A 113705-nucleotide genomic window follows, 5' to 3' on the forward strand; every position below is an offset into this window, starting at 1 on the left:
TGGCCACCCGGTACGATAAGCTGGATGCGCATTTTCTGGCTTTTATTCACCTGGCCGCAACCGTCCTCTGGCTGCGTGACTGTTAACACTTCCTAGTTTGTGCGAGAGACAGACGAAGTCTGCGATGTAGTGGTCGATGCTGTGCTGGCGGCGGAATTTTACGCCGAGTTGGTTGCCGCGTAGGAGTTGCCACAGTTGAGCTTCGGCCGGGGTGGGCCCGTGGCGCATGCCTCGGGCGCGTTCTTTTAGGTCTAGCTTGGCGTACTGCTTCTTGTTGGCCGTAAAGATGTGGTCTTGGGGCAGGTAAGAATCAGCGGGTTCCATATCGTTCAACGTTGCGCCTCACTCCCGGCCCCTCTCCGAAAAGAAGGGGGGAGCCACGGCGTTAGTATGTGAAAAGCTAAAACTAAAAACTAGAAGCTAGTCCCCCCTCTCCTTTTCGGAGAGGGGGCTAGGGGGTGAGGCGCAACGTCAGGCCGTCACACCCACCAAAGCAAACAGGGCCCCCAAAAACCGGTCAACCTCGGCCTTTGTGATGTTCAGCGGCGGCAGCAGCCGGAGCACCGTCGGGTCCGAAGCGTTGCCCACGAAGATATGGAATTCCGCCAGCAGCTTGTCGCGGATTTCCTTGATGGGGAAGTCGTATTTAATGCCCACCATCAGGCCCCGGCCGCGGATTTCCAGGGCCCCGGCGTGGGCCAGCAGCTCCGTGCGCAGGTGGTCGCCCATGGCGGTGGCGTGGGCCAGCAGGTCTTCGTTTTCGATGACTTCGAGCACGGCCAGGGCGGCGGCGCAGGCCAGGTGGTTGCCGCCGAAGGTGGTGCCCAGCAGGCCGTAGGAGGCCTTGTACTGGGGCGCAATGAGGATGCCGCCGATGGGGAAGCCGTTGCCCATGCCCTTGGCCACCGAAATAATATCGGGCCGGATGCCGGCGTGCTGGTGCGCGAAAAACTTGCCGCTGCGGCCGTAGCCGCTTTGCACCTCGTCGGCAATCAGGAGGACGTTGTGGGCCCCGCAGAGCAGCGACAGGCCTTGCAGGAAGTCATCGGAGGGCATGATGATGCCGCCCACGCCCTGGATGGGCTCGATGATAACGGCGCACACGTCGCCGCCGCGCAGCACGTCGGCCACCGCCTTCAGGTCGTAATCGACGAAGGAAATGGCGTGGCCCGCGTTGAAGGGGGCCACGATTTTGGGGTTGTCCGTGGCGGCCACGGTGCCCGAGGTGCGGCCGTGAAACGCGCCTCGAAACGCCACCACCCGCTTTTTGCCGGTGTGGAACGAGGCCAGCTTCAGCGCGTTCTCGTTGGCCTCGGCCCCCGAGTTGCACAGAAACAGCGTGTAATCGTCGTAGCCGGACACCTGGCCCAGCTTGTGCGCCAGCTGCATCTGAATCGGAATCTGCACCGAGTTGGAGTAAAAGCCGATGTTATGCAGCTGCTCCGTCAGGCGCTGCACGTAGTGCGGGTGGCTGTGGCCGATGGAAATCACGGCGTGTCCACCGTAGAAATCCAGGTACTCCTGGCCCTGGTCGTCCCAGAGTTTCGCGCCGAGGGCACGCACGGGCGTGATGTTGACGAGCGGGTAAACGTTGAAGAGGTCCATTTTATTTGGCTGTTAGCTAATAGCTTTTGGCTGTTAGCTTTATGGGCGTATTTATTGTTTGACTGAACACTGAGTTTGCCGAAGTGATTTATCGAATTTGTTGAAGTATTCAAACAGAACCTCTTAATATATCAACCCGATTACTCGGCGCATTTGGAGAAAAAAAATCAGGAATTGTTTTCTCGGTTCTTCTCGGGCGACTTAGAAATTCGGTTGGCCATTCAGTCAAACGCTCTTCTGTTATGTGAACAAATTCGCCAGGTTTCGGCTCCTCTATGTGTTCCTTTTGAAGAACAAGGGCTAATGGTTCTTCTGCTCCGGTAGTTTCTATTGAAAATTTCTGAGCTTCTTCATAAGTCTCAAAAACGTAATAATAATCATCTCCATTTTCTGTGTCTGGTGCACCGTCATGTGGGTGACACCAAACCCGATATTCTAAAACAGCATCCCAAACATACCCACCACCAGCTCCCACAGCTGCTGGATAGTTGCCTACTTTGTTTGGGTCTTCGGCAGTTGGGTAATTCGACATTTATGAAGCTTATAAACAGATAACTATGAACTAATAAGGAGAATTTCATAGATTCAGCATGACGTTCGATTAGCTTAAAAAAACGAAGCCTTGCTCATCAACCCCGTCGTTTCCGATAGGCCAAACAGCAAATTCATGTTCTGCACTGCCTGGCCCGACGCGCCTTTCACCAGGTTGTCAATTACTGAGGTGATTAATAATTGCTTTCCTTGTTTCTGCACGTGCAGCAGGCACTTGTTGGTGTTTACTACCTGCTTCAAGTGAATTTCCTTGTCTGAAACCGTGGTGAACGGCGCTTCGGAATAAAACTGCTTATACAGCTCCCGTGCCTCGTCCTGCGTCATATCCGAGGGCGTATAGACGCTGGCGAAAATGCCCCGCGCGAAATTACCGCGGTAGGGGATGAAGTGAATTTCCGCCGCGGATTGCGGCTGGAGCTGCGCCAGGCTCTCGCCGATTTCGCCGAGGTGCTGGTGCGTGAAGGGCTTGTAGATGGACACGTTGTTGCTGCGCCACGAGAAATGCACCGTTTCCGACAGGCCCTGGCCCGCGCCGGTCGAGCCGGTGATGGCCGACACGTGGATGTCGTCGGTTAGGGCCCCGGCGGCGGCCAGCGGCAGCAGCGCCAGCTGGATGGCCGTGGCAAAGCAGCCGGGGTTGGCGATGCGCCGGGCCTGCTGGATGCGGGTTTTGTTCAGCTCCGGCAGGCCGTAGATGAACTCGTGGCCGGCAAATTCGGCATCGGCGTGCAAGCGGAAATCGTTGCTCAGGTCGATGACGCGGGTGGCGGCGGGCAACGGGTTTTTTTCCAGAAAGGCCCGCGAGTTGCCGTGGCCCAGGCAGAGGAACACCACGTCTTCCGTGCCCGACAACGCGCTGACAAACACCAAATCGGTGTCGCCCAGCAGGTCGTCGTGCACCTGGGCCACGGGGGCCCCGGCGTGGGAGCTGCTCACCACGGCCGCGATTTCCACGTGGGGGTGGGGCAGCAAAATGCGCAATAATTCGCCGGCCGTGTAGCCGGCCCCGCCCACGATGCCGGCCCTAAACATTGCCGTCCTGCAAGCTGGCGTGAATTTTCAGCTGGTTGCCGAAGATTTTGATGAAGCCCTTGGCGTCGCGGGCGTCCCAGGCGTCGTTGGTTTCGCCGTAGGTGGCGGCCTTCGACTGCATCATGTCGTAGGGCGAAACCACGCCCAGCAGGTCGAAGCGGTAGGGCTGCAAGCGCACCGTTACTTTGCCTGACACGCGGCCCTGCGACGAGGCCAGGAAGGCCTCCATGTCGCGCATCACCGGGTCGAGGTACTGGGCCTCGTGCAGCAGCGTGCCGTACCAGTTGGCCAGGTTGTCTTTGTGCAGCAGCTGCCAGCGCGAGCAGGTGTGCTTTTCCAGCAGGTGGTGGGCCTTTATGAGCATGAGCGCCGCCGGGGCCTCAAACCCCACGCGGCCCTTGATGCCCAGAATCGTGTCGCCCACGTGCGTGTCGCGGCCGATGGCGTAGCTGGCCCCCAGCACGTTGAGGTGCTGAATCAGCGTTACCGAATCCATTTTCTCGCCGTCCAGGGCCACGGGCTCGCCCTTCTCGAAGGTGATTTCGATTTGCCGGGCCCCGGTGGCGGTGGGTTGCGACGGGTAAGCGCTGTCGGGTAGGGCCAAGTGCGAGGTCAGGGTTTCCACGCCGCCCACGCTCGTGCCCCAAATGCCCACGTTGATGGAATACTTCGCCTTCTCCCAGCTCATCTCGAAGCCCTGCTGCTGCAAGTAGGCGATTTCCTCCTGGCGCGAGAGTTTCTTGTCGCGGATGGGGGCAATAATCTCGGTATCGGGCGCAATCACGGCGAAGGCCACGTCGAAGCGCACCTGGTCGTTGCCGGCGCCGGTGCTGCCGTGCACAATGTAATCGGCCTTGTTCTGGCGGGCGTACTCGGCAATGGCCAGCGACTGGAACATACGCTCGGCGCTGACGCTCAGCGGGTAGGTATCGTTCTTCAGCACGTTGCCGAACAGCAAATAGCGCAGGCAATCGTGGTAGAAGCGCTGCGTCACGTCGATTACCTCGTGCTTCACCGAGCCCAGCTCGTAGGCGCGCTTTTCGATGGCCACCAGCTCGTCGGCCGTGAAGCCGCCGGAGTTAACGATGACCGTGTGAACTTCCAAGTCGAGTTCGCGCGACAAATACACGGCGCAGTACGACGTATCGAGGCCGCCGCTGTAGGCGAGAATGGCTTTTTTCTTCATCAGTTAGGAGGCAGAATCGGTTTCAGGGTCAGAAGCGTGGTCGTGAGCAACGGGCGCGGCGGGGGCCCCCAGGGCGGCAAAGTCGGGCACTTGCACCTGCACGAGCTTGTCGGCCGCCTCGAAGAGCATGCCGGTGCAGAGGCACATTTTGCGCTCGTTCTCCATCAGAATGCCGTAGTTCTTGCAGCTTTTGCAGCCCTTCCAGAAGTCTTCGCTCTGGGTAAGCTCGGAGAACGTAACCGGCTCGTAGCCTAGGTCAGTGTTGATTTTCATCACGGCCAGGCTGGTCGTGATGCCGAAGATTTTGGCCTGCGGGTACTTGGTGCGCGAGAGGTTGAACACCGCTTGCTTGATGGCCCGGCCCACGCCGTGCTTGCGGATGTCGACATTCACCACAAGGCCCGAGTTGACGACGAACGACTTGTCATCAAACGTTTCGATGTAGCAGAACCCGGCCAATTCGCCGTCGACGAAGGCAATGATGCCGTCGCCGCTGGCCATTTTTTGGGACACGTAGGCCGGCTCGCGTTTAGCAATGCCCGTCCCGCGCTGTTTGGCCGACGCAATGTACCACTGGCACAGCGCGTCGGCGTAAATGGCATCTTCTGCCGTTGCAACCCGAATTTCCATTCTGTGAATTGAGAAAAACTTAGGGAGAGATGCGCGGGTTCCGGGCAAACGCAGGCCACGTTTGATGATTGCCAGGAAACCCAAAATCTGTCGGTAAGCGGCGCGGGGCCCGGCCCGGTGCCAAGGAGAGGTGGCCCCAGCGGGCGCACCAAGCGGCTGCGGTAGCCGCTAGGGTCGTCGTACCCATGATGCCCGAACGCACACCGTCGAGCCCCCGGCCATCGCGGCGGCGGCAAACAACGTGGTAGTGGGTAAGGATGCGGTCATGGCAGGAGCGAGAAATCGGCAGCTAAACGAGCCATCGAGGCGCAGGGTTCAATTCTGCTGCAAAAGTAAAACCTCCTACTTTTGCCCGCAACCTTTTGGGGAAGTTTTTTGGCAAGCCGCTTAAGTTGCTGAGGAGAAAGATGGGGCACAAGGGCGATAATTACCCCGAATTTTACGCCAAGGGAAGCGCGGTTAATTAATTATTAAGGGTAAATGAAGCAATTGAAAATAATTAAGATTGGCGGCGGCATCATCGATGACGCGGCGAGCTTAGCACAATTTCTGCACTTATTTGCCCAGGTGGATGGCCCCAAGATTTTGGTGCACGGCGGCGGCAAAGGGGCCAGCGAAATGCTGCGGGCCCTGGGCATCGCGCCGCAGCTGGTGAACGGCCGCCGCATCACCGACGCCGCCACGCTCGATACCGTAACCATGTTTTACGCCGGCAAAACCAACAAAGCCATCGTGGCCGGCTTGCAGCAAAACCGCGTCAATGCCTTGGGCCTCAGCGGAGCGGATGGCAATGTGATTCGGGCAGTGAAGCGGCCGGTGCGCGAGATTGACTACGGCTTCGTGGGTGACCTCACGCCCGCCGGCGTGGATGCGGCGCTGCTGGGGGCCCTGCTCGGGCTGGGCCTTACCCCGGTGATTTGCGCCATCACGCACGACGGCCAGGGCCAATTATTAAATACCAATGCCGACACCATCGCCGCCACGGTGGCCGTGGCACTGAGCGAAAAATTCGTGGTTGAGCTGCATTATTGTTTCGAGAAGAACGGGGTACTGCTCGATGTGAATGATGACAATTCGGTTATTGAGAAAATAAACCTGACAAGCTACGCGGAATTAAAAGAAGCCGGAATTATTGCCGATGGAATGATTCCGAAATTAGATAATTCATTTGATGCGCTGAGCCAAGGCGTAAGCAAAGTAATTATTGGCCACGCGCTGAAAATTAACGATTCGCTCAAAACGGTGCTATGCCTGAATTAGCCGCGCTTACGGAGGCGGCCGTGGCGCTGCTGGAGCAATTAATTGCGACGCCCTCGTTTTCGCGGGAAGAAACAGCAACTGCGGCGTTGATTTTTGATTTCCTGACGGCGCACGGGGCCCGGCCGCAGCGCCAGGGCAACAACGTGTGGGCCGTGGCCCCGGGCTACGTGCCCGCCCGGCCCACGGTGCTCCTCAACTCGCACCACGACACCGTGAAACCGGGCGCGGCCTGGGCATATCCGCCGTTTGTGGTTACCTGGGAGGGCGATAAATTGACCGGTTTGGGCAGCAACGACGCGGGGGCTTCGGCAGTGAGTTTGCTGGCGACGTTTCTGTATTTGCAAGACCAGCCGCGAGCGTATAATTTAATTTGCGCCATCACGGCCGAGGAAGAAATTTCAGGGGCCAACGGCATTGCCAAATTGCTGCCCGAGCTGGGCCCCATTGCCCTCGGCATTGTGGGCGAGCCCACGCAGATGCAGCTGGCAATTGCCGAAAAAGGCCTGTTGGTGCTCGACTGCCTGGCCCGTGGCAAAACCGGCCACGCGGCCCGCGACGAGGGTGAAAACGCCTTGTATAGGGCCCTGGACGACATTGCCTGGCTGCGCAATAACCAGCTGCCGCGCGTGTCGCCGCTGCTGGGGGCCGTAAAAACCACGGCCACGCAAATCAGTGCCGGGCAGCAGCACAACGTGGTGCCCGACGAGTGCCGCTTCGTGGTGGACGTGCGCACCAATGAGCTGTATTCGAACGCCGAGGTGGTAGAGATTCTGCAACAAAACTTGCGGTCGGAAATTACGCCCCGCTCGCTGCGTCTGAACTCGTCGCGCATCGCGGCCGACCACCCCATTGTACAACGTGGCCAAGCCTTGGGCAAAGAAACCTACGGCTCGCCCACCCTGTCCGACCAGGCCCTGATGCCGTTTGCAACGGTGAAAATAGGCCCCGGTGACAGTGCCCGCTCGCATACGCCGGACGAATTTATTTTGCGCAGCGAAATAATTAGCGGCGTGCGCGATTACGTGGCGCTGCTGACGGATTTGGTGATTTAATTAATTACAAGAAGCAAGGATGAAAATCTGGGAAAAAGGCTTTTCGGTCAACGAGAAAATTGAAAAATTCACCGTGGGCCGCGACAGGGAATTAGACATGTACCTGGCGTATTACGACGTGCTGGCCTCCCGGGCCCACGCCGATATGCTGGCCGGGGCCGGGCTGATTACCGCCGCCGAGCAGCAGCAGCTGGCCCAGGGGCTAGATGAGCTGCGGCAGCAGATTGAGGCCGGCACGTTCGTGATTGAAGCCGAATTTGAGGACGTACACTCCAAAATTGAGTCGTACTTAACAGAGAAGTTTGGCGATGCGGGCAAGAAAATCCACACCGCCCGCTCGCGCAACGACCAGGTGCTGACGGCTATCCAGCTATTCATCAAAGATTATACGGAGCAGGCCGCCACCAAGCTGGTGGCCCTGGCCGAAGTGCTGCTGCAAAAAGCCGCCGTGCACCGCGAGGATTTGCTGCCCGGCTACACGCACTTCCAGGCGGCCATGCCGAGCAGCTTTGGGCTGTGGTTTGGGGCCTACGCCGAGCACTTGCTGCTCGACGTGGCCCTGTTTGAGGCGGCCCACACCGTGGCCGACCAGAACCCGCTGGGCTCGGGCGCGGGCTTCGGCAGCAGCTTCCCCATCAGCCGCGAGCAGACCACGGCGGCGCTGGGTTTCAGTGGCGTGGCCGTGAGCGCCGTGGGGGCCCAGATGCTGCGCGGCAAAACCGAGCGCACCGTGGCCTTTGCCATCGCCGGGGCCGCCGCCACGCTGGCCAAAATGGCCTATGATTTGGTGCTCTACAACGGTCAGGACATGGGGTTTGTGCAGCTGCCCAAGGAGTTCACGACGGGCTCCAGCATCATGCCGCACAAGAAAAACCCCGACGTGTTCGAGCTGGTGCGGGCCCACGCCAACCGCCTCCAGGCCCTGCCCACCGACCTGATTCTGGCCACCAGCAACCTGCCCAGCGGCTACCACCGCGACTTTCAGATTCTCAAGGAAATCCTGTTCGGGCCCCTGCGCCAGTTCCTCGATTTGCTGGACATGCTGCTCTTCGCCGTGCCCGAAATTCAGGTGGTGCCCGGCACCATCGACCAGCCGAAATACGACCCGATTTTCTCGGTGGAAAACATCAACCAGCTCATCCAAAGCGGCGTGCCGTTCCGCGAGGCCTACCGCCAGGTGGGCCAGTCGGTGGAGGACGGCAGCTACCAGGCCCACCGGGAGTTCCGCACCACGCACCTGGGGAGCGTGCACAACCCCGGGCTGGCCGAAATCGAAGCTAAAATCCAACAGCTGAAAGTGCACAGCCGGGTGCTGGGCGGGGCCCCGGCCTAAAGCGGTTTCGGGGTTGTTGTTCATTTTTGAAAATAGTTAAAAGTTGAGAGTTAAAACGCGGTTTTACAGAATTTTAACTTTTAACTCTCAACTTTTAACTCTCAACTTTTAACTAGGTACACGGACTCGAAAACTGCTCTAGGGCCCCTGCCTAAGGCCCGGGGCCCTAGCGGTCCAGCAGGGCCTGGTAGGCGGCGGGCGTGTCCACATCAAACGCGGCATCCGGCAGGGGCACCAGGGCCAGCGCGGGGCCGTAGCGGGCCAGCAGGGGCTTGGCGCCCTGCTCGGGGCGAATGTTGTGTAAATCGGCTAACGCGCTGGCGGTGAACAGGGCCGGGATGCCGAACGCATCGGCGTAGGCGGCGGCCACGGCTGGGGCCCCGGTGGCTTGCTGGTGCCGGGCCAGCTCCGCCAGCTGCCCGGCGGTGATCAGCGGCTGGTCGGAACTCATGACGAGCACGGCGGTGGCCGCGGGGCCCAGCGCGGCCAGGCCCGCCCGGATGGAGGCCCCCATGCCGGCGGCCCAGTCGGGGTTGTGCACGGCCTGGCAGGGCAGGCCGGCCACGGCGTGGCGCAGCTCGGCATCCAGGGCCCCCGTGACGACGACCACGGGGGCGTAGCCGGCGGCCAGGGCCGTGCGCACGGCCCGGTGCAGCAGGGTTTCGCCTTGGTAAACAAGTAGTTGCTTGGGCTGGCCCAGGCGGCTGGAATTGCCGGCGGCCAAAACCAGGGCGGCGGCTGATGGGATAAGCGGCGGCGTTAGCGGAGGCATAGCGTGAGGAATTGACACAAAAAAAGCCGGTGGCTGAGTGGTTGCGCATTGCCTGGCAATGCGCAACCACTCAGCCACCGGCCCAAAATCAGCCGCAGCCGGTTAGGCGTTCAGCTTGGGGTAATCGGTGTAGCCTTTCGCGCCGGGTACGTAGTACGTGTCCTTGTCGCTGGGGGCGAGGGGGGCGTTTTGGGCGAAGCGCTCCACCAAATCGGGGTTGGAGATGAAGAGCGTGCCGAAGGCCACGAGGTCGGCATCGCCGTCGGCAATGACCTGGTTACCTTTTTCCTGCGTCATGCCGGCGTTGATGATGAGCGTGCCCTGGTACATGGGGCGGTAGTGCTTGGCGATGTGCGGCTCGGCAAACGGAACCTTGCTCACGTCCGTGAACGGCTCGCAGAGGTGCAGGTAGGCCAGGTTGTAGTCGTTGAGGCGCTTCACGATGTAGTCGAACGTGGGAATGGTTTGTTCGTCCATCTTCGTGCCGAAGGGGCCCTCGAGCGAGGGGTTGAGGCGCACGCCCACTTTGCCCAGGTCCACGCCCGCCGCTTTGATGGCGTCGAGCACGTCGAACAAAATCCGGGCGTGGTTTTCAATCGAGCCGCCGTACGCGTCGGTGCGGTGGTTGCTGGTGCCGTTGAAAAACTGCTGGAACAGGTAGCCGTTGGCGGCGTGCACCTCCATGCCGTCGAAGCCGGCGGCCAGCGCGTTTTTGGCGGCGGTGGCGAAGTCGGCCACGGTGTACTTAATCTCTTCTAGGGTCATGGCCCGGGGCGTCACCGTGTCTTTAAAGCCGGTGGGCGTGTACACTTTCTCGTGGGGGTTGAGGGCCGAGGGGGCCAGGGGCAGGGCCCCATCGAGCAGGTCGGGGTGCGACATGCGGCCCACGTGCCACAGCTGCACGAACATTTTGCCGCCCAGCTGGTGCTGGGCGCTGGTAATTTTCTGCCAGCCCGCCACCTGCTCGGGGGTGTAGATGCCGGGCACGTTGATGTAGCCGGCCGCCTCGCGGTTCACATAAGTGCCCTCCGTGACGATGAGGCCCGCCGAGGCGCGCTGGTCGTAGTAGGTCACCATCAGGTCGTTGGGGACGGCCCCGGGGTTGTCGGCGCGGCTGCGCGTCATGGGGGCCATGACGACGCGGTTTCTCAAATTGAGTTTATCGGAGTGGAAAGGGGTCAGAAGCGGTTGCTCAGCCATTGTCGGTTCGATGCGGGGGGTGAATGATTGCGGGAAAAGCTTCCGGTCGGAAGCGCCCCATAAGTACCCGTAGGCCCGTTTTGTTTGGGCCCCGGGCCAATAATTGCGGCGCAATCTGGTTGCCTGCAAGCACATTAGCCTGCCTTTCTGAGCGGCTGTCGGTAAGCCTTTCGTCTGGTAATCAGCTGTATTGTAATTGGTTCGGTTACAAACCGCCTGAGGCCCCATTCCCGCGCCGTGCGCGGCTAAAAATTACCCGCCGCTGCTTTCGCATTGCTTCGGCACTGGCCGGTTTAGCCGGCGCGCCACTGCTTGGCTGGGCCGCCGCCACTTCCCGTGCCAACACAAGCACAGCTTTTGACACTCGCCGGGCGGGCATCTAAAGTAAGCGCCGTTGCTCCTGGCCGCCCGACGCGTTTTTTCGGAAGATTTATGAATCTAGCGCAGGTGCGCGATGGGTGCGCCTGTGCTCATTGTTGCCCGTAACAATGATTAAGCAATGGCTGCGCCTGCGTCAACGGCCGCCGGAACGTGCACCGTGCCGGCCCGCTCGCGCAGGGGCCGGCCCTGCCGCCCGCTGCGCTGCGCCTGAATCTCGGCCACGATGGCCAGGGCAATTTCCTCCGGCGTTTCGCTGCCCAGGTCGAGGCCGATGGGGCTGTGCAGGCGTTCGCGCAGCAACTGCGTCCGTTCGGCCTCGCTCAGGTCCAGCTCGTCCAGCAGCCGGGCGGCTTTCAGGCGGGGCCCCAGCAGGCCAATGTAGGGCGCGGGCGCGGGCAGCAGGGTTTGCAGCGCGGCCAGGTCGTAGGCGTAGTTGTGGCTGAGCAGCACGTGGTAGGCGCCCGGGTCGGGCACTTGCGTTTCCAGCGCGGCCACGGGCACAACGTGCACGGCGGCGGCCTCGGGGAAGCGGGCGGCGGTGGCCAGGTGGGGGCGGCCGTCCACCACCGTGATGTGCCAGCCCAGCGAGCCGGCCAGGCGCACCAGCGGCTGGGCGTCGTTGCCGGCGCCGTACACCACCAGGCGCAGCGGTGGCTCCAGCACCTCCAGCAGGGCCCGCACGGGGCCCCCGGCGGTTTCCACGTCCAGCACCTGCGACTTGCCCCGGGCCAGCGTGGCGCGGGCGGCCTCGGCCAGTGGGGCGGCCAGCAGCGGCGTGCCGCGCAGGGCCCCGGCGGCCGACAGCAGCACGCGCTGCCCCACGGCCGCTTTCAGGCCGGTGGCGTCGGTTGCGAACACGGTGGCCAGCACGGCCGGCGCGGGGTGCTGGGCAAAGCCGCGCAGCAGCTCCAGCGGGTTGTGGTCGTCGGTGAAATTCAGCGGCTCCAGCAGAATGCGCACCACGCCCTGGCAGCCGGGGCCCAGGCCGTGGCGCGGGTCGTCTTCGTCGCGGGTGTCGTAGGTGACGAGGGCCGGCTCGCCCTGGAAAATGGCCCGCCGGGCCCGTTGCCGGGCATCGCCCTCCAGGCAGCCGCCGCTGATGGCCCCGGTCAGCTCGCCGTCTTCCGTTACGAGCATCCGGGCCCCCGGGCGGCGGTAGGCCGAGCCCAGCACCTCCACTACCGTGGCCAGCGCGCAGGGGCGGCTAGCGGTGCGGTGCTGGTCGTAGGCCAGGAACAGTCGTTGTAATTCAGTCATTATCGAAAAGGGGTGCGCGTTGGCAGTACGCCCGGCGGCGGAGCGGAGTTGTGAGAACTACCTACCGGGAGGCATGGTTCTGGGCCGGGGCCCGGTACCCCCACGGCGCGTACTTTGCCCGTTATGAGCGCTGCCATCCCCGTTTATCAATTAGGTGCTTTCACTGAGCCCGCTGAAAAGCCCATGAAAATTATCCTCACCGGTTCCCTCGGGAACATCGGCCAGCCCCTGGCCACCGCGCTGGTGCAGCAGGGCCACGCCGTCACGGTCATCAGCAGCCAGCCGGCCCGGCAAGCCGCCATTGAAGCGCTGGGGGCCCTCGCCGCCATCGGCTCGGTCGAAGATGCGGACTTCCTGGCCGCCACCTTCGCCGGGGCCGAGGCGCTGTACCTCATGGTGCCGCCCAACTTTGCCGTGGCCGACTCGCGGGCGTACCACCGCCGCGTGGGTGGCAGCTACGTCCGGGCCATTGGGCAGGCGGGCGTGCGGCGGGTGGTGCAGCTCAGCAGCTGGGGGGCTCACCTGGCGGCGGGCACGGGCGGCATCCTCGGCTCGCACGATGTGGAGGAAATCTTGGCCGCGGTGCCGGGCCTGGCGCTCACGCACTTGCGCCCTACTTCGTTCTACACCAACATGTTCAGCTTTATCGGGATGATAAAAGCGGTGGGCACTGTAGGTGTTAATTACCCGGGCAGTACCCGCGTGGCCTTCGTGCACCCGCTCGACATTGCCGCCGCCGCCGCCGCAGAGCTGACCACGCCCGCCGCCCCCGGCCGCCACGTGCGCTACGTGGCCAGCGACGAGCGCACCGCCGACGAAGTAGCCCAGGTGCTGGGCGCCGCCATCGGCCAGCCCAACCTGCCCTGGGTGGCCCTCACCGATGCCCAAATGCAGCACAACCTAACCAGCCACGGCCTGCCCGCCGCCCGCGCCGCCGAAATCGTGGCCATCTACGCCAGCACCCGCACCGGGGCCCTGGGCGCGGACTACGAGCAGCACAAGCCCCCCCTGGGCCAGGTGAAGCTGGAAGATTTTGCCCGGGAGTTCGCCGCGGCTTTTTGAAATACCAAGTAGCGGGTTAGTAAGCCAAAAACGCCCCGTACCTACCAGGTACGGGGCGTTTTTGTGGGCGCTAGGTGCGCTGGCGTAACGCAACTACTTTAGCCGCTTAGGCTTGCTAATCGGTGCCAAGTTGGAAGGGCGTCCTGAGGTGGCCGGGTAAATGTGGACAGAAGAGGACCGTTGGCGTCGGGCCATCTTGTTCAAAACCAGGAAATAGCACCTAGATGGCGTCCAGCCCCGGCAAGCTGAGCAACTCCGCGGCGCGACGCGCCACGGTTTTGATACCGGCGATATCCGGGCCGGTGACGGTCAGGTGGCCCATCTTGCGGCCGGCGCGCGCGTCCAGCTTGCCGTATAGGTGCAGGTGCGTGCCCGGCAGGCTCAGCACGGCGTACCAGTCCGGCTCCTGCGGTTGGCCGTCGGCGTCAAACCACACGTCGCCCAGCAGGTTGAGCATGATGGCCGGGGAGTGCTGGCGCGGCTGCGGCAAGGGCAAGCCCGCCATGGCATGCACCTGGAGGTCAAACTGCGACGCGTCGCAGGCGTCTATGGTGTAGTGGCCGCTGTTGTGCGGGCGCGGGGCCATCTCGTTGACTACCAGGCCGCCGTGCGCGCTGCCGTCGTCCACCACAAAAAACTCGACGCACAGCACCCCGACGTAGCCGAGGTGCTGCGCGATGGCCACGGCCGCCTCGCGGGCCCTGGCGGCCAGGGCTGCGGGCATATTGCCTGCGTAGGCGTGGGTCACGGCCAAAATGCCCCCGACGTGCACGTTGCGCTGCGGGGCGAAGCTGACGACTTGCCCGTCCCAGCCGCGCGCCACCAGCACCGAGCACTCGGCGGTGAGCGGTAGCATCTTTTCCAGCACGCAGGCCACGCCGCCCAGCTCGGCCCAGGCGGCGGCGAGCTGAGCGGCGGTCTTGACGCGGACCTGGCCCTTGCCGTCGTAGCCCATGCGCGCGGTTTTCAGGATGCCGGGCAGCAAATCCGCCCGCTCAGCCAGTACGGCCTGGAGCTGGGCCGGCGTTTCGAGCACCGCATAGGGCGCGCAGGTCACCCCCGACACATCAGCGCAAGCCGCGAAGTGCGCTTTTTCCTCGATGCGGTTTTGGGCAATGCCCACCACGGCGGCGCTCGGTGCCACGGGCCGGGTCAGCGCCAGCGTTTGCAGGGCCTGGGCCGGCACGTTTTCAAACTCGGTGGTGATGGCCTGGCACAAGTGCGCTAGCTGCGCCAGCCCGGCCGGGTCGTCGTAGCCGGTCTGGATGTGGTGGTGGCTCACCAGCCCGGCCGGGCTTTGCGCGTCGGGCTCCAGCACGGCCGTGGAGTACCCCAGGCGCTGAGCGGCGTGCACAAACATCCGGCCCAGCTGGCCGCCTCCCACTACGCCCAGCGTGGCCCGCTGGCCAGCAGCGTCCACACTGCCGGGGAAAATCGGAGTCATAGCTGCAACGTGACTAGCGGCGCTCATACGGGCAGCGTCATGTTGCGGGCGGCTTCGGTTTGGGCCGCGCGAAACGCCAGCAGCTTGGTCGCCAGGTCCGGGTCGTGCAGGGCTAGCAGGCTGATGGCGAACAGCGCGGCATTGGCCGCCCCGGCGGTGCCAATCGCAAACGTGGCCACCGGTATCCCCTTGGGCATCTGCACGATGCTGTGCAACGAGTCTACCCCCTGCAAATGGCGGCTGGCCACCGGCACCCCCAGCACGGGCAGCGTGGTTTTGGCGGCCAGCATGCCCGGCAAGTGGGCGGCCCCCCCCGCGCCGGCAATGATGGCCTGCAAGCCGCGCGGGCCGGCTTGTTCGGCGTAGGCAAACAAGTCGTCGGGCATGCGGTGGGCCGATACCACGCGCGCTTCGTGGGCCACGCCAAAGTCTGCGAGAATCTGCACGGCATGCTGCATGGTGTCCCAGTCGCTGCTGGAGCCCATGACCACGCCAACCACTGGCTTGCCGGGGGTAGCGCTGGGGCTAGGGGCGTCGGGGGTAGGAAGGGTACTCATAGGCGAGCCTTATCGTAAAAGGGCGGGGCCGCCCTGGGTGGTCGAAAAAACAGGATGTTGGACGTAAGCGCGGGCCAGCCCCCGCAGCCGGACAGCCGGCTACTGGGCTGCGCGTTGTCCCGCCAGTGAAACGGGCATTTGCTCGGAAAACGTCATCACGGCCACAAATTTACTGTGGCAGCCTAAGCGGTAGCCCAAAATTCGGGGCGAACCCTGAAAAATACAGGTTCCAGCCCGGCTAACCCTCCGCGCACCAACAGGGTTTTCGTACCTAAAATCACGGGGGCTGCCCGTCTTTTGACCGTTTGGTCGACTTCGATGGTAGCCGTTGCCAGTGAAAAGCGAAATGCCCCGGAACTCTGCGGTTTCGGGGCGTTGTAGTTATGTGCGCAGCGCTCAGTATCTTGCTGCTACTAAATAATGGCTGTTGTCAAAGAGACAAGCCTGATTAGGAACGCGGCCCATGAACAACAGACTCACCAAGTACGGGAGCTTTGAGGCAATGAAGCGGGATATACCCCCAGCTACCCTGTCTGCTGCGGAAAAAGAAAGGCTTGATGCCGAAGCTAAGCAAATGGCTGAAATATTTCAGGCGCTTCGGGCGAATAAACAGCATGGCAATACTCGCAAATAACCAGCTGCTCGAAAGCATAGTAAAAGTTTGCCAAGTATTGAACAACCACGGCCTTGACTATATGGTCGTTGGTGGCAGTGCGGTTGCGTACTACGGTTATTTCAGACATTCCATTACGATGGCTGGTGTGCCTGCTGATAGGCCAGACGTAGATATTTGGTACAACCCTACTTACGTAAATTATTTCAAGCTGCTAGATGCGCTCGTTGCGTTGGGACAAGACACGGCGAAGCATAGAAATGAACAAGCCCCTGACCCTAAAAAATCGTTTTTTAGGTACGAATTCGACCTGTTTACCCTTGACTTGCTGCCGTCAATCAAATCAGCGCTAAGTTTTGGCACAGCCTTTTCCCGACGAGAAGTTATTGAAATAGGCGGCGCTGCTATTTCGTTTATTGATTTTGAGGATTTGCTTGCCGATAAGGAGGCGACTGCCCGACCTAAAGACTTTAATGACATTGAAAATCTCAGAGGGGGCCATAAAGAAGACAGTTGAAGAAGCTAGCTTCCCGAAGCTGCCTGAGAAAAAGCAACGGCTATAATTACCTGTTAAAAAATGGAGGCAATCGAAATATTGAAAGATAAATTAGTGGGTCAATTCATTTCAAGGTTTAGCGCAGGCGACACATGGGACCTAAGTATCGATGGATACTGGTTAATGGCTCAAGAAATATTCTCAAAAGACGAAACATTATTTAATATGTGGTTGCAGAATGATTACCACCTGTATGATAGTACTGTCGATAAAGAGGATATTAGCAAAAGTGCTATTGTTGCCTCTATTTTAAGAAGAGAAATAACTGATTTAAAGCTAGATGAATTATGCAATCTGACACTCGAATTTGAAGGAGGAGCCGAACTGGTTCTTTTAACTAGTGCAGCTATTGTTGATTGGCAATGGTGTTTGAATAAAACTGGTAGCATCCCATATAGCGACTATTTAGTGGCTTGTTTTTGGGAGGGAGAAATAGCTGTCAACGAAAACCAGGACTGAGTAATTATAAACAAAAAGCGCCCCGCAGCCAATTGGCTACGGGGCGCTTTTTTATTTAACCTATTCCAACCTTACAGCAGCTTGTCAATCGTCAGCGGCAAGTCGCGCACGCGCTTGCCGGTAGCGTGGTACACGGCGTTGGCAATGGCGGCGGCAACGCCGAGCATCCCGATTTCTCCTACGCCTTTTACGCCGAGGGGGTTGACGAGGTCGTCTTCCTCCTCCACGAAAATCACGTCGATTTTGTGGATGTCGGCGTTTACCGGGATGTGGTACTCGCTGTAGTTGTGGTTCATGTAGCGGCCGAGGTTGTTGTCGAGGTACGCCTCTTCCATCAGGGCCATGCTGATGCCCCATACCGTGCCGCCGAGCACCTGGCTACGGGCAGTTTTGGGGTTGAGGATGCGGCCGGCGGCCACGGCATTCACCACGCGGGTCACGTGGATGGTGCCCAGGTCTTCGTCCACTTTCACCTCCACAAACGCCGCGTTGTGCGAGTGCATGGAGTACTTCATCGTGTTAATCGGGTTGGGCTGGGCGCTCGACTCGGCCTCCACTTTGGCCTCGCCGCTGGCGGCCAGCACCTCCGCGATGGCCACCGTCCGGGTGATGTCCTCGTTGGCGCGGATGTGGCCGTCGGCAAACTGTACGTCTTCGAAGTCAATGCCTTCGAGGGGCGAGTTTTCCATTCTCTGGGCCAGCTTGAGCAGCTTCTTGCCAATTTCCTGGCACACGGCCTGCACGGCCGAACCCACCGAAGCAGCGGTCCAGGAGCCGCCCTGGATGGGCGCAACGGGGAAGTCGGTGTCGCCGAGGTTGAATTTGACCTGCTCAATGGGTAGGCCCAGGGTTTGGGCGGCTACCTGGGTCATAATCACGTAGGTGCCGGCGCCCTGGTCGTTGGTGGCGCTGCTCACGGTCAGCTGGCCATCGGCCGAGAGGCTGGCTTTGGCGGCGGCTTTCTGCATGGAGGCATCCCAGCAGCCGGAGCCCATGCCCCAGCCCACCAGCAGGTTGCCCTCGCGCGTCGAGCGGGGCTCGGGGTTGCGCTGGTCCCAGCCAAAGCGCTTGGCCCCCTCGTGGTAGCAGTCGATGAGGCGCTTGCTGCTGAAGGGTTTGTCTTCGGTGGGGTCGGTGTAGGTGTAGTTGAGCAGGCGGAATTCCAGCGGGTCCACCCCCGCTTTGTACGATAGCTCGTCGATGGCGCTTTCGATGGCAAACGAGCCGGTGGCCGCGCCGGGCGCGCGCATATCGGCCGGGGTGTCCACGTCGATTTTGGCCAGCTCATACGCAAACTTGGAATTGTCGCTTTTGTAAAGAATGCCCGACCAGTTCACCACCGTTTCGGTTTCGTTCTCGTACTGCGACGTTTCGGCAAAGGCATTATGCTCAATGGATTGCAGGCAGCCCTGGTCGTCGGAGGACAGCTTAACGTCCTGAATGGTGTGCGGCCGGTGCCCCAGGCTAAACATCTGCTGGCGCGTCAGCGACACGCGCACCGAATGCTCCAGCTCCAGGGATGCCATGACGGCCAGAAATACCTGGTGCTGCGGCCGGAGGCCCGAGCCAAAACCGCCGCCGGTGTACTTGGAAATAACCCGCGCCTCGTCTTTGCCCAGGCCAAAAATCTTGCTGATGTACTGCTGCACGTTGGGCGCGCCCTGCGTCTTGTCGTAGATTTTCAGCTTCTTGCCATCGCCCAGCCACTCCACGGTGGTCGCAAACATCTCCATCGGGTTGTGGTGCTGCGCGTGGTGCACATACTCACCTTCTATTTTGTGCGCCGCCGCTTGGAAGGCCTTTTCTGCATCGCCCTTGGGCTTGGGGGGGGGTAAGAAACCGGTTTTGCCCTTGGGCGCATCAAAGCCTTTGCCAGCGGCGCGGGCTTTGTCAAGGTCCGTGTTAAAGTCTTCATCCACTGCGTACTCAATTCTGAGGATGGACGCCGCGTAGCGGGCCAGCTCAAACGTTTCGGCCACCACCAGCGCCACCGGCTGCTGGCTGAACAGGATTTCGGGCTCGTGCAGCGGGCGGAAGGGCGAGCCACCGGGGGCCACATCGTCCTTGTAGCTACGGTCGAACCACGCGAAACTGGGCACGTTTTCGTGCGAGAAAACCTGCTGCACACCGGGTAGGGCGAGCACGGCGGAGGCGTCGATTTTCGTGATTTTGCCCTTCACAATGGGGCTGTCCACGATGTAGCCGTACCACAGGTTGGGCACGTTGTACTCGGCCGCGTACTTGGCCGCGCCCGATACTTTGGCCGGGCCCTCGGGGCGGCTGATGGGCTTGCCAATCACGTCGGAATCCAGGCGCACGGTGGGCGGGGTGGCGATAGTCTGGCTCATAGAAATTACGGATTAGAATTCAGAAATGCGTTAGAGTCAATCGCTTGGTCCATCTCGCTGGCCTGCTCAAGGGCGCGCACGATGGCGCGTTTGCCCAACTCGATTTTGAAGGAATTGACGCCGTAGCCTTTGGCTTCGGCAAACACCTTGGTCGCCACTTGGCGGAACAAGTCGGGCGAAGCCGTTTGGCCTTCGAGCATCTTTTCGGCCGCCGGGTCGCGCCAGGGCTTGTGGGCCACGCCGCCCAGGGCAAAGCGAGCCGTTTTGATGGTGTTGCCGTCCATTTCCAGGCCCACCGCCACGCTCACCAGCGCAAAGGCGTAGCTGGCCCGGTCGCGCAGCTTGAGGTAGGTGAAATTTTTCGCGTAGCCCTGGGCCGGCAGGTCGATGGCCGTTACCAGCTCGCCGGGCTGCAAGGTGTTGTCCAGCTCCGGCTGGTTGCCCGGCAGGCGGTGGAAATCCGCAAACTTGATGGTGCGCTCGCCGCGGGGGCCCTGCACGCGCACCACGGCTTCGAGGGCGGCCAGGGCCACGCACAGGTCGGAGGGGTGGGTGGCAATGCAGCTCGCGCTGGTGCCCAGCACGCCGCACACGCGGTTCTGGCCGCCGATGGCCGAGCAGCCGCTGCCCGGCTCGCGCTTGTTGCAGGGCGTGGCCAGGTCGTAGAAATAGTAGCAGCGGGTGCGCTGGAGCAGGTTGCCGCCGTTGGTGGCCATGTTGCGCAGCTGCGGCGTGGCCCCGGCCAGGATGGTCTGGCTCAGCAGCGGGTAGCGCGCCTCCACCTCGGGGTGCCAGGCCGTGTCGGCGTTGGTGGCCAGGGCCCCCAGGCGCAGGCCGCCGTCGGGCAGGCCCGTGATGTCGCTCAGCGGCAGGTGGCCCAGGCTGGTGAGGTGGGCGGGGCGGCTCACGTTTTCTTTCATCAGGTCGATGAGGTTGGTGCCGCCGCCCAGGTAGGCCGCGCCAGCGTGGCCGGCAAAGTCGCGCACGGCCTCGTCGACGGCCGCTGCTTGGGTTAGGGTGAAGCTGTTCATGATAAGCGGATTACGCTGCGGAGTTAGCAGAGATGGGCTGCATCGGGATGGTCACCAGTGTGCCGTTGTCGACCACTACCTGCCCGTCGTGCAGCACTTCCATCACCGCCGACAGGATGTTGGTGTAGGCCCCGCAGCGGCAGAGGTTGCCGCTCATCAGCTCGCGCACCTCGTCGGCGGTTTTGGCGCGGCCCTCGTTGAGGAGGCCCTGGGCCGAGCAAATCTGGCCCGGCGTGCAGTAGCCGCACTGGAAAGCGTCGTGGTCGATGAACGCCTGCTGCAAGGGCGAGAGGTTGTCCTCGCCGCCCAGGCCCTCGATGGTGGTAATCTGCCGGCCCTGGTACACAGTGGCCAGGGCCAGGCAGGCGTTGATGCGCTTGCCGTCGGCCAGCACCGTGCAGGAGCCGCACTGGCCGTGGTCGCAGCCTTTCTTGGTCCCCGTCAGGTCCAGGTATTCGCGCAGGGCGTCGAGCAGGGTGGTCCAGGGCGCAATTTGGAGGGTGTGGTCCTCGCCGTTGATGCGCAGCGTAACGGGTTGGGTGGGGGCCAGGGCCCCTGCGGGCGGGGCCAGCGGCCCTTGGGCGTAGGAGGTGCTCATAGGTATCGGCTCTCGTGGTGGGTGCGTGGCGGGCCTACGCGCCGACGGCGGCGGTGGTTAGGGCCCCATTTGCCCCGCCCGGCCAACGCCGCGCCCCAACCCCGGCACTGCATTTCATAACCCCTTTGCTTTAAAGAAAATAATTTCCCGGGGGCCGCCAAAATAATCATCCGCGGCGGCCATTATTTTGGGTTGTATTACCGGCAATACAGCGCCGCAAAACGCCCGCCCGCGGTGATTTGCGGCGGTTTTATTCTGAGCCAGCGCCACCGGTGCCGTGCACAAAAAAGCACCCCCGGCAGCTCGCTGGGGGTGCTTTTTTGTGCACGGCACCGGCCCGCCGGGGTGTTGCCGGGCTATTTTTTCACGAACCGTACCGAGCCGCTTTTGCCGCCGTTGGTGGCCGTGACGACGTACAGGCCGGGGGCCAGCTGGCTTAGGTCGAGGGTGTAGTCGGCCTGCGGGGCCCGGGCGGTGCGCACCACCTGGCCCAGGGCATTGACCACCGCAATGGAGGCCCCCGCCAGGGTTTTGGGCAGCTTCACGGTCAGGGTGTTCTCCACCGGGTTGGGGTAGGCCACCAGCGCGTTCTTGCCGTCCAGCAGCGCGGCCGGGGCCGTGGCCAGGGCCGTGGCGGCGGGCGTGCCGTAGGGGATGCCGCGGCCGGCGGTGCTCATGTACACGCGGCCGTACACGTTCATGTCGCCCATGATGAACTGGCCGTTGGCGGGGCCGCCGTACTCGTGGGCGTCGTCGTTCACCCGCACCCAGCTCGCGCCTTCGTCGGTCGAGCGGTGCATGCCCAGCACGCCGCCCACGGTGCCCCAGATGTAGAGGGTTTCGTAGGTGCTGCCCGGGGCCGCCTTGCCGATGCCCACCGCGCCGCAGTACGTCACGTTGGCGAGTTTGGTGAACACCGCGCCCGCGTTCACCGAGCGGGCGAGGCCCCCGCCGTAGAGCGCCACCCACAAGTGGCCCTCGCGGCCGGGCACCCGCCGCACCACCGCTGAGCCCCCCGTGCCGGGGCCGGCCCCGGCCGGGGCAAACGACACCCCGCCGTCGGTGCTCACGAAAAAGGTGCCGGCCCCGGGGTTGTAGGCGTAGAACTTGTTGGGGTTCACGGGGTCGCCGATGGGCCGCACGTTGGGGTAGGCCAGCCCGGTCACCGCCGTCCAGGTAGTGCCGTTGTCGGTCGAGCGGTAGGTGGTCGTGGTGGTGTTCGAGTTGGGGCAGTGCAGCAGCACGTTGCCGTCGGCCGAGAGGGCCACCTGGCCCGCGGCCCCGTTGATGACGGGCGTTTTGGTCCAGGTCAGGCCCTGGTCGGTGGAGTAGTAGAGGGCGCTGCCCACGCGCACCACCTTGCCGGGGGCCAGCGGGGCGTAGTCGAGGCCCTGCGTCGAGCCGATGCGCGGCGTGTGGATGGGCCCGTACTGCGTCACGTCGGCCTGCCGGAAGCCGTCGTAGTCGCTAATTACCGAGATGAACGGCCCGCCCGGGATGCTCACCGCGTTCTGGGCCACGGTTTCTTCCAGGCCCTTGCCCAGGAACTTCCACACGCTGGACGCGGTGATGTCCTCGTTCACGTAAATGCCGTTGCCCGACACCACCAGCACGTGGTTGAGGTTGGCGGGGTCGAACTCGATGCAGCCGGCCCAGTGAATCGACTGGTTGCCGACCCACGTCACGCCGTCGGGGTTGATGGAAAAGCCGCGGGTGCCGATGATGTCCGTCCAGGTGGTGCCGCCGTCGGTGCTGTAGTAAAACCGGTCGCCGTACACGGTGCCTTGCAGCACGTAGGTGTTGGTGGTGGAGGCCACCAGGCGGCTGGGGTTGGTGGGGTCCACGCCGATGGCCCCGAAGGCGTGGTTGCTGATGGCCATGCCCGTGGCGGCGTCCTTGGGCGTCACGTCGGCCCAGGTGCCGGTCGAGACGGTGTACTTCCAGATTTGCCCCGCGTTGTAGGGCTCGGCGGTGGTGCCGTAGGGCCCGGCTCCGTTGCCGTAGCTGATGTACAGGTTGTCGGGACCCGCGAAGGTGGCCCGCTGCGGCATCATGCCCGCCGCCAGGTTCGGGTTCACCACGGCCGCGAAGGTGGCCCCGGCGTCGTCGCTGCGGTAAAAGTTCTGGTCGTTGCCGGTGCGGGAGATGCCGGCGAAGATGCGCCGGGTGGCGCCGCCCGCCGCGCTGCCCTTGTCGAGCACCACGAAGCTCACGCCGTTGCTATTAGGCGTCGTCGTCACGTTCAGCCCGTCGAGGTGCGCCCAGGTGCTGCCCGAATCGGTGCTTTTGAACATCCCGCTGGCGCGGGTGCCGGTGTAAAGCACGGCGCTGTTCACGGGGTCTACCTGCAGTTTTTCGCCGTTGTTGCGGCCCATGCCGTTGCCGTTCACCCGGAACTGGGCCGTCACGTCCACGTAGGTAAACGTGGCCCCGTAGTCGGCGGAGCGCAGGATGTAGCTGCGGCCGTTGTTGAAGTAGGAGATGCCGCACTGCGCGTACAGCACACCGGGCTGCTGCGGGTCCAGGGCCAGCGACTCCACGCCCTGCAGGCCCTGCTCGTTTTCCGAGGCCCAGTCCAGCAGCGCCACCCAGCGGCCGGTGGCGGCGTCGAAGCGGTAGGCCCCGCCCACGTCGGTGCGGACGTAGAGCAGCCCCGGCTGGGCTTTGCTGGCCAGGATGCCCGACACGAACCCGCCGCCGCCGATGGCCACGTTGCTAAAGGTGTAGGGCTCGGCGGTCTGGGCCCGGGCGGGGGCGGCCAGCAGCAGCCAGCACGCGCTCCACGCCAGCCGGGCGCGTTGACCGGGAGCGAATTTTGAAAAAAAAGCTGTTACAGAAGTACGGATCATACGGAACGGGCTGGAAAGGTGGAACAATCGTTTGTGGAAGAAAAGACTACCCACTATACGCTGGCCCGGGAACTCTGTTACCTGAACGGTAGCCTACAAATCAACCCGCCCCGCCGGGGCCCAGTGAACGCTGCCCACCGGAGCGGCCGGCTTCCCCGCCGTCCGGGCGAAAAGCTGAATAATTCAACTCCGGGGTTAGTACTCAGCAGAGAAAACGCGTGACCATTCCGCGTTCACATAGTAATTGTGCGGGTTCAACCTATTTATAACACAATTCGACCAAAACAATTGGCCGGTGGCGGGCCGGGGCAGTAGCTTTACCGAACCATAGCGTGGCTTCCGCGCTGCAAACCAATCCTTTCCGTTTCAATTCTACCCCCATGATTGAAAATCTACAGCGCTACTTTCGCTACTACCTCGCCCTGCTGCTGATGGCCCTGTTGGCCGTGGGCGCGCGCTTGCAGGCGGCCCCGCTGGCCCCCGCCGCTACACCGGCCGCCGGCCCGGCGGCCGGTGTAGCGGCGGGGGCGTAGGGCAGTTACTTTGGCCCACCTTTTGTATAAGTACAAGTACGGCACCGGTACGGTACCAGCGCCACTCACTTGTAACCGACGCGCTTCGGCGCGCTGCCCTTATGAAAGCTAAGTCAATAATTGCCGCCCTGGGTTTGGGAATGCTGATGCTGAGCGGTTGCGTGGCCTCGGCCGGTTACGGCTACGGCCCCCGCTACTACCCGCCCCGCCCGTACTACGGCTACGGCCCGCGCACCGAAGTAATTGTGGCCCCCGCCTACCGCGGCGGCTACCACCACGGCGGGTACCGCGGTGGCTACGGCCGCCACTACCGGTAGGCAGCCCTCGAAATTGTAAAAAGCCAGCGGCCGCAGCGGGACAATCTCCCGCTGCGGCCGCTTTTTTTAGGGCCGGCCGGGGCCCCGGCCCGGGGCGCTTTTACAGCCGGATTGCCGGCAGCCGGGGCGCTTAAAAAGCTGGGCGAGGCACGGGCAAGCCGGGCCGGGCGCGGGCCCCGGGCAACTACAAGGCCCCGAACGGGGTACTAAGGCGCGGGCCCACCGGGGCCCTGCTTCCCTAAAACCCCGATTTTGATGAGCAAACATACCTATGAGATGGGCCTGATCGGCAACTGCGCCTTTCTGGGCCTCGTTGGCACCGACACCGCCGTGCGCTGGCTCTGCTGGCCGCGCTTCGACAGCAGCTTCGTGTTCGGCAGCCTGCTCGACGACGCCAAGGGCGGCGAGTACAGCGTGCGGCCCGCCGGCGGGGCCGCCTTCACCGCGCACCAGTACTACGAGGTGAACACCAACGTGTTGTGCACCGAGATTACCACGGCGGAGGGCAGCTACCGCGTCACGGACTTCGCGCCCCGCTTCGCGCAGTACGAGCGCTACTACAAGCCCCTGATGCTGGTGCGCAAGGTGGAGCCGCTGGCCGGCTCGCCCCGCGTGCGGGTGGCCTGCCGCCCCGTGGGCGACTACGGCCGGCTGGCCCTCACGCGCCGCCGCAGCTCCAACCACGTGGCTTACCTGGGCCTGGAGGAGGAAATTCGCCTCACCACCAACCTGCCGCTCACCTACGTGCTGGAGGAGCAGGACTTCCTGCTCAACGAAACCAAGTACCTGGTGCTCACCTACGGGGCCCCGCTGGAAGCGCCGCTGGAGAACACGGCCGAGCAGTTTTTGCGCGGCACGCTGGCCTACTGGCGCGGCTGGGTGAAGAGCACCAGCATCGGCAATTTCCGCCAGGAGCAGGTGATTCGCTCCGCCCTGGCCCTGAAAATCCACCAGTACGAAGACACGGGGGCCATCATCGCGGCCACCACCACCAGCCTGCCCGAGGCCCCCGGCAGCACCCGCAACTGGGACTACCGCTACTGCTGGATGCGCGACACCTACTACATCCTCACGGCCTTCAACAACATCGGCCACTACGAGGAAATGGACCGCTACTTCCAGTACATCGCCAACCTGCCGCGCCCCCGGCAGGCCCGCTACCAGCCGCTCTACGGCATCACCGGCGAGGCCAAGCTGGTGGAGCAGGAGCTGGACCTGGCCGGCTACCTGGGCAACCAGCCGGTGCGCATCGGCAACGACGCCTACACCCACGTCCAGAACGACGTGTACGGGCAGGTGCTGGTGGCCCTGCTGCCGCTCTACGTGGACGCCCGCTTCCAGGACCCCACCCGCCGCAACGCCGAGCAGCTGGTGACCGACGCGCTGGACATGATTGCCCGCACGATGGACGAGCCCGACGCCGGCCTCTGGGAGTTCCGCCACATCGCGCAGCGGCACTGCTACACCTACCTGTTCCACTGGGCCGGCAGCCACGCCGCCGCCCGGGTGGCCCGCCGCCTGGGCCGCCCCGACCTGGCGGCCCAGGCCGAGCGGCTGCGCGACGTGGCCGCCGCCCACATCGAGGAGTGCTTCAGCCCCGAGCAGCAGGCCTACACCAACGCCATCGGCTCCGACAACCTCGACGCCAGCACCATCCAGCTCATCATGATGGGCTACCTCGACCCGGCTTCCGACCGGGCCCACCGCCACCTGGAGGCCCTGGAAAAGGAGCTGAAAACGCCCGAGGGCCTTTTCTACCGCTACCGCCACGCCGACGACTTCGGCACGCCCGAGACGACGTTCCTCATCTGCTCGTTCTGGTACGTGGACGCGCTGGCCTGCGTGGGCCGCGTGGACGAGGCCATTGTGGAGTTCGACAAGCTGGCCGGGTACACCAACCACCTGGGCCTGCTCAGCGAGGACGTAGACGCCAAAACCGGCTCGCAGTGGGGCAACTTTCCCCAAGCTTACAGCCACGTGGGCCTGGTAAACGCCGCCTACCGCATCGCCAATAAGCTGGACCTGCCGAAGTTTATCGAGGAATAACAACCGCTTCTTCGGCGGTGAGCCCCGCCCCCAAGCCTATGCAAAAGGCCCGCTGGATTAACCAGCGGGCCTTTTCAGTTAGAAATGGCACCAGTTGCTAAATCAGCCGGCGCAGCAGGGCCCGCACGCCGGCCACGTCGGGCAGGTGGAAGCGGGCCAGCGAGCGGGCCCCCGTCCCCACCCGGACGGTGTAGGCCGGCGGCGGCAGGGCCCGGAAGGTGTCCTCGTCGGTGCGGTCGTCGCCGAGGGCCAGCACGAATTCGGCCGGGTACTGGGCCAGCCAGCGGCTGGCGGCGGCCCCTTTGTTGATGCCGGCGATTTTGATTTCGATGACTTTGTTGCCTTCCAGCACCTGCAAGCCGGTGTTCGACGTCATGAAGGTGAGGTGGGCGAGCAACTCGCGGGCGCGCACGGCCCCCAGCTCGGCGTCGGCGCGGCGGAAGTGCCACACCAGCGAGTAGTCCTTCTCCTCGATGAACGAGCCGGCGGTGCGGGCCACGTACAGCTCCAGCACCGGGCGCATCTCGCGCATCCAATCGTTGCGCAGGGTCTGGAACAGCGCCCACTCCGCGCCGGCCGGGCGCAGCCACACGCCGTGCTCGGCGATGAAATCGAGCGGCAGGTGGCCCAGCCAGCGCTCCAGCGTGGCCCGGTCGCGCCCGCTGATGACCACCACCCGGTTCTGGGGGTTGTCGGTGAGGGCCCGCAGCAGCAGGCGCAGCTCCTGGTCGGGCTCGGCGCGCTGGGGGTTGGGGTGGAAGGGGGCCAGCGTGCCGTCGTAGTCGAGCAGCAGCAGGCGCCGGGGCGCGGCGCGGTAGGCCCCCACCAGGCCGTCGGTGGTGCCGGCGTCGAGCATGTCGGGGGCCAGCGTGTGCTGCTTCATCTTGCTGTAGGCCAGCTGGTTCATGAACAGCTTGGCCCACGAAAACACGTTGTAGCGCTTCACCAGGGCCCGCATCGTGTCCAGGCGCTGGGCCTGCTCGTCGGCGGGCATCACCAGGGCCTGGTGCAGGGCCTCGGCGAGGCCGTTGATGTCGGTGGGGTTGATGACCAAGGCGTCGGACAGCTCGCGGGCCGCCCCGGCCCGCTCGCTGAGGATGAGCACCCCGCGCCCGTCGGCCTTGCTGGCCACGAACTCCTTGGCCACCAGGTTCATGCCGTCGCGCATGGGCGTCACGAGGGCCACTTCGGCCAGCCGGTACAGCGCCGCCAGCTCGTCGGGCGGAAACGAGCGGTAGAAGTAATGAATTGGGTTCCAGTCGATGGTGCGGTACTGCGCGTTCAGGCGGCCCACCAGCTCGTCGATTTCCTGCTTGAGGGCCGCGTACTGCGGCACCTGGTCGCGCGAGGGCACCACCACCATCAGCAGGCTCACCTGCCCCACCCACTCGGGGTAGCGCCCCAGCAGCTGCCCGAAGGCCAGCAGGCGCTGGGCAATGCCCTTGGTGTAGTCGAGCCGGTCGATGGAGAGCACCACGCGGCCCGTGCCCAGGGCCTGGCGGTAGGTGCGCTCGTGGGCCCGGGCCGCGTCCGAGGCCGCGGCTTCGGCGTAGCGCTCGTAGTCGATGCCCATCGGGAAGGCGTCGACGAGCACCGTGCGGGTGGGCGTTTCAATCAGCCCGTTCTGGGTGGGCAGGCCCAGCAGGTGGCTCACGGCGCTGAGGAAGTGGCGCATGTAGCCGAAGGTGTGGAAGCCGATGAGGTCGGCCCCGAGCAGCCCGTGCAGCAGCTCGGCGCGCCAGGGCAGCACCCGCAGCAGCTCGTAGGACGGGAAGGGGATGTGCAGGAAAAAGCCGATGGTGCAGCCGGGCCGCTCGCGGCGCAGCAGGGCCGGCAGCAGCAGCAGCTGGTAGTCGTGCACCCAAATCGTGTCCTCGGGGCCCGCCAGGGCCAGCACGGCGCGGCAAAATTTCTCGTTCACGGCCACGTAGGCGGCCCAGTGGGCGGGCTCGTAGGTGGCAAACTGGGGGAAGTAGTGGAAGGTGGGCCAGAGCGTGGAGTTGCTGAATCCCTCGTAATACTCCTGAATTTCGGCCTCCGTCAGGAACACCGGGGCCATGCTGTCGGTGCGCAAGGCTTCGGCGATGAAGTCTTCCTCGGCGGCGTCTTCTAAAAACAGGCCCGGCCAGCCCACCCAGGCGTTGCCGTCCTGGCGGTAGATGGAGCCCAGGCCCGTGGCCAGGCCGCCCTCGCTGGGCTGGAAGGTGAGGCCGTTTTCGGTGCGTTGTACTTTGGTGGGGAGGCGGTTAGAGACGATAATGGTTTTCGGCATGCAGCTTTTTCGGATGGTAGAACCCGTTGGTGTACGTGGGGAACACCAAAAACAGCCCTTTTTACTCATTCTTTGCTCATCTTTTGGGGCCGGTCTCTCACCGGTGGGCCCTCAAAAGCTGCCGCGCGGCCCGTGCGGCCCCGTGTTCGTGAGAGAAGAATACCGGGAACCGGCCTGCTCCCAACCCCCAATTTGCGCCGCCGCGCCGCTTAATTCGGGGCCTCGCGCCCGGCTCGCCTCGCGCCCGGCTCGAGGTCCGCCGTATCCACGGGCTTCAGGCAATCATTCTGGCCTGTATTTTGTCTTAATAGCAGGCGGTTAGCATCTTGCTTTTAATCGACGCGTTCCGGCGCTTTGCGTTATGAAAATTAAATCCATGTTGTTCGCTCTAGGGTTGTTCGTCGTGCTGCTCAGCGGCTGCACCGCCTCCATCGGGGCCGGTGGCTACTACGGCGGCGGGGGCTACGGCTACGGTGGTGGCTATTATGGCCCGCGGCCATACTACGGCTACGGTCCGCGCACCAACGTCATCGTTGAAACGCCCTACCGTCGCGGCGGCGGCTACTACGGTGGCCGGGGCGGACGCGGCTACGGCGGCGTGCACAGCTACGGCAGTGGCGGGCACGGCGGCCGGGGCCACCGGTAGCGCGGGCCCCTGCGCCTGACGCAACAAAACCAAGCGGCCGCGGCGGGAGCAATTCCCGCCGCGGCCGCTTGCGTGGGGCCCCGGCGTGGCGAGTGGTTACTGGCTGCGTAAAGGCAGCGAATGAGTCCCGCTGAGCGGGGTTGAATGACGTGCTCACTGCGCTTTTGCCTGGCCTGCAACTTTCCAAAGATTCCGCGCTTGCTCCCGGCTTCGCAGCTAGTGGAGTAGGCGCATTCTCTTGTCAGAAATTATTGACAACGTTTCCCCAACTGCCACTACCTTTGTAGCGTACAAAACAAAAAGAGGTGGCCAGCGCCCGGCCGACCACCTCTCCCCAACTAGCCGAGTAGATGAGTGAGCAACAACAGGCCGATGGCCTTCGCTGCTCCTTTCAAAAGCTCTAGCAGAACAGGTTTGCCCCATTCTTGCCACAGTTGTTTTGCACGTCCCTTTTTCATTTCCAGATGAAGTTGAGGGTTGCTAATCAGCCCCCACTTCCGAAGCCTCGACTGTTCCACCAGTCGGGGCTTCATTTTTAAGAAACGCCAGGTCGGGGGCCGTAACCTCCCGTGCGCAGCAAAGGTAAGTTAGCGGGTTTCGCGCCCAGCCCCTTAGCTGCGCACAGGCTGGCAGTAGCCCGTTGCCGGCGCATAATCCTTGCCCGCAAACGGGCCCCAAGCCCAGATGCCGGGGCCCCGGCTGCGTATGAGGAAGCCGTGCCGCCGCTACCCGGCGGCACTCTCTTGCCCCGATTTCATGGCCGACGCTTCCCAAAAAACTACCAATGAGCCGCTTGCCGGCTACGTGACCGTGCGCGGCGCCCGCGAGCACAACCTGCAAAACGTGGACGTGGACATTCCGCGCGACGCGCTGGTGGTGTTCACCGGCGTGTCGGGCTCGGGCAAATCGAGCCTGGCGTTCGGCACGCTCTACGCCGAGGCCCAGCGGCGCTACCTGGAGTCGGTGTCGCCCTACGCGCGGCGGCTGTTCCACCAAATGGCGGTGCCCGAGGTGGACCGCATCGACGGGTTGCCGCCGGCCGTGGCGTTGCAGCAGCAGCGCGGGGCCCCGAGCACCCGCTCGTCGGTGGGCTCGGTTACGACGCTCGCCAACCTGCTGCGGATGCTGTACTCGCGGGCCGGCGACTATCCCAAGGGCCAGGGCATTGTGTACGCCGAAGGCTTTTCGCCCAACACGCCCGAGGGCGCCTGCCCCACCTGCCACGGCCTGGGCCGCGTGTACGAAGTGACGGAGCAGACGATGGTGCCCGACCCCACGCTCACCATCCGCGAGCGGGCCCTGGCGGCCTGGCCCCAGGCCTGGGGCGGCCAAAACCAGCGCGACATTCTGGTGACGCTGGGCTACGACGTGGACACGCCCTGGCAGGACTTGCCCCAGAAGGACCGCGACTGGATCCTGTTCACCGACGAGCAGCCCGTGGTGCCCGTGTACCCCGGCTACTCGCCCGAGCAAACCCAGCGGGCCCTGAAACGGCAGGAGCCGCCCAACTACATGGGCACCTTCACGGGCGTAAAGCGGCACGTGCTGCACACCTTCGCCACCACCCAAAGCGCCCTGATGAAGAAGCGCGTGGCCCAGTACATGCGCAGCCAGGAGTGCCCCACCTGCCACGGCAAGCGCCTGCGCCGGGAGGCCCTGGCCGTCACCTTCGCCGGGCTCGACATCGCCGACTTTTCGCGCCTGCCCCTCCAGCGCCTGGCCGAGGTGCTGGGGCCCTACGCCGAGGATAAGGCGCTGAGCAAGCAGGCCGAAGCCGCCGCGCCGGAGAAGGCCATCGTCACCCAGCGCATTGCCGCCGACCTGGGGGCCCGCCTGGCCGTGCTGCTCGATCTGGGCCTGGGCTACCTGTCGTTGGAGCGCGGCACGCCCACGCTCTCGCCCGGCGAGCTGCAGCGGCTGCGGCTGGCCACCCAGCTGTATTCCAACCTGTTCGGGGTGGTGTACGTGCTCGACGAGCCCTCCGCCGGCCTGCACCCCGCCGATACCGAGGCCCTGCTCGCGGCCCTGGCCGGCCTGAAACGCGCGGGCAACTCGCTGTTCGTGGTCGAGCACAACCTCGACGTGGTGCGCCAGGCCGACTGGCTCGTGGACGTGGGGCCCCAGGCCGGGGCTCTGGGCGGGCGCATCCTCTACAGCGGCCCGCCCGCCGGCCTGGCCGCCGTGGCCGAGTCGCAAACCCGCCGCTACCTCTTCGACGCCGCGAAGCCCGCGCTGCCCGTGCCGCGCCCGGCCGCCGGCTGGCTCCAGCTGCGCGGCGTGACGCGCCACAACCTTACTAACCTAGACGTTGATTTCCCGCTCGGCGTGTTCACGGCCGTCACGGGCGTGTCGGGCTCGGGCAAATCCAGCCTTGTGAGCCAGGTGCTGGTGGAGCTGGTGGCCGCCCAGCTCGGCCAGGCCCTGCCCGCCGAAGACGAGGAAGGCGACCCGCTGGAGCGCGCCGCGCCCGCGGCCACCGGCGGCCACCTGGCCAGCGGCCTGGCCGGCATCCGCCGCCTGGTGCAGGTCGACCAGCGCCCCATTGGCCGCACGCCGCGCTCGAACCTGGCCACCTACACGGGCCTGTTCGACGCCGTGCGGCAGCTGTTTGCCAACACCCCCGAGGCTAAAAAGCGGCGCTACGACGCCGGCCGGTTCTCGTTCAACGTGGCCAAGGGGCGCTGCGAAAACTGCCAGGGCGAAGGCTTCGTGATGGTGGAGCTGCTGTTTCTGCCCAGCGTGTACGCGCCCTGCCCGGTGTGCCACGGGGCCCGCTACAACGAGAAGACCCTGGAAATCAAGTACCAGGACAAAAGCATTGCCGACGTGCTGGGCCTGACCGTGGACGACGCCTGGGCCTTCTTCGCCGCCGACGCCACCGTGCGCCGGCCCCTCACCGTGCTGCGCGACGTGGGCCTGGGCTACCTGCGCCTGGGCCAGCCCGCCACCGAGCTATCGGGCGGCGAGGCCCAGCGCGTGAAACTGGCCACCGAGTTTCAGCGCCCCGCCCGCGGCCACACCCTCTACGTGCTCGACGAGCCCACCACCGGCCTGCACCCCGCCGACGTAGAGCGGCTGCTGACGCAGCTAAACGCCTTGGTGGAAGCCGGTAACACGGTCGTGGTGGTGGAGCACGAAATGCGCGTCATCGCCGCCGCCGACTGGCTCATCGACATCGGCCCCGGGGCCGGCGACGAGGGCGGCCGCGTGGTCATCGCCGCGCCCCCGGCGGAGGTGGCGGGGGCCCCGGCGAGCCGCATTGCGCCGTACCTGGCGCGGTTTCTGGCGGGGTAGGGGCCCGCCCGGAACGGCCAGGGTCGGGGCGTGCCTATCAGCGGCCCATGGCTTTGGTCGGCAGCTCGAAAAATTGCCTTTGCAGCTGCGATTTGACGGCGGCGGGCAGCTGGTGGCGCTCGAAAGCCTCCACGGCCCGGCGTTCTCTTCGGTGGTTGTACTGCGCGTGGTAAGCAAAGCTGCCTATGAGCAAGGGTACTACCACTACCACGACAAAAGCGGCCTGAAACAGGCCCTGAAACTCGTAGGGGCGGCTGGTGTTGTTCACAACACCTACGCTGAGGGCGGTGAAGCCCACGAGGCCGGCGGCCAGCAGGTGGCCGCGCTGCCGCCGCCGCATAAACAAGCGGTGCAGGGCCGCCGCGGTGTCGGTAGCCGCTTGCGCCTGGGCCTGCAAAACTTGGGCCTGCGCTTGCGCTTGCAAGGCCTGGACCTGCGCCTGCGAAATGGCCAGGGCCGAATCGAGGCGGGAAATGGGCGGGGCGGTTTGGGCAGATACCGCCCCAGTGGCCAACAGAAAAAACGCGAAAACCAGATAGAAGCGCATTGAGAAGGAGGAATTGAGCTGCCGCAAAGTACAGCAGTATTGGGCTTGTTTCATGCCGCCAAAGCCACCAGAAACACTGTCACCCAGGTTTTTGGGTTCGAGCCCAACCGGCCTTCCACGCCAGCGCCAGGCGCACACCGGCCATGCGCTGGAGCTGGGGACGGGTACGGCTCATGGAAGAACCCGGGCTTTCGTTCCTGCTTGAGGCCCCGGCCGGCGTGGCGCGGGCCCCAGCCCACCGCATTGCGCCGTACCTGCGGCGGTTTTTGACGGGGTAAGGCTACTGGGAAAACACGTGTTTTAGCTTGCCCTTTAACCACTTGGATGACTTGTGGGCTTTAAAATCTTTTGTTTCCAGCCGCTCGTTTTTGAGGTTAAATGAGTCAAAAGCAAACAGTTCGATTGCCAGTACCGGAATGGCCAGGAGGCCAAGTCCCAGGGAATTGCTGTTTTTTTCGCTAGCCGGAGAAGTAGCTTGTGCCAGCGCAATGCCTACCGCAGCCGCCGCCACAATGCCCAGGCCCCCAGCCGTTTGTTGCCGCCGTCGCTTGGCAAACAGCTTGTGGATGGCCGCCAGCGTGTCAGCTGCTGGCTGCGCCGGTATCACGGTGGCCAGCGAATCGGGGCGGGGAACGGGTAGCGGAACCTGGGCAGACGCTGCGTGGGCGGCCAGCGCGAACAGCGCGAAAAACGGGTGGAAGCGCATAGTGATGCGGTGTGAAACAGCCTCACGTTGGTGGATTCGTCAGGATTAGTGCTGGCCCGGCTATGCTCCAGTAGCGATGCCGAGCACGCTTCAGCGGAAAAACTTAGGCTTTAATTCCCGCCTGAGGCCCCGGGGCAGTCGGTGCGCCTCGAAGGCGGCCACGGCCCGGCGCTCATTCTTTTCGCTGTACTGGACGTAATAAATCAGCTCGCCTCCGAGCGCCAGGGCCCCCACTACGCCGGTGAAAAAAGTGCCAATGGCCATGCCGTCGAGGCCCGCGCCACCACCTATGCCGTAGCTGCCGCCACCGCCGCTACCGGACGGCCGGGCACCCGAACTGCCAATTACCAGGCCGCCCACCGCAACCAGGGCCGTGCCGCCGGCTACATAGTTGCGCCGCTGCCGCCGCGTGGCAAAGAGCCGGTGCAGGGCTGCCAGCGTATCGGGTGCGGCCGGCGCGGGGGCCCCGGTAGCCACAGAGTCAGGCCGGGAAACGGGCGGGCGGGCCTGGGCAAAAGCCACGCCGTTGGCAAGGAGTAGTACCGCGAGAAGCAAGGAGGGTCGCATGGGCCGGGCGAAAGTATTGACGCCACGAAATACGCTGCCCAAAGCCTGACTACAATGCCAGTATAAAATAGCTAAAAGTCCCTAGATATTTACCTAAATACTTAACAGTCATCAGTAAAAAATCAAATAAGTTGATTTGCCGGTGTCCTCCAGAGCCAAATTTATAGTTGAGGAGGCCTGCCCTGGTGTGCCGCAAACTCAACGTGCCAGCGCCAGCCGGGCCCCCAGCATGGCCCAGCGGCGGGGCATCTGGGCCCCCAGCAGGTCGGCGTAGCGGGCGTCGAACAGGTTCTGGACCTGGCCCAGCACCCAGAGGCGGCCGGGCAGCAGGGCCACTTCGGCGCGGATATTAAATACGGCGTAGGTGGGGGTGAGCACGCTGGGCAGGGCCGTGGCGCTGGCCGGGTCGGTTTGCTGGGCGGCGCGCTGCTTGAACACGCCGCTCACCGCCAGGTTGGCCCGGCGGTGCGTGAAGCTGGCGCTGCCCGTGAGCAGGTGCCGCGCCACGTTCGAGAGGTATTGCGACTCCACGCCGCTCCGGTTGTCGAGGTTCACGTAGGTGTAGCCCAGCGAGCCGTTCAGGCGCAGGCCGGGGGCCAGCTGGGCCTGCGCCTGCACCTCGGTTTCCACGCCCTGGGTGGTTACGTCGAACAGGTTTTGGGCGAAGCGGTAGCTGCTGGCGGGGTTGATGTTCGTGAGGCCGGTGGCGGCAATCACCTGGGCCCCGGACTGGGCCACGTAGTCAATCAGGTTGCGGCCGTCGCGGTGGAAGTAGGTGGCCCGCGCCAGCAGCGCCGGCGTGGGCTGGTAGTCCACGCCGCCCTCGTAGTTGAAAGTGCGCTCGGCGGCCAGGTTCGGGTCGCCCACGTTGAAGCCGGCGGGCGTGATGCCCGGCCGCACGTTGGAGGTGTACTGCTCCGTGAAATTGGCCGCCCGGATGGCCTTGCCCAGGGCCCCGCGCACGGTCAGGTGCTCGCCCAGCTGCTGGCTGGCGTTGAGCTGCGGCACCAGCTCGGTGCCGTAGGCCTGGTCGTGGTCCAGGCGCAGGGCCCCCGTCACGCTCAGGCCGGGGGTGGGGGCGAAGGCGGCCACGGCGAAGGCCCCCGTGTGCCACACGGCGTGGTCGCCGCGGTCGTTGCTCAGCACGGCGCGGCGGTCGGCCTGGCCGCCCAGCGTGGCCCGCAGCTTGGGGCTGAGTTGCAGCTGGTGCTGGCCCTGCACGTTGAGGTAGTGCATGAGGTGGTCGCTGGGCACCGACGTGGGCGTATAGACGTAATAGTCAGTGCTCGCCGTGCCCACGATTTGCAGCTCGGTGCGGGCCTTGGCGCTCCACTCGTAGCGCAGCTGGCCCTGGTACCAGTCGCGGGTGAAGGTTTCGCGGGCCCGGTCGCCGAGGTTGGTAGTGTAGAAGTTCTGGGCGTTGAAGTCGCGCCGGTCGAAGCTGACCCGGGCGGCGGCACTGAACTTCGGGCTGATGTCGTAGGCCCCCGACAGCGAGTAGGTGTTGAGCTTGATGTCGTTGCGGCCCCCGCCGGGCGCGTCGAGCAGCTGGCCGCTGGCCGTGTTGTTGAGCAGGCCCCCGGCCAGGCGCAGGCCGTGGTCCTGGCCATAGAAGCCCAGGTTGGTGCTCTTCAGCCCGTACTCGCCCGACAAAAACGTGGCGGCCAGCGCGGTGCCGTCGGGCCGGTGGGTGGCGGCGAAGGTTTTGGTGACGATGTTGATGAAGCCGCCCACCGCGTCGGGCCCGTACAGGGCCGCGCCGGGGCCCCGCACAATCTCAATCTGCTCAATCTCGGCCGGGCTGATGGGCAGGTAGCCCGCGAAGTGCCCCGTGAGCGGGTCGTTCAGCCGCATGCCGTCCAGCAGCAGCAGCACCTGCGTGAAGGTCGAGCCGCGCAGCGTCACGTCGGCCTGGGCCCCGAAGCTGCCGCGGCTCTGCACTTCCAGCGCCGGCAGCACGCGCAGCAAATCATCGAGCGAGAGCACCGGGTACTCGTTCAGCCGGCTGCCGGGGATAACCGTCACGGCCCGGCCCGTCTGGCCCGCCGCCTGGCCCAGGCGCGAGGCGTACACCGTCACCTCGCGCAGGGTGCGGGCGCTGTCGGCCGGGGCCGTCTGGGCCAGGGCCCCCAGGGTGAAAAAACTGCCGATCAGGGTAGCGGTGGTGCGTATAGCGGGCATGGTTGGGCGTGAGATGGTTCCGCAAAGCTAGGGGCGCAACCCCACCCCCGGCCCCTCCCCGGTGGGGAGGGGTGCGTTCAACGATTCAGGTACTGACACCCCTCCCTTTTGGGGAGGGGCCGGGGGAGGGATTGCATCGCCCGGCCCAAATCCTGCATCTTTGGGCCCTGACCCGTTTCCCCCGCTTCCTTTTATGAAAATTTCTACCGCGCTGGGCCTGCTGGGCCTGCTGGCCGGCCCCGCCCTGGGCCAAACGCCCACCCCGCCGCCGGCTCCGGCCGCCCCGCCCGCCCTGCCGCTGCGCGACGCGGCCCCCGACCCCGTGGGGCCCTACCGCGCCTCGGCCACCAAAATCAACGACCTGGTGCACACCAAATTGGCCGTGAAGTTCGACTACGCCAAGCGCTACCTCTACGGCCAGGAATGGGTCACGCTGCGGCCCCACGGCTACGCCACCGACTCGCTGCGGCTCGATGCCAAGGGCATGGACATCAAGACGGTGGCCCTGATGAGCGGCACCCAGCAAACGCCCCTCCAGCACACCTACACCGACCAGAACAACCTGTATGTCAGCCTGGGCCGCAGCTTCAAGCCCGGCGAGGAGTACACCGTGTACCTGGAGTACACGGCCAAGCCCAACGAGCTGAAGGTGAAGGGCTCGGCCGCCATCACCGACGCCAAAGGCCTGTACTTCATCAACCCCGACAGCACCACCAAGGGCAAGCCGGTGCAAATCTGGACCCAGGGCGAGACGGAAAGCTCGTCGGCCTGGTTCCCCACCATCGACCGGCCCAACCAGAAAACGACCGAGGAAATTGCCCTGACCGTGCCCGCTAAGTACGTGACGCTCAGCAATGGCCGCATGGTGGGCAGCACGCCCGCCGGCCCCGGCCTGCGCACCGACACCTGGAAAATGGACCTGCCGCACGCGCCTTATCTGTTCATGATGGCGGTCGGCGACTTCAAAATCTACAAGGACACCTGGCGCGGCAAGGAGGTGAACTACTACCTCGAACCCAAGTATGCGCCCTACGCTAAGCAGATTTTTGGCAACACGCCCGACATGCTGGAGTTCTTCTCGACCCGCCTGGGCGTGGAGTTTCCGTGGAACAAGTACGCCCAGATTGTGTGCCGCGACTACGTGAGCGGGGCCATGGAAAACACCACCGCCACGCTGCACGGCGAGCAGGTGCAGATGAGTGACCGCGAGCTGATTGACCGCGAGTACCAGGAAGAATCGGTGATTGCCCACGAGCTGTTCCACCAGTGGTTCGGCGACTACGTGACCTGCGAGAGCTGGAGCAACCTGACCGTGAACGAGTCGATGGCCGACTTCTCCGAAGGCCTCTACGCCGAGCACAAGTACGGCCGCGAGGCCGCCGACTACCACACCTACGGCAACCTGCGCCGCTACCTCGCCAACCCCGCCGACGCCGCCAAGGACCTCGTGCGCTTCCACTACGGCGACCGGGAAGAGGTGTTCGACCTGGTGACCTACCAGAAGGGCGGGGCCGTGGTGGACATGCTGCGCACCTACCTGGGCGACGACGTATTCTTCGCTGGCTTGCAGAAATACCTGAAAGACAACGCCCTGGGCAACGGCGAAGCCCACCAGATGCGCCTGGCCATGGAAGCCGTGTCGGGCCAGGACCTGAACTGGTTTTACAACCAGTGGTACTTCGGGGCCGGCCACCCGGTCGTGACCATCGACTACGCCTGGGACGCGGCCCGCAAAACCGAGCTGGTCACCGTGAAGCAAACCCAGGACGGGGCCCCGTTCCGCCTGCCGTTCGCCATCGACTACTACGTGGGCGGCAAGGCCCAGCGCCAACGCGTGCTGATGACGCAGGCCAGCCAGACGTTTGAAATGCCGCTGGCGAGCCAGCCGGCCCTGGTGAACGTGGACGCCGAAAAGAAGCTGGTCTGGCTGAAAAAGGACAACCAGCCCTTCAGCGCCTTCGCCTACCAGTACGCCCACGCCCCGCTGTACGTGGACCGCCGCGAGGCCGTGGCCGCCGCCAAAGACGCCCAGGCCACCGACCCCGCCGCCCGGGCCCTGCTGCTGGCCGCCCTCAACGACCAGTTTTACAGCCTGCGCCGGACCGCCGTGCAAAGCCTGGATTTGGAGAACAAAACCGTGGCCAAGGCCGCCGCGCCCGCCCTGCGCAAGCGGCTGGCCACCGAGAAGGACCCCAACGTGCAAACCGCCGTCGTGGGGGCCCTGGGCCAGCTGAAGGACAAGCGCGACGCGGCCACCTTCACGCAGTACCTGGCCGAGAGCCGCTCGTACAACGTGCAGGGCGCGGCCTTGCAGGCCCTGGCCGAAGTAGCGCCCGCGCAGGCCCTAGCCAAAGCCCAGGCCCTGGAAGGCGACGACCACGCCGCCGTGGTGCAGGCCGTGGCCGCTACCTACGCCGCCGCCGGGGGCCCGGCCCAGTGGCCCTACATCCGCGACAAATTCGACGCGGCCCCCATCTCGGGCAAGGCCGGCCTGCTGCCCGGCATGGCCGCCATGCTGCCCCGCCTGGACGACCCCAAGCTGTTCGCCGAAAACGTGGACCGCCTCAAGGCCATCGGCATCCAGTACAAGGCGCAGGGGGCCGACCAGGCCATCATCGGCCTGCTGCAAAGCGAGCCCGTGCAGAAGTCGGCCAGTGCCGCCGTGCCCGCCAACCGCCAGACGCTGGAACGCGCCGTGCAGGAGATTCAGCAGGCCAAATAAGGGGCTTGCTCAAACGCAGAAAAGGCCTTCCGCACGTTGCGGAAGGCCTCTTTTGCGTTTAAACAAACCGTTACTTGGCCTTGGCCAGCTTGAGCGCCGGCTCCGTGCCCGGGGCGTGGTTCGCGCCGTTGTACTGGCTGGAATCTTTTTCCTTCTTAACCGCCTTGGGGGCTTCCTGGCCGGGGTCGGCCGGGGCCTCGGTGCCGTAGATGTGCTCCATGTCCTCGAATACCTCTTCGCCGTTCACGTCCAGGTCTTTGAGCACGCCGTCGGCGATGTCGTACACCAGGCCGTGGAGGCGGGGCGGGTTTTCCGAGCGCATGGCGTTCTGGATGATGCTGGTTTTGGCCAGGTTGCGCACCTGCTCCACCACGTTCAGCTCCACCATGCGGCGCAGGCGCTGGGGGCCCTCCGGGATGCGCAGCAGCTCGGTTTCGTGCAGCCGCACCACGTCGCGGATGTTCACCAACCAGTTGTCAATCAGGCCGTACTGCTTGTTGGCGGCCGCCGCGGCCACGCCGCCGCAGCCGTAGTGGCCACACACCATGATGTCCTGCACGCCGAGCACTTCCACGGCGTATTGCAGCACGCTCAGCATGTTCAGGTCGGAGGGCACCACCAGGTTGGCGATGTTGCGGTGCACGAACATCTCGCCGGGGCCCGTGCCGGTGATGCCCGAGGCCGGCACCCGCGAATCGGAGCAGCCGATGAACAAGTACTTGGGCTGCTGGCCGTTGGCCATGCGCTGGAAGTACTCCGGGTCCTGGGCGTTTTTATCGGCCACCCACTGGCGGTTGTTGGCAAGAATTTCCTGGATGCTGGACATGGGGGAGGGGCGCGAAGCCAAAGCAATGGACGATTTTTTACGCAGCGCCGCGATTTGTGGTCGCATAGTAACGGAGTGTTGATGAAATGTAGCGGAAAAAAACGAGGCGCCGGGCCCCGCGCTAGTGGCTGCCCACGGCCACCCGGCGGATGCCGCGCAGCTCCAGGGCGATGCCCCGCGCCGGGGCCGCCTGCCGAAACGCCTCGATGGCTTCGAGCACGTCGTGGTCGATGGCGTCGGAGCGCGTGCCGTCGAGGATGACGCGGCTGCCGGTGGGCAGCTGCTCCAGCGTCGTCACGATGCTGGCCTTGTTGAGGAAGGACACGTGCTCGGGCAGGCGCAGGTGCAGCGGGGCGGCTTCGTCGCCGTCGGCGTCCGCCGCGCCGCCGCTGGCGGTGTCGTCGCGCCGCAGGTAGGAGCCCGCCTTGGCGTTGTCTTTCAGGATGAAAAAGAACCCGAGGACCAGCCCGATGCCCACGCCCTTGAGCAAATCGGTGAAGAGCACGGCCGCGATGGTGATGATGAAGGGCCCGAACTGCGCCCAGCCCAGCCCCCACTGCTTGCGGTAGAGCGCGGGCCGGGTGAGCTGAAAGCCCACCACCAGCAGCACCGCCGCCAGGGCCGACAGCGGAATCAGGTTCAGCACGGAGCCCAGGAACAATAGGCTCACCAGCAGCAAAATGCCGTGGAGGAAGGCCGCCAGCCGGGTTTGGGCCCCGGCGGCCACGTTGGCCGACGAGCGCACGATGACCGCCGTGAGGGGCAGGCCCCCGAGCAGGCCGCTCACCAGGTTGCCCGCGCCCTGGGCCAGCAGCTCGCGGTTGGGGGGCGTGTGGCGCTTTTGGGGGTCGAGGTTGTCCACGGCTTCGATGCTGAGCAGCGTTTCGAGCGAGGCCACCGCCGCGATGGTGAAGGCCACGCCGTAGGTGGCCGGGTTGCGCAGGGCGCTGAAGTCGGGGAAAGTCATCGCGCCCGCCAGCTGGCCCCACGACGTGAGCACGGGCAGCTTCACGAGGTGCTCGGGGCGCACCTGCAGGGCCGGGGCCACGGTTTTCAGGAGCTGGTTGAGGGCCACGGCGGCCACCACCGCCACCAGGGCCCCCGGCACCAGGCGGGCCCAGGGCTGCCGGCGCACGGGCGCGGTGTTCCAAAGCAGCAGCAGGGCCAGCGCCAGGGCCCCCACCAGCACCGAGCCCGGGCTGAGGGCCCGCACCGCGCCGGCCAGCTCCGTAAAGGTGTTCTGCCCGTCGAACTGCGAAAAATTCATGTCCTCGAAGAAATCCGCGTCGGCCCCGAAGAAGTGGGGCAGCTGCTTGAGGACCAGGATGATGCCGATGGCCGCCAGCATCCCGCGGATGACGGCCGCCGGGAAGTACAGCGCGACGATGCCCGCCCGGGCCACGCCCAGCAGCAGCTGCAGGAGGCCCGCCACCACCGTGGCCGCCAGCACCGCCGGAAACGAGCCCAGCGTGGCCAGGGCCGAGAGCATCACCACCGTGAGGCCCGCCGCCGGCCCGCTCACGCTCACCGCCGAGCCGCTGAGCCAGCTCACCAGCACCCCGCCCACGATGCCGGCCACCACGCCCGCCAGCAGCGGGGCCCCGGAGGCCAGCGAAATGCCCAGGCACAGCGGCAGCGCCACCAGAAACACCACCAGCCCCGCCGGCGCGTCCTGCCCGATGGTGCTGAACAAGGACGGCCGGGGGCCCCCGGGGGCCGGGCCGGGAGGCTGGGTAATTGGGGCTCCGGTGCGGGCGGAGGAGGAGGTAATCTGGGGCATGGGGCGCGGGGATGACAAGCGAACGGGTTCCCGGTCGGGAAATCGGAACGCAAGGGTACGGCCCCGCTATTAAGACCCGGTTAAAGCCAAATTAAAAGGAAATTAAAACCGCCAAAACCTGCGTTACGGGGCCGCCGGGGGCCATTCGAGCCACACTTGGGTGCCCTGGCCGGGGGTGCTTTCCACGCGCACCGTGCCCCCGTGCAGCGCCATGATGCGGGCCGCCAGGGGCAGGCCGATGCCGTGGCCCGGCACCGCCCGCGCCGCCGCCCCCCGAAAAAACGGCACGAACACCTGCTGCAAATCGGCGGCGCTCAGGCCCGGGCCCTGGTCGGCCACGCGCAGGGCCAGCCGGGCGGGCAGCCGCGCCAGGGCGGCCGTCACGGCCCCGCCGCCGGGCCCCGAAAACTTGCACGCGTTGTCGAGCACGTTGAGCACCGCGGCCAGCAGCAGGGCCTCGTTGCCGCGCACGGCCCAGGGCCCGGCGTCGGCCTCGTCGCCAAAGTCCAGGTCCACGCGGCAGGTGGGGTAGCGGCGCAGCAGCTGCTCGTGGGCTTGCAGCAGCAGCTCGTCGAGCCGCACGGGCCCCATCGGCACCTGCGACGGGTCGTCGGAGGCGCGGGCGATTTGCAGCAGGCCGTTGGTCAAGTCGGTGAGCTGCCGGGCCGAGTCGAGGGTGCGTTGCAGCACGCGGCGGTAGGCGGCCGGGGGCCGCTCGGCTTGCAGCAGGGCCACTTCCAGCTCGCCGATGAGGGCCGTGAGGGGCGTGCGCAGCTCGTGCGAGGCGTCGCGCACGAAGGTGCGCTGCCCGGCAAAGGCCGCCTCCAGCCGGTCGAGCAGGCGGTTGAAGCGCTGGGCCAGGCGGCCGATTTCGTCGGCGGCCCCCGGGGCCGGGGTCAGGCGCTGGCCCAGGTCGGTGGCCGTGATGCCGTCCACTTCCCGCACCATGCGCCGCAGCGGGCGCAGGGCCTGCCCGGCAAACACCCAGCTGCCCGCGCCCAGGGCCGCCACGGCCGCCAGCAGGCCGGCCGCCAGCAGCCGCCGCAGCTGCCCGAGCTGCTGGCGGCCGTCCTCGTCCTCCGACGAGGCCACCACCACCAGGGGCCCCAGGCGGGCGTCGCGGTAGAGCAGGCCCACGGTTTCGTGGTAATCGGTTTCGGGCTCGAGCACGGCGCGGCCGGCGCGGCGCACCGCGGCCAGCCAGGCGGCGGGCACCGGCCGGGCCCGGCCCTGGCCCTCGCGGAACACCAGCCGCCCGCCCCCGTCGTACACCCGGCCCACTTCGGCGGGCAGGGTGCGGTAGAGCTGCCGCAGGTAGCGCCGGTACGAGGCCTGCCGGCTGGTGTCGTACCGGTCGGCCTGGCCGTCGGCGTAGGCGTGGCCCACCACCAGCGTGCGCTGGAACAGGTTCTGGGTGAAGAGGGTACGCCGCGCCTGCTGGGTCACGAAGTAGATGGCCAACGCAAACAGCAGCAGCGTCACCACCAGAATGGAGCCGAATTGCAGGGCCAGGCGCAGGCGAATGGACACGGCGGCGGGGGAGGAGGTGAAGGGTTTTGAGCGCGGCTGGTTTGTGAAGTATAGGGCCCCAACCGGTTAACGGGCCGTCGTGCCGAGCGTAGCGAAGTCTCTTTCCCGCGCCAGCAGTCCTTGGGACTATACAGTTTAGCGCAGTGTTGAGCTTGTTGCACGGGGCACCGCCAAGCTGCGCGTGGCCTTGCCCAGGGGCAGTATGTGCGTGGCCGAGCACGGTTTGGCGGTACAAGCAAACTGGCCCGTTTAGTTTTCGATTTTCATTACGTAGCCCATGCCCACCAGCGTGTGGATGAGCTTGGGGTCGAAGTCCTTGTCCACTTTCTTGCGCAGGAAGTTGATGTACACGTCGATGACGTTCGAGCCGGTGTCGAAGCTCAGCTCCCAGACGTGCTCCAGCAGGTCGGCGCGGCTCACCACCCGGCCCTGGTGGCGCAGCAGGTATTCGAGCAGCGCAAACTCGCGGGCGGTGAGCTGCACGGCCTGGCCGGCGCGCTCCACGCGCTTGGCGGCGGGGTCGAGGGTGAGGTCGGCCAGGCGCAGCGGGGCGGCGGCGGGCGCGGGGGCCTCGGCGCGGCGGCGCACCAGGGCCCGCAGCCGGGCCAGCAGCTCGGCAAAGGCGAAGGGCTTCACGAGGTAGTCGTCGGCCCCGGCGTCGAGGCCCCGGATTTTGTCGTCCGTTTCGCCCAGCGCCGTCAGCATCAGGATGGGCACGCCCGCGTCGAGGGCCCGCACCTGGCGGCACACCTCCAGCCCGCTCAGGCCGGGCAGCAGCTGGTCCAGAATCAGGCAGTCGTAGCGCACCGACTGGGCCCGGTGCAGGCCCAGCAGGCCGTCGGCGGCCAGGTCCACGGCGTAGCCCTGCTCGCTGAGGCCCCGGTGCAGGAACGCCGCCACGGCGGGTTCGTCTTCGACTAATAAGATGCGCATACCATCGGCCAGTAGGGGCCCCAAAGGAACGCACCGGCCGCCAATGGCGGGCCCCCGGCCGCGTTAAAGCCCGGCGATAAACTGAACTTATAGGATTGCCTTTGTGCTTAGCCAAGAAAATACATGACCGAACTCGCCGCGCACCCCGACCTGATTCCCGCTTACGAGCCCCACCGCCTCGAGGCCCTGCGCCGGTACCAGGTGCTGAGCGTGCCGGGCCAGCAGCTCTTCAACGACCTGGTGGGCATCGTGGCCAAGCTCTTCGGCGTGCCCATTGCCCTGGTGTCGCTGGTGGAGGCCGAGGAGGTTGTGTTCGCCGGCAACGTGGGCCTGCCCGGCCTCGAGCGGGTAGCGCGGCCCGACAGCCTGTGCTCGGTGGCCATCTTGCAGGACGGCGTGACGGTGTACGAAAACCTGCTGGCGCGCCCCTGCCACCTCACCAGCCCCGGCGCGGCGGCGGCGCTGAACCTGCAGTTCTACGCCGGCCAGCCCCTGCGCTCGGCCGACGGCTACCCCATCGGCACGCTGTGCGTGATGGACCACGCCCCGCGCACGTTTTCGGCCGAAGAAAGCGTCCTGCTCGCCAGCCTCGGCGACGTGGCCACGGCCCTGCTCGACCTGCGCGTGGCCCTGGAAACCGACCCCGGCCTGGCCGCCGCCCTGCGCCAGCGCGTCGACGCCCGCATCGGCCAGTCGCTCACCCGCATCGACACGCTGGCCTCGCTCCAGCAGTGGGAAAGCGCGCCCGACACTGCGGCCGCCCTCGACTACCGCCGCTCCAGCCGCGAGGAGGCCACCCAGGTAGTGCGCGGCCTGCACACCGAGCTGCGCCAAACCCTGGCCGACCTGTCCCGCTAGCGCCGGGGCCCCCGCCGCCGTACCTTTGCCCGGCAACGCCGCGGTGCGCCGCGGGTTGTTTTTATAAAGAGGCGCCGAGAGACAGGCTCGTGGACGCGCCGGCAACCCCCCGCCCTTGGCGGGCCCGGTGCCAAGGCCTGGTTCGATAAAAACGCGCTGCCGTGCTGTACTCCTCCCTTTTGTTGCCCCTTTTGCCGGCCGTAGCCGGCCGCCGCCCCGTGCCCACCGGCCGCTGTTGTCGCGCTGGGCACCGGGCCGGGTAGGGGCCCCAGCCGGCGGCGGGCCGGCTTTGCATTAATCTTTTTTTATGGGGAGTGGTTGGAACGGGCCCCCGGGGCCCCGGCGGCCACCTTGTTTACCGCCCGGCCCGCGCCGGGCCCCGAGTTGTAGTTATGCTGAAAAAATCACTGGCCCTGTTGCAGCGCGAAGCGGCCGAAACCGGGGGCAACACCCTCAAGCGCACCCTCAACGGCTTCAGCCTCATTGCCATCGGCATCGGCGTCATCATCGGGGCGGGCCTGTTTTCGCTCACCGGCATCGCCGCGGCCAACAACGCGGGGCCCGCCGTCACGCTCTCCTTCGTGGTGGCGGCCGTGGGCTGCGCCTTCTCGGCGCTGTGCTACGCCGAGTTTGCCGCCCTAGTGCCCGTGTCGGGCTCGGCCTACACCTACTCTTACGCCACCATGGGCGAGCTGTTCGCCTGGATTATCGGCTGGGACCTGGTGCTGGAGTACTCGGTGGGGGCCGCCACGGTGGCCATCAGCTGGTCGCAGTACCTCATCAAGTTCCTGGGCAAGTACGGCCTGCACCTGCCGGCCCAGCTGGTGATGTCGCCCTTCGAGTCGGCGAAGCTGGCCGACGGCTCCTCGGTGACGGGCTACGTGAACGTGCCGGCCATGCTGGTGGTGCTGGCCATCACGGCCATCGTCACGCGGGGCACGAAAGGCTCCGCCTGGTTCAACGCCCTGGTGGTGGCCCTGAAGGTGGCCGTGGTGCTGGTATTCATCGCCCTGGGCTGGCGCTACATCGACCCCGCCAACTACCAGCCCTACATCCCGGCCAACACCGGCAAGTTTGGCGAGTTCGGCCTGAGCGGCATTCTGCGCGGCGCGGGCGTCATTTTCTTCGTCTTCATCGGCTTCGATATCGTGGCCACCATGGCCCAGGAAACCAAGAATCCGCAGCGCAACATGCCCATCGGTATCCTCGGCTCGCTGGCGGTGTGCACGGTGCTGTTCGTACTCTTCGGCCACGTCCTCACCGGCTTAGCTAATTACACCGAGTTCAAGAACAGCGCCGCCCCGGTGGCCATCGCCATCGAAAAAACGCCCTACGCCTGGCTCAGCTCGGCCGTGATCCTGGCCATCCTCATCGGCTACACGTCGGTTATTCTGGTCGATTTGCTCGGGCAATCGCGGGTGTTTTTCTCGATGTCGCGCGACGGGTTGTTACCAGCGGTGTTCTCCCGGCTGCACCCCACCTTCAACACCCCGTTCCAGTCGAGCCTGCTGCTGGGCTCGTTCATTGCCGTGTTCGCGGGCTTCGTGCCCATCAGCGTGGTGGGCGAAATGACGAGCATCGGCACGCTGCTGGCCTTCGTGATGGTGTGCCTGGGCGTGATGATCATGCGCCGCACCAACCCCGACGCGCCCCGCAGCTTCCGCACGCCGTGGGTGCCGGTGGTGCCCATCCTGGGCATCGTGGTGTGCCTGGTGATGATGGCCTCGCTGCCCTGGGAAACCTGGCTGCGCCTGTTCGTGTGGCTGGCCATCGGCCTGGCCATCTACTACGGCTACGGCAAGAAACACAGCAAGCTGCGCCAGGCCCAGGCGCGCGGCGACGCCGACACAGCTTAACGCGCGCAGGGCCCCGGCAACGGCCCGCTTACTTGAGGTGCTGCAGCTGCTCGCGCAGCCACGCCTTGGCCGTGGCCAGCGTGTGGTGCTGGCTGGGGTCGATGGCGTAGGCGTCGGCCTTGGTCGCATTTTCGGTGTACGTGCCCACTGAAATCTGCCCAAACACGGTTTCGGGCACCACAAAGCTGACGTGGTGGATGCCCGCGGCGGCGGCCCGCCGGTTCCAGTCGTCCTTCAGCCACTGCTGCGTTTCGGCCCGCACGGCGCCCACCAGGCGGGTGTCGGCCAGCCAGCCCAGGGGCTTGATTTGGCGGGCTTTGGCCTGGTACAGGGCCAGGCCGCGGTCCATCAACGAGCGGAATTCGGCGCTGGTGGCGAAGCTGTGCCACTGCACAATCAGGCAGGGCACTTCGGGGGCAAACAGCATGGAGCCATAGGGCTCGGCAATGAGAACGACATCGGACATGGGGGCAACCGCGGCGGGCCATCGGCAAAAAATGCTGCCGTAGAGACCCCAAAGGCGCATACGGCCCACCGCCCAAAATGTGACGCGGGGCCCGCCAACGCCCCCAAAAACCCGGCGGGCGTAGCGGTTCTGGTCGGCCAGCCGCGAAGCGCAGCGGGCGGGGCTCACCGAAATAAATGCGAGGTTCCGTGACGTGCTGTGGGGCGCGGGCCAGTGCTTCAGGCCCCTTCCTTGCGCCTTTCTCCGCCGTCCTGCATGGAAATGCCGGTGCCCAAAACGCCCGCCGCTGCCAACCGCGCTGCCCCGGCCTGCCCCACGTTAGGGCGGGAGCTGGGGCATCCTGGGGTGGCAGTTGCTCACTCGCCCATTAGCGTGAGGACCAACGAGCGGCGGCCGCCGTGGTCGCGGTGCTCGCCCAGGTAAATGCCTTGCCAGGTGCCCAGGGCCGGGGCCCCGTTCGCGACGGGGATGCTGACGCTGCTGCCCAGCAGCGCGGCTTTCAGGTGGGCCGGCATGTCGTCGGGGCCCTCCGCGTTGTGCCGGAAATAAGGCGCGTTTTCGGGGGCCGTGCGGTTAAAGAATTGCTCGAAGTCGTGGCGTACCGTGGGGTCGGCGTTTTCGTTGAGGCACAGGCTGGCCGACGTGTGTTGGATGAACACGTGCAGCAGGCCGGCCCGCACCTGCCGGAGCTCGGGCAGTTCATCCAACACGTAATCGGTGATGAGGTGGAAGCCCCGGCGCAGGGCCGGCAGCCGCAACTGTTTCTGAACAACCATGGGCAGCGGTGGAGGTGAGGGTGGGCATACGCGGCCCCGCCCCGCGGGTAGGGGAGGGCGGAGCCGGCCGCCAAAATAAATGCGGCGCGAGCCGTAGTTCCTGGCGCGCCGGCTGGGTAGCTTTGGGCCCCTTCTTTCTGCCCAATTCACTGCCCCGCGTGGAATTACTCGTACCCGAAACGCCGGCCGCGGCCAGCCGCCCCGCCCCGGCCTACCCCACGCTGGGCGAAAGCTGGGGCATTCTGGGGTGGTACCTGCTGGTTACGCTGGTGGTGGGAGTGCCGCTTTACTTGATACTAGAAAAAGCATTTGCCTGGCCTTTGGGCGTCGTAACGATTTTGCTGACAGTAGGGACCAACCTGGCCCTGCTAGGGTTTTTGCGGTGGCGGGCCGGTAAGCGCTGGCTGCCTCTGCAATTGAAAGGGCAGGCGCGGCCCGGCCTATACGCCGCCCTGCCGGTACTGGTACTGGCTGCGGCCGTGGTGCTCTCGCTGCTGGGCTTCCTGCATCTGCCCAATTGGATGGACAGCATTTTTCAAAAAATGATGAAAAACCCGGCCAGTGCCTTGGTAGCGGTGGCCGTTGCCGCGCCCGTGCTGGAAGAAGCGTTGTTCCGGGGCGTAATACTGCAAGGCTTGTTGCGAACCCGCCGGCCCTGGGTGGCCATCGGGCAATCGGCCCTGTTGTTTGGCTTGGTGCATTTCAACCCGGCGCAAAGCGTGTTTGCCTTTCTGCTTGGCCTATTACTGGGCTGGCTGTACTACCGCACCCAGTCGCTGGGCGTGTGCATGGCGGTGCACGCGCTCAACAATTCCTTAACGTTCGTTATCGTGCGCTGGGCCCCGACGGCCTGGCAAAAGGACTTACCGTTGGAAATGTTCGGTTCGGCCTGGGCTTACGTGGGGGCCGTAGTCCTGGCCGCGCTGGTGCTGGCCGTGGTGCTGTGGCGGGTGCAGCGCACAACTGCGCCCCCGGTTTGGGCCCCCAGCGCGGTGGCCGCCGATGCAGCCCCGGCGGCTTGGGAAGCAGCGGCAGCGTAGGGCCCCCGCGGCGGCGGGCAACTGCACGGGGCCCTAAACGCCGACCTTTTCCGCGGTTACCTTTGTTGATTATTCGCGCCGAAAACCTAGCGCAATCCACGAAAAACGCCGAAAATCCGTGATAGTCTGCATTGCCGAAAAGCCCAGCGTGGCCCGCGAAATTGCCACCGTGCTGGGTGCCACCCGCCGCATGGACGGCTACATGGAAGGCAACGGCTACCAGGTGACCTGGACCTTCGGCCACTTCTGCCAGCTCAAGGAGCCCGACGACTACGACCCGCAGTGGAAGCGCTGGAGCCTGCACAGCCTGCCGATGGTGCCGGAGAGCTTCGGCATCAAGCTCATGCGGCGCGACGAGGGCGTGGTGAAGCAGTTCCACACCATCAAGCGGCTAATTGACGAGGCGACGGAGGTCATCAACTGCGGCGATGCCGGGCAGGAAGGGGAGGTGATTCAGCGCTGGGTGCTGATGGAGGCCAAGTGCCGCAAACCGGTGAAGCGGCTCTGGATTTCGTCGCTCACCGAGGAAGCCATTCGGCAGGGGTTCAACAACTTGCGTGACGGCAAAGAGTTCGATAAGCTGTACCAGGCCGGCAAGAGCCGCGCCGTGGGCGACTGGCTGCTGGGCCTGAACGCCACGCGCCTGTTCACGCTGAAATACACCACTTACCAGGACAAGCAGCTGCTGAGCATCGGGCGGGTGCAGACGCCCACGCTGGCCCTGCTGGTGGCCCGCCACCACGAAATCCAGAACTTCAAGCCCGAGCCCTACTGGGTGCTGCGGACCGAGTACCGGGGCACGATGTTCGCCCACATTGCCCCGCCCAAGCAGGCCAAGGCTGCCGAAGACGCGCCCGATGAGAAGGAGCGCCTGAAGGCTCTGGGCTACTTCGTGACCGAGAAGGAAGCCAACGAGGCCCTGGAAGCCGTGCGCCCCGCCCCGCTGACGATTACCGACGTGGAGATTAAAAAAGGCCGCGAGTCGCCGCCGCGCCTCTTCGACCTGACCTCGCTGCAAGTGCAGTGCAATAACCAGTTAGGGCTTTCGGCCGAGGACACGCTGAAGCTGGTGCAAGCCCTGTACGAGAAGAAAGCGGTGAGTTACCCGCGGGTGGACACCACGTTTCTGCCCGATGACCAGTACCCGAAAATCCCGGGCATTCTGCGCGGCCTGGCCTACCCCACGCTCACGGCCCCGCTGCTGGCGGGCAAGATTCCGAAGACCGGCAAGGTGTTCAACAACAACAAGGTAACCGACCACCACGCCATCATCCCAACCGGGGCGGCGGGCCCCGGCGGCGGGCTGGAGAGCAGCGTGTACGACATCATCGCCCGCCGCTTCATTGCCGCCTTCTACCCCGACTGCGAGGTGAGCAACACCACCGTGCTGGCCGAGGCCGCCGAGCGCCCGTTCCGGGTGCGCGGCCGCCAGATCCTCAGCCCCGGCTGGCGCGTGGTGTACGGCGACCCCGCCCAGCAGGCGGCCCCCAAGCCCGCCCCAAGCACCAACACCCAAGCACCGGGCACAACAGACGACGACGATGTGGTGAGCACCGTGCTGCCGGCCTTCGTGAAGGGCGAAAGTGGGCCCCACGCGCCGCGCCTCGACAGCAAAACCACCCAGCCGCCCAAGGACTACACCGAGGCCAGCCTGCTGCGCGGCATGGAAACCGCCGGCCGCAACATCGACGACGAGGAGCTGCGCCAGGCGATGAAGGAGAACGGCATCGGCCGCCCCAGCACCCGCGCCGCCATCATCGAAACGCTGTTCAAGCGCAACTACATCCGGCGCGAGAAAAAGCGCCTCCTGCCCACGCCCACCGGGGTGGAGCTCATCGGCCTCATCCGCAACCCGACCCTGAAATCGGCGGAGCTGACCGGGCAGTGGGAGCACAAGCTGCGCCAGATTGAGCGCGGCGAGCTGACGAGCGAGCAGTTCCTGGGCGAGCTCACGGGCCTGGTGCGCGAGATGGTGCAGGAGGTGAAAACCGACAGCAGCGGCCGCGCCGTGACCAGTGGCAGCGCTGAGAATTTAGCTGTTGGCTCCAAGCTGTTGGCTGGTGGCTCTAAATCGTCAGCTGTTAGCTCCGGCCAGGAAAAGCAAAAAGCTAACAGCCAGCAGCTAGTAGCTAACAGCTTAGGAAATTGTCCGGCCTGCCAAACCGGCCACGTCCTGCGCGGCAAAACCGCTTTCGGCTGCGCCCGCTTCCGCGAGGGCTGCGTCTTCCGGTTGCCCACGGAAATGCAGGGCAAGAAGTTCAGCGACCCGCAAATCAAGGCGCTGCTGGCCAAGGGCCGCACCCCGCTGATGAAGGGCTTCGTGGGGCCCGACGGGCAGAAGTTCGACGCCGCCCTGGGCCTTGATGCTCAGCACCGGCCGGTGCTGCTGCCCGCCGCCGAAAGCAAGCCTACCACCGCCACCGACCCCGGCCAGATTCCGTGCCCGGTGTGCAAGCTCGGCACCATGCTGCGCGGCAGCAGCGCCTACGGCTGCTCGCGCTTCCGCGAGGATTGCCAGTTCCGCGTGCCCTTCGCCTGGGGCGGCAAGGAGCTGACCGACACGCAGCTAAAGCAGCTGCTGCGCCGCGGCGAAACGGGCGTCATCAAGGGCTTCGTGTCGGCCAAAACCGGCAAGAAATACGACGCGGCCCTGAAGGTGGACGAGGGCCGCGTGGTGCCGGTGTTTGGGTAGGGGTGGGGCGCTGGTTTTAGGGCCCCGGGCTACTTTTTTAGCCCCAGCCGGTAGTGCAGGCGCAGGCTGATTTGGTGGTGCCGGCCAAAGTCGGTAGCGGCGGTGGGCTCCAGAATGAAACTGCTGTTGGCCAGGCGGATATTGGCCGCCGCGAAGCCCAGCGTGGAATTGACCGGGCGCTCGTCATTGGGACTATAAAGACCGGCAAAGGTGTTGCTGGTGGCGTCGGTGAAGGCCAGGCCGGCCACCACGGTACTCGCTCTGCTGGCCCCCAGCCCCGTGCCCAGGCCCACGCGGTAGAGCAGGTTGCCCACCCCGCCCGCGCCGTACCCAGCATCGGCCTGGACGAACAGCCGCTGGCGGTTGCCTATCCACACCTGCACATCGGGCAAGGCCCGCTGGACCGTTAGCACCGAGTCGCCCCGCCGGGCCTGGTTGTTGAGCAAGTTGCCCGCATGGAAGCCGAGGTGATAGCCGAAGCCAATGCGCGCCCTCGGTTCGGTCGAGCCCTCCACGTAAGGGTTTATGTCGAAAAGATTGTAGTCGTGGGTGTAGGGCACAAAACTGGTTTGTAAAGGCCCGTCGCCGGGTGTTTGCGGGGCGGCCCCCACGTGGTCGGTGCCCGTCCAGGCCCCAAGCCCCGCAGTACTCACAAAGCCGCGTCCCCCGGGCCTGAGCTGCACGGCTACTTGCCCACCCACGGCCCGGTAGCTGTGCAAGTAACCGGTCCGTTGGGCGGTGGATGAGCCGCCCCCGCCCCCGCCGCAGCCCCCGCCGCTGGGGTAAGACGGGTAGTCAAAGTCCTGGTCAAAAGTCCCTTGCGACGCGCCCACCGAAAAGTCGATGAACCGCGCCGAATCCTGGCGCGGGGCCGGGGCCTGGCTCATCAGCACGAGCAGGGCCAGGGCCCCGGCGAAGGCCAGCCGGGGCTGCCCGCGCCACCCGGCCGCGGCCAGGGCCGGCCACCCGGCGGCCGCTTCGGCCAGCAGCAGGGCCCCCAGCGCCGCTTGCAGCACCCGAAACTCGGCCCCGGTGAGGGCGTGCGGGGCCAGGGCGGCCGTGAGAACCAACAGGGCCGCGGCCCCGGCCAGCTGCCGCGCCGGCTGCGGCGCATCGGGCGCAGCCGCCCGGGCCACCGGAAAAACCGTGCCCCACCAGCACAGCAGCGCCGCGCCGGCCAGGTGCAGCAGCCCCGCCGCCAGCACGCCCCACTGGAGGGCCAGCAGCCGCACCCCGGCCAGCACCAGCGGCTGAGCCCCCAGGGTTTGGCTGGCCGGGTCGCGCCACTGACACAGTGCACCCCAGGCCAGCAGCAGGGCCCCCGTGCCCAGTAAGTAGCGCGTGCCGGCCGGCCAGGGGCGGCGGCGCGTGGCCCACGTGGCCCCGGCCAGCGCCAGGCACACGAGCAGGGCGTACAACTGCGTGGGCACCACCGGCAGCGCGTGCGGGGCCCCGGCGGGCAGCAGGCCCCGCGCCACCTGGGCGGCATAAGGCGCGGTGCCGGGCCCGAAGCTGATACCCAGGCCGCCGCCGCCCGCCCGCTCGCCCCAGCAGCAGCCCGCCGCCAGGCAGCCCAGGCACTGCACGGCCAGCCCCGCCGCCAGGGGCCCCACAAACGCGTCGAACGCCGCCCAGCCCAGGCCTAGCCAGCGCCGCAACGCCCACAGCGTCAGGCTACTGGCGGCAATGCCGCCCAGGGCCGAGCGTACCGGGTAGGCCCCCAGCGCCGCCCCGCCCCGCCACAGCGCCGGCCAGTCGGCCAGCGGCAGCACCACCAGCTTGCAGCCTACTACAAAGGCCAGCAGCGTGACCGCCTGCATCAGCAGCCAGGGGCGCAGCGCGAAGCCGCGCCGCCGGCCTTCCAGCAGCAGCAGTGCTTGGTACGTGGCCACGGCCAGCAGGTAGCAGGCGGTGTAGTGGCCGGGCCGAAAAACGGCGGGCAGCTCGAAGGTAAAAGCGGGCATGGGACGAAAATGAGGAATGGAAGGCGCTGAAAGGTAGCGTCCACCATTTCGCAAAGTCAACCCAAAAAGTGCAATTAGCAGACCCGATAATGGGCTGATTTCAGTAAACAAAATGCTGACTAGTAAAATATTGCACGATAAAAATCAGACTTTAAAATTTGATGAATCTGACCCTGATAGGGCCCGGTGAAGGATGCCTTCGGCGCTGCCGGGGCCTACTTTACACGTCTGTTTAGATTTATTCTTAATAAACCTTGCCGGTTGGAATACCTCCCCGTACTTTTGCGGTTGTTTAGAACAAGTATAAATAGTCATGCGCCTTTCGTTACCCTTCGCCCTCGCTTTGACCGCCGCAGCGGGCCCCGCGCTGGCCCAGCAGCCGGCCCCCGCCCCCCAGCGCCTCGACGAGGTGCGGGTGCTGGGCCTGAACTCCAAAAATGGCCTCGGCAACCTCGGGCAGGTGAACGGGGCGGTGATTTACGCCGGCAAGAAAACCGAGGTGCTGGTGCTCGACTCCCTCGACGCCAACGTGGCCCAGAACAACCCGCGCCAGATTCTGGGGCGCATCCCGGGGGCCAACTTCTCCGAAACCGAGGGCGCCGGCTTCCCCTCCAACGGCTTCGGCCTGCGGGGCCTCAACCCCGTGCAGAGCATCGAGATGAACGTGCGCCAGAACGGCTACAACATCACGGCCGACCTCTACGGCTACCCCGAAACCTACTACCAGCCCGCCATGGAGGCCGTGGAGCGGGTGGAGGTGACGCGCGGCGCGGCCTCGCTCCAGTTCGGGCCCCAGTTTGGCGGGGTGGTGAACTACGTGATGCGCCGGGGCCCCGAGGACAAGAAATTCGAGCTGAACCTGCGCCAGACCGGCGGCTCGTTTGGCCTGGCCAACACGTTCACGAGCGTGGGCGGGCAAGTCGGTAAGCTCAACTACTACGCCTACGGCCAGTACCGCCGCCAGGAAGGCTGGCGGCCCAACTCGGCCGTGAGCCAGGTGTCGGCCTTCGGTGGCTTGCAGTACCAGGCCACCGGCAAGCTGAAAATCGGCCTCGAATACTCGCTGCTGCGCAACAAGATTCAGATGCCCGGGGGCCTCACCGATTCGCTCTTCTACGCCAACCCGCGCCAGAGCACCCGGGCCCGCAACTGGCTCGACAGCCCCTGGAACATCCTGACCCTCACGGCCGATTACCGCCTGTCGGACCGTACGCTGGTGACCTTCAAGGCCGCGGGCAACCTAAGCGCCCGCCGCCTCGTCTGGCGCAACGAGGACGGCGGGGCCGCCGCCCTGGATACCATTGACCGGGCCACGGGCCAGTACGTGCCGCGCGAGGTGGAGAACGAGCAGTTCCGCAGCATTACCAACGAGCTGCGGGTGCGCACGGACTACAACTTTTTGGGCCGCACCAGCACGGTGGCCTACGGGGCCCGCTACTTTGCCGGGCGCATGCACCGGCAGGGCGGGGGCCCCGGCTCGACGGGCTCCGATTTCGACCTGGGCCTGTACGGCGGCGGCTACGAGTACGACTTCGCGTTCCGCACCCAAAACTTCGCGCCCTTTGCCGAAACCGTGCTGCGCTTCACCGATAAATTCTCCGTTACGCCGGGCGTGCGCTACGAGTTCATCAGCTCCAAAGCCACCGGCTACCAGGTGCAGGACGACGGCCTGGCCCAGTACACGAACGAGCTGCGCTACCGCTCGTTCGTGCTCTTTGGGGCGGGGGCCCAGTACCAGGCCACCGAAAGCACGGCTTTCTACGCCAACGTGTCGCAGGCCTACCGGCCGGTGGATTACTCGGCCTTGCAGCCGTTCGGCGTCACCTCCAAAATCGACCCCAAGCTAAAGGACAGCAACGGCTACAACGCCGACCTGGGCTACCGCGGCACCGTGGGCCAGTGGCTGAACTTCGACGTGGGCGGCTTTTTCCTGCGCTACAACCGCCGCATTGGCACCATCGGCCTGACCGACCCGGTGACCGGCAACGACTACGCCCTGCGCACCAACGTGGCCGACTCGGAGCACAAAGGGGCCGAAACCTACGTGGAAATCAGCCCCTTGAAGCTGCTGCAAACCGACAGCCGCCACCGCCTCAGCCTCTTCAACTCGTTTGCCTACGTGGACGCCCGCTACGTGAGCAGCGAGTTCAAGGGCAACCGGGTGGAGTACGCGCCCCGCACCATCGAGCGCGTGGGCCTTACCTACGGCTACGGCCCGGCCAGCATCACCGGCCAGTTCAGCCGCACCGGCGACTCGTTTGGGGAGGCCAACAACCTCGTGGCGCCCAGCAACGACGACCCGCTGCGGGGCCTCGTGCCGGCCTACTCGGTCTGGGACGTGTCGGGCACCTACCGCTTCCCCAACCGCATCGAATTGAAGGCCGGCGTGAACAACCTTACCGACGCCCGCTACTTCACCCGCCGCACCGACGAGTACCCCGGGCCCGGCATCATCCCCAGCATCGGCCGCTCGTTCTACGCCACGCTGGCCGCCCGGTTTTAGGGCCTGGTTGCTGGGCCGTCATGCTGAGCCTGTCGAAGCATCTCTCCCGCAGCAGTAAATAAACCGATTGGATTAGTTGAGCAGTAGAGATGCTTCGACTGCGCTCAGCATGACCGCTTTTAGCTTATTAAAGTAGCGAACACCAAGCACCACCATGAAACTATCCATCCTCGCGCTGGGGGCCCTGCTGCTCGCCGGCTGCAACAAGGAAATTATCGACCCGCAGAACACCGCCATTGGTTCGCCCGGCTACAACGCCGCCGGGCTGCTCGCCAACACGGCCAATACCGTGATGGTGGCCAACTACCGCGACCTCGACCAGCAGGCCGCCGCCCTGCAAACGGCCGTGGGGGCCCTGGCCGCCGCGCCCACGGCTGCCACCCTCGACGCCGCCCGCCAGGCCTACCGCGACGCCCGCCTGCCCTGGGAAAACACGGAGGCCTTCGCCTTCGGGCCCGTCAGCACCCTGGGCCTCGACGCCGTGCTGGACACCTGGCCCCTGAACCGCGTGGACCTGGCCACCCTGCTCGCCAGCGCCGACCCGCTGACCCCCGCCAGCCTGGCCCGGCTCGACGGCGGCCTCCAGGGCTACCACCCCGTCGAGTTCCTGCTTTTTGGGAAAGACGCCGGCAAGGCCCTGGCCGATTTTACGCCCCGCGAGTACCAGTTCCTGGCGGCTTCGGCCCAAAACCTGAAGGCCAACACCGCCCGGCTGCTGAATGCCTGGGTGCCGGGCGGCGGCAACTTCGCCGCCACGCTGGCCACCGCCGGCCCCGGCAACGCCGTGTACCCCAAGCAGAAGCAGGCCGTGCAGGAGCTGCTCGATGGCCTGACGGGCCCCGCCGATGAGCTGACGAACAGCAAAATCGAAACTCCACTGGCCAAGCAAAGCACTGAGTACGAGGAGGCCGAGTACAGCCAAAACTCCAAGGCCGAGTTCACGGCCAACCTCGCCGGCATCGAGAACATCTACAACGGCCGCTACGGCTCGGCCGGCACCGGCGCGGGCTTTGGGGCCCTGGTGGTGGCCCGCAACCCCACGCTCGACGCCCGCTTCCGTCAGGAAGTAGCCGACGCCAAAGCGGCCATCAACGCCCTGCCCGGCCGCTTCGACCAGGCCATCATCCAAAACCCCGCCGCCGTGCGCGCCGCCCAAGCCAAAGTGCGCACCGTGCTGAACACCCTGCAAAACGACTGCGCCCCACTGGTGAACGCGCTGTAAAGCTGGCCGCCAGGCCGACCCGGGCTGCCGGCGTTGTAGCCGGCTGCCCGGTAATCGCCAGGGCCCCTGGGTTAATTAATACCCATTAGGGGCCCCAGAAAGCCCACACAACGCCGCAACGATTAGCGGGCGGCCGGGCTACAACCCCGGCCGCCCGCCCCGCCTGCCAACTGATAAACCCACCAATTATGCTTGCTCCGCGTTTCTGGTTATTCTCAGCCGCTGCCGCCACCCTGGCCCTCACCGGCTGCTCCAAATCGGCCGACGAAGCCGCCGCGCCCACCGTCGCCGCCACGGACCCCACCACGGCCGGCGGCGCGGCCACCGTGGCCAGCGCCACCAGTAATGCCTACTCGCTGCCCGCCCCCAACCTAAGCGCGGCCTCGTTGCAGCTGCACCTGGCCGGCGACCAGAATTTCGAGCGGCGCTTCGTGACGGGCACCAGCGCGGCGGTGGGCGGCGGCCTGGGGCCCCTGTTCATCAACGCCAACTGCACCGCTTGCCACGTGCGCGACGGCCGCGGCATGGCCCCGGCCAGCCCCACCGACGCCGTGCAGATGCTCTTCCGCCTCAGCCTGCCCGGCCAGGACGCGCACGGCGGCCCGCTGCCCGTGCCCGGCTTCGGCGACCAGCTCCAGAACCGCGCCATCGTGGGCACCGCGCCCGAAGGCCAGCTCAGCATTAAGTACGTAGAGCAGCTGCGGGCCCTGGCCGACGGCACCTCGGTGGCGCTGCGCCAGCCCACCTACGGCATCGACGAGCCGTATATGCCGCTGCCGGCCGGGGTGCTGATTTCGGCCCGGGTGGCCCCGCCGGTGTTCGGCCTGGGCCTGCTGGAATCGGTGGCCGAGGCCGATATTTTGGCCTTGGCCGACGAGAACGACGCCAACGGCGACGGCATCTCGGGCCGCCCCAACTACGCCTGGGACGTGGCCAGCCAGACCACCAAGCTCGGCCGCTTCGGCTGGAAAGCCAACCAGACCAGCCTGCGCCAGCAGGTGGCCGCCGCCTACAACGGCGACATGGGCATCACCAGCAGCCTGTTTCCGCTGGAGCCCGCCGCCGGCCAGACCCAGGCCGGCAACGCGGCCCCCGGCAGCAGCGCAGTGGTCGATTTGCCCGACGACGAGCTGGCCAGCACCAGCTTCTACGTGCGCACGCTGGGCGTGCCCGCCCGCCGCGACGTCGCCCAAACCCAGGTGAAGCTGGGCAAAACGCTGTTCGTCAGCGCCAAGTGCGCCGCCTGCCACGTGCCCACGCTGCGCACCAGCGCCCAGGCCGGCCTGCCCGCCGAAATGGCCGGCCAGAACATCTACCCCTACACCGACCTGCTGCTCCACGACATGGGCCCCGGCCTGGCCGATAACCGCTCCGACTTCCGGGCCACCGGCCAGGAGTGGCGCACGCCCCCGCTTTGGGGCCTGGGCCTGAGCGCCACCGTGAACGGCACCACCACCTTCCTGCACGACGGCCGCGCCCGCTCCCTCACCGAGGCCATCCTCTGGCACGGCGGCGAAGCCCAGCCATCGGCCGATGCCGTCACCAAAATGAGCACCGCCGACCGCACCGCCCTGCTGGCGTTTTTGCAGTCGCTGTAAAGAAGGACATGGGAAAGCGCCTCACCCCCCAGCCCCCTCTCCGAAAAGGAGAGGGGGTGCGTTCAATAAGCGGTTAACCAGCAGCTATCAGTTCCGTCTCCCCCTCTCCTTTTCGGAGAGGGGGCCGGGGGGTGAGGCGCTCCCCCGGGTCATTTAGCAGCTTCCAGTTCTTGGGTCGCCCCATCTTCCCCAAATTCCAGCAGGTTCTTCACCATGCCCTTGAAGATGATGCCGTGGAAGGGCAGCACCGAGTACCAGTACAGGCGGCCGGCCAGGCCCTGGGGGCGGTAGGCGGCCAGCTGCTCCAGGGCGTGGGTGCCGTCGGCGTTGTCCACGATGCGGAACTGGAGCCAGGCCTCGCCGGGCAGGCGCATCTCGGCGTAGAGCAGCAGGCGCCGGGTGGCGCGGTCGGCCACCAGCACCCGCCAGAAGTCGAGCGGGTCGCCGGCCCGCAGGCGGCTGGGCGAGCGGCGGCCCCGGCGCAGGCCCACGCCGCCTACCAGCTTGTCCATCAGGCCCCGGATGCGCCAGAGCCAGTCGGTTTTGTACCAGCCCCGCTCGCCGCCGATGCGCCAGATGTTGTCGAGCACCTCGGCCACGGGCCGCGTGAACGAGCGGATTTGCCGGTCGAAAAACATCCCGTTTTTGGGGATTTGGATGGCGTCCATGTAGTTCTGGCGCAGGGTGCCGCTGCTCATGGCGTCGCTCCAGCTGCTCACCACCTCGTTCTGCTCGATGCGCTGAAAGGCCAGGGCCAGGGCCTCGCGGTAGCTCATGCACGGGTGCGGCACCACGCGGGCAATGCTGCGCGCCGGGTCGGCCACGGTGTCGTTCTTCAGGCTTTCGACCAGGCTTTGGGCCAGGGAAAACGAAGTGCTGGTGACCAAATATAGCCACCACGACGAGAGCCGCGGCGTGAGCACGGGCACCGTCACAATCCAGCGCTTGTAGCGGCGCTGGGCGGCCAGGCCCAGCAGCATCTCCTTGTAGGTCAGGATGTCGGGGCCCCCCAGGTCGAAGCTCTGGCCCAGGCAGGCGGGGTTATCAAGCACGGCGGTGAGGTAAAACATCACGTCGCGAATGCCCAGCGGCTGGCAGCGCGAGTTCAGCCAGCGCGGCGTCACCATCACCGGCAGCTTCTCCACGATGTCGCGGATAATCTCGAACGACGCCGAGCCCGACCCGATGATGATGCTGGCCCGCAGCACCGTGAGCTGCGCCTTGGCGGCCCGGCCCAGCACGTCTTCCACGGCGCTGCGCGAGCGCAAGTGCACGCTCAGGTCGTGGTCGTTGGCGATGCCGGAGAGGTAGATGACCTGCCGGGCCCCGGTGCGGTCGAGGTACTGCGCGAAGTGCCGGGCCGAGTCCTGCTCCAGCTGAAAAAAGTCCTGGCCGTGCCCGCTCATCGAGTGCACCAGGTAGTAGGCCGCGTCGATGTCCAGGGGCAGGTCGGCCAGCGACTCGGGCCGCAGCAGGTCGCCCGCGGCCACGCTCACCTGGGCGCGCAGGGCCTCGGGCAGCGTGTCGGGCAGGGCAAAGCGGCGCGGGTCGCGCACGAGGCACACCACCTCGTGGCCGTCGGCCACCAGCCCGGGCAGCAGGCGCTGGCCAATGTAGCCGGTGGCCCCGGTGAGCAGGATTTTCATGGGCTGGGCGGAAACCAGGTAGCGGGAAGCAACTTGCGCGGGCAGAGGCCGGGCCTCCGCATTTAAGAACGTAAGAATGACCGACTTGTTTTGAACCCGCCCGCCCCGCCAGGCCGCGCCGGGCCCCGCGCCTCATCGCCGGAAAAAAGTACCTTTGCCGCCATGAAACACCTTCACCCGCTGGCCGTTGCGGCCGCTGCCCTGCTGCTGGCCCCCGCCGCCCACGCCCAAGCCAAGCTCAACATTCCCCAGGCCAGCCCGGCGGTGCGCGTCCGGCAGGCGTTTTCCACCTCGTTCATCGAGCTGAATTATTCGCGGCCCTCGCTGCGCGGGCGCGTGGCCTTCGGCGGGCTGGTGCCCTACGGGCAGGTGTGGCGCACCGGGGCCAACGCCGTCACCACCATCCGCTTCGGCGAAGAAGTGAAGGTGGCGGGCCAGGCCGTGCCGGCCGGCACCTACGCCCTGCTGGCCATTCCCGGCAAAACGGACTGGACGTTCGTGCTCAACCGCGACACGGCCCAGTGGGGGGCCTACGCCTACCGGCCCGGCCTCGACGTGCTGCGCGTGCCGGCCAAAGCCGCACCGCTGGCCGCGCCGCAGGAAACAATGTCGCTCACCCTCGAAAACCTGCGCCCCGCCGCCGCCGACCTCGTCCTGGCCTGGGACCATGCCGCGGTAACTCTGCCCCTCACCGCCGACCCTGACCGCCTCGTGCTGAAACAGATTGCCGCCGCCATGAAAGGCGAAAAGAAGCCCTACATGGCCGCCGCCCAATACTACTACAACAGCGGCCAGGACCTCACACCCGCCCTCGGCTGGCTCGACGAATACATCAAAGCCCACCCCGCCGAGTACTCGGGCTACTACTGGAAAGCCAAGCTGCTGCAGAAGCAGGGCAAAAACGCCGAGGCCATCGCCGCCGCCAACCAATCGCTGGCCCTGGTGAAGGACGACAAAAACGAGGTGGCCAAAGCCGAGTACACCCGGCTCAACCAAGCGGTGCTGGCCGCCGCCGGCGCGAAAAAGTAAAGTGCCCCGGCCCCGCGCAAGCCGGTTCCCGGCGGGCCTGAGCGGGACCGGAAGCCGCCCCGCCCGCTGGCTCAGTGAAATCAAAGGAGCAATGGCCGAGCGTGCCGGTTAAAATAAAATAGTTACGGATTTTTATAATGATCACAATAATAAATTTGATTTAAAAAACAGTTTTTTGCCGTGAGGGGTGCCCACGGTTTTTGCATGGAATGGTTACGCCGTTTTATGAGTTAAACTTGCCGGCGCGGACGGACAGTGGTTAACGTAGCAGATGGCTATCGGTTTAAACAGATTTTAAATAGCATATTATTGGGATGTGGTGGCTGGTCAAAATAAGTGTTGCGGCCCCGCGGTAATTGCATTCTTGTCATGGTTCCATCCCCTTCTTCCAACCCGGCGCTGACCGGCGCGGCGCGGTTGGCCGTGGCACGGGCCCGCGCCCGGCGGGCGGAGGCCCGGCTGAAGGCGACCGAGGCCCGACTCGCCGCGGCGGAGGCCCGGCTACGCGCGGCGGACCTGCTGCTGGCCGAAGCCCGGCAAACCGCCCAGCGCCACGAAGACGAGCTGCTGGCGGTGGTGCAAACCCTGCCGGTGGGCCTGCTGCTGCTCGACAATAAACGGGAAGTACGGCTCATCAATCGGCATTACCAACAGCTGTTTGGGCTGACAAAGGATGCATCGAGCCCCGACGCGCGGACCAATGCGGTGGGCATCGTGCCCATCGAGCACCTGTTTGCCGACCCGGAAGCTTTTATGGCCGACGCCCAGGACCGGGACCACGCCAATCAATCGACGTTCAACGACGACTATGCCCTGGTCGACGGGCGCATCTTCTCGTTCGACTACCTGGTGCTGCCCGGCGCGGACGCGGGCCGCTTGGTGTGCTGCCGCGACGTGACGGACCAGCGCCTCGCCGCCCGGCAGCTGGCCGAACAACGCGCTTTTTACGAGGACGTGCTGACGCGCTTGCCGATGGCCGTGTCCGTGCTGGACGCCGACCTGCGGTACCGGTTTATCAACGCCGCGGCCGAGCCCACCCCGGAGGTGCGCGCCGCCCTGCTGGGCCGTACCATCCCGGAAGGCTACACGATTCGCGGCCGCTCCCCGCTGCTGGCCGAGCAGCGGCAACAGCGGGTAGAAGCGGCCCTGCGGCAGCGCCGCGAGGTGACGTGGGACGAAAAACTAACCTACGCCACCGGCGAACGCCACTGGCTGGGGGCCGCCCAGCCCTTGTTCGGCCCGGACGGGGCGCTGCGGGTGGTCGTCATTTCGGGCGTCGACATCACCGACCGCTTGCGCGTGGAGCAAAAGATGGTGCAGCAGCGCGAATTCTACGAAACCATCCTCAACGAGCTGCCGGTCGATATCGCCGTGTTCGACGCCGGGCAGCGCTACCTGTTCGCCAACCCCGCCTCGTTTGCGGACCCCGTGGTGCGGGAACAGATCATCGGCATGACCGACCGCGAGTACGTTGCCTACCGGCAGCGCCCCGCGGAGCTGGCCCTCCAGCGCGAGCAGGTATTTGACCAGGTGCTGCGCCAGCGGGCCGACGTGGTGTGGGAGGAAACGGTGCAGGGCCTCGCCGGCGTGCAGCAAAAAATGCGCCGCCTGCGGCCCGTGTTCGGGGCCGACGGGGCCCTGCGCATGGTGGTGGGCTCGGGCATCGACATCACCGAGCGCTACCTGGCCGAGCAGGAGCTGTACCGGGCCAAGCTGGCGGCTGAGCAGGCCACCCGGGCCCGGGAGACGTTTCTGGCCAACATGAGCCACGAAATCCGCACGCCCATGAACGCGGTGCTCGGCATGGCGGGCCTGCTGGCCCGCAACACCGCCCTCACGGCCCAGCAGCACGGGTTCGTGGCGGCCATCCGCACCTCGGGCCAGCACCTGCTGGGCGTGCTCAACAACGTGCTGGACGTGGCCAAGATTACGTCGGCCGGGCTGGAGCTGGAGCACGCGCCCTTCGACCTGGAGGCCACCCTGGCGGCCGCCGTGCAGATGCTGGCCCACCCGGCGGCCGAAAAAGGCCTGGCCCTGACGCTGGCCCCCCCCGGCCTGCCGCAGCCGTGGGTGCTCGGCGACGCCCTGCGCCTGAGCCAGGTGCTGCTCAACCTGCTCGGCAACGCCCTCAAGTTCACCGAGCGCGGCGGCGTGGCCCTGCGCACCTGGCGGCGGGCCGAAACCGCCACCGCCCTGACCGTCGGCTTCGCCGTGGCCGACACCGGCATGGGCATTCCGCCGGACAAGCAGGAAACGATTTTTGACAGCTTCGCGCAGGCGTCGAGCGACACCACGCGGCGCTTCGGGGGCACCGGGCTCGGCCTCACCATCAGCGGCGGCCTCGTGGAGCGGCTCGGCGGCCGCCTGCTGGTGTGCAGCGTGCCCGGCCACGGCAGCACGTTCGGCTTCACCCTCACGTTTGCCAAAACGGCCGCCCCCGCCGCCGCCCCCGCCGCCCCGGAGCCCGCCGCCGCCGCCGCCGAGCGGGCCCGCGGCCTGCGGGTGCTGCTGGTCGAGGACCACGAGATGAACCGGCAGCTGGTGCAGTACGTGCTGGAACACCACGGCCTGGCCGTGGACAGCGCCACCGACGGGGCCACGGCCCTGGCGCAGTTTGCCCGGGCCCGCTACGACGTGGTGCTGATGGACATCAAAATGCCCGACATGAGCGGCGTGGAAGTGACAACCCGCATGCGCCGCGACCCGGACCGCGCCCGCGCCCGCACGCCCATCATTGCCCTCACGGCCAACACCGCCCAAAGCGAGTACGACAAGTACCTCGCCGCCGGCATGAACGACTGCCTGGCCAAGCCGTTCGAGGCCGACGAGCTGCTGCACAAAATTGTGGCCGTGCAGTAAACGAGTGGCTGATTGTTTGGGCAGTGGTCCAAAACGGGGTGGTCCGGCGAATTGCCCGAAGGGCTTCGTCGGGCCACTCTGACTAAAAACAGCAGCCCCGGGTTAGAAATAAGAGTGGCCCGACGACGGAAAAAGTCGCCGGACCACCCCGGTTTAGCTCATCGCCGCTGTTTGTTGTCAGTCAATAATTTAAATTTTTACCAACAACCAACAACCCACGCCAGTGGCTACGCCGCGCCGGGGGCCCCGGGCTGTTCGGTCGGCTTGGCCCCCTGGTTCACCATCTGGGTGAAGCTTTTGGCCGCGTTGGAAAACTCGGAGGGCAGCAGAATCACCGTCGTTGTGTTGTTGTCGATGCCGATTTCTGAGAGCATCTGCATTCGGCGCAGCTCCAGGGCAATGGGGCTGCGCTCCATCTCGATGGCCCCTTGGGTGAGCTTGAGGGAGGCTTCCAGCTCGGCCTCGGCCTTGATGATGCGGGCCCGCTTCTCGCGGATGGCCTCCGCCTCGCGGGCCATGGCCCGTTGCATGGACTCGGGAATCTCCACGTCCTTGATTTCGACCAGCTCGATTTTGACGCCCCAGGCCTCGGTGGCGGTGTCCACGATTTGCAGCAGCGCCCCGTTGATGTGGGCCCGCTCGCGCAGCACTTCGTCGAGCTGGTTCTGGCCGATGATGTTGCGCAGCGCCGTCACCGAGAGCTGGTACACGGCCTTGTTGTAGTCGGCCACCTTAATCACGGCGTCGGCCGGGTTCACGACCTTGAACCACAGCACGGCGTTCACCTTGATGGTCACGCTGTCTTTGGTGATGGTTTCCTGCTGCTCCAGCTCCACCGTTTTGGTGCGCATGTCGATGGTTTGCTGGCGCTCCAGAAACGGGATGAGCCAGTACAGCCCGGGGCCCCGGGTGCCGGTGTAGCGCCCCAGCCGAAACACAATGGCCCGCTGGTACTCCTGCGCGATGCGCAAACTGAGCAGGAGCAGAACGAGGACCGCGGCAAGCAGGACGAGTAGCATGGCTAAAGGGGGTTAAGGATTGGCGAATGTATCGCGGCCCGCGCCAATCCATTACAACCGGCGAATGCTGAACCCGGCCGGCCGCGGCTACCGGTCCAGCAGTTGCAGGGTTTTGCCATCCCGCACGCCCCTGAAAAACTTCGCCAACACCGCCGCAAAAACCGGCGGCGCGCCGGGCAGGGCGGCAAACAACGTCATGGACGACTTGAGCTTCAAATCGTCGGGGCTGCCAAACACCCGGTTCGCGTCGCTGCTTTCCAGGCCCAGCAGCGCCTCGCAAATACCAACCAGCCGGGCCCCCAGCACCGGGTGTTGCAAGTACGCCGCCGCCTCGGCCAAGCCGCTAATGGCGTAGTGCTGGGAAATCTCGCTGAACCCCAGGCCCTGGATTTGCGGAAAAATGTACCACATCCAGTGGCCGCGCTTGCGCCCGGCTTTTATTTCGGCGAGGGCCTGCTCGTAGGATGCTGCCTGGGCGTCGAGGAATCGTTTTAAATTATACTCGTTGGTCATGATGCCTTGAGTTATACTTTTGCCACATGGCCTACGCCGCTAACACGAATTACGATGCACCGTACCCGCGCCGCGCCAAGAGAAGCACCTGAGCTGACAAATTAATAATTACGCTCTATTAATTGCGCTCTATTATTCGAAATACCGCGAGGCTATTACCCGCGCTATCAAGCGCAATTAGTCGAACAGACGAATTATTTCGGTGCTTTTCAAACTCCCCATATGGACGGATGACTAATCGGGACAGACCGGCTATTCTGACTGTCGGCAGTCGGTTTTTTCCCGAGTTAGGTCGCAAAATAAGTAAGCTGTCGCGCCGCTCATAGCGCCCGAATGACGGACCTGAGGAACCGAGCGGACTGCCCCGGCGGTGCTGATATTCGCCGTCCTTTCTAAAGAGTATAATATCCGAGCCGGTAAAGTCATAGCTTTCAACAGTTAGCCAGTCTCGTTCCCTATTTATTATCGATGTACAAATACTCCCGACCGCTATAAGAGCCAAGGGTGTGATTAACAAGTAAAACGGTATTAGGCGCTTTTTCCACGATAAATAATCTCGGTTAAAGACCCTAAAAACTGCGATTAGGAATAGGATGAGCCAGCCAAGAAGAAATCCAGGAACAAGAAGCAATAAGATAGGATTGCCTTCATCGACAAAAACAGGGGTAAACAAACTAATTACGAGCAAGCCACAGGCGACAGCAAATCCCTCGTTCTTATGCATAATTTTTAAACAAAACCGTTTACCGCCCCACCACTGGCAGCACGGCCGTACTCTCGTGCCCGGCGGCGTCCACGCTGGCCACGCCGAAAGTGTAGCCATTCAAGCGGGTACTAACACAAAACGCACTCAACGTACTGAGCCACTGAACAAATCGGCTACCGGAAAAATCAAATCGTAGTCGTTCCAATTGACATTGCCTTGTACCAGCTTGAATTGCTGAAAGCAGGTTTCATCCAGGTATGCCCGGATGGCCGGGTGCCTGGCCTGGCGCAGAAACGGCCCGAAATCAACCGTCCGTTGCTCACCGGTAGAGAAGGTGAGGGCCAGGGTGTAAGGACCAACTAACTGGGCGGCCACTACAGCTAAAACGGCGGGTGAAGCCTCGGCTACGGTGGTTCCGGTAGTTATCATAGCAGTTTGCGGGTGATGGTTTCGGGGCGAATGCTGCGGTGGTAAACGAAGTAATCCACCCATTTCTGGACGATATCGCCGGCGTAAACGTCCACCACTTTTTTAAAGTTTTGCAGGTCCTTTCCCATCAGCGGGCGGCTGCCTTTGACTTCGGTAATGCGAATTTCAACAATCTCGCCTTCCTCCAAGAAAAACTCGGCCTTGCTTTCCCGTCCGTCACATTGGCCATGCACATGAATCGGCTCGTGCTCGTTGGAATAGAAGAAAATGATAAGACCGAGGTACTCGTAGAGTTTAGGCATGGGGCTAAAGGAAACATTGCAATTACCGCCCCACCACTGGCAGCACGGCCACGCTCTCGTGGCCGGCGGCATCCACGCTGGCCACGCCGAAGATGAAGTTGTCCTTGCTGATGGGCAGGTCGGCTTTGGTGTCGGTCACGAGGTAGCGTTGCTGCCATTGGGGGGCGTCGCTGGCGCGGACGAGCACGGCGTAGGCGGCGGGCTTGGGGCCCCCGGCGGGCGCTTGCCAGCGCAGCACGGTGCGGTTGGTGAGGTCGGCGGTGAGGACTTCGACCTTGGCGGGGGCGGCGGGGGCCAGGGCCAGGCTGGCCATCGTGGCCAGGTTGAGGCCGGCGTTGCGGCGCAGGTAGGCGAAGTCCATGCCCGCGATGACGTCGCCGTAGGGGCGGCCGTTTTCGGTGCGCAGGTCCTGGTGCTGGTGGCTGTAGTCCTCGTTCATCTCCGTGAAGCGCACGGCGGCGAAGCCCTGGGTGTTGAAGGGCGTGTGGTCGCCGCCGCGCAGGAAGCGGTCGGGGCGGTTGATCATGACCAGCTCCTGGCCCTTGGTATAGAGCAGGGCGGCGCGTTGGGCGGCGCGGGCCAGCTGGCGGCTGGGCGCGTCGTTTTCGGAGCTGAGCTGGCGGCGCTGCCGGGCTTGCTCGGGCGTTTCGGTGGCCGGCACGCCCTCGCTGAACACGCGCAGCTTGGTGGCGTCGCTGATGTCAGGGTCGTGGCCGTGCGAGTTGCCCACGATGTCGTTGTTGAGCATGGCCACCAGGTTCCAGCCCTCTTTTTTGGCCCGCTCGGCCAGGTGGCCGGAGCCGTAGAGGCCCTGCTCTTCGCCCTGCACCACCACAAATTTGAGGGTGCACGGGAATTTCTGGCCGGCCAGCACGCGGGCCAGCTCCATCACCAGCACCGTACCCGAGCCGTCGTCGTTGGCCCCGGGGGCGTCGGCGGTGGCGTTCATCACGTCGCTCACCCGCGAGTCGATGTGGCCGCTGACGAGGAGGATGCGCGTGTCGGTGGGGTCGGTGCCGGGCAGGGTGGCCAGCACGTTGGCCATCAGCACCGGCTTGTTGATGCGGCGGCCGTCGGGCTTGACGGTGAAGGTGTCCAGCTCCACTTTCAGGCGGCCGCCGCTGGCCTGGCTGTACTTCTCAAACTCGCCCCGCACCCACTGGCGGGCCGCCCCGATGCCGCGCGTGGGGCTCTGGGTCTCGCTCAGGGTGTGGCGGGTGCCGAAGCCGACGAGCTTCTCGACGTCGGTTTGCAGGTTTTTGGCCGAAATCTCGCTTACCAGCTTCGCAATGGCCGGGTCGGCCTTGGGCAGGAGCGGGGCGGCGGGAGTCTGGGCCGTTTGGGCGGCAGCGGCCAGCGGCAGCAGGGCCAGGAGGAGAATTGTTTTCATACGGGGGTAAACATACGGGGCCTGGGTTAAACACAAAAAAGCCCGCGCTCCCAAGGGCGCGGGCTTTTCAAAAACGCTGCATAAGCTGCCAACCAATGGCATGGCCCGCAGAGCGACACTTCGCGTCTCAATCGCTGCCCGGTTCTTGCTGTCCGACACATCCCGACAATTATCGTTCAGCGGTGGAGACGCGAAGTGTCGCGTCTCTACGGGGGCAAAGCCCCGCGCTATCCGCGCTGATAAATGGGCTCGACTTGCTTGAAATACGGGTTCACGCCTTCGTCGGAGGCCAGGTCCAGCAGCATCAAATCGACGAACTGGTAGGCGTCGGTTTTGCCTTCCAGCACGGGGCCCAGCTCCTGCATAAAGGCGGGGTCGGCGGCGTCGCTCTCGAAGGCCAGCAGCAGGCGGGGCGTGTCGGGGGCGTTGGCGAGCTGCATCTGGGCCAGGTAGGCGGTGCGCAGCTGGGGCTGGGTGGCGGCCCAGGCCAGCAGGGCGTCGGCCACGGCGGTGGGGTAGGGCTCGGGCTGGCTCAGCAGCACCTCGGCGTCGCCGCCGGCCGGCGACAGGGGCCCCGTGAGCTGGCCGTTGAGCAACGCTTCCAGCTCCTCCTTGGGCAGCAGCTTGCCGGCGGGCGAGAAGGGGTTCAGCACGCAGTCCTGGCCCTGGGTCATGCTGAAAAACGCCTGGCCGGGGATGCGCACGTAGCTCACCTGGCTGTCGTCCTGGCCGCTGTCGGCCAGGCGGGCGGGCGAGGTGAAGATGGGCAGCTTGCCGTCGTTGAGCACCTGGAGCTGGATTTGGGCCCCTTCGGCCGGCACCACGTCGCCGGGGCCCACGCCTTCCTCGGGAGCCAGAATCATCAGGATTTCCTCCTGCATCAGGGCCTGGTAGAAGGCCGGGCGGGCCTGCTCGTCGGTGGTGGCCAGCAGCAGCAGCTGCTCCAGCACGTTCTGGGGCTCGAAGGGAAACGGCAGCGGCTCGGGGGCCGGGAAGGGCAGGGGAGAGGCGGGCACCGGCGCGGCCGGGGCCTTGAAGTTGGAGCCCTGGTAGCGGGGGCCGGCGGGCTTGGCCGCCGCGTCGGGCGCGGGGCCCGGCTGGCCGGTGGTGGGGTCGGCAGGGGTGGGGGCCGGCGCGTCGGCGGGCTTATTTTTCAGAAAGTCTAGCAGACCCATAAGGCAAAGAAATGGAGCAGTGGAATGGGGCCGCAAAGTACGGCCAAGGCGGGAAACGGGCGGGGTGGCTGTTACGTCATAGAAGGTAACCAGGCCGGACGCCAGATGAGCATGACGGCCTGGCTTTACTAAGAAAATCGATTTAATTAGACGCCCCCGCGCCCAGCGTCGAGGGGCAGCCGGCCAGCTCCCGCTCCACCTCCTGGATGGTGCGGGGCGGGGCGTGGTTGCCCCAGCTGTTCTCGATGTAGTTCAGCAGGTTGGTGAGGCGGGCGGGGCTCAGCTCCCGGTCGTCGACGCGGGCGGCGGGCATCACCTGGTTGTACAGGATGCCGTTCACCGTCATGGGGCCGTGCGCGCCGCGGCGCAGCAGGCAGGGCAGCTCGGCGCGGTGGGCGGCGAGGTAGTCGGCCCCGGCCAGCGGCGGGATGAGGCGGGCCAGGCCCTGGCCGGCGTCGCCGTGGCAGCCGGCGCAGGCCTGGGCGTAGAGGCGGGGCCCCTGGTGGCGGTTGTTCGAGAAGCAGCCGGGCAGGCTCAGGCACGCCACCGCGCCCAGGGCCCCCAGGCCGAGGCCCAGCGCCTTCCCCCTCATTGGGCGGCGGTGGCTTTGGGGTGGCGCTCCGCGATTTCGGCCAGCAGCACGGGCAGCTCCGTTTGCAGGCGGGCCACTTCGGTGGGGTTGAGGCTGTCGTAGAGGCCCCGCACGTGGCCCTGGTCGTCCACCAGGGCGAAGGTGCCGTTGTGGGCGAAGCCGCCGGGGGCCGCCTTTTCGGGCTGCGCAGCGGTGAAAAAGCCCTTGGCCAGGCCAAACACCGAGTCGCGGGCCGCGGCCGCGCGCCCGGTGGTCACGAAGTGCCAGCGGTTGGGGTCGGCCACGCCCAGGCGCTGGGCGTAGTCGCGCAGCACGGGCAGCGAGTCGTGGGCCGGGTCGATGGTGAACGACACGAAGCCCACGCGCGGGTCGGCGGCGTAAGGCTTGAACACCTTCAGCAGCTCGCCCTGCATCTTGGGGCAGATGCCGGGGCAGGTGGCAAAGAAGAAATCGGTGACGTAGGCCCGGCCCGCGAAGGTCTGGTTGGTGACGGTGGTCCCGGCCTGGTCCACGGCGCGAAAGGCCGGGGCGGTGGCGTACACCGTGTCGGCGGGCCCGCCGTTGGGGTTGGGGCGCACGTCGCGCTCGCCCAGGATGGGCAGGCGGGCGGCCTGGTGGTCGGCGGGGCCCGAGCAGGCCGTGAGCAGGGCGGCGGCCAGCGCGGGGGCCAGCCAAAAACGAATCGACATAGCTTACTTGGTGGCCGGGGCAGCGGTGCCCGGCGCTTGCTTCAACAACGCAGCGGCCGAATCGATGGTGCCGCGCAGGCGCTTTTCCACGGCGTCGAGCTTGGCCTGCTCCTGGCGGAAGTAGGCCAGGCGCTGGGGCGCGGCGGCCGTGCTGTCGGGGGCGTGGTAGGCGTTCATCCAGGCCATCATGGCCCCGTCGGCGGCTTGCAGGCTGCGCAGGTAAGGGGCGGCGTTGGCGGGCTTGGCGGTGGCGATTTTCTCGCGCAGCTCGAACAAGCGGCCGGCCTGGGCCATCACCGAGTCGTGGCGGTTCATCAGGTTGTCTTCGGCGGCCTTGGCCTGGGCGGCGGGGGTGGCCGGCGCGGTGGTGGGCGAGCAGGCGGCCAGGCCGATGGCAGCAGTGGCAAGGGCCAGCGCCAGCGTTTGGGGGGCAAATAGCTTCATGGCGCAAAGGTAAGGCCGGGCGGTGCGGGGCAGGAATTCGGTCGGCGAAAGACCCCACGAACAACGCCAGAACTAACCGCTAAGCTAAGCGACTGATTTGCTGCATGAACTCCTCCTGCGTGAGTAATCCTTGGTCGCGCAACTGCTTCAGTTGGGCTGTGCGCTCTGCTAAGTCAAGCGGTGTAGGAGTCGGTATGGGCACTATTACTTGACTTGCGGCAATTGGCACGGGAGTGTCTTTAGAAACTGCCCAAACAAGGGCGACTACCCACCCGATGAGTGACCAGCCAAGTAGCAGGTTTAGCCAGAAAATAGCCATCTCATTGCGTTTGCTTGCTCCAATAATGGCTGGTAGGAAGTAGATAACTCCGCCAACGACGATGGCAACGATGGTTTGTATAGTGGTCATAGCTGCTAAACTAGGGATAGAGTCACTAATTCTCTTTTCTCCTTCTACAGAGCTGGGTTTGCTTCATATTAATTGCCTGTGTATAGCCAGCCTAGACCAAAGCCCGCGCCCCCGGCCAACCCCGCGGGGCCCCAGCCGTTAACCCTACCGCATCTTTTCCCTTTAACGCGCTATGCAAACCCGCACCCTCGGCCGCTCCGGCCTCACGGTTTCTGCCCTCGGCCTCGGCTGCATGGGCATGTCCGATTTTTATGGCCAGCAAAACGACGCCGAAAGCATCCGCACCCTGCACCGGGCCGTGGAGCTGGGCCTCACCTTCTTCGACACGGCCGACATGTACGGGCCCTTCAAAAACGAGGAGCTGCTGGCCCAGGCCTTCAAAGGCAAGCGCCAGGACGTGCTGATTGCCACCAAGTTCGGCATCGTGCGCGACCCCAACGACCCCACCAAGCGCGGCATCAACGGCCGGCCCGAGTACGTGAAGTCGGCCTGCGAAGCCAGCCTCAAGCGCCTCGGCACCGACCACATTGACCTGTATTACCAGCACCGCGTGGACGCCAGCACGCCCATTGAGGAAACCGTGGGGGCCATGAGCCGCCTCGTGGAAGCGGGCAAGGTGCGCTACCTGGGCCTGAGCGAGGCCGCCCCCGCCACCCTGCGCCGCGCCGTGGCCACCCACCCCATCGCCGCCCTGCAAACCGAGTACAGCCTCTGGAGCCGCGAGCCGGAGGACGAAATCCTGCCCACCTGCCGCGAGTTGGGCATCGGGTTCGTGCCGTATTCGCCGCTGGGCCGGGGCTTCCTCACGGGCCAAATCAAGCAGTTCGACGACCTCGAAGCCGACGATTACCGCCGCTTCTCGCCCCGGTTCCAGGGCGAAAACTTCCAGAAAAACCTTGACCTCGTGGCCCGCATCACCGACCTGGCCCGGCAGAAGCGCTGCACCGCCGGCCAGCTGGCCCTGGCCTGGGTGCTGGCCCAGGGCGGCGACGTGGTGCCCATCCCCGGTACCAAGCGCGTGGCCTACCTCGAAGAAAACCTGGGGGCCCTGGAAATCAGTCTCTCCCAAGACGAACTGGCCCAGCTCGACGACATTGCTCCCCAGGGCGTGGCCGCCGGCCTGCGCTACCCCGCCGCCATGATGGGCACGGTGAACGGCTGACACATTTAACAGTCATCAATTAACATTTAACAGCCGTTCCGCTAGCTAATTGGGCCAGTGAAACGGCTGTTAAATGTTAATTGATGACTGTTAAATGACCTACTGATTGGGCAGCAGGTCAATCCAGCCGTCTTCGCTGACCACCACGGCCAGGCAGGGGTACTGGCTGCTGTTGACGTAGCGCACGGCCGAGTTGTAGCGCGAGCCGCGCGAGGGGTCGCCTTTTTCCGTGGCCAGGCCGTCGAGGATGGCCCCGATGGAGTAGCACACGCCGGTGGGCTCGATGAACACCGCGCCGTCGATGTTGGTGACCAGGCGCAGCACCGCGGGCGAGATGATGCGCGGGGCCACCCGGAAGCTCTGGCGGCTCAGGCGCTGGGCTTCCAGCGCGGCCCCGGCGCTGAACACCAGGATGGTGCCCGTGGGCTGGGTGCTGGCCCGGCTCGTCAGCTCCCAGAGGTAGTCCACGCTGTCGGCGTCGAGCTTGGGGAACACGCGGCGCACCACGCGGGCGAAGTTGTCGGCCGCCACGCGGCCCTGGGGCAGGCGGGGCGTGTTGCTCACCACGCGCATCAGCACGTGGCCGGCGTGGCTCATCTCCCAGCTGTAGTGGTGGGTGAAGTTGACCACCACCAGGGGCTCGTAGCGCGGGTCGGCGGCCGGCACGAGCTGGCCCAGCCCGAACACGTGCGAGGCGTCCGACACCAGGGCCGTGGCGTCTTCGCTCAGCTCCAGCAGCTTGCGGATGGAGCGGTGGTCGCGCAGGGCCACGGGCGTTTCGAGGGTGAGGACCGGCACGATGGCCGGGTGCTGGCGGCGGGCCACCAGCAGCGTGCCCACGCCCTCGCTGCCCTCGTGGCGCAGGGCGGCCACGCCGTTGCAGGCGTCGTAGAGGCCCTGGGTGCCGGCGGGGGCGGCCCGCAGCATCAGGCGGCGGCCGGCGCTGCGCAGCACCTCGTTGTAGTCGCGGTCCAGGGCCGGCTGCTCGTTGTCGGCGGTGTCGGCCTCGCGCAGGGCCCGGGCGCAGTCGTGCAAAAACTCCAGCACCGCCGCGTGGGGCAGGTTGGCCGGGCGCGGGCCCCCCGATTTTGGCATGGCGTAGTAGCTCTCGTAGCAGTCGGCCCCCACTTGCAGCACCACCGTCACGAGGTAGCCCTGCAGGTTCACGGGCACCGAGCAAAACGAGCGGCGGTTTTCGCCGCGCCCGCGCACCAGCTCCTGCAACGTGCTTTCGGTGGCCTGGCACACCAGCTCGTACCAGCGCTGCTTTTCGTAGCGGTCGTGGTCGTTGGGGTGCAGGTGGTACACCACGTCGCGCGGCCCGGCGTCGGCCTCCAGGGCCGAGGCGCGGTCCTTGATGCCGGCAAAGTCGCGGGGCGCGTAGCGGGTGGTGCTGGGCTCGAGCACCACGCCGGCGGGCTCATCGGTTTCGCGGGCCGAGGCCAGGCCCAACAAAAAAACCTCGGGCCGCAGGCTGCGGTCGAGCAAGTTAAAAACGCCTTCGGCAAAGAGCTGGGCCGAAACCCGGAACAGGCTCTGGTGTTCCCACATAGGCAAATCAAAGTAGTGGCGGCCGCGGCGGGCCCTCGTACCGGCTGGACTTACGTAAAACGGCCCCCAATAGTGGTAAGTCGAAACAAAATACCCGCGCCGGCCCTTTTATTCGGGCCGCCGCGTTGTATCTTCGGATAGCCGTTGGCCCTCCGCTCGCACCCCCCACCGTCCACCCCCGCGCCTATGCTCTTCGTCGACATGATTCTGGCCGTGGCGGTGGCCATCTCGTTCATCCCCATCCTCACCGGGTACTGCGCCTACAACTACGGGCGCTCGTTCTGGCTCTGGTTTGCGCTGGGGTGGCTGCTGCCGCTGGCCTCGTTTTTCCTGCTCACGGCCCTCATCCTGCGCGAGCAGCTCGACCCGGGCCGCCGCCTGCTGGCCGAAGCCCGCCTGATTTTGCGCGAAGCCGGCGAGAAAAAGGTGCTCAAAGAAGAGTAGGCCGGCCCGGCCCGAACACATTTTTGGCGGGGCCGCAACGAAAGTGCCGGCGGCGGCTAGTAAATTGGCCATGCCCAAGCCGCGCCTGCCATGAACACCCCCGATTCGTCTGCTGCTGATTTCTCCAATGAACTACGGACGCGCGCCGAGCAGCGCCGTCAGCAGGGCACGCAAGCCACTGAAAACCAGACCCACGACGAGCTCCAACGCGCGGTGCTGGAGCTGCAAACGTACCAGGCAGAGCTGGAAACGCAGTACGAAGCGCTGCTGCTGGCCCAGGCCGACGCCGACGCCAGCCGCGCCCAGTACGTGGATTTGTACGAGCACGCCCCCGTGGGCTACGTCACGCTGGACGCCCACGGCACGGTGGCGCAGCTCAACCGCACGGCCAGCCAGCTGCTGGGGGCCCCGCAGGCCGGGTTGGTCGGCCAGCCGTTTGCGCAGGTGGTGGCCCCGCTGCACCGGGCCGGGTTCGACGAGTTCCTGGCCCAGGTGCTGGCTACGCCCGGCCCGCAGCACCGCGAAATAGAGCTGTACGGCAAAGGCAATGCCCTGTTCCATGCCCAATTGGAGGCCCAGCGCGAAGAGTTGCCCCACCCGGGGGCGGCCCCGCGCTACCGCCTGGCCGTGCTCAACACCAACGACCAGCACCGCGCCGCCGCGGCCCTAGCGGCCAGCGAGGGCCGCTTTCGGATGCTGACCGAAAACGTGCTGGGCGTGGTGTTTGAGTGGCGCTACAACCACGACGGCACCAACTACTGCGTGTACGTGAGCCCCCGGATGCACGAGCTGTTCGGCGTGGCCTCGGCCGAAGTGAACCGCATCGACACGTTCATTCACCCCGCCGACGTGCGGGCCTGGCGGGCTTCGACGATGGCCGTGCCGGCCGGTATTCCCTGGGCCTTCGACGGGCGGCTGGTGGTGCCGGACCAGCCCACGCGCTGGTGCCGGGGCACGGCCGTGGTCACGAGCCGCGATGCCACGGGGCTGAACTACAGCGGCTTGCTGCTGGACGTGACGGCCGCCAAGCAGCTCGAAGCCAGCCTGCGGGCCGCCACCGAGGCCGCCGAAGCCAACGTGCGGGCCAAGCAGGAATTCCTGGCCAACATGAGCCACGAAATCCGCACGCCCCTGCACGGCATCCTGGGCCTGGCCGAGCTGCTGGCCGCCTCGCCCCTGGCTTCCGCGCAGGCCGAGCACGTGCGCCTGCTGCAAGGCTCGGCCGGGCACCTGCTGGCCGTGCTGAACGACGTGCTGACAACCGTGCGCCTGGGAGCGGGCCGTCTGGAGCCCGCCGCCGTGGCGTTCGACCTCGGCGGGCTGCTGCGCGACTGCGCGGCCCTGCTGCAGCCCGAAGCCGCGGCGCAAGGCCTGGCCCTGAAGGTGAAGGCGAGCCCGGACCTGCCCTGGGTGGTGGGCGACAGCCACCGCTTGCGCCAAGTGCTGCTCAACCTGCTCGGCAACGCCGTAAAATTCACGGAGGAGGGCGGCCGGGTGGAGCTCTGCGTGCAGCTCCGGCCGGGGGCCGGGCCGGGCCGCCAGCGCGTGGCTTTCAGCGTGGTCGATACCGGCATCGGCATCGCCCCGGCCGTGCTCGACGCCGTGTTCGAGCCCTTCGTGCAGGCCACCGACCGCATCGGCAGCGAGTACGGCGGCACCGGCCTGGGCCTGAGCATCGCGCGCAGCCTGGTGGAAATGCTCGGCGGCACGCTGCGGGCCGCCAGCGAGCCGGGCGTGGGCAGCACGTTTCACTTCGCCCTCGACTTCGCGCTGGCCCCGGCCGATGAGGCCACCGCCGACGCGCCCGAAGCGCCCGGGCGGCCGGTGGAAATGCCCGCCGGCCGCGCCCTGCTGGTCGAAGACAACCCCGTGAGCAGCTTGCTGGCCGAAACCCTGCTGCGCAAGTGGGGCTGGGCCGTGGACGCCGCCGCCGACGGCCTGACCGCCGTGGCCCTGTTCGAAGCGCACCGCTACGACGTGGTGCTGATGGACCTGCGCCTGCCCGGCCTCGACGGCACGTCGGCCACCGCCCGCCTGCGCCAGCACCCCGACCCCGCCCGGGCCGCCACGCCCGTGCTGGCCGTCACGGCCCACGCCCAGCTCGAGGCCCAGGACCTGCGGGCCGCCGGCTTCGATGCCTACCTGGCCAAGCCCTTCGACGAAGCCGGCCTGCGCCAGGCCCTGGCCGCGGCCTGGCACGACACCCAGGCCGCGCCCGCGGCGCCCGCCGCGCCCGTTGCCCCGCTCTACGACCTGAGCGCCGTGCGCCAGATGGTGGGCGATAACGAAGCCTTCCTGCGCCACTTGGTGGGCGTGTTCCGCGACACCACGCCCCCCATCCTGGAGGCCCTGGAGCAGGCCAGCGCCCGCCACGACTGGCCCGCGCTGGCCGACGCCGCCCATCACCTCAAAAGCTCCCTCTACGGCGTGGGCGTGGTGCGCCTCTACGACGCCATCCGCGAGCTGGAAACCAGCGAGAAAAAACCGCCTGCGCCCGCCCGCGCCGCCGAGTGCGTGGCCGCGGTGCGGGCCGTGACGGCCGAAGTAATGGCCGGGCTGGCGAAGGAATTCGCGTAGGGCCGGCGGCCCCTAGCGCGGGGCCGGCCCGATGCCCGCGGCCACCGCCGCGCCGGTGGCCAGGCACCCTTGCAGGAGGTAGCCGCCGGTGGGCGCTTCCCAGTCCAGCATCTCGCCGGCCAGGTAGGTGCCGGGCCGGCGGCGCAGCATCAGGTGCTCGTCCACTTCGGCCAGGGCCACCCCGCCGGCCGTGGAAATGGCCTCGTCGAGCGGGCGCAGGCCGGCAATGGGCAGCGGCACACGGCTGATTAGCTGGGCCAGGGCTTCCGGGCCCAGGGCGGCGGCGCCGGGGCGGGCTTCGCGCAGCAGCGTGGGCACGGGGCCCCCCAGGTGCAGGGTTTTTTTAAGGAACTCGGCGAACGATGCCTTGCCGCGCGGCCCTTGCAATTTGCGCAGCAGGGCGGCGGCGGGCAGGTCGGGCTTCAGGTGCAAATGAAAAAACGCCGGGCCCCCGCCGGCCAGGGCCGCCCGCACCTGAGGCGTAAGGGCGTACACCGGCGTGCCTTCGAGGCCGTAGTCGGTGAGCAGCAGCTCGCCGCGCTGGGCGGGGCCGTCGTTCACGGCCAGGGCAATGTTTTTGAGCGGCTGGCGGCCCACCCGCTCCCGAAAAAACGCCGACCACGCCACCGCCGCCCCGCAGTTGGCCGGGGCGAAGGGCGCCACGGCCACGCCGATTCCGCGCAGCACAGGCGCCCAGGCCCCGTCGGAGCCGGTTTTGGCCCAACTGGCCCCGCCCAGGGCCAGCACCGCCGCCGCCGGCTCGGCGGTGAACGCGGTGCCGGTGCGCTCGTCGCGCAGGCGCAGGCCCCGGGGCCCGGCGAAGCCCAGCCAGCGGTGGCGCACGTTAATTTCTACGCCCAGCCCGTCCAGCCGCCGCCGCCAGGCCCCCAGCACGGCGGCCGGCGTGTGGGCGGCCACCGGAAAGATGCGCCCGCTGGTGCCCACGAAGGTGTCGATGCCCAGCGCCGCCGCCCAGGCCCGCAGGTCGGCCGCCGAAAACCGCGCCAGCAGGCCCCCGAACCGCGCCGCCGCGGCCCCGTACTGGCCGGCAAACTGGGCGGCGTCGGGCGCGGCGTTGCTCAGGTTGAAGCCGCCGTGCCCGGCCACCAAAAATTTGCGCCCCACCGTGGCCTGGGCCTCGTACAGGCGCACCCGGTGGCCGGCCTCGGCCAGGCGCTGGGCGGCCATCAGCCCCGCGGGGCCCCCGCCAATTACAATGACCATCGCTTCTCTCGCATAAATATTTGCCCCCCCCAGCCCCTGGCCGCAGTTTAGCGCGCAGCGCGCAACTGCTGGCCGACGAATGGGGCGAGTTTACCACTCGCAAAGTTGAACGGCCAGACGGCGCAAACCGCCGGGCCGCTGCGCGGCCGTGAGTCGCAGACCCACCCCGCTCGCTGGCCAGCAGTTCCGCGCTGCGCGCTAAACTGCGGCCAGGGGCGGAAGTTAATTGCGCTAAACCTGGCTGTCCTGAATGAGCTGCCGGCGGTAACGGGCCAGGATGGCCGATTTTAGGATGAAGCCCAGGTAACGGCCGTCCTCCTCGCACACGGGCAGGGCCCAGGCCCCGTAGCGGTCGAGCAGGGCCAGGGTGTGCTCGAGGTCGTCGGCGGGGCCCACCACGGCCAGGGGCGGCTGCATCAGCTCGCGGGCCAGGATGGTGGCGTAGTGGCTTTCGTCGAACAGGGCGTCGCGCACCGTGTCGAGGCTGATGACGCCCAGCAGCCGCCCGCCGGCCGCCACCACCGGAAACAGGTTGCGCGAGGCGTGGCGAAAAATGTCCACCAGCTCGCCCAGCGTGGTGGTGGGGCGCACGGCCACGAAGTCGGTTTCGAGCAGCTGGCGCGGGTCGAGCTGGGCCAGCAGGCCCTGGTCGCGGTTGGCGTTCACGTCCACGCCCTGGTACACCAGCTTTTTGGTGTACACCGAGTACGGCTCGAAGTACTTGGTAATCAAGTACGACGAGCTGCTCACCACCATCAGCGGCACGAACAGCGCGTAGCCGCCCGTGATTTCGGCGATGAGGAAGATGGCCGTGAGCGGCGCGTGCACCACGCCCGCCAGCGTGCCGGCCATGCCCAGCACCACGAAGTGAACCTCCGGAATGTGCACCAAACCGCTCATGTTCAGCAGCCGGGCGAAGAAAAACCCCGCCAGGGCCCCCGAGAACAGCGACGAGCCGAACATGCCGCCGTTGCCGCCCGCGCCCACCGTGACGCTGGTGGCCACCACCTTCAGCATCATGCTGAACAGCACCAGCACCAGCAGCAGCCAGGGGTTTTGGTCCTGGTACACCGAGAAAATGCTGCCGTCGGTGAGGTGGCCCGACTTGCCGGCCAGCAGCAGCTCCACCGTGTTGTAGCCCTCGCCGTACAGGGTGGGAAACAGGAAGATGAGGGCCCCCAGCCCGGCCCCGCCGACGAGCACCTTGCGCCAGTCGAGGCCGGGCCAGCGGGCAAAAAAATGGTCGAACCAGTAGTAAGTCCGAATCATGTAGACCGAGAAAAACGCCGTGAACAGCCCCAGCAGGATGTAAAACGGCACCGCGTTCACCGGCCAGCTCGTGGTGATGAGCACGAAGGGCTGGCCCGCGTACAGGGCCTTCGACACCACGGTGGCCGTGGCCGAGGAGAGCAGCAGCGGAATGAAATACTGCGCCGGCAGCTCAGTCAGGATGGTTTCGACGGCGAACAGTACCCCCGCGATGGGCGAGTTGAAGATGGCCGCGATGCCCGCCGCCGCCCCGCACCCCGTCAGCAAGCGCCGCCGCCGCCGGTCCAGGTGCAGCACCCGGCCGGCGTTGGAGCCCAGGGCCGCGCCCGTCACCGAAATGGGGGCCTCGGTGCCCGCCGAGCCGCCGAAGCTCACCGTGAGGAAAGCCGTAACCAGCTGCGAGTACAGCTTGGAGCGCGGCACCACGCTGCCCTCGCGGGCCGTGTTGTAGATGATGGGCGCAATGCCACGGCCCAAATTGCCGTGCAGGAAATACCTGGTAACCAGTGCCGTAAGCGTGATGCCGACGATGGGGTAGAGCGAAAGCGCGAATACCCGCTGGGGCTCCGGCACGGCCTCTTGCAGCAGCCGGGCCACGGTGCGCACGCTGGTTTTGAGCAGCACTGCCGCCAGGCCCGCGCCCGCCCCCACCAGCACGCTGAGGATGAGCATGTACATCCGCTCGCTGATGTGGCGGGCCCGCCACACCAGCAGCGGGCGCAGCAGGCGGTGGACGTTGAGAACGGGCATGGCGGGCGGAACTGGTGGACGCGCTCCGGCCCCGCGCAAATTTGGGGCCGGTAAGCGGAGCTTGTTTTTATCAACGCGCATTTGGGCGCGGCGTTGCCGGGCGGCCGGCCGATTCAAAAATACATTTGCCCGCCGCGAGCCGGCCCACCCGGTGTTCCACTTCGCCGGGGCTGCCCACCGAAGCAGAAGAGCTGCTGCGATTAAAACGACTTGCGGAGTGGGTTCTCAACAGCCGCTTCGGAGCCGGAGTGCGAATTCGCCAAAGGCAAGCCGCGAAACTGCGCGGCCGGAGGCCCTGCGCCCCGCACGACCCGCCGGGGCCGCGGACGTGCCGCGCCGGCGCACCCACGTGCCGGTAGGGGCGGCCGGGGCCCGCGGCCGGCGCTTGTGCCTACCTTTGCCCCAGCAAATGGTAACCGTTTCCGCGGTGCGGGACGGTTTTAAAAGGGAAGCCGGTGTAATTCCGGGACAGTCTCCGCTGCTGTAACCCCCTCACCAACCGACCGATACACGGCGCCACTGTTCCCCCGGGAATGGGAAGGCCATCGGCCGGCGGGGGAAGTCAGAAGACCTGCCGCTTGCTACATACAGTCACAGCTTTCGGCAGAAAGGCTCGTCGTACCATGCCCAACCCCCCGCTTCCCGCCGGCCGTGCCGGTGGCGCACCCCCGTTTTTTGTTGTTTGGCGCACCTGCGCCCTGCTCGGCCTGCTGCTGGCGGGCCCCCGGGCGGGCGGGGCCCGGGCCGCTACGGCCCAGGCCCCGCCCAAAGCAGCCGTGGCCGTGGGGCCGGGCCGCACCGCGGTGCAGTTCGCCAAGGGCTTCGCCATCAGCTACGCGGGCAATTACAAGCTCATCACCGTCCGGAGCCCGTTCGAGCCAAAAACCGCGGCCACGCGCTACTTGCTGGTGCCGCGCGGGGCCCCGCGCCCGGCCGGCTACGCCGGCGCCCTGCTCATCGAAACGCCGGTGCGCAGCCTCGTGGCGCTGTCGTCGCTGCACGTGGCGCTGGCCGATTTTCTGGGGGCCGCCGACGTGCTGGTGGGCGTGGGCGACTTCAAGTACGTGTCGGCCCCGCGGGTGCGGCAGCGCATCGCCGCCGGCCGGGTGTACGAAGTGGGCCAGAGTGGGGGGCTCAACAACGAGCTGCTCATCGCCCGCCGCCCCGACCTGGTGATGGCCAGCGGCTGGCCCGGCGAGGGCCTGGGGCACTTCCGGACGCTGGCCGCCGCCGGCATCCCGGTCCTCATCAATTCCGAATGGGTGGAAACCACGCCCCTGGCCCGCGCCGAGTGGGTGAAAGTGCTGGCCGTATTGCTCAACAAAGAAGACCTGGTGAACCGCAAATTTGGCCAGGTGGCCCGCGATTACCAGCGCCTGGCCGCCGTGGCCCGGGCGGCCCCCGGGCGGCCCAAAGTAGTGGTGGGCCTGCCCTTCAAGGACGTGTGGTACGTGCCGGCGGCCAATAATTACCTGGCGCATTTCCTGTACGACGCGGGCTGCGCCTACCCCTGGGACCACACAACAGCGGCGGCCGGCAGCCTGGCGCTGTCGTTCGAGGCCGTGGCCCCGGTGGCCCTGGCCGCCGATTACTGGCTGCAAACCGGCACGGCCACCCGCCGGGCCGGCCTCGTGGCCCAGGACGCCCGCTACGCCGCCTTCGCGCCCTTCAAGGCCGGCCGCGTGTACAACAACAACCGCCGCACCAACGCCCAGGGCTCCAACGACTACTGGGAATCGGGGGCGGTGCGGCCCGACCTGGTGCTGGCCGACTTAATCAAAATCCTGCACCCCGGGCTGCTGCCCACCTGGCGGCTCTACTACTACCAGCTGCTGCCGTGAGCACGACCCAACTTGCGGGCCCCCCGCCGGCCCGGGCCGTGGCCCCGCGGCGGGCCGCGGCCTGGCTGCCGGCCCTGGCGGGGCTGGTGGCGCTGGGCTTCGTGCTCGACATCGCCCTCGGGCCGGTGCGCATCCCGCTGGCGGCGGTGGTGAAGATTTTGTTGGGCCAGGCCCCCGGCGACCCGGCCTGGGCCTTCATCGTGCGCGAAATCCGCCTGCCCAAGGCCCTCACGGCCCTGGCCGTGGGCAGCGGCCTGGCCGTGAGCGGCTTGCAGATGCAGACGTTGTTCCGCAACCCGCTGGCGGGGCCCTCGGTGCTGGGCCTCACGGCGGGGGCGGGGCTGGGCGTGGCCGCCGTGCTGCTGGCCGGCGGCAGCGGCGCGGCGGGCGGCCTGGCCGTCCGGGCGCTGGGCGTGGGCGGCAGCTGGGGCCTGGTGCTGGCCGCCACCGCCGGCGCGGCCCTCGTCATGGCCCTGGTGCTGGCCCTCGCGGCCCGGGTGCGCGACAACGTGGTGCTGCTCATCGTGGGCCTGATGGTGGGGAGCGTGACCAGCGCCGTCGTGGGCCTGTGGCAGTACTTCAGCGCCCCCGAGCAGCTCCAGGAGTATTTGCTCTGGACGTTCGGCTCGCTGGGCGGCGTCACGGGGGCCCAGCTGGCGGTGCTGGCGGCCGTGGTGGCGGCGGGCCTGGGGCTGGCCTTCGCCTCGGCCAAAGCGCTCAACGCCCTGCTGCTGGGCGAGAACTACGCCCGCAGCATGGGCCTGGCGGTGGGCCGCGCGCGCACCGGCATCATCCTCAGCACGAGCCTGCTGGCGGGGGCCATCACGGCGTTTTGCGGGCCCATCGGCTTCGTGGGCATCGCCGTGCCGCACCTCACCCGGGGCCTGCTGCGCACCGCCGACCACCGCGTGCTGCTGCCCGGTACCTGCCTGGTGGGGGCCGCCCTCACGCTGGGCTGCGACTGCCTGGCCCAGCTGCCCGGCAGCCATACCGCCCTGCCGCTGAGCATCGTCACGGCCCTGCTGGGCGCCCCGGTGGTGCTGTGGGTGGTGCTGCGCCGCAATAGGTAATGAGCTGTCAGCTTTTAGCTGCTGGCTGTTAGCTATTATTTTGATAAACAGAATTTTATGTGAAGAAAATGTTAATTTAACTTCAACCAACCACTCGAAATTTACTCGTCATTTCGCTAAAAAGCCGGAAGTAAAAAATGGAGCATTTGACCAACCACCTGACCGCCTTTCTCTCCTACGGCGCCCCTTTTGCTGCTTTCTGACTTCCAACGGCCAACAATTGCCAACCAAGTAGGCAGCCAAAAGTAAACGTACACTACTTGGTTGGCTGGCAAAGTACTATCAACCAGAATATAAGCTAACAGCCAATAGCTATTAGCTAACAGCTCATTACTCAAATGCCCCACCCTGCGCCGCTGCTGACCGCCGAGGAATTGGTGGTGGGCTATTCCCTGGCCAAGAAGACGCCCCGCCGGGTGGCCGGGCCCCTGCGCCTGGCCCTGCGGCCCGGCGAGCTGGTGTGCCTGCTGGGGCCCAACGGGGCCGGCAAAAGCACCTTGCTGCGCACGCTGGCCGGTTTGCAGCCCCCGCTAGCCGGCCGGCTCGAGCTGGGCGGCCGGCCGCTGGCCGGCCTGAGCGCCGCCGAACGCGCCCGCCGGCTCAGCGTCGTGCTCACCGACCGCGTGGACGCCGGCAACCTCGGCGTGCGCGCGCTGGTGCGCCTGGGCCGCCACCCGCACACCGGCTGGCTGGGCGGCCTCACGGCCCACGACGAAGCCCGGGTGCAGGCCGCCCTGGAAGCCACCGGCACCGAAGCTTTTGCCGACCGCCCGGTGGGCGAGGTGAGCGACGGCGAGCGCCAGAAGGTGCTGCTGGCCCGGGCCCTGGCCCAGGACACGCCCGTGGTGCTGCTCGACGAGCCCACCGCCCACCTCGACCTGCCCAACCGCGTGGCCCTCATGCGCCTGCTGCACCGGCTGGCCCGCCAAACCGGCAAGGCCATCCTGCTCTCGACCCACGAGCTGGACCTGGCCCTGCAAGCCGCCGACCGGGTGTGGCTGCTGCCCGCCGACGGGGCCCTGCGCACCGGCACGCCCGAGGACCTGGTGCTGAGCGGCGCGTTCGCGGCGGCATTCGCGCGGGAGGGGCTGGCTTTTGACGCGGCCACCGGCACGTTTGCCCTGCACGCGCCCACCGGCCCGGCGGTGCAGCTGGTGGGGGAGGGGGCCGCCGCGTTCTGGACGCGCCGGGCCCTGGAGCGCGCGGGCTTCGTGCCCACCGCCGGCCCCGCCGCCCTGCGCGTGCGGGTCCCCGCCGGCCCCGGCCTGGGGCCCTGGGAAAGCCAGGCCTTCGGCCAGCCCGCCCAAACCCACGCCACCGTGGCCGCGCTGCTGCACGCGCTGCGCGGCCTTGCTGAGAACCAACCCGTTGGCCTGCCAGTCGGCTGACTATGCTTTCAATTTTTTAATTATTTACTGAGCCTGCCTTTTTGAATCGATGAAAAAACAAATGCTGCCCCCCGCTGCCACCCCCCACCGCGCCGCTGGGCGCCTGCTGCTGGGTGCAGCGCTGCTGGCCGGCGCGGCCTCCGCGGCCCGGGCCCAGGCGGCGGCCCCGGCCGATACGCTGCAACGCCAACGCCTGAACGAGGTGGTGGTGACGGCCAACCGCGCCGCCACGCCCCGCCGCCAGGTGCCCCAGCAAATTCAGATCATCGGCCGGCAGGATATTCGGCAGACGCCGGCCGACGAGTTTACCGACGTGCTGAAAAAGAACGCCTCGGTGGACGTGGTGCAGTACCCCGGCCTGCTGGCGGGCGTGGGCATCCGCGGCTTCCGGCCCCAGACCGACGGCCTCAACCAGCGGGCCCTGCTGCTGGTGGACGGCCGCCCGGCCGGTACCAGCAACCTCGCCACCCTCGACCTGGGCGGCGTGGAGCGGGTGGAAATATTGAAGGGCCCCGCCTCCGCCCTCTACGGCCCGCAGGCGATGGGCGGCGTTGTGAACGTGATTACCCGGCAGTCGCGCGGCAAAATCCGCACCTCGCTCTTTGGCGAGTACGGGAGCTTCCAGACCGTGAAATTCGGCGGGGCCACGGGCGGTAATATTACCAAAAAGCTCGACTTTGACTTGTCGGGGGGCTTTTTCAATCGGGGAGAGGACTATAAGCTGGGCGGCAACGGCATCTTGCGCCGGGCGCTGGGGGCCACCAGCGCCACTAGGACCTACGTTTCCCAGGCCGGCACCGACAGCCTGGCCCGCACCGACGACGCCCGCTCCGACGGCCAGCGCCGCGCCTACACCAAAATGAAATACTACTCCGGGGCCCTGCGCCTGGGCTACCAGCTAAGCGCGAAATGGCGCGTGGACGTGCGCGGCGAGCTGTTCAACGCGCCCAGCGTGCAGGCCCCCAACGACTTGTTTTACGGCAACCTGGGCCCTTCGACCAAGGACATTGAGCGCGGCAACCTCGATTTGAGCGCCACCGGCAATTACAAGTACCACCAGCTGTTCGTGCGCGGTTACACGTCCAAAGAAACCAGCAACATCAACACCCTGGCCGATTACAACTATAACCCCGTGCCGCCCTACCGCTCCTACCAAAGCGAATACATATGGAAAGGGGTGCAGGCCAAGGACGTCATCAAGTTGGGCCGCCAGAGCCTTACCGTAGGCATCGACCACAACGAGGCCACCAGCAACTCGCAGGTGTTCAACCCCGACGGCACCAGCGGCCCGCCCTACAGCCCCAACTACGCGCTGACCACCACCGGCCTCTACGCCCAGGGCCAACTCAGCCTGCTGAGCGACAAGCTGGTGCTGACGCCGGGCCTGCGCTACGACTTCGTTACCTATAACGTGAAGCAGACCGATTTGCTCACTGATTTCACGCCGGGCAAAAAGACCAACCCGTTCTTCAGCCCCAGCCTGGGGGCCCAGCTCGCGGTGGTGGACGGCCTGCGGGCCCACGCCACCATCGGCCGCGCCTACGTGACGCCCGACGCTTTCAACGTGGCTGGCTTCTCGCGCAGCCTGAACCCGACCGCTGACTCGGTGGCCATCAGCCAGGGCAACGCCAACCTGAAAAACGAGAACAGCGTGACCTACGACGCCGGCCTGCGCTTCGATAAGCCCACCAGCGGCTTCTCGGCCGACGTCACGTTTTTCGCCACTCGGGTGAACGACCGCATCACCACCCGCACCGCCAACCCGGTGGGCGAAACCACTGCCGAAGGCTATGTCGTGGCCTCGCGCACCACCTACGTGAACGCCGATAACAGCCAAATCCGGGGCCTGGAGTCTGAATTCGGGTACGACTTTGGTGTGCTGGCCGACCGCCGCTACCTGCTGCGTGTATTCACCGGTGGCACCACCATTTACAAGGCCCAGGACGTAACCAATAATGTGAACGGTACGCGCACTGTGCGCGACATCTACAACGTGGCCCGGCTGAACGGCAACCTGGGCGTGGCCTTCGACAGCTACCGGGGCCTCAGCGCCCGCCTCGCCGCCCGCTACGTGGGCCGCCGCAAAGACACTGATTATACAGACTTTAACTACCCCGAAATCGAAACCCCGGAGTACATGACTATCGACTTCTCGGCTGGCTACACCGTGGCCAAATACCACACCTTCTCGCTGCTGGTGAGCAACCTGACCAACGAGAACTACTACGAGAAGCGCGGCTACAACCTGCCCGGCCGCAGCTTCTCGGGCCGCTACACCGTTGCGTTTTAAGAGAGATAATTGCTCCTGGTCTTAACCAGGCCGTCATGCTGAGCTTGCCGAAGCATGACGGCCTGATTTAATGTTAATGCCATTCGTAAAGTGTTAATTATTAGGTAACAAACACTCAATAAAACCCGCTTCTATTATGCTTACCTACATTTCCGGCGGGCAGCGCTCGGGCAAGAGCCGCTACGCCCAGGAGCTGGCCTTGCAGCTCAGCCCGCGCCCCGTGTACCTCGCCACCTCGCGGGCCTGGGACGACGACCACCGCCAGCGCATCGCCCGCCACGTGGCCGACCGCGACGACCGCTGGACCACCCTGGAGGAAGAAAAGTACCTGAGCCGCCTGGACCTGACCGGCCGCACCGTGGTGCTGGACTGCGTGACGCTCTGGCTCACCAACTTCTTCGCCGACACGAAATACGATGTTGAAACAACGTTGCAACAAGCCCGGGATGAGTTTGATAAATTAATGCAACGAGATTGCACCTTGCTGGTCGTCTCCAACGAAATCGGGATGGGCCTGCACGCGGCCACCGAAGCCGGCCGCAAGTTTGCCGACCTGCAAGGCTGGCTGAACCAGCACATTGCCCGGCGGGCCGACCGCGCCATCTTCATGGTGTCGGGCCTGCCGCTGGTGGTGAAGTAACTAAACTGATTAACCCGCCCCAAATAAACGATGAAAATCTACACCAAAACCGGCGACGTGGGCACCACCGGCCTCTTCGGGGGCCAGCGCGTGCCCAAGGACGACGTGCGCATCGAGTGCCTCGGCGACCTCGACGAGGCCAATTCGACCCTGGGCCTGCTGCGCGTGAAGCTGGGCCCCGAGCACGCCTGGCAGGCCCATCTGCACCGCATCCAGAAGGATTTGATGGACATGATGTCGCACCTGGCGCGGCCCTCCACCGTCCAAAAAATTAACTCCAACCCCATGCCGACCGACGGGGCACAGCTTTGCGAAACGTGGATCGACGAGCTGGAAAGCCGGATGACCTCGCCCTCCGACTACTTCCTGCTGCCGGGCGGCAACGAGATTTCGGCCCTGTGCCACGTGGTGCGCACCCAGGTGCGCCGCGGCGAGCGCCGCCTCGTGAGCCTGATGGCCCAGGACGCCGTGCACCCCGCCATCCCGGCCTACGTCAACCGCCTGTCGGACCTGTTCTTCACCCTGGCCCGCGCCGAGATGGACCAGGCCGGCGTGGTGGAGGAAAAATGGAAATTATTCATTTACAAGCGCTTCGGCAGCAGCCCCGCGCCCCAACCCGAAGCGCCCGCCGCCGAATGAACTGGAACATTGCCGCGCCCGACGGGGCCCTGGCCGCCGCCATCGGCCGTAAAATCGACACCAAAACCAAGCCCCTGGGGGCCCTGGGCCAGCTCGAAGCACTGGCCCGCCAAGTGGCCCTGGTGCAGCAAACCCTGGCCCCGGCCCTGCACCGGCCCCACGTGCTGGTGTTTGCCGCCGACCACGGCATTGCCCGGGCCGGCGTGAGCCAGTACCCGCCCGAGGTGACGCACCAGATGGTGCGCAACTTCGCGCAGGGCGGGGCCGCCATCAACGTGTTTTGCCGCCAGAACGGCCTGGGCCTGACCATCGTGGACGCCGGGGTGCGCGGCTCCTTCGCCGACCTGCCCGCCGTGCGCGACGAGAAAATCGCCGAAGGCACCCAAAACTTCGCCGAGGGCCCCGCCATGACTGCCGCGCAGTGCGCCGACGCCCTGGCCCGCGGCGCCCGCCTGGCCGACGAGCGGCACGCCGCCGGTGGCAACGTGCTGGGCGTGGGCGAGATGGGCATCGGCAACACGTCGGCGGCGGCCGTGCTGATGCACGTGCTCACGAACCGGCCGCTGGCCGCGTGCGTGGGCCGCGGCACCGGCCTCGACGCCACCGGCCTGGCCCGCAAATTGGCCGTGCTGACGCAAGCCGTGGGGGCCCACCCGGGCCTCGACGCGGCCGACCCGCTGGCGGTGCTGGCCACGTTCGGCGGCTTCGAAATTGCGCAGATGGCCGGGGCCCTGCTGCGGGCCGCCGAGCGCCGGATGCTGCTGCTCATCGACGGCTTCATTGCCTCGGCGGCGCTGCTGGTGGCGGCGCGGCTGGCCCCGGAAATCCTCGCGTACTGCGTGTTCTGCCACGAATCGGACGAGCAGGGGCACCGCCTGCTGCTGGCCGAGCTGGGCGGCCGGCCGCTGCTGCGCCTGGGCCTGCGCCTGGGCGAGGGCACGGGCTGCGCCCTGGCCTACCCACTGGTGCAGGCCGCCGTCGGTTTCCTGAATGAGATGGCCTCGTTCGAGAGCGCGGGCGTGAGCGGGGAGAAGGATTAGGGATGATGGATTAGGAACAATGAATCCTTTTAGGGTTTTTTGACGGTCCTGCTTCGCCTTTGCTCCGCTCCGCACGGTATTTCACACGATTTTTAAATTATTATCTAACAGTAGATTCCTCATCCTCAATCCCTCATCCCTAATCCAAAAACTCCATGCCCGATTCCTGGCCGCGCCGCCAGCTGCGCCTGCTGCTGACGGCCGTGATGTTTTACACCCGGCTGCCCGTGCCGCGCTGGGTGGGGCACACCGAGGGGCAGTTGAACCGGGCCACGGTGTATTTTCCGCTCATCGGCTGGCTGGTGGGCGGGGTGGCGGCGGGCGTGTACTGGGGCGCGGCGCAGCTGTGGCCGCCGCTGGTAGCGGTGCTGCTGAGCACTGGCGCGGGCGTACTGCTCACCGGGGCCTTCCACGAAGACGGGCTGGCCGACACCTGCGACGGCTTCGGCGGGGGCTGGACGCGGGAGCGCATCCTCGCCATCATGAAGGACAGCCGCGTGGGCACCTACGGCGTGGTGGGCCTGGGCCTGGTGCTGGCCACCAAAGTGGCGGCGCTGGCCGGGGCCGCCGGCCGGGGCCCCGGGGCCCTGCCGGTGTCGGCGCTGCTGCTCGTGGCGCACCCGCTGAGCCGGCTGGTGGCCGCCACCTTCGTGCGCACCCTGCCCTACGCCCGCGCCGACCTGGCCGACGGCAAGGCCAAACCCATCGCCCAAAGCCTGCCCCCCGGCCGGCTGGCCGCGGCCGCGCTGCCGGGGCTGCTGCCGCTGCTGGCCCTGGCGGCGTGGCAGCAGCGGCCGATGCTGCTGGCGGTGCTGGGGCCCCTGGCGGTGCTGCAAGTGGTGCTGGGCCGCTGGTTTAAAAAATGGCTGGGCGGCTACACCGGCGACTGCCTCGGGGCCGCCCAGCAGCTGGCCGAAGCCCTGATTTACTTGTTCTTGACTGCTCACCTGATATGATAATCCACCTCATTCGCCACACCGCCGTGGCGGCCCCCGGCATTTGCTACGGCCACCACGACGTGCCCCTGGCCGCCACCTTCGCGGCCGAAGCCGCGGCGCTGCAAGCCAAGCTGCCGCCCGCGCCGGCCGGCGGCTACCGGGCCTTCAGCAGCCCCGCCGCCCGCTGCCGGGCCCTGGCCGACGCCGTGGCCGGCGACTACGCCCTGGACGAGCGCCTGCGCGAAATGCACTTCGGAACCTGGGAAAACCGCGCCTGGGCCGACCTGCCGCGCACCGAAACCGAGCCCTGGATGACCGATTACGTGGCCCTGGCCCCCCCCGCCGGCGAAACCTTTGGGGCCCTGCAAGCCCGCGCCGTCGCTTTCCTGGCCGAGCTGGCCGCCGACGCCGGCCACGCCGGCCGGGGCCCCGTGCTGGTGTTCACCCACGGCGGCACCATCCGGGCGCTGCTCTGCCACTGCCTCGAAATGCCGCTGCGCAACGCCTTCCAGCTGCGCATCGACTACGCTTCGGTAACCAAAATTGAGCAGCAGCACGGCAAATGGAACGTGCTGGCGACGAACGGCTGAATCAATTTCGGGCCGACGTGCGCGGCGCGGCGCGAATCGCGGGATTTCACTAATAACTTGTGCCTCCAAACTTCTGGTTTTTAGCTAACCCCATGCACAAGCAGTTGCTGGCCCTCACCGGGGCTGTTTTTTTCGCGGCGGCGGCTTCGGCCCAGCCGCAGCCCGCCCTTACGGCCCAGGACTACGCCCGGGCCGAGCGCTTCCTGGGCCACAACACCCAGCCGCTGGTGGACGGCACCGCCGGCGAGCCCCACTGGCTGGCCTACGACCGCTTCTGGTACCGGGTGTCGACGGCGCAGGGCGGCGCGTTCGTCCTCGTGGACCCGGCCCGCAAAACCCGCACCGCCGCCTTCGACCAGGCCCGGCTGGCCGCGGCGCTGTCGGCGGCCAGCGGCAAGGCCTACGCGGCGGGCCGGCTGCCGTTCCGCAGCTTCGCGTTTTCGCCCGATGAGAAGGAGATTTCCTTCGGGGCGGACGGCAAAGCTTGGCGCTACGACCTGGCCAGCGGGCAGGTGCGGCCCGACGCCGCGCCGGCGGCCGCCCCCAGCCCCAACGCCGCCAACGAAGTCGTGTCGCCCGACGGTCGGCTGGCCGCCTACATCAAGGACTACAACCTGTGGGTGCGCGACACGAAAACCAACCAGCCAACCCCGCTCACCACCGACGGGGCCCCGAACTACGGCTACGCCACCGACAACGCCGGCTGGAGCACCAGCGACGCGCCCGTGCTGCGCTGGTCGCCGGACTCGCGCAAAATCGCCACTTTCCAGCAGGACCAGCGCCGGGTGAGCGACATGTACCTGGTGCCCACCGCCGTGGGCCGGCCGGCCCTGAAAACGTGGAAGTACCCGCTGCCCGGCGACCCGGACATCATCACCATCGAGCGGGTAATCGTGGAGGTGAGCCCGGCCCGGGTGGTGCGCCTGCAAATGGCCCCCGACCCGCACCGGGGCTCGCTCTCCGACGACGTTTCCAGCAGCGGCACGTTCGACGACGTGGACTGGAGCCCCGACGGCTCGCAGCTGGCGTTCGTGTCCACCTCGCGCGACCACAAGCAGGAGAAGTTTCGGGTGGCCGACGCGGCGACCGGGGCCGTGCGCGAGGTGTTCACGGAAACCGTGGCCACGCAGTACGAATCCGGCCAGCACGCCATCAACTGGTGCTACCTGCCCAAAACCAAGGAGGCCGTCTGGTACTCGGAGCGCGACAACTGGGGCCACCTTTACCTCTACGACGCCGCCAGCGGCCAGGTAAAGCAGCAGATTACCAAGGGTGATTTCGTGGTGACGCAGCTGCTGCGCGTGGACGAGCAGCGCCGGCAGCTGTACTTCATGGCCGACGGCCGCGAGCCGGGAAACCCCTACTTCAGCCACCTCTACCGCATCGGCCTGGACGGCAAGGGGCTGAAGCTGCTTACGCCCGAGGCCGGCAACCACCGGGTCGAGCTGTCGCCCTCGGGCCGCTACTTCGTCGATAATTACTCGCAACCCGACCGCCCGGGCGCGACCGTGCTGCGCAACCTGGACGGCCAGCTGGTGGTGGCGCTGGAGAAAACCGACATTTCCCGCCTCGCCGCCACCGGCTGGCGGGCCCCCACGCCCATCACCGTGAAGGACCAGGACGGGCGGGATGACCTCTACGGCCTGATGTTTACGCCCACGGCGCTGGACCCGGCCCGGAAGTACCCGGTCATCAACTACATCTACCCGGGGCCCCAGGGCGGGGGTGTGGGCAGCTGGTCGTTTGCCGCGGCGCGGGGCGACAACCAGGCGCTGGCCGAGCTGGGCTTTGTGGTCGTCGTCATCGAGGGCAGCTGCAACCCGCTGCGCTCCAAGAGCTTCCACGACGCCTGCTACGGCCACATGGAGGCCAACACCCTCGCCGACCAGGTGGCCGGCATGCGGCAGCTGGCCCAGCGCTACCCGTACATCGACCTGGAGCGGGCCGGCATCTGGGGGCACTCGGGCGGTGGCTACGCCACGGCGGCGGCCATGTTCCGCTACCCCGATTTCTTCAAGGTCGGTATCTCCGAGTCGGGCAACCACGAGAACCGCAACTACGAGGACGACTGGGGCGAGCGCTACATCGGCCTGCTCACGGCCAACGCCGACGGCACCACCAACTACGACGCCCAGGCCAACGCGCCCCTGGCCAAGAACCTCAAAGGCAAGCTGCTGCTGGCCCACGGCCTGATGGACAACAACGTGCCGTCGTCCAACACGATGCTGGTGGTCGAGGCATTGATTAAAGCCAACAAGAGCTTCGACCTGGTGGTGTTTCCGAACGCCGCCCACGGCTACGGGGCCTACTCGCCCTACATGATGCGCCGCCGTTGGGACTACTTCGTGCAAAACCTGGCCGGGGCCACCCCGCCGCCCAACTACCAGATGTCGCCCCGGCCCGACCCGCGCAACGCGGAGGAGTAGCGCAGGCGCGGGGCTCCGGGCCGAAAACGGCGCGGGCCCCCGCGGCCGCTACAGTTCCATGATGTCTTCGTTCCAGAGCGTGGGCTCGGCGGCGATGAACTCGCGCATCATCTCCACGCACTCCGGCAAGTCGAGGATGACGACCTCCACGCCGTGGCTTTCCAGAAATTCCTTCGACTCGCCGAACGTGCGGGCCTCGCCCACCACGACCTTGGGAATCTTGAACTGCACGATGGTGCCGGCGCACATGTAGCAGGGCATCAGCGTGGTATACAGCACGGTATCGCGGTAGGTGCGCTGGCGGCCGGCGTTCATCAGCGCGTCCATCTCGCCGTGCTTGATGGCGTTGTCCTCCTGCACGCGCTTGTTGCGGCCTCGGCTCACGAGCTGGCCGCCGCGCACCAGCACCGAGCCGATGGGGATGCCGCCCTGGGCCCGGCCCATCCGGGCCTCGTCGATGGCGGCTTGCATGAATTCGTCCATGTGGGTTGGGTGTTTTTTAGCAATCAATTGGTTGAGCGGCGCGGGGCCGCAAAGATGCGCCGCCGCGCCGTTCCATCGGTCGTCGCCCCCCCCCAACGCGGCCGCCACCGCGAAACGCGCACCCGGCTAAGGCAAGAAAAAAGCCCATTGCCCGGTCCTCAGCGCAGTTGCCGCAAAATTGTCTCGTCGGTGATTTTGTCGTCGTCCATCAGCAGCAGCGCTTTGCTGAGGATGATGGACAGCACGGCATCGCCCTCGAAGGGCAGGAACACGTCCGGGGCCCCGGGGCCCGCCGGAAGCCGGGCCGTGCGGTCGGGTACGATGCACAGGTACTGGTCGTTGGGCTCCATGAGGATGTTGCCGCTGCCGAGGTGAATCTTGTAGGTGCGCCGCTTGCCGCGCACCACCAGAAACCGGTCGCGGATTTCGCTCACCCGGCCGATTTTCAGGCGGGGCACGAGGCGCTCCAGGGCCCCCCGGCGGTTTTTGGCCACCTCGCCCAGCTCGCCGAAGCTGTAGCTTTCCCAATAGCCGCGGAACTGGGCCAGGCCGCCGTTGTCGCGCCACTGCGGGTCGTTGCCCACGCTGGCCACGCCCACGAACAGGTCCACGTCGCGCATCACTTCGGAGAACACCAGGGGCGGGATATCCGGCAGCGGCACGGGCTCCTCGTTCCGTACAAAACGTACCTGGTCGGTGCTCACGTAGTGCCAGATGCCGGTGTCGTTCCAGGCCCCATCGGCGTTCACCTCGCTCACCCAGAACTCGGCCCGCAGGCCGTGGGCGGGCAGGGCCAGCGTGGCCTGGTCCGACTCGTAGCCCTTGTCGTAGGCCCCCATCAGGCTGTATTTCCAGCCCCGCAGCTTGGCCAGCGAGTTGAACTGGTGCTGCTTGAGCACGTGCGCCGCCATGCGGTTGGAATAGGTGGCGGTGCGCTCCTCGGGCGGCGTGAGCAGGTACACCTCCCGAAACGCCTGCTTGAGCGGCTGGCGCAGCTGGGCCGCTTCGAGCCGCCCGCGCCAGGCCAGCACCGCCGCCGGGGCCAGCACCGGGTGCCAGAGCTGCAGCTCGGTGCCGGCCGCGGGGGCGGGCACGGGCTGGCCGTGGGCATCCTGCCACTGCCCGGCATCGGCCTGCCACAGCGCGTCCTGCGCCGTGCCATCGGCCCGGTGCAGCCGCCAGACGAGGTTGCGCGCCAGCTCGCCCATCAAGCCGTGCTGAAAGTAGTATTGCTCGAACCACGGCCACGCGATGCGGCGCTCCTCCACAAAGCTGCGGTCGAGGCGGTCGCGGAGGGCGGTGTACGTTTGCTGGGCCTGGGCCAGGGTGGTTTTTAGCTCTTTGAGCGCCGTCGCGTGGTTGGCTTTGAGGGCAGTAGGAACGGTTTTTAGGGCTTTGCCGCCCTTTTCCCAGTGCATTTCGGCCCTGCCGTCGGCCAGCGTCAGGGTGGCGGTGTACTCGTGGAAATCAATGACTGCCCGGCCGGCTTTCAGGCCAAAGTCGGGCATGGCCATGTCCTCGATTTCCAGCGGGCTCACGCCCAGCTCCTGCGAGGCCGCCTCAATGTGCCGGGTAATCAGCTCCTGGGTGTTGCTCTGCTTGATTTTGGGCCGCACCCGCGCCAGGGCCGACACGCCCGGCAGGCCGCATTGCGAAAGCACCAGCAGCGCGGCATTGCCCAGGCCCATTGCCAGCGGCCCTTTGCCGGGAATTTTGCGGTAGCACTTCACCGCCAGGTTGCCCAGCAGGTGCAGCAGGGCGGCATCGGCCAGGGGCTGCGCGGTCCACACCAGGCCCTTGGCCACCACGGCATTGGCCTCGACCAGGTAAACGTAGGACGTGTAGGTGTAGGTGCGCCCGCTCTCGTAGTTCACGGTGTTGGTTTCTTCCAGCACGGGCATGGCGGCCAGCAGCTCCAGCCACTGGCGGGCTTGCTGGCGCACAGCTTCTGGCCCCACGGCGGCAACGGCCGCGGCCAGCTCCTGGCGCAGCTTGGCGGTGGGCTGGCCGGCGTTGGCTTTTTGCCAGAGCTGGAGCAGGCGCAGCCAGCGGGCCGTAGCGGGCGCGGCCGGGGCCAGGCCGGCCACGAACCGGTTGAGCTGCTGGCCGAACGGGTCGCCGTCGGCAAACAGAACGGTGGGCAGGCTCCCGGCCCCGCCCACCAGGCTCAGAATTTCCTGCACCTTCAGCGAAACCTTGCCCACATCGCCGGATTGTCCGGTGGTATGCAGCAGCAAGTTGTTCAGCAAGTCCAGCATCGGGGGGCTAAGCGCCCCTTGTTTTTTGGCCAGGCGGCCCACCTGGGCCAGGGTGAGGCCCACCGGAAACGGCCAAAAATTTGGCGTAGCCGAAGCAGGCTGCGAAAAATCCAGCCCGTAAAGCGTGAACAGCCGCAGGTAGCCGGCTTCATCCAGGCCCAGGGTGCCCCGCATGAGCGCCCCCAGCAGGTCGCCGAGGTTGTACCGCACGCGGTAGTCATCGCCGCAGCGGTGCATCGCAAGGGCAATGGCAATGGCCAGCCGGCCCTGGTAAGCCGCCTCCTGGGTGCGCAACGCTTGGTAGGCCGGCAGGTCGGTGATTTTGGTGCTGTACGGCTTATTGAGAACCGCTGTGATAAGATTCTCCAGTACGGGCTTCATTTCAGTGGCCTCGGCGCTGGTTTCATCAAGCAGGCCGGCGGGCAAGGTGAAAACGGTGTTGGTGGGCATGGTCAGGCAAGGGTAAATGGCTTGAAATAAAGTGTTTGACAGCCGCGCTTCAACCGCCCACCAGCGGCGTGAGCTTGACGAAGCTGGCCGTGGCCCCCGCGCCGAGCCAGATTTCCTCGTCCAGGCTCTCGACCTGCCGGTCGTTCACGAGCACGAAAAACCCGTTTTGCTGAAACGCTTCGAGGGCCCGGTACACCTGCTTTTCGGCGTCGATGGCCTTGGCCGGGCGCAGGCGAAAGCCGTTGAGCACGCGCTCCGACTCGGTGGGCTGCACCAGCCCGTGGAAGGTGCCGGTCTGCCGGGCGTTGTAGGCGGCTACCTCGTCGTGCACGCGCCGGGCAATCAGCTCGCGCACGGTGAGCATCTCCTGGGCAATTTCCAGCGAAAGGCGGGTGAGGACCGCGCCGGTCGCGGTTTCGTCCTGAATGGTGAGGAGGGCCATGGGGGTGAATTAAAAATTATGAATTAAAAATTATGGATTAAAAATTATGGATTGAGCTGGGGAGGGGCCGCCTTATGCCAGTAGCCCGGTGGCTACTTTTTTAAGCGCGGGCGTGGCCTGCCACTCGCGCAGGCGGGCCTGCACGGCGGGCGGCACGGGCCGGCGGGTGCGGCCCACGAGGTCGGCGTAGGCCTCGAGCAGCTTGCGGGTGTTGCGCAGGGGCGCGGCGGGCAGCTCCGGCAGCAGGGCCTCCAGGGTTTGGCGCAGGGCGTCGTCGGTGGGCGTGTCGATGGCGCGGGCCTGGGCCAAATTGTCGCTCAGGCGCGGGATGGGCACGAAATCGGCCGCCAGCAGCTGCCCCAGGGCCTGGCCCAAGCGGGTGGGGTCCAGCCGGCGGGTGGGCACGGCCGCCAGCAGCACTTCCAGGGCCAGCGCCCGGCACACCGGGGCGTTGTTGGTGAGCCCGACGGCCAGCAGCAGCGCGGCCGCCTCATCGAAAGCCGGCCCTACAGTCAGCAGGCCGCGCAGGGCCTGGCTCAGCCCCTCGCGGGCCGAAGAATCGGGGGCGTCGCGGGTGGCAACCAGGCCCAGCAGGTGCCAGTGCAGCGGCGCGGGCAGCCGGGGCACCAGCGCTTCTAAAAACGGAAAATCGGCCACCAGCGGCGTGGTGTGGTGCCAGCGGTGGTACGCGTGGCCAGGCTTGAGGGCCGCGTGCAGCGAATACAGCAGCAGGCCGCTGGGGGCCGCGCCGGCCGGGGCCCCGGCGCTGGTGGCGGGTTCGATGCGCAGCTCGGTCCAGCGGTTGGTTACCTCAGGCTTGCCGGGTTTCCACTTCTCCACATAAGTGTTCGACTCGCGCACCAGCGCCCAGCGCGGCTGCCAGGGGCCCACCACGCCGGGGCAGGGGCCGGGCGTGAGGGCGGCCAGCGCCGGGAACTCGGCAGCCGGCTGCCGGGTGCGCGCCGCCACTGCCCACAGCCACGGCAGGGCCTCGGCCAGCGCGGCGGGCGTAGGGGCCGCCGCGGGCGGCAGCAGCTGCCCCAGCCGCTCGGTGAACTGCTTCAGCAGCGACTTACGGCCCGTGGCCGCCACCGGCAAGGGCCCGGGCGCGGCAGCCAGCAGCCAGCCCAACAGTTCGCGTAGGCCCTCGTGGTCCAGGGTGGGCAGCAGCGGGCGGGCCGCGTCCGCACCGGGGCTGGCGTAGGCCAAGCGGGCCAGGGCCACGGCCACATCGGCGGGCATGGGCTCTTCGCCGGCGGCCTGGTAGGCCAGCAGGCGCTGCACCAGCACCTCGGGGGCCAGCCAGTGCGGCGCGTGGGTGGGCGTGCTCAGCAGGGGCAGGGGCTGGCGCTGGCGCAGCAGCCGCTCGGCATGGGCTAGGCGCTGCTGCTCCACGGCCACCAGCGGGTCGGCCACGGAGTACGTTTCGCGCAGGCTCACGCGGGGCAGCAGGGGCGCGGCAAACCCATTGGCCCAGCTCAGCACCAGCGCCTGCGCCAGCCCCGCGTGGCCGTCGGGCAGCGACGGATTTTTGAGGATGGCCGCCTGCTCGGTGGCGGTTTTGTCCTTCAGGTACGGCAAAATCCGCTGCACGTAGGGCTGGAGCGCCGCCGCGTAGTCGGCCGGCCAGTGCCCTTGCAGGCGCAGCAGCCCGTCCACCCACCGTTCCAGGGCCCCGGGGTCGTCATGCTTTAGTACCTGCCCGGTCAGAAACAGCAGCTCGTGCCAGTCGGCCACCGGCGCGATGGCCGTGGCCGGCGAAATTTCGGGCTGGAAATCGGCCAGCGGCGCGTAGGCTTCGCCGGGTTCGGTAGGGGTGGCCGTTTCCTCGGCAGCCGCCAGCCAGGGGGCCACGAGGGCGCGGGCGGCTGGCCCCAGCAAGTCGGCGTAGTGGCGCAGGCTGTCGGTGGTTTCGGCGGTCTCTGCCGGGGTCAGGAGCGGCTTTTTGGCCTGGAGGAGGTCGGCCAGGCCCCGGGCGGCGCGTTCCTGCACGGCCCCGTCGGCGTGGGCCAGGGCGGCGGCGTACAGGCGGGCCAGCGTGGGGGCCTGGGCCGGATGCCGCTTCAGCAGCTTGCCAAACCCGCCCAGCAGCGTTTTAATCCCGGTTTTGAGGTCCTGCCGCGTCAGCAGTCCCTCGGCGTAGAGCAGCAGCGCATCGAGCCGGAAAGCGGGCTCCGTCCACAGATCCTTCAGCTGGTCGAGCGCAAAGTTGACCACCAGCGGCAGCGGGTGGGCCAGCAGCTCCGTCAGCTCAGCTTGCCGGGCCAGGCGCTCGGCCGGGGTGGGGCGCAGGGCCAGAAACAGCTCCTTAAACCACGTCAGCAGCGGCCGGCGGAAGTCGCGCCGCAGCGCCAGCAGGCAGCGGGTGAGGATGTCGGCGCGGTCGAGGTGGCCCGAGGCGGTGAGACGCAGGATAATCTCGCGCCATGTAACTCGTTGCCAGAGCTTGTGCTCCTGCGAGTGGGCCGAAATAGAATCCTGGTTAATATCAAAGTCAAAAAACAGCGGAACTGCGCGTTCAAAGAATACGGGGTTGTGGCTGATTTTTTCGTAAATGAGCGTTTCAAAAGAAGGCAGCTGCTCATGCGGCGTTAGCTGTTCAAAACGCTGTTGTAGCTCAGTGAGCCCAACTTGCTGCGTTTTGGTAAGCGTAACCCGAGTATTTTCATAGTTGTTAAGCTGTCGGAGCGTTGAAGCTTGCGCACCGTATTTAATTAGCTCGCTAATGGCTGATAGTGCGAGTAGCCGTGGCGTAGGAGTAATAAATCCAAGTCTTTCAAAGTCAAGCAAAACTTCAAAGTCAATGGGAGCAGAAAATCCGTTACTATTATTGTCCCCCAGCCAGTTTGCCAGCCAGCTAGGCTTGTGTAAAGCCAGAAGTTGCTTTACCAGTCCGAGTAATTCGTCGTGCGATAAAAACCCGCTTTCGCCATTAATAAATAACGTCGGGTTCAACATATACAGTTCGTTAGCAAACGGTGCGGCTAGGGCTTCTTTACTAGAATAGATTCTGAGAGCGGCCAAAAACAGCATTTGTAACTGCGCATTGGTGCCAGTGCGCCCCCAAGTGACGATGCCTAGCTGCCGGTGTTCGGTTAGCTCCCGATGTAGTTTCCTGCTTTTCTCGCGCACTGCCACAACATCCTTTGCCGTCAGTCCTAGTAAAAACGGCATTAACTCCACCACGCTCTGGTGCCGAATAATGTCCTCAAAATGGTCAGTGGCAGAAATTGCATTCATAAGGAAAAGGGGGCAACTTATTTCAGTGATTGGTTTAAATATCAGGACGAGGCACCCGCCTACAAAAACCGCAGCTGTACGGCCAGGATGTGCTTGCACGGCCCGCGCTGCCCCTGGTTGCCCGTGAACCACGGGCAGGTGCAGCGCGGCGCGTCGGCTCCGCCCACCACCACGGTGTGCCACACGTCGGTGCCGCGCACCCGCGCCTCGGTGCGCCCACCGGCCCCGAGGCCCACCAGCTGCACGTCGTCGGCGGCGTCGAGCAGGGCGCGGGCGTTTTTGAGGCGCGGGTTGAGCTTCAGGATGCGGTCGGCTTTGAAGGGCAGGCGGCGGTAGAAGTAGTGGTTTTCGGCCAGGTCGAAGCCCAGCAGGCCCATCGCCGAGAGGCTGGCGCAGAGCCGGGCCACGGTGGCGGGGGCCAGGTCGTGGGCCAGGCCAAACAAGGTCGGGTTGAAGGTTTCGTTGCCCCGAAACAGGTGGTTGGCCCCCGCCAGCCACCCGGCGGGCAACTCCTCCAGCAGCGTGTCGAGCTGGTTGCCCTCGCCCGAAAACCCCCGGTTCACCGCCGCCGACAGCGCCAGCACGAACTGCTGCCCGCCGCCCAGGGCCAGTACAAACGCGCTGGCCTGCCCGTCGGGGGTGGCAAACACGCGCACGCCCTCGCACAGCGGCAGCAGCCCGTCGAGCAGGCGCAGGCGGTGCACGCCGCCCACCCGCACCGCGCCCGCGCTGCCCACCGGCGCGAAGCTGGGCCGGGGCCCCCGCAGCACCAGGAAAAAGTCGCCCCGGGCCGTGCCCGCCGGAATGCTCTGCACCAGCTGCGCGGCCTGCACGCGGGTGAGGACCATTTTTTCCTCCATCTCGGCCAGGTAGCCCTGCACGGCGGTCAGGCCCTTGACCCAGCGTTCGGGCAGGGCCACCTTGCGCTCGGTGACGTGGCCGGCGGCGCGCTCCAGCGTCACGGCCTGCTGGCCCACGCGCAGGTGCACCGGCTCGCTGCGGGCAATGCGGCTGAGGGCGTTCACCATCGGCTCGTTGAAATCGACGTTGGTGGTGCCGCTGCTCAGGAACTCGCCGTCGAGGGCGGCCGGCCCCAGGTCGAGGCGGCCGTACACGCCGTTGCACGACGAAAACGCCTCGAACCGCAGCAGCCCCGCCCCGGCCGTCACAATGGGGTCGCGCAGGGCCGCGCTCTGTGGCACGAAGCGCGAGGCCACTATTTTGGCTAACGTAGTTAGCCCCCGCGCCGTTAGCCACGAGTCGCGCAGCTGGCCCTGGAAGAAGCAGGCCGCGCCCGCGCCCGGCGCGTATTCAGCGTAGGCGGCGAGTTGCAGCGCCGCGCCTTCCGGGGTGGCCGTCAGGGCCGATGGCTGGGCATAGGCGTAGGTAAGGTCTGGCATGACGAACGGAGGGGAGGAGGTTTTTGTTTAGCAAAGATGCGCAGCTGATTCGGTATTTACTAAAAATATTGGTAATAATTTTAGCATTTAGCAAAATCTACGGCATCTGATGGCTTGGGTAAAACCCGGCCTACCCCGCGCCGTCCACCAGGGGCCGGCTACGGTTGGTGCGTTGCTGGGCGGCTGCCCGGCCCGGTGCGCTCTGCCCAACGGCTGTAGCTCAAGGGCCCGGTGATGCCGGCCAGGGCTTGCGGGGCGTTGCGGGGCCCCAACTGCTCGGTGGGGCAGGGCAGCGGGCGGCCAGCGGCTCGTGCAGGGCCGCAACGGGCCGCCCCGGCCGGTGGCGGTAGCGGGCGCAGTTGCTGCGGGCCGTGGCGTGACGGGGAAATAGTAGCCGAGTGCCGGCTAAATAAGTAGTTCGGTGAAATTGATATAACGAAGCTGTTTAGGAAGTCGCTAAAACCAATGAGAACGTCATGCTGAGCGCAGCCGAAGCATCTCTACCGCTTCGCAGGAGCCGTTCAACGAAGCGGTAGAGGTGCTTCGGCTGCGCTCAGCATGACGTTCCATTCTACTTCCTAAACGGCTTCAACGTTTGAGGGCGGTGGTCTAAAACGGGGTGGTCCGGCGACTTTTTCCGTCGTCGGGCCACTCTGACCAGTACCCCGGAGCCGCTGTTCTTTCGTCAGAGTGGCCCGACGAAGCCCTTCGGGCAATTCGCCGGACCACCCCGTTTTGGACCACTGCCCGTTTTAGAACGTCTTGCTGGCTAACCAATTCGGCTCAATTACTCAAAACTCAGCGGGCGCAAATGCCCCGGTAGTCGCAAAACTCGCACTTGCTGAAGTCGTCGGTTTTGCGGATGGGCTCGGCCGGGTCGAGGATGCGGAGGACAATCCTGGTAATCAATTCCTGCGACACCTGCACGAAATCCTGGCCCTCGGCCGTCAGAAACGACAAATCGGCGGAGAGCAGGCCGGCGTCGAGGTTGCGCATCGAGGCGATGGCGGTGTTGGCGGTTTCGCGCTTTTCGGTGCTGGCCAGCATGAAGCGGTAGAGCCAGAGCTGGCGCACCTTGTCGGCGCTGCTACTGGCCTCGGTGAGCAGGCGCTCGGTGGCTTCGGCGGGGGTGAGGCGGTTGCGGTAGCCGGTCAGGTTGAGGTCGTTGGCTTCGACGAGGCCGGTTTTGTAGTCCACCACCCGCAGGCGGCCGTCGGGGAGCTGGTCCACGCGGTCGGCCATGCCGAAGAGGCGCACGGCCAGGGGCCCCGAGCCGGGCACGTCCACGAACACGGTGGCGGCCAGGGGTTTTTCAAGGCTGAAGAGGCGCAGCGGCAGGCCCTCGCGGGTGGGCAGGCCCTGGAGGTAGCGGGCCACGAGGCGGGTGGCCACCTGGCCGTACACGTGGTTGAGGCCCTCGTCGGGGCGGGCGTAGCGCTCGGTGTCGTCCTGGCGCAGGGCGCGGGCCACCTCGGCGGGCACCTGGGCGAGCAGGGCGGGCAGGTCGGCCTCGGTGAGGGGGCGGGCGTCCTGCTCGAAGGGGCGGAGCAGGTTCTCCAGCGCCGCGTGCACCATCGTGCCGAAGCTGCTGGCTTCCAGCGTTTCCTCCACTTCCTCGTTCTGGTGGAAGCGGGCCACTTTCGAAAAGTAAAACCGCAGCGAGCAGGCCAGGAAGTCGTTCAGGCGCGAGGGCGAGATGTTGCGCTCCAGCACGCCGCGCAGGGCCCCCAGCAGCTCGGCGTCTTTTTCCAGCACGAAGTCGCCGGCGTAGCTGGCCGCGGCTTCGGTGGCGTCGGGCACCGCCACGGTCAGGTTTTCCACCGTCAGCAGCGGGTTTTGGGGGCGCAGGTCGTTTTCGAGCTGGAGCAGGAAGCGGCTGCGCTCGCCGCTTTTGCTGCCCTCGGCGCCGGGCAGCACGTGCACCAGGTCCACGCGGCGGGCCCGTTGCAGCAGGCGCCAGAAGTTGTAGGCCGTGCCGGCCTCGGCGTCGATGTTGGTGGGCAAGCCGAATTCCTGGAGCACGTCGTAGGGAAACAGCGACTGCTGGCGCTTGGGCGCGGGCAGCACGCCCTCGTTGCAGCTCAGGATGATGACGTGGTCGAAGTCCAGGGCCCGGGTTTCGAGCAGGCCCATCACCTGCACGTCGGCCAGCGGCTCGCCGGCGAAGGGCAGGCGCGTGCGGCCCATCTGCTCGTACAAAAACCGCCGGAACGAGGCCACCGACAGGCGCTGCTCGCGGCAATCGAAGGCCGAATCGAGCTGCTTGACGAGCGTGTAAAACAGGAACAGGTACTCCGCGCCCAAGGGCGTTTCGTGGTCGGGGCTGGGCTTTTCGGCCGCGTACACTTGGTGCAGCAGGTCAATCAGTGCGTAGCAGGCCCGGATGATGTCGTCGCAGTTGTTCCAGGTTTGAAACAGGGCCGTGAGCAGCGGCTGGTGCTGGCCCAGGGCCAGCAGGTCGGCGGCGGGGAGCAGCACGGCGTTCAGGCGCACGATTTCGCGGCACACGTGGTCCAGGATGCCGTGATACTGCGTCTCCGGCTGCCGGTTCAGCCAGAGCTGGTAGCGGCGCAAAAAGGGGTGGGCCAGCAGCTTGCCCACCGCCAGGTGGTGGTAGCGGGGCACGCCGTAGCCGGTTTCGGCGCTGCCCTCGCGGATGCCGGTGAGGTGCACCTCGAACAGCAAATCGACCAGGTTGAAGAGCGGCGTGGCCTGGAAGCTCAGGCCCATCGTCACGTTGTAGGCGGGCACGGCGTCGGGCGGCAGGCCGTGCAACACGGGCAGCAGCAGGGTTTCGTCGGGCAGCACCACGGCCACGGTGGCGGCGGGGTAGTCGCGGCGGGCCTCGGCCAGGAGCTGGCCGGCCAGCTTGCCCTGCATGCTGGGGTTGGCCACGCCCAGCAGGCGCACGTGGTGGGCCTGGCCGCGCAGCCACTCGGTGCCGCCGCCCAGGGCCCCCAGCGGCAGGTCCCAGCGCTTGGCGTACTGGCGCAGGTGCTGGCCGGCGCGGTTGGGCGAGTCGGGGGCCAGGTAAAACGGGTCGCCGTCGAAGCGCAGCTCGGCGCGGCCGGCCCGGTAGAGCAGGCGGATGAGCTTCTCCTCGGCCTTCGACAAGTTGCCCAGGCCCACGAACACGTGCCGGGCCACGGCCGGGGCCCCCGGGTCGGCGTCCAGCGCCTCCAACCGCTTTTGCAGCTTCTTCACGGCCAGCCGGTAGGCCAGGCCGGGGTAGGCGAGGTGCTGGGCCAGCATGCGGCGCTTCAGCTCGCGGTACACCTTTTCGAGCTGGTCCCAGAAGCTGAACGCGCGGCCCGCCAGGCGGCTGCGCTCGGGCAGGGCCTCCAGGTTCCAGCGCTCCAGGGCTTTGGCCTGGCTCAGGTACTCGAACACCTTGCGCGGCCGGGCCAGGTTCTGGTCGAGGTTGGAGAAGTCGTTGAGCAGCAGGCTCGACCAGCCCACGAACCGGTCGAAGTTCAGGCCGGTGTCGTAGCCCCGCAGGATGTCGTAGAGCAGCAGCTGCAAAGCAATGGGCTCTTCGACCTGCACGCCGGCCAGCTCCACCATGTAGTCTTCCATGGCCGCCACGCGCGGGGCCCACAGGGCCTGGCCGGGCGGCAGGGCCAGGGCCAGCTCGTTTTTCAGGTATACCACGGCCCGGCGGGTGGGCACCACCACCACCAGGTCGGGCAACTCGTCGGTGGGGCCGGCCCCGTAGCGGTCCAGCAGGTGGCGGGCCGTTTCGGCCAGGAACGTGGGCGCGTGGGCGGGCGGGGCGAAAGAAGGTAGGGCGGCGGGCGCGGCGGCGGGCATCGGGAAGGCAGCTGGGAAGGGCCGGCAAGGTACGGCCGGGGCGGGGGGGGCGGGGCAGCGGCCGGCGCGGGCGTTCGGGGGCGCGGGGCGGCCAAACCGGGTATATTGGGCCCCACAGCCGGCCCGCCCCGAATGCGGCGGTCCTGGCGTTACCATCCCATGACGGCCCTGCCCCTGCCTTTTGCCCTTTCTGCCACCCGTGTTCCCGCGGCCCCGGCCCCGGCGGCGGCGTGACGACGACCCGGCTCCGCCACTGCCTGCTGGCCGAAGCCCTGGGCACGGCCGTGCTGCTGGCGTTCGGCACCGGCGCGGCCGTGGTCGACGAGCAAACCCACGCCCTGGGCCACGGCGGCGTGGCCGCCGCCTTCGGGCTGGTGGTGCTCGTTATCATCCAGGGCCTGGGGCCCACGAGCGGCGCCCACGTGAACCCGGCCGTAACCGTCGCCTTCTGGGCGGCGGGGCGGTTTCCGGGGCGGCGGGTGGGGCCCTACGTGGCGGCCCAGCTGGCGGGAGCCCTGCTCGGCAGCGGCCTGGTGCGGCTGGTGGCCGCCCCGGGCTCGCTGCTGGGGGCCACGCTGCCGGCGCACGGCCCCGGCCAGGCCCTGGGCCTGGAAATGTTTCTTTCCTTCTGGCTGATGCTGGTAATCTTGCGCGTGACGGCGGGGGCCTACGAACAGGGCCTGCTGGCCGGCCTCACCATCGGGGCCACCGTGTGGCTGGAGGCCCTGGTGGCCGGCCCCCTCTGCGGCGCGTCCATGAACCCGGCCCGCTCGCTGGGGCCCGCCCTGGTGGCCGGGCACCTGGCCGATGCGTGGCTGTACGTGCTGGGCCCCGTGGCCGGGATGCTGCTGGCCGTGGCGGCCGACCGCCTCTTGCAGCTCCGCACCGCCGTGGACCCCGCCGGAACCCCCGTTTCGGCCGGAGCCGGGGGGCCAGGCGCGGGCTAGCGGGTGGCCGGCCCCCGGCGGCGGTACTGCCAATGGGTAAGGTAACTCGCCGGCCGGCCCTACACCGCGTGCAGAATCACGCAGAGCGAAGCGGTCGAAATCACCAGCCACAGCAGCACGCCCAGCACGTAAGGCTTCGCGCCCACCGACCGCACCACGCGGGCCGACAGCCCGGCCCCGATGAAAAACAGCGTCACGGTGAGGCCGATTTTGGCCAGGTGCGTTAGCAGGGGCCCCAGGGGCTGGGCGGCGGGCACGAAGGTGTTGACCAGCATGGCCAGGATGAAGCCGAAGATGAAGTACGGAATCTTGATTTTAACGCCTTTCTGCTTGAAAAGCATGGCCGTGCCGATGGCCACCGGAATAATCCACAGGGCCCGGGCCAGCTTCACGGTGGTGGCCACTTCCAGGGCCTGGTTGCCGTAGGCCGCCGCCGCGCCCACCACCGACGAGGTGTCGTGGATGGCAATGGCGCACCAGAGCCCGAACTGGTTTTGCGTCATGTGCAGGGCGTGGCCGATGGGCGGGAAGGCAAACAGCGCAATGGCGTTCAGTACGAACACCGTGCCCAGGGCCGCCGACACCTCCTCGTCTTTGGCCCGCAGCACCGGCCCGATGGCCGCGATGGCCGAGCCGCCGCAGATGGCGGTGCCGCACGAAATCAGGTGCACCACGTGGCGGCCCAGGCCCAGCCACCGGCCCGCGAAGTAGCCCAGGACGAGGGTGCCAAAAATGGACACGACCGTGAACAGAATGCCTTCCCTGCCGGCCTGCACGGCGGCGTGGGCGTTCATGCCAAAGCCCAGGCCGACGACCGAGCATTGCAGCAGCTTGGCCGTCAGGTTTTTGGTTTGGCCCGGAAACGGGTTGCCGACCGTCTGGGCCAATACCAGCCCAAGGGCCAGGGCAATGGGCGGCGAGGCCCGGGGCGTGAGGCAGAACACCAGCAACAGCCCGAACGCGACCTGGCGCAGGGTAAAATCCCGTCCGAAAACCACGCGGGGGGTGTGCAGAAGCCGGAAGAAGCCGGCGGTGCCGTCCATTGCCGGGGCGGCATCAGCAACTGGGCGGGTCGAAGTTTCGGGGGACGGGAGCGGCCCGGTTTTGGCGGCGGGTGCCGCTGGCGCAGTCGGGCGCTTGGGAGCGGCGGGATGGGTGAGCAGGGCCATTTAACCAAGTGATTATTTCTTGGTCAAAGGTACGGAAGGGGTAAGCCCAGGGGTAATCCAAAATAGTTATTCCAAATTACCTGAGGTTATGCAACGGATTTTGAAGGCCCATAATCCTAGGCGCTGACCACCCAAAGTACCGCTACCCGGCGGCCCTGAATTGGCTTTGGCCGAAGGCCAGAAACCGCTGCGCCGGGCGCGGCAGCGGCTGTCCCTGTACCCACACCGCCTCGAACTGCCGGGGCAGGTGCAGGCCCTCGATGGGCACAATTTCGAGCCGCCCGGCGGCCAGTTCCCGCGCCAGGGCCCGCCGCGACACGAAGCCCAGCGCCTCGGGGGCCGCTTCCAGGTAGCCCTTGATGGCCTCGGTGTTGTCGAAGTAAAACGCCACGGGCAGGCCCCCGAGCTTGATTTTCAGCTCGCGCAGCGCAAATTCCAACACTTCCAGCGTGCCCGAGCCCCGTTCGCGCAGCACCAGCGGGTGGGCCAGGGCCTCGGCCAGCGGCAGGGGCGCGGGCGGGGGCCCGGCGGGGGTGGCGCGGCGCACGGCCACCAGTTCGTCGGGCAACAGCAGCTCGTAGTGCAGGTCGCGGTTTTTGGAGCGGCCCTCCACAAAGCCCAAATCCAGCTCGCCGCGCAGCAGCGCTTCGGCAACGCGCTCGGAATTGGCGTTCAGCAGCGTGGGCTGCACCTGCGGGTAGCGGGCCTGAAACGCGGGCAGCAGCCCCGGCAGCACGTACTGGCTGAGGGTGGTGCTGGCCCCCAGGCGCAGGCGGCCCGCGGCCTCGTCGGGGTCGCGCAGGGCCAGGAGCTGGTCGTTGAGCTGCTGCTCGGCGGCAGCCACGGCCCCGGCGTGGGCCAGCAGCAGGCGGCCGGCCTCGGTGAGGGCCACGCGGTTGCCGCGCCGCGCCAGCAGGCGCTGGCCGTACTGCTTCTCCAGCTCATGGATGTGCTTGGTGACGGCCGGCTGCGTAACGAACAGCTCCTGGGCCGCTTTGGTGAAGCTGAGGTGGCCGGCCACGGCCTGGAACACGCGAAGGCGGAAATCGGACATGAAGCAAAGTACGGGGCCGTTTGCTTAGCCCCGGCCCCGGCTTTGGCCAGCGGCCGGCTCCGCTCAGGGGCGCTGGGCCACCAGCTTCACCAGGCGCAGGTTCTTTTTGGTGAAATCGGCCACGCCCATGGGTTCCTCGTAGCGCACAATTTTCAGGCCGGCCCCGCCGTAGAGCTTGGGTAGCTCGTTGGTGTTGAAAAACACGCGGTAGTCGCCGCCCACCACCTGGAGCTGGCTGGTAGCGTCCATGTGAAACGCTTCGATAACCACCAGGCCGCCGGGTTTCAGGGCCCGGGCCACGCGCTCGGCGTAGTCACGGCCCCCGGCGTAGCTCAGCACGATGAGGTCCCATTTGCTGGTGCCCCAGTCGTAGGTGGCCATGTCGTGCACCTCGGTCGTCAGCGGCACGCCCAGCCGCTGGGCCCGGCGCTGGGCGTAGGCCAGCGCTTTTTCGGCCACGTCCACGCCCGTCACCCGCCAGCCCTGCTGCGCCAGGTAAATGGCGTTGCGGCCCTCGCCCATGTCGGCGTCGAGGGCGGTGCCGGGCGGGCGGCCCCGCACGGTTTCCACCAGCAGGGCGTTGGGGGCCGGGTTCAGCACCTGGGCGCGGGCCAGCGAGTCGGTGAGCAGGTAGTTCCAGCGCTGGCGCGTGCGCTCGGCCATCTGGCGGTCGTAGTCGGCTTTTTCGGCGGCGCTGGCCCCGGGGCGCAGCACGGGCTGGGGCCCCAGGCCCGGCACGGGGGGCAGGTTCAGCTTGGGGGCGTCGGCGGGCTGCTGGGCCCGCGCCGATGCGGCCGCCAGCGCCAGGAAAACCAGCGTGGCGAAGAGGAAGGTAGGAGCCATGGGCAAGGGGTAAGAAGAATTAATATAAAGTAAAATTAATATTATATATTAAGCAAACAAATCCAGTTTTGATGAGGTGTAAAAGCTGAAGCATTGGCCAACGCAAATGCCAGCGTTATTTGCGCCTTTCTTTACTCCTCTGCCCCATGCGCTTTCGTTACTCAGTGGCCCTCGTGGCCTTGGCCGCCGCGCCGGCCCTGGCCCAAACAACCCCCCCGCCACCTGCCGCGCCCCCGCCCGCGGCTTCGCTGCCCGCGGCTTCGCCGTGGCTCGTCCAGGGCAAGGGCGGCCTCAACCTCAACGAGGCCGCGCTGAGCAGCAACTGGCGCGGCGGCGGGGCCAACACCCTCGGCCTGAGCGTGCTGGCCAACGCCAAGGCCAACCGCAAACAGGGCCTCCACAGCTTCGACAACGAAGCCGATTTTCTGTTTGCCTTCTCCCAAACGGCGGGCCTGGGCTACCGCAAAACCCAGGACCGCCTCTACCTCGACACCAAGTACGGCCGTGCCATCAGCGAAAAGTGGGACATGTTCGTGTCGCTGAACCTGCTCTCGCAGTTTGCCCCCGGCTACCGCTACGACACCGACGCCAGCGGCAACCCGCTGCCCCAGCAGGTATCGGGCCTGTTTGCGCCCGCCTACCTCACGGCCGCCTACGGCTTCGAGTACCACCCCAACGGGGCTTTTAGCCTGCGCCTGGCCCCCCTTGCCCCGCGCCTGACGGTGGTGAGCCGCGTGGAACGCTTCGTGGGGGCCCTCGGCGACGCGCCCTACGGCGTGAACCCCGGCCACAGCACCCACTGGGAGCTACTGGCCGCCCAGGTGCTGGCCAACTACGATAAAAACCTCAGCCCCAACCTCAACCTCAAGGCCCGCTACCTGCTGTTTGCCAACTACCAGACCCTGGCCTTCAACCGCCTCGACCAGCGCCTCGACCTGACCCTGACGGCCAAGGTGGCCCGCTTCGTGAACGTGTCGCTCAACGGCACGGCGCTTTATTACTATAATCAAGACTCGGCCATCCAGTACAGCCAGGGCCTCACGCTGGGCGTGGCCTACGCGTTCCAGAACTTCCTCGACCCGCCCAAAAAGTAGCCGCGCGGCGGCTAGCTGCTGGTTTCTTCCTGCCAGGGCGCGTCGTTGTACTCGGCCACGAAGCGCAGCAGCAGCAGCAGGATGTCGGCGGGCATGTTGTGGGCCCGGGGCAGCAGAAACCGGCCGTCGGTGAGGTTGAAATAGCCCACGATTTTCTCCAGGTCGGCCGCCTGCGCGGCCCGGAAGCCCATGCCCCAATCGGGAAAAGCGCGGTGCGCCACGGGCCCCTCGCCCAGCACGGTGCAGTGGTGGTGGCGGGGGTCGCGGGCAATCTTGTCGTAGTACAGGTGGCGCACGGTGGTTTCGTCGCCCTCAATTACTTGCAAAAAACGGCCGTCGAACGTGTACAGCAGCAGGCCGGTGATGCGCTCGGCGTGGTTATAGGGGCGGGCCCGGCGCAGCAAAGCCGCCAGCTGTTCGGTGCTGAACGGGTGCCGGGCCTGGCTCTGGTAAATTAGTTGGAACACGGTCATCGATTTCCGTTACGGCCGCGGGGCCAGGAAAGTTGATGGAACAAAGGGCGCTTTTGGGGCGGGCCCGGCCGGTTGGGCGTCGCGCTACTTAACCAGGATTTACGCAAAAGGTAGTTCACGCCGCGAAACTCCGGCGTAAACTACCTTTTGTGGGTCAGGCAGAACGACGAACACTCCGCCGAGCAACCGGCAAGATGCTAGTGCACGGCTACCCGCACGGCCGGGTCTTCGGGCAGGGGCACGTACTTGGTGTGCTCCGAGCGGTAGAAGCGCTCGAACACCAGCGGGAAGATGAACAGCGTGAGGACAGTGCCCGTGATGAGGCCCCCAATCACGACGATGGCCAGCGGCTTGGAGGTTTCCGAGCCGATGCCGGTGCTGATGGCGGCCGGCATCAGGCCGATGGTGGCCATGAGGGCCGTCATCACCACGGGGCGCACGCGGCTGGCCACGCCCTCGCGGATGCTGTCGTCGAGCGTCATCTTCCGTACCAGGTTGCCCTTGAAAACGGAGATGAGAATCACGCCGTTCTGAATGCAGATGCCGAACAGCGCGATGAAGCCAATGCCGGCCGAAATCGAGAAGTTGGTGTGCGTGATGAGCAGCGCCGCGATGCCGCCGATGATGGCAAACGGCACGTTGAGCAGCACCAGGCCGGCGTCTTTCAAGTTGCTGAACAGGATGAACAGGATGAAGAAGATGAGGGCCAGCGACACCGGCACCACCTGCGTGAGGCGCTGCTGGGCCCGCTTCTGGTTCTCGAAGTCGCCGGTCCAGCGCATGCTGTAGCCCTTGGGCAGGTGCACCACGGCGTCTACTTTGCGCTGGGCCTCCTCGATGGTGCTGCCCATGTCGCGGCCCCGGATGCTGAATTTCACGGCCGCGAAGCGCTTGTTGTCGTCGCGGTAAATCAGGCTGGGGCCCGTCACGCTGCTGATGGTGGCAATTTCGGTAATCGGGATGGTTTTGCCGCTCTGGGTGGGCACCATCAGGCGGGCAATTTCCTCGGGCGTCTGGCGGAACTGCTCCTCGTAGCGCACCCGAATCGGGAACTTGCGCTCGCCCTCGTACAGCTGCGAGGCCTCCTTGCCGCCGATGGCGGTTTCGAGCACGGCCTGGGCGTCGGCCTTGCTCACGCCGTAGGCGGCCATGCGCTGCTCGTTCAGCTCCACGTGCAGCTCGGGCTGGCCGATGTTGCGCAGCAGGCCCAGGTCGCCGATGCCGTCCACCTTTTTCAGGATGCCGTACACCTGGCGGGCGTTGGCTTCGAGGGTTTTCAGGTCCTGGCCGTAAATCTTCACTGCAATCGAGCCCTTCACGCCCGAAGCGGCCTCCTCCACGTTGTCGGT

General features: G+C 66.3%; 90 protein-coding genes and 2 riboswitches (1 of these 92 running past the window's edge). Of the genes, 37 read left to right on the forward strand and 53 right to left on the reverse strand.

Features of this window, described 5'->3' with window-relative positions; genetic code table 11:
- Nucleotides 1-42: 42 nt before the first annotated feature.
- The 6 genes from HNP98_RS01730 to HNP98_RS01755 form a co-directional block, all read right to left on the reverse strand.
- Entirely contained in the window at nucleotides 43-324 is a 282-nt protein-coding gene (locus tag HNP98_RS01730) for an endonuclease domain-containing protein (protein WP_173808329.1), read from the reverse strand.
- A gap of 147 nt (nucleotides 325-471) precedes the next feature.
- Complete coding sequence (locus tag HNP98_RS01735; protein WP_173808330.1) at nucleotides 472-1605, reverse strand: aspartate aminotransferase family protein; 1134 nt, start codon at nucleotides 1603-1605, stop codon at nucleotides 472-474.
- A gap of 109 nt (nucleotides 1606-1714) precedes the next feature.
- A complete protein-coding gene (locus HNP98_RS01740) occupies nucleotides 1715-2137 on the reverse strand; it encodes a GCN5 family acetyltransferase (protein WP_173808331.1) in 423 nt (140 codons plus the stop codon).
- A gap of 74 nt (nucleotides 2138-2211) precedes the next feature.
- Nucleotides 2212-3189 carry an N-acetyl-gamma-glutamyl-phosphate reductase gene (argC, locus tag HNP98_RS01745; RefSeq protein WP_173808332.1) on the reverse strand — a complete coding sequence of 326 codons (978 nt, stop codon included), beginning with the start codon at nucleotides 3187-3189 and terminating at the stop codon, nucleotides 2212-2214.
- On the reverse strand, nucleotides 3182-4375 hold the full coding sequence (gene argG, locus HNP98_RS01750; protein WP_173808333.1) for an argininosuccinate synthase: 1194 nt from the start codon (nucleotides 4373-4375) through the stop codon (nucleotides 3182-3184). Before argG ends, argC begins: the two co-directional genes overlap by 8 nt.
- A gap of 3 nt (nucleotides 4376-4378) precedes the next feature.
- Nucleotides 4379-5005, reverse strand: coding sequence for a GNAT family N-acetyltransferase (locus tag HNP98_RS01755; RefSeq protein WP_217425616.1), 627 nt, complete (start codon nucleotides 5003-5005; stop codon nucleotides 4379-4381).
- A gap of 480 nt (nucleotides 5006-5485) precedes the next feature.
- Here HNP98_RS01755 and argB point away from each other — a divergent pair, with 480 nt between their 5' ends.
- From argB to argH, 3 genes are read left to right on the forward strand one after another with little or no spacing between them, the layout of a single operon-like run.
- Nucleotides 5486-6265, forward strand: a complete 780-nt coding sequence (argB, locus tag HNP98_RS01760) for an acetylglutamate kinase (protein WP_173808334.1) — start codon at nucleotides 5486-5488, stop codon at nucleotides 6263-6265.
- Nucleotides 6253-7317 carry a M20 family metallo-hydrolase gene (locus tag HNP98_RS01765; RefSeq protein WP_173808335.1) on the forward strand — a complete coding sequence of 355 codons (1065 nt, stop codon included), beginning with the start codon at nucleotides 6253-6255 and terminating at the stop codon, nucleotides 7315-7317. The genes argB and HNP98_RS01765 overlap by 13 nt, the downstream gene beginning before the upstream one ends.
- A 19-nt stretch (nucleotides 7318-7336) precedes the next feature.
- Nucleotides 7337-8650, forward strand: a complete 1314-nt coding sequence (gene argH, locus HNP98_RS01770; protein ID WP_173808336.1) for an argininosuccinate lyase — start codon at nucleotides 7337-7339, stop codon at nucleotides 8648-8650.
- Nucleotides 8651-8816: 166 nt separating this feature from the next.
- Here argH and HNP98_RS01775 read toward each other — a convergent pair whose 3' ends face one another.
- The 3 genes from HNP98_RS01775 to HNP98_RS01785 all read right to left on the reverse strand — a co-directional run bounded on the left by HNP98_RS01775 (nucleotide 8817) and on the right by HNP98_RS01785 (nucleotide 12260).
- Nucleotides 8817-9422 carry a nucleotidyltransferase family protein gene (locus HNP98_RS01775; protein WP_173808337.1) on the reverse strand — a complete coding sequence of 202 codons (606 nt, stop codon included), beginning with the start codon at nucleotides 9420-9422 and terminating at the stop codon, nucleotides 8817-8819.
- A 102-nt stretch (nucleotides 9423-9524) separates the two neighbouring features.
- Nucleotides 9525-10622, reverse strand: coding sequence for an alkene reductase (locus tag HNP98_RS01780; protein WP_173808338.1), 1098 nt, complete (start codon nucleotides 10620-10622; stop codon nucleotides 9525-9527).
- 492 nt (nucleotides 10623-11114) lie between these two features.
- A complete protein-coding gene (locus HNP98_RS01785; protein ID WP_173808339.1) occupies nucleotides 11115-12260 on the reverse strand; it encodes an XdhC family protein in 1146 nt (381 codons plus the stop codon).
- A 183-nt stretch (nucleotides 12261-12443) separates the two neighbouring features.
- Between HNP98_RS01785 and HNP98_RS01790 the strand changes: the two genes are divergently transcribed.
- Nucleotides 12444-13322, forward strand: a complete 879-nt coding sequence (locus HNP98_RS01790; protein WP_173808340.1) for an NAD(P)H-binding protein — start codon at nucleotides 12444-12446, stop codon at nucleotides 13320-13322.
- A 220-nt stretch (nucleotides 13323-13542) separates the two neighbouring features.
- Here HNP98_RS01790 and HNP98_RS01795 read toward each other — a convergent pair whose 3' ends face one another.
- A complete protein-coding gene (locus HNP98_RS01795; RefSeq protein ID WP_217425617.1) occupies nucleotides 13543-14766 on the reverse strand; it encodes a 5-(carboxyamino)imidazole ribonucleotide synthase in 1224 nt (407 codons plus the stop codon).
- 23 nt (nucleotides 14767-14789) lie between these two features.
- On the reverse strand, nucleotides 14790-15323 hold the full coding sequence (gene purE, locus HNP98_RS01800) for a 5-(carboxyamino)imidazole ribonucleotide mutase (protein ID WP_173808342.1): 534 nt from the start codon (nucleotides 15321-15323) through the stop codon (nucleotides 14790-14792).
- A 463-nt stretch (nucleotides 15324-15786) separates the two neighbouring features.
- Here purE and HNP98_RS01805 point away from each other — a divergent pair, with 463 nt between their 5' ends.
- Genes HNP98_RS01805 through HNP98_RS01815 form a run of 3 tightly spaced genes read left to right on the forward strand, consistent with a single transcriptional unit; the run spans nucleotide 15787 to nucleotide 16951 of the window.
- Nucleotides 15787-15957: a hypothetical protein gene (locus HNP98_RS01805; protein ID WP_173808343.1), complete on the forward strand. Its 171-nt coding sequence runs from the start codon at nucleotides 15787-15789 to the stop codon at nucleotides 15955-15957.
- On the forward strand, nucleotides 15938-16453 hold the full coding sequence (locus HNP98_RS01810; RefSeq protein WP_173808344.1) for a hypothetical protein: 516 nt from the start codon (nucleotides 15938-15940) through the stop codon (nucleotides 16451-16453). Before HNP98_RS01805 ends, HNP98_RS01810 begins: the two co-directional genes overlap by 20 nt.
- A gap of 60 nt (nucleotides 16454-16513) precedes the next feature.
- Nucleotides 16514-16951: a hypothetical protein gene (locus HNP98_RS01815; RefSeq protein ID WP_173808345.1), complete on the forward strand. Its 438-nt coding sequence runs from the start codon at nucleotides 16514-16516 to the stop codon at nucleotides 16949-16951.
- Nucleotides 16952-17022: 71 nt separating this feature from the next.
- Here HNP98_RS01815 and HNP98_RS01820 read toward each other — a convergent pair whose 3' ends face one another.
- The 4 genes from HNP98_RS01820 to HNP98_RS01835 form a co-directional block, all read right to left on the reverse strand.
- On the reverse strand, nucleotides 17023-19299 hold the full coding sequence (locus tag HNP98_RS01820; RefSeq protein WP_173808346.1) for a xanthine dehydrogenase family protein molybdopterin-binding subunit: 2277 nt from the start codon (nucleotides 19297-19299) through the stop codon (nucleotides 17023-17025).
- A gap of 5 nt (nucleotides 19300-19304) precedes the next feature.
- Nucleotides 19305-20330 carry an FAD binding domain-containing protein gene (locus HNP98_RS01825; RefSeq protein WP_173808347.1) on the reverse strand — a complete coding sequence of 342 codons (1026 nt, stop codon included), beginning with the start codon at nucleotides 20328-20330 and terminating at the stop codon, nucleotides 19305-19307.
- Nucleotides 20331-20340: 10 nt separating this feature from the next.
- The gene (locus HNP98_RS01830) at nucleotides 20341-20928 is read right to left on the reverse strand and encodes a (2Fe-2S)-binding protein (RefSeq protein ID WP_173808348.1); all 588 of its coding nucleotides are present in this window, start codon (nucleotides 20926-20928) and stop codon (nucleotides 20341-20343) included.
- Between the two features lie 356 nt (nucleotides 20929-21284).
- Nucleotides 21285-23777, reverse strand: coding sequence for a T9SS type A sorting domain-containing protein (locus tag HNP98_RS01835; protein ID WP_173808349.1), 2493 nt, complete (start codon nucleotides 23775-23777; stop codon nucleotides 21285-21287).
- Nucleotides 23778-24157: 380 nt separating this feature from the next.
- On the opposite strand from HNP98_RS01835, the gene HNP98_RS01840 reads away from it, so the two are divergent.
- The 3 genes from HNP98_RS01840 to HNP98_RS01850 all read left to right on the forward strand — a co-directional run bounded on the left by HNP98_RS01840 (nucleotide 24158) and on the right by HNP98_RS01850 (nucleotide 26673).
- Entirely contained in the window at nucleotides 24158-24310 is a 153-nt protein-coding gene (locus tag HNP98_RS01840) for a hypothetical protein (RefSeq protein ID WP_173808350.1), read from the forward strand.
- A gap of 101 nt (nucleotides 24311-24411) precedes the next feature.
- On the forward strand, nucleotides 24412-24627 hold the full coding sequence (locus HNP98_RS01845) for a hypothetical protein (RefSeq protein WP_173808351.1): 216 nt from the start codon (nucleotides 24412-24414) through the stop codon (nucleotides 24625-24627).
- 255 nt (nucleotides 24628-24882) lie between these two features.
- A complete protein-coding gene (locus HNP98_RS01850; RefSeq protein ID WP_173808352.1) occupies nucleotides 24883-26673 on the forward strand; it encodes a glycoside hydrolase family 15 protein in 1791 nt (596 codons plus the stop codon).
- 97 nt (nucleotides 26674-26770) lie between these two features.
- On the opposite strand, the gene HNP98_RS01855 is transcribed toward HNP98_RS01850, so the two are convergent.
- On the reverse strand, nucleotides 26771-28945 hold the full coding sequence (locus HNP98_RS01855; RefSeq protein WP_173808353.1) for a bifunctional alpha,alpha-trehalose-phosphate synthase (UDP-forming)/trehalose-phosphatase: 2175 nt from the start codon (nucleotides 28943-28945) through the stop codon (nucleotides 26771-26773).
- A 376-nt stretch (nucleotides 28946-29321) separates the two neighbouring features.
- Between HNP98_RS01855 and HNP98_RS01860 the strand changes: the two genes are divergently transcribed.
- Nucleotides 29322-29591, forward strand: a complete 270-nt coding sequence (locus tag HNP98_RS01860; RefSeq protein ID WP_173808354.1) for a hypothetical protein — start codon at nucleotides 29322-29324, stop codon at nucleotides 29589-29591.
- A gap of 338 nt (nucleotides 29592-29929) precedes the next feature.
- On the opposite strand, the gene HNP98_RS01865 is transcribed toward HNP98_RS01860, so the two are convergent.
- Nucleotides 29930-30124 carry a hypothetical protein gene (locus HNP98_RS01865; RefSeq protein ID WP_173808355.1) on the reverse strand — a complete coding sequence of 65 codons (195 nt, stop codon included), beginning with the start codon at nucleotides 30122-30124 and terminating at the stop codon, nucleotides 29930-29932.
- 223 nt (nucleotides 30125-30347) lie between these two features.
- Here HNP98_RS01865 and uvrA point away from each other — a divergent pair, with 223 nt between their 5' ends.
- Complete coding sequence (gene uvrA / locus HNP98_RS01870) at nucleotides 30348-32885, forward strand: excinuclease ABC subunit UvrA (RefSeq protein WP_173808356.1); 2538 nt, start codon at nucleotides 30348-30350, stop codon at nucleotides 32883-32885.
- Nucleotides 32886-32922: 37 nt separating this feature from the next.
- On the opposite strand, the gene HNP98_RS01875 is transcribed toward uvrA, so the two are convergent.
- From HNP98_RS01875 to HNP98_RS01890, 4 genes are all read right to left on the reverse strand, one after another.
- Nucleotides 32923-33486, reverse strand: a complete 564-nt coding sequence (locus HNP98_RS01875; RefSeq protein WP_173808357.1) for a hypothetical protein — start codon at nucleotides 33484-33486, stop codon at nucleotides 32923-32925.
- Nucleotides 33487-33712: 226 nt separating this feature from the next.
- Nucleotides 33713-34138, reverse strand: coding sequence for a hypothetical protein (locus HNP98_RS01880; protein WP_173808358.1), 426 nt, complete (start codon nucleotides 34136-34138; stop codon nucleotides 33713-33715).
- 90 nt (nucleotides 34139-34228) lie between these two features.
- The gene (locus HNP98_RS01885) at nucleotides 34229-34705 is read right to left on the reverse strand and encodes a hypothetical protein (RefSeq protein WP_173808359.1); all 477 of its coding nucleotides are present in this window, start codon (nucleotides 34703-34705) and stop codon (nucleotides 34229-34231) included.
- Between the two features lie 198 nt (nucleotides 34706-34903).
- Nucleotides 34904-36886 (reverse strand): TonB-dependent receptor plug domain-containing protein, encoded by a 1983-nt coding sequence (locus HNP98_RS01890; protein WP_173808360.1) that lies wholly within the window; start codon nucleotides 36884-36886, stop codon nucleotides 34904-34906.
- A 193-nt stretch (nucleotides 36887-37079) separates the two neighbouring features.
- On the opposite strand from HNP98_RS01890, the gene HNP98_RS22140 reads away from it, so the two are divergent.
- On the forward strand, nucleotides 37080-39608 hold the full coding sequence (locus tag HNP98_RS22140; RefSeq protein ID WP_173808361.1) for a M1 family aminopeptidase: 2529 nt from the start codon (nucleotides 37080-37082) through the stop codon (nucleotides 39606-39608).
- A 70-nt stretch (nucleotides 39609-39678) separates the two neighbouring features.
- Here the strand turns inward: HNP98_RS22140 and HNP98_RS01900 are convergent, their stop codons facing one another.
- The 4 genes from HNP98_RS01900 to HNP98_RS01915 form a co-directional block, all read right to left on the reverse strand.
- Complete coding sequence (locus tag HNP98_RS01900; protein WP_246274922.1) at nucleotides 39679-40500, reverse strand: carbonic anhydrase; 822 nt, start codon at nucleotides 40498-40500, stop codon at nucleotides 39679-39681.
- A 55-nt stretch (nucleotides 40501-40555) separates the two neighbouring features.
- The gene (locus HNP98_RS01905; RefSeq protein ID WP_173808362.1) at nucleotides 40556-42214 is read right to left on the reverse strand and encodes a SulP family inorganic anion transporter; all 1659 of its coding nucleotides are present in this window, start codon (nucleotides 42212-42214) and stop codon (nucleotides 40556-40558) included.
- A gap of 123 nt (nucleotides 42215-42337) precedes the next feature.
- On the reverse strand, nucleotides 42338-43744 hold the full coding sequence (locus HNP98_RS22145) for a sensor histidine kinase (protein ID WP_173808363.1): 1407 nt from the start codon (nucleotides 43742-43744) through the stop codon (nucleotides 42338-42340).
- A 249-nt stretch (nucleotides 43745-43993) separates the two neighbouring features.
- The gene (locus HNP98_RS01915) at nucleotides 43994-44677 is read right to left on the reverse strand and encodes a response regulator transcription factor (RefSeq protein WP_173808364.1); all 684 of its coding nucleotides are present in this window, start codon (nucleotides 44675-44677) and stop codon (nucleotides 43994-43996) included.
- A 123-nt stretch (nucleotides 44678-44800) separates the two neighbouring features.
- Between HNP98_RS01915 and HNP98_RS01920 the strand changes: the two genes are divergently transcribed.
- Both HNP98_RS01920 and HNP98_RS01925 read left to right on the forward strand, forming a co-directional pair.
- Nucleotides 44801-45535, forward strand: a complete 735-nt coding sequence (locus tag HNP98_RS01920) for a GAF domain-containing protein (RefSeq protein WP_173808365.1) — start codon at nucleotides 44801-44803, stop codon at nucleotides 45533-45535.
- 58 nt (nucleotides 45536-45593) lie between these two features.
- A riboswitch (SAM riboswitch) is annotated at nucleotides 45594-45687 on the forward strand.
- Nucleotides 45688-45927: 240 nt separating this feature from the next.
- Nucleotides 45928-47391, forward strand: a complete 1464-nt coding sequence (locus HNP98_RS01925) for an amino acid permease (RefSeq protein ID WP_173808366.1) — start codon at nucleotides 45928-45930, stop codon at nucleotides 47389-47391.
- 28 nt (nucleotides 47392-47419) lie between these two features.
- Here the strand turns inward: HNP98_RS01925 and HNP98_RS01930 are convergent, their stop codons facing one another.
- Complete coding sequence (locus HNP98_RS01930) at nucleotides 47420-47857, reverse strand: hypothetical protein (protein ID WP_173808367.1); 438 nt, start codon at nucleotides 47855-47857, stop codon at nucleotides 47420-47422.
- A gap of 356 nt (nucleotides 47858-48213) precedes the next feature.
- On the reverse strand, nucleotides 48214-48633 hold the full coding sequence (locus HNP98_RS01935) for a secondary thiamine-phosphate synthase enzyme YjbQ (RefSeq protein ID WP_173808368.1): 420 nt from the start codon (nucleotides 48631-48633) through the stop codon (nucleotides 48214-48216).
- A 158-nt stretch (nucleotides 48634-48791) separates the two neighbouring features.
- Here HNP98_RS01935 and HNP98_RS22295 point away from each other — a divergent pair, with 158 nt between their 5' ends.
- The gene (locus HNP98_RS22295) at nucleotides 48792-49673 is read left to right on the forward strand and encodes a CPBP family intramembrane glutamic endopeptidase (RefSeq protein WP_173808369.1); all 882 of its coding nucleotides are present in this window, start codon (nucleotides 48792-48794) and stop codon (nucleotides 49671-49673) included.
- 118 nt (nucleotides 49674-49791) lie between these two features.
- Complete coding sequence (locus HNP98_RS01945; protein WP_173808370.1) at nucleotides 49792-52365, forward strand: type IA DNA topoisomerase; 2574 nt, start codon at nucleotides 49792-49794, stop codon at nucleotides 52363-52365.
- 29 nt (nucleotides 52366-52394) lie between these two features.
- On the opposite strand, the gene HNP98_RS01950 is transcribed toward HNP98_RS01945, so the two are convergent.
- Nucleotides 52395-54329: a prolipoprotein diacylglyceryl transferase family protein gene (locus HNP98_RS01950; protein ID WP_173808371.1), complete on the reverse strand. Its 1935-nt coding sequence runs from the start codon at nucleotides 54327-54329 to the stop codon at nucleotides 52395-52397.
- Nucleotides 54330-54642: 313 nt separating this feature from the next.
- Here HNP98_RS01950 and HNP98_RS01955 point away from each other — a divergent pair, with 313 nt between their 5' ends.
- The 3 genes from HNP98_RS01955 to HNP98_RS01965 all read left to right on the forward strand — a co-directional run bounded on the left by HNP98_RS01955 (nucleotide 54643) and on the right by HNP98_RS01965 (nucleotide 59652).
- Nucleotides 54643-56832, forward strand: coding sequence for a TonB-dependent receptor family protein (locus HNP98_RS01955; protein WP_173808372.1), 2190 nt, complete (start codon nucleotides 54643-54645; stop codon nucleotides 56830-56832).
- Nucleotides 56833-56986: 154 nt separating this feature from the next.
- Nucleotides 56987-58054, forward strand: coding sequence for an imelysin family protein (locus tag HNP98_RS01960; protein ID WP_173808373.1), 1068 nt, complete (start codon nucleotides 56987-56989; stop codon nucleotides 58052-58054).
- Between the two features lie 188 nt (nucleotides 58055-58242).
- Nucleotides 58243-59652, forward strand: a complete 1410-nt coding sequence (locus HNP98_RS01965; protein ID WP_173808374.1) for a di-heme oxidoreductase family protein — start codon at nucleotides 58243-58245, stop codon at nucleotides 59650-59652.
- A 149-nt stretch (nucleotides 59653-59801) separates the two neighbouring features.
- Here HNP98_RS01965 and HNP98_RS01970 read toward each other — a convergent pair whose 3' ends face one another.
- Entirely contained in the window at nucleotides 59802-61298 is a 1497-nt protein-coding gene (locus HNP98_RS01970) for an SDR family oxidoreductase (protein WP_173808375.1), read from the reverse strand.
- A gap of 162 nt (nucleotides 61299-61460) precedes the next feature.
- Here HNP98_RS01970 and HNP98_RS01975 point away from each other — a divergent pair, with 162 nt between their 5' ends.
- On the forward strand, nucleotides 61461-62327 hold the full coding sequence (locus HNP98_RS01975; protein WP_173808376.1) for a DUF2911 domain-containing protein: 867 nt from the start codon (nucleotides 61461-61463) through the stop codon (nucleotides 62325-62327).
- A 369-nt stretch (nucleotides 62328-62696) separates the two neighbouring features.
- Nucleotides 62697-65186, forward strand: a complete 2490-nt coding sequence (locus HNP98_RS01980) for a PAS domain-containing hybrid sensor histidine kinase/response regulator (RefSeq protein ID WP_173808377.1) — start codon at nucleotides 62697-62699, stop codon at nucleotides 65184-65186.
- A 227-nt stretch (nucleotides 65187-65413) separates the two neighbouring features.
- Here the strand turns inward: HNP98_RS01980 and HNP98_RS01985 are convergent, their stop codons facing one another.
- From HNP98_RS01985 to HNP98_RS02030, 10 genes are all read right to left on the reverse strand, one after another.
- On the reverse strand, nucleotides 65414-66205 hold the full coding sequence (locus HNP98_RS01985) for a slipin family protein (RefSeq protein ID WP_173808378.1): 792 nt from the start codon (nucleotides 66203-66205) through the stop codon (nucleotides 65414-65416).
- An 87-nt stretch (nucleotides 66206-66292) separates the two neighbouring features.
- The gene (locus tag HNP98_RS01990; protein ID WP_173808379.1) at nucleotides 66293-66718 is read right to left on the reverse strand and encodes a DUF1810 domain-containing protein; all 426 of its coding nucleotides are present in this window, start codon (nucleotides 66716-66718) and stop codon (nucleotides 66293-66295) included.
- 850 nt (nucleotides 66719-67568) lie between these two features.
- Nucleotides 67569-67853, reverse strand: a complete 285-nt coding sequence (locus HNP98_RS01995) for a DUF2442 domain-containing protein (RefSeq protein ID WP_173808380.1) — start codon at nucleotides 67851-67853, stop codon at nucleotides 67569-67571.
- Nucleotides 67850-68155 carry a DUF4160 domain-containing protein gene (locus HNP98_RS02000; protein ID WP_173808381.1) on the reverse strand — a complete coding sequence of 102 codons (306 nt, stop codon included), beginning with the start codon at nucleotides 68153-68155 and terminating at the stop codon, nucleotides 67850-67852. Before HNP98_RS02000 ends, HNP98_RS01995 begins: the two co-directional genes overlap by 4 nt.
- 22 nt (nucleotides 68156-68177) lie before the next feature.
- The gene (locus HNP98_RS02005) at nucleotides 68178-69545 is read right to left on the reverse strand and encodes a M20/M25/M40 family metallo-hydrolase (RefSeq protein ID WP_173808382.1); all 1368 of its coding nucleotides are present in this window, start codon (nucleotides 69543-69545) and stop codon (nucleotides 68178-68180) included.
- 227 nt (nucleotides 69546-69772) lie between these two features.
- Entirely contained in the window at nucleotides 69773-70720 is a 948-nt protein-coding gene (locus HNP98_RS02010; protein WP_173808383.1) for an enhanced serine sensitivity protein SseB C-terminal domain-containing protein, read from the reverse strand.
- 142 nt (nucleotides 70721-70862) lie between these two features.
- Entirely contained in the window at nucleotides 70863-71312 is a 450-nt protein-coding gene (locus tag HNP98_RS02015) for a c-type cytochrome (protein ID WP_173808384.1), read from the reverse strand.
- The gene (locus HNP98_RS02020) at nucleotides 71309-72001 is read right to left on the reverse strand and encodes an SCO family protein (RefSeq protein ID WP_173808385.1); all 693 of its coding nucleotides are present in this window, start codon (nucleotides 71999-72001) and stop codon (nucleotides 71309-71311) included. The genes HNP98_RS02015 and HNP98_RS02020 overlap by 4 nt, the downstream gene beginning before the upstream one ends.
- Before the next feature lie 3 nt (nucleotides 72002-72004).
- Nucleotides 72005-72445: a hypothetical protein gene (locus HNP98_RS02025; protein WP_173808386.1), complete on the reverse strand. Its 441-nt coding sequence runs from the start codon at nucleotides 72443-72445 to the stop codon at nucleotides 72005-72007.
- Nucleotides 72446-72524: 79 nt separating this feature from the next.
- Complete coding sequence (locus HNP98_RS02030) at nucleotides 72525-72854, reverse strand: superinfection immunity protein (protein WP_173808387.1); 330 nt, start codon at nucleotides 72852-72854, stop codon at nucleotides 72525-72527.
- Nucleotides 72855-73026: 172 nt separating this feature from the next.
- Between HNP98_RS02030 and HNP98_RS02035 the strand changes: the two genes are divergently transcribed.
- Nucleotides 73027-74016, forward strand: a complete 990-nt coding sequence (locus HNP98_RS02035) for an aldo/keto reductase (protein ID WP_173808388.1) — start codon at nucleotides 73027-73029, stop codon at nucleotides 74014-74016.
- A gap of 99 nt (nucleotides 74017-74115) precedes the next feature.
- Here the strand turns inward: HNP98_RS02035 and HNP98_RS02040 are convergent, their stop codons facing one another.
- On the reverse strand, nucleotides 74116-75567 hold the full coding sequence (locus HNP98_RS02040) for a diadenylate cyclase (protein WP_173808389.1): 1452 nt from the start codon (nucleotides 75565-75567) through the stop codon (nucleotides 74116-74118).
- Nucleotides 75568-75753: 186 nt separating this feature from the next.
- Here HNP98_RS02040 and HNP98_RS02045 point away from each other — a divergent pair, with 186 nt between their 5' ends.
- Nucleotides 75754-76011, forward strand: a complete 258-nt coding sequence (locus tag HNP98_RS02045) for a hypothetical protein (RefSeq protein WP_173808390.1) — start codon at nucleotides 75754-75756, stop codon at nucleotides 76009-76011.
- Nucleotides 76012-76101: 90 nt separating this feature from the next.
- Nucleotides 76102-78588 (forward strand): hybrid sensor histidine kinase/response regulator, encoded by a 2487-nt coding sequence (locus HNP98_RS02050; protein ID WP_173808391.1) that lies wholly within the window; start codon nucleotides 76102-76104, stop codon nucleotides 78586-78588.
- Nucleotides 78589-78600: 12 nt separating this feature from the next.
- Here the strand turns inward: HNP98_RS02050 and HNP98_RS02055 are convergent, their stop codons facing one another.
- Both HNP98_RS02055 and HNP98_RS02060 read right to left on the reverse strand, forming a co-directional pair.
- On the reverse strand, nucleotides 78601-79812 hold the full coding sequence (locus HNP98_RS02055; protein WP_173808392.1) for a TIGR03862 family flavoprotein: 1212 nt from the start codon (nucleotides 79810-79812) through the stop codon (nucleotides 78601-78603).
- A 231-nt stretch (nucleotides 79813-80043) separates the two neighbouring features.
- Nucleotides 80044-81831, reverse strand: a complete 1788-nt coding sequence (locus tag HNP98_RS02060) for a chloride channel protein (protein ID WP_173808393.1) — start codon at nucleotides 81829-81831, stop codon at nucleotides 80044-80046.
- Between the two features lie 393 nt (nucleotides 81832-82224).
- A riboswitch (cobalamin riboswitch) is annotated at nucleotides 82225-82424 on the forward strand.
- 30 nt (nucleotides 82425-82454) lie between these two features.
- Between HNP98_RS02060 and HNP98_RS02065 the strand changes: the two genes are divergently transcribed.
- The 10 genes from HNP98_RS02065 to HNP98_RS02110 all read left to right on the forward strand — a co-directional run bounded on the left by HNP98_RS02065 (nucleotide 82455) and on the right by HNP98_RS02110 (nucleotide 94693).
- Entirely contained in the window at nucleotides 82455-83672 is a 1218-nt protein-coding gene (locus HNP98_RS02065) for an ABC transporter substrate-binding protein (RefSeq protein WP_173808394.1), read from the forward strand.
- On the forward strand, nucleotides 83669-84742 hold the full coding sequence (locus HNP98_RS02070; RefSeq protein WP_317171013.1) for an iron ABC transporter permease: 1074 nt from the start codon (nucleotides 83669-83671) through the stop codon (nucleotides 84740-84742). Before HNP98_RS02065 ends, HNP98_RS02070 begins: the two co-directional genes overlap by 4 nt.
- Before the next feature lie 338 nt (nucleotides 84743-85080).
- Nucleotides 85081-86130 (forward strand): ABC transporter ATP-binding protein, encoded by a 1050-nt coding sequence (locus HNP98_RS02075; protein WP_173808395.1) that lies wholly within the window; start codon nucleotides 85081-85083, stop codon nucleotides 86128-86130.
- Between the two features lie 49 nt (nucleotides 86131-86179).
- Nucleotides 86180-88420, forward strand: coding sequence for a TonB-dependent receptor (locus HNP98_RS02080; protein ID WP_173808396.1), 2241 nt, complete (start codon nucleotides 86180-86182; stop codon nucleotides 88418-88420).
- 136 nt (nucleotides 88421-88556) lie between these two features.
- The gene (locus HNP98_RS02085) at nucleotides 88557-89060 is read left to right on the forward strand and encodes a bifunctional adenosylcobinamide kinase/adenosylcobinamide-phosphate guanylyltransferase (RefSeq protein ID WP_173808397.1); all 504 of its coding nucleotides are present in this window, start codon (nucleotides 88557-88559) and stop codon (nucleotides 89058-89060) included.
- 30 nt (nucleotides 89061-89090) lie between these two features.
- The gene (locus tag HNP98_RS02090; protein ID WP_173808398.1) at nucleotides 89091-89699 is read left to right on the forward strand and encodes a cob(I)yrinic acid a,c-diamide adenosyltransferase; all 609 of its coding nucleotides are present in this window, start codon (nucleotides 89091-89093) and stop codon (nucleotides 89697-89699) included.
- Nucleotides 89696-90739 (forward strand): nicotinate-nucleotide--dimethylbenzimidazole phosphoribosyltransferase, encoded by a 1044-nt coding sequence (gene cobT / locus HNP98_RS02095; RefSeq protein ID WP_173808399.1) that lies wholly within the window; start codon nucleotides 89696-89698, stop codon nucleotides 90737-90739. The genes HNP98_RS02090 and cobT overlap by 4 nt, the downstream gene beginning before the upstream one ends.
- 155 nt (nucleotides 90740-90894) lie before the next feature.
- Entirely contained in the window at nucleotides 90895-91695 is an 801-nt protein-coding gene (locus HNP98_RS02100) for an adenosylcobinamide-GDP ribazoletransferase (protein ID WP_173808400.1), read from the forward strand.
- On the forward strand, nucleotides 91692-92267 hold the full coding sequence (locus tag HNP98_RS02105) for a histidine phosphatase family protein (protein WP_173808401.1): 576 nt from the start codon (nucleotides 91692-91694) through the stop codon (nucleotides 92265-92267). Before HNP98_RS02100 ends, HNP98_RS02105 begins: the two co-directional genes overlap by 4 nt.
- 92 nt (nucleotides 92268-92359) lie before the next feature.
- Complete coding sequence (locus tag HNP98_RS02110) at nucleotides 92360-94693, forward strand: S9 family peptidase (RefSeq protein WP_173808402.1); 2334 nt, start codon at nucleotides 92360-92362, stop codon at nucleotides 94691-94693.
- Nucleotides 94694-94741: 48 nt separating this feature from the next.
- Here HNP98_RS02110 and HNP98_RS02115 read toward each other — a convergent pair whose 3' ends face one another.
- The 6 genes from HNP98_RS02115 to HNP98_RS02140 form a co-directional block, all read right to left on the reverse strand.
- Nucleotides 94742-95176, reverse strand: coding sequence for a nucleoside deaminase (locus HNP98_RS02115; protein ID WP_173808403.1), 435 nt, complete (start codon nucleotides 95174-95176; stop codon nucleotides 94742-94744).
- A gap of 158 nt (nucleotides 95177-95334) precedes the next feature.
- Nucleotides 95335-97884, reverse strand: coding sequence for a DUF4132 domain-containing protein (locus HNP98_RS02120; RefSeq protein WP_173808404.1), 2550 nt, complete (start codon nucleotides 97882-97884; stop codon nucleotides 95335-95337).
- A 49-nt stretch (nucleotides 97885-97933) separates the two neighbouring features.
- Entirely contained in the window at nucleotides 97934-98326 is a 393-nt protein-coding gene (locus HNP98_RS02125; RefSeq protein WP_173808405.1) for a hypothetical protein, read from the reverse strand.
- A 72-nt stretch (nucleotides 98327-98398) separates the two neighbouring features.
- A complete protein-coding gene (locus HNP98_RS02130; RefSeq protein ID WP_262889076.1) occupies nucleotides 98399-101566 on the reverse strand; it encodes a DUF6493 family protein in 3168 nt (1055 codons plus the stop codon).
- Between the two features lie 59 nt (nucleotides 101567-101625).
- Nucleotides 101626-102966, reverse strand: a complete 1341-nt coding sequence (locus HNP98_RS02135; protein ID WP_173808407.1) for an SWIM zinc finger family protein — start codon at nucleotides 102964-102966, stop codon at nucleotides 101626-101628.
- 798 nt (nucleotides 102967-103764) lie between these two features.
- Nucleotides 103765-106776, reverse strand: a complete 3012-nt coding sequence (locus HNP98_RS02140) for a PD-(D/E)XK nuclease family protein (RefSeq protein ID WP_173808408.1) — start codon at nucleotides 106774-106776, stop codon at nucleotides 103765-103767.
- A gap of 230 nt (nucleotides 106777-107006) precedes the next feature.
- Between HNP98_RS02140 and HNP98_RS02145 the strand changes: the two genes are divergently transcribed.
- Nucleotides 107007-107723 (forward strand): MIP/aquaporin family protein, encoded by a 717-nt coding sequence (locus tag HNP98_RS02145; RefSeq protein WP_173808409.1) that lies wholly within the window; start codon nucleotides 107007-107009, stop codon nucleotides 107721-107723.
- A gap of 59 nt (nucleotides 107724-107782) precedes the next feature.
- Here the strand turns inward: HNP98_RS02145 and HNP98_RS02150 are convergent, their stop codons facing one another.
- From HNP98_RS02150 to HNP98_RS02160, 3 genes are all read right to left on the reverse strand, one after another.
- On the reverse strand, nucleotides 107783-108766 hold the full coding sequence (locus HNP98_RS02150) for a YeiH family protein (protein WP_173808410.1): 984 nt from the start codon (nucleotides 108764-108766) through the stop codon (nucleotides 107783-107785).
- Between the two features lie 268 nt (nucleotides 108767-109034).
- On the reverse strand, nucleotides 109035-109946 hold the full coding sequence (locus HNP98_RS02155) for a LysR substrate-binding domain-containing protein (RefSeq protein WP_173808411.1): 912 nt from the start codon (nucleotides 109944-109946) through the stop codon (nucleotides 109035-109037).
- A gap of 63 nt (nucleotides 109947-110009) precedes the next feature.
- Complete coding sequence (locus HNP98_RS02160; RefSeq protein ID WP_173808412.1) at nucleotides 110010-110789, reverse strand: class I SAM-dependent methyltransferase; 780 nt, start codon at nucleotides 110787-110789, stop codon at nucleotides 110010-110012.
- A gap of 146 nt (nucleotides 110790-110935) precedes the next feature.
- Here HNP98_RS02160 and HNP98_RS02165 point away from each other — a divergent pair, with 146 nt between their 5' ends.
- Nucleotides 110936-111883 carry a DUF3078 domain-containing protein gene (locus tag HNP98_RS02165; protein ID WP_173808413.1) on the forward strand — a complete coding sequence of 316 codons (948 nt, stop codon included), beginning with the start codon at nucleotides 110936-110938 and terminating at the stop codon, nucleotides 111881-111883.
- A gap of 11 nt (nucleotides 111884-111894) precedes the next feature.
- On the opposite strand, the gene HNP98_RS02170 is transcribed toward HNP98_RS02165, so the two are convergent.
- Complete coding sequence (locus HNP98_RS02170) at nucleotides 111895-112350, reverse strand: BLUF domain-containing protein (RefSeq protein WP_173808414.1); 456 nt, start codon at nucleotides 112348-112350, stop codon at nucleotides 111895-111897.
- A gap of 203 nt (nucleotides 112351-112553) precedes the next feature.
- Nucleotides 112554-113705, reverse strand: the 3' end of a protein-coding gene (locus HNP98_RS02175; RefSeq protein WP_173808415.1) for an efflux RND transporter permease subunit. The gene runs 2001 nt beyond the window's last position; the window shows 1152 of its 3153 coding nt (coding positions 2002-3153); the start codon falls outside the window, past its right edge; the stop codon is at nucleotides 112554-112556.

Origin of the sequence: Hymenobacter caeli (genome assembly GCF_013294115.1) — a bacterium.
Lineage (GTDB): Bacteria > Bacteroidota > Bacteroidia > Cytophagales > Hymenobacteraceae > Hymenobacter > Hymenobacter caeli.

What these genes read in the sequence shown, in the direction of transcription:
- HNP98_RS02135 (WP_173808407.1), bottom strand. Translation starts at nt 102,966, where the DNA reads ATGCCAGACCTTACCTACGCCTATGCCCAGCCATCGGCCCTGACGGCC.
- HNP98_RS01995 (WP_173808380.1), bottom strand. Translation starts at nt 67,853, where the DNA reads ATGATAACTACCGGAACCACCGTAGCCGAGGCTTCACCCGCCGTTTTA.
- HNP98_RS01775 (WP_173808337.1), bottom strand. Translation starts at nt 9,422, where the DNA reads ATGCCTCCGCTAACGCCGCCGCTTATCCCATCAGCCGCCGCCCTGGTT.
- HNP98_RS01815 (WP_173808345.1), top strand. Translation starts at nt 16,514, where the DNA reads ATGGAGGCAATCGAAATATTGAAAGATAAATTAGTGGGTCAATTCATT.
- HNP98_RS01875 (WP_173808357.1), bottom strand. Translation starts at nt 33,486, where the DNA reads ATGAAACAAGCCCAATACTGCTGTACTTTGCGGCAGCTCAATTCCTCC.
- HNP98_RS01840 (WP_173808350.1), top strand. Translation starts at nt 24,158, where the DNA reads ATGATTGAAAATCTACAGCGCTACTTTCGCTACTACCTCGCCCTGCTG.
- HNP98_RS01900 (WP_246274922.1), bottom strand. Translation starts at nt 40,500, where the DNA reads ATGCGACCACAAATCGCGGCGCTGCGTAAAAAATCGTCCATTGCTTTG.
- HNP98_RS02005 (WP_173808382.1), bottom strand. Translation starts at nt 69,545, where the DNA reads ATGAAAACAATTCTCCTCCTGGCCCTGCTGCCGCTGGCCGCTGCCGCC.
- HNP98_RS02085 (WP_173808397.1), top strand. Translation starts at nt 88,557, where the DNA reads ATGCTTACCTACATTTCCGGCGGGCAGCGCTCGGGCAAGAGCCGCTAC.
- HNP98_RS01830 (WP_173808348.1), bottom strand. Translation starts at nt 20,928, where the DNA reads ATGAGCACCTCCTACGCCCAAGGGCCGCTGGCCCCGCCCGCAGGGGCC.
- HNP98_RS01935 (WP_173808368.1), bottom strand. Translation starts at nt 48,633, where the DNA reads ATGGTTGTTCAGAAACAGTTGCGGCTGCCGGCCCTGCGCCGGGGCTTC.
- HNP98_RS01850 (WP_173808352.1), top strand. Translation starts at nt 24,883, where the DNA reads ATGAGCAAACATACCTATGAGATGGGCCTGATCGGCAACTGCGCCTTT.
- HNP98_RS02155 (WP_173808411.1), bottom strand. Translation starts at nt 109,946, where the DNA reads ATGTCCGATTTCCGCCTTCGCGTGTTCCAGGCCGTGGCCGGCCACCTC.
- HNP98_RS01835 (WP_173808349.1), bottom strand. Translation starts at nt 23,777, where the DNA reads ATGATCCGTACTTCTGTAACAGCTTTTTTTTCAAAATTCGCTCCCGGT.
- argC (WP_173808332.1), bottom strand. Translation starts at nt 3,189, where the DNA reads ATGTTTAGGGCCGGCATCGTGGGCGGGGCCGGCTACACGGCCGGCGAA.
- HNP98_RS01950 (WP_173808371.1), bottom strand. Translation starts at nt 54,329, where the DNA reads ATGCCCGCTTTTACCTTCGAGCTGCCCGCCGTTTTTCGGCCCGGCCAC.
- HNP98_RS02045 (WP_173808390.1), top strand. Translation starts at nt 75,754, where the DNA reads ATGCTCTTCGTCGACATGATTCTGGCCGTGGCGGTGGCCATCTCGTTC.
- HNP98_RS02140 (WP_173808408.1), bottom strand. Translation starts at nt 106,776, where the DNA reads ATGCCCGCCGCCGCGCCCGCCGCCCTACCTTCTTTCGCCCCGCCCGCC.
- HNP98_RS01915 (WP_173808364.1), bottom strand. Translation starts at nt 44,677, where the DNA reads ATGCGCATCTTATTAGTCGAAGACGAACCCGCCGTGGCGGCGTTCCTG.
- HNP98_RS01765 (WP_173808335.1), top strand. Translation starts at nt 6,253, where the DNA reads ATGCCTGAATTAGCCGCGCTTACGGAGGCGGCCGTGGCGCTGCTGGAG.
- HNP98_RS02020 (WP_173808385.1), bottom strand. Translation starts at nt 72,001, where the DNA reads ATGTCGATTCGTTTTTGGCTGGCCCCCGCGCTGGCCGCCGCCCTGCTC.
- HNP98_RS01985 (WP_173808378.1), bottom strand. Translation starts at nt 66,205, where the DNA reads ATGCTACTCGTCCTGCTTGCCGCGGTCCTCGTTCTGCTCCTGCTCAGT.
- HNP98_RS22140 (WP_173808361.1), top strand. Translation starts at nt 37,080, where the DNA reads ATGAAAATTTCTACCGCGCTGGGCCTGCTGGGCCTGCTGGCCGGCCCC.
- HNP98_RS02130 (WP_262889076.1), bottom strand. Translation starts at nt 101,566, where the DNA reads ATGAATGCAATTTCTGCCACTGACCATTTTGAGGACATTATTCGGCAC.
- HNP98_RS02090 (WP_173808398.1), top strand. Translation starts at nt 89,091, where the DNA reads ATGAAAATCTACACCAAAACCGGCGACGTGGGCACCACCGGCCTCTTC.
- HNP98_RS02000 (WP_173808381.1), bottom strand. Translation starts at nt 68,155, where the DNA reads ATGCCTAAACTCTACGAGTACCTCGGTCTTATCATTTTCTTCTATTCC.
- HNP98_RS01855 (WP_173808353.1), bottom strand. Translation starts at nt 28,945, where the DNA reads ATGCCGAAAACCATTATCGTCTCTAACCGCCTCCCCACCAAAGTACAA.
- HNP98_RS02065 (WP_173808394.1), top strand. Translation starts at nt 82,455, where the DNA reads ATGCCCAACCCCCCGCTTCCCGCCGGCCGTGCCGGTGGCGCACCCCCG.
- HNP98_RS01785 (WP_173808339.1), bottom strand. Translation starts at nt 12,260, where the DNA reads ATGACTGAATTACAACGACTGTTCCTGGCCTACGACCAGCACCGCACC.
- HNP98_RS02120 (WP_173808404.1), bottom strand. Translation starts at nt 97,884, where the DNA reads ATGCCCACCAACACCGTTTTCACCTTGCCCGCCGGCCTGCTTGATGAA.
- HNP98_RS01970 (WP_173808375.1), bottom strand. Translation starts at nt 61,298, where the DNA reads ATGAAAATCCTGCTCACCGGGGCCACCGGCTACATTGGCCAGCGCCTG.
- HNP98_RS02035 (WP_173808388.1), top strand. Translation starts at nt 73,027, where the DNA reads ATGCAAACCCGCACCCTCGGCCGCTCCGGCCTCACGGTTTCTGCCCTC.
- HNP98_RS01925 (WP_173808366.1), top strand. Translation starts at nt 45,928, where the DNA reads ATGCTGAAAAAATCACTGGCCCTGTTGCAGCGCGAAGCGGCCGAAACC.
- HNP98_RS02100 (WP_173808400.1), top strand. Translation starts at nt 90,895, where the DNA reads ATGCCCGATTCCTGGCCGCGCCGCCAGCTGCGCCTGCTGCTGACGGCC.
- HNP98_RS01965 (WP_173808374.1), top strand. Translation starts at nt 58,243, where the DNA reads ATGCTTGCTCCGCGTTTCTGGTTATTCTCAGCCGCTGCCGCCACCCTG.
- HNP98_RS02080 (WP_173808396.1), top strand. Translation starts at nt 86,180, where the DNA reads ATGAAAAAACAAATGCTGCCCCCCGCTGCCACCCCCCACCGCGCCGCT.
- HNP98_RS01790 (WP_173808340.1), top strand. Translation starts at nt 12,444, where the DNA reads ATGAAAATTATCCTCACCGGTTCCCTCGGGAACATCGGCCAGCCCCTG.
- HNP98_RS02125 (WP_173808405.1), bottom strand. Translation starts at nt 98,326, where the DNA reads ATGGCCCTCCTCACCATTCAGGACGAAACCGCGACCGGCGCGGTCCTC.
- HNP98_RS01990 (WP_173808379.1), bottom strand. Translation starts at nt 66,718, where the DNA reads ATGACCAACGAGTATAATTTAAAACGATTCCTCGACGCCCAGGCAGCA.
- HNP98_RS01860 (WP_173808354.1), top strand. Translation starts at nt 29,322, where the DNA reads ATGTTGTTCGCTCTAGGGTTGTTCGTCGTGCTGCTCAGCGGCTGCACC.
- HNP98_RS01810 (WP_173808344.1), top strand. Translation starts at nt 15,938, where the DNA reads ATGGCAATACTCGCAAATAACCAGCTGCTCGAAAGCATAGTAAAAGTT.
- HNP98_RS01955 (WP_173808372.1), top strand. Translation starts at nt 54,643, where the DNA reads ATGCGCCTTTCGTTACCCTTCGCCCTCGCTTTGACCGCCGCAGCGGGC.
- HNP98_RS01885 (WP_173808359.1), bottom strand. Translation starts at nt 34,705, where the DNA reads ATGCGACCCTCCTTGCTTCTCGCGGTACTACTCCTTGCCAACGGCGTG.
- HNP98_RS01805 (WP_173808343.1), top strand. Translation starts at nt 15,787, where the DNA reads ATGAACAACAGACTCACCAAGTACGGGAGCTTTGAGGCAATGAAGCGG.
- HNP98_RS02075 (WP_173808395.1), top strand. Translation starts at nt 85,081, where the DNA reads ATGCCCCACCCTGCGCCGCTGCTGACCGCCGAGGAATTGGTGGTGGGC.
- HNP98_RS01845 (WP_173808351.1), top strand. Translation starts at nt 24,412, where the DNA reads ATGAAAGCTAAGTCAATAATTGCCGCCCTGGGTTTGGGAATGCTGATG.
- HNP98_RS01825 (WP_173808347.1), bottom strand. Translation starts at nt 20,330, where the DNA reads ATGAACAGCTTCACCCTAACCCAAGCAGCGGCCGTCGACGAGGCCGTG.
- HNP98_RS01820 (WP_173808346.1), bottom strand. Translation starts at nt 19,299, where the DNA reads ATGAGCCAGACTATCGCCACCCCGCCCACCGTGCGCCTGGATTCCGAC.
- HNP98_RS01755 (WP_217425616.1), bottom strand. Translation starts at nt 5,005, where the DNA reads ATGGAAATTCGGGTTGCAACGGCAGAAGATGCCATTTACGCCGACGCG.
- HNP98_RS01730 (WP_173808329.1), bottom strand. Translation starts at nt 324, where the DNA reads ATGGAACCCGCTGATTCTTACCTGCCCCAAGACCACATCTTTACGGCC.
- HNP98_RS02010 (WP_173808383.1), bottom strand. Translation starts at nt 70,720, where the DNA reads ATGGGTCTGCTAGACTTTCTGAAAAATAAGCCCGCCGACGCGCCGGCC.
- HNP98_RS02030 (WP_173808387.1), bottom strand. Translation starts at nt 72,854, where the DNA reads ATGACCACTATACAAACCATCGTTGCCATCGTCGTTGGCGGAGTTATC.
- HNP98_RS01780 (WP_173808338.1), bottom strand. Translation starts at nt 10,622, where the DNA reads ATGGCTGAGCAACCGCTTCTGACCCCTTTCCACTCCGATAAACTCAAT.
- HNP98_RS01960 (WP_173808373.1), top strand. Translation starts at nt 56,987, where the DNA reads ATGAAACTATCCATCCTCGCGCTGGGGGCCCTGCTGCTCGCCGGCTGC.
- HNP98_RS02105 (WP_173808401.1), top strand. Translation starts at nt 91,692, where the DNA reads ATGATAATCCACCTCATTCGCCACACCGCCGTGGCGGCCCCCGGCATT.
- HNP98_RS01890 (WP_173808360.1), bottom strand. Translation starts at nt 36,886, where the DNA reads ATGCCCGCTATACGCACCACCGCTACCCTGATCGGCAGTTTTTTCACC.
- HNP98_RS02160 (WP_173808412.1), bottom strand. Translation starts at nt 110,789, where the DNA reads ATGGCTCCTACCTTCCTCTTCGCCACGCTGGTTTTCCTGGCGCTGGCG.
- HNP98_RS02015 (WP_173808384.1), bottom strand. Translation starts at nt 71,312, where the DNA reads ATGAGGGGGAAGGCGCTGGGCCTCGGCCTGGGGGCCCTGGGCGCGGTG.
- HNP98_RS02110 (WP_173808402.1), top strand. Translation starts at nt 92,360, where the DNA reads ATGCACAAGCAGTTGCTGGCCCTCACCGGGGCTGTTTTTTTCGCGGCG.
- argH (WP_173808336.1), top strand. Translation starts at nt 7,337, where the DNA reads ATGAAAATCTGGGAAAAAGGCTTTTCGGTCAACGAGAAAATTGAAAAA.
- HNP98_RS02025 (WP_173808386.1), bottom strand. Translation starts at nt 72,445, where the DNA reads ATGAAGCTATTTGCCCCCCAAACGCTGGCGCTGGCCCTTGCCACTGCT.
- argB (WP_173808334.1), top strand. Translation starts at nt 5,486, where the DNA reads ATGAAGCAATTGAAAATAATTAAGATTGGCGGCGGCATCATCGATGAC.
- HNP98_RS02150 (WP_173808410.1), bottom strand. Translation starts at nt 108,766, where the DNA reads ATGGACGGCACCGCCGGCTTCTTCCGGCTTCTGCACACCCCCCGCGTG.
- argG (WP_173808333.1), bottom strand. Translation starts at nt 4,375, where the DNA reads ATGAAGAAAAAAGCCATTCTCGCCTACAGCGGCGGCCTCGATACGTCG.
- HNP98_RS01920 (WP_173808365.1), top strand. Translation starts at nt 44,801, where the DNA reads ATGACCGAACTCGCCGCGCACCCCGACCTGATTCCCGCTTACGAGCCC.
- HNP98_RS02165 (WP_173808413.1), top strand. Translation starts at nt 110,936, where the DNA reads ATGCGCTTTCGTTACTCAGTGGCCCTCGTGGCCTTGGCCGCCGCGCCG.
- HNP98_RS02050 (WP_173808391.1), top strand. Translation starts at nt 76,102, where the DNA reads ATGAACACCCCCGATTCGTCTGCTGCTGATTTCTCCAATGAACTACGG.
- HNP98_RS01975 (WP_173808376.1), top strand. Translation starts at nt 61,461, where the DNA reads ATGAAACACCTTCACCCGCTGGCCGTTGCGGCCGCTGCCCTGCTGCTG.
- HNP98_RS02040 (WP_173808389.1), bottom strand. Translation starts at nt 75,567, where the DNA reads ATGTGGGAACACCAGAGCCTGTTCCGGGTTTCGGCCCAGCTCTTTGCC.
- HNP98_RS01930 (WP_173808367.1), bottom strand. Translation starts at nt 47,857, where the DNA reads ATGTCCGATGTCGTTCTCATTGCCGAGCCCTATGGCTCCATGCTGTTT.
- purE (WP_173808342.1), bottom strand. Translation starts at nt 15,323, where the DNA reads ATGAGTACCCTTCCTACCCCCGACGCCCCTAGCCCCAGCGCTACCCCC.
- HNP98_RS01795 (WP_217425617.1), bottom strand. Translation starts at nt 14,766, where the DNA reads ATGACTCCGATTTTCCCCGGCAGTGTGGACGCTGCTGGCCAGCGGGCC.
- HNP98_RS02060 (WP_173808393.1), bottom strand. Translation starts at nt 81,831, where the DNA reads ATGCCCGTTCTCAACGTCCACCGCCTGCTGCGCCCGCTGCTGGTGTGG.
- HNP98_RS02055 (WP_173808392.1), bottom strand. Translation starts at nt 79,812, where the DNA reads ATGGTCATTGTAATTGGCGGGGGCCCCGCGGGGCTGATGGCCGCCCAG.
- HNP98_RS01880 (WP_173808358.1), bottom strand. Translation starts at nt 34,138, where the DNA reads ATGCGCTTCCACCCGTTTTTCGCGCTGTTCGCGCTGGCCGCCCACGCA.
- uvrA (WP_173808356.1), top strand. Translation starts at nt 30,348, where the DNA reads ATGGCCGACGCTTCCCAAAAAACTACCAATGAGCCGCTTGCCGGCTAC.
- cobT (WP_173808399.1), top strand. Translation starts at nt 89,696, where the DNA reads ATGAACTGGAACATTGCCGCGCCCGACGGGGCCCTGGCCGCCGCCATC.
- HNP98_RS01865 (WP_173808355.1), bottom strand. Translation starts at nt 30,124, where the DNA reads ATGAAGCCCCGACTGGTGGAACAGTCGAGGCTTCGGAAGTGGGGGCTG.
- HNP98_RS02115 (WP_173808403.1), bottom strand. Translation starts at nt 95,176, where the DNA reads ATGGACGAATTCATGCAAGCCGCCATCGACGAGGCCCGGATGGGCCGG.
- HNP98_RS01905 (WP_173808362.1), bottom strand. Translation starts at nt 42,214, where the DNA reads ATGCCCCAGATTACCTCCTCCTCCGCCCGCACCGGAGCCCCAATTACC.
- HNP98_RS01735 (WP_173808330.1), bottom strand. Translation starts at nt 1,605, where the DNA reads ATGGACCTCTTCAACGTTTACCCGCTCGTCAACATCACGCCCGTGCGT.
- HNP98_RS01740 (WP_173808331.1), bottom strand. Translation starts at nt 2,137, where the DNA reads ATGTCGAATTACCCAACTGCCGAAGACCCAAACAAAGTAGGCAACTAT.
- HNP98_RS01980 (WP_173808377.1), top strand. Translation starts at nt 62,697, where the DNA reads ATGGTTCCATCCCCTTCTTCCAACCCGGCGCTGACCGGCGCGGCGCGG.